Annotated in this window: 112 protein-coding genes and 1 pseudogene (2 of these 113 cut by a window edge); 88 read left to right on the forward strand and 25 right to left on the reverse strand. The window is 52.5% G+C overall.

Features of this window, described 5'->3' with window-relative positions; genetic code table 11:
* Positions 1–173 carry the final stretch of a BrxR family transcriptional regulator gene (locus AC5JQH_RS22005; protein WP_493806035.1) on the forward strand. The gene continues 679 nt to the left of window position 1, outside the view, so 173 of the gene's 852 nt are visible here — the last part of the coding sequence; the start codon falls outside the window, past its left edge; the stop codon is at positions 171–173.
* Positions 174–182: 9 nt separating this feature from the next.
* Here AC5JQH_RS22005 and AC5JQH_RS22010 read toward each other — a convergent pair whose 3' ends face one another.
* From AC5JQH_RS22010 to AC5JQH_RS22055, 10 genes are all read right to left on the reverse strand, one after another.
* Complete coding sequence (locus AC5JQH_RS22010; protein WP_493806036.1) at positions 183–1,433, reverse strand: type II toxin-antitoxin system HipA family toxin; 1,251 nt, start codon at positions 1,431–1,433, stop codon at positions 183–185.
* Positions 1,434–1,445: 12 nt separating this feature from the next.
* Positions 1,446–1,748, reverse strand: a complete 303-nt coding sequence (locus AC5JQH_RS22015) for a helix-turn-helix domain-containing protein (RefSeq protein WP_493806037.1) — start codon at positions 1,746–1,748, stop codon at positions 1,446–1,448.
* Between the two features lie 218 nt (positions 1,749–1,966).
* Positions 1,967–2,173 carry a hypothetical protein gene (locus AC5JQH_RS22020; RefSeq protein WP_493806038.1) on the reverse strand — a complete coding sequence of 69 codons (207 nt, stop codon included), beginning with the start codon at positions 2,171–2,173 and terminating at the stop codon, positions 1,967–1,969.
* 12 nt (positions 2,174–2,185) lie between these two features.
* Positions 2,186–2,437, reverse strand: coding sequence for a hypothetical protein (locus AC5JQH_RS22025; protein ID WP_493806039.1), 252 nt, complete (start codon positions 2,435–2,437; stop codon positions 2,186–2,188).
* Complete coding sequence (locus tag AC5JQH_RS22030) at positions 2,424–3,014, reverse strand: hypothetical protein (RefSeq protein ID WP_493806040.1); 591 nt, start codon at positions 3,012–3,014, stop codon at positions 2,424–2,426. The genes AC5JQH_RS22025 and AC5JQH_RS22030 overlap by 14 nt, the downstream gene beginning before the upstream one ends.
* A 101-nt stretch (positions 3,015–3,115) precedes the next feature.
* Positions 3,116–3,601: a DUF6283 family protein gene (locus AC5JQH_RS22035; RefSeq protein WP_493806041.1), complete on the reverse strand. Its 486-nt coding sequence runs from the start codon at positions 3,599–3,601 to the stop codon at positions 3,116–3,118.
* 110 nt (positions 3,602–3,711) lie between these two features.
* Positions 3,712–4,449 (reverse strand): SEC-C metal-binding domain-containing protein, encoded by a 738-nt coding sequence (locus AC5JQH_RS22040; protein ID WP_493806042.1) that lies wholly within the window; start codon positions 4,447–4,449, stop codon positions 3,712–3,714.
* A 61-nt stretch (positions 4,450–4,510) separates the two neighbouring features.
* Entirely contained in the window at positions 4,511–5,056 is a 546-nt protein-coding gene (locus AC5JQH_RS22045; RefSeq protein ID WP_493806043.1) for a hypothetical protein, read from the reverse strand.
* 92 nt (positions 5,057–5,148) lie between these two features.
* Entirely contained in the window at positions 5,149–5,442 is a 294-nt protein-coding gene (locus AC5JQH_RS22050) for a hypothetical protein (RefSeq protein ID WP_493806044.1), read from the reverse strand.
* Between the two features lie 127 nt (positions 5,443–5,569).
* A complete protein-coding gene (locus AC5JQH_RS22055) occupies positions 5,570–5,809 on the reverse strand; it encodes a hypothetical protein (RefSeq protein WP_493806045.1) in 240 nt (79 codons plus the stop codon).
* 112 nt (positions 5,810–5,921) lie between these two features.
* Here AC5JQH_RS22055 and AC5JQH_RS22060 point away from each other — a divergent pair, with 112 nt between their 5' ends.
* The 5 genes from AC5JQH_RS22060 to AC5JQH_RS22080 all read left to right on the forward strand — a co-directional run bounded on the left by AC5JQH_RS22060 (position 5,922) and on the right by AC5JQH_RS22080 (position 11,752).
* Entirely contained in the window at positions 5,922–9,314 is a 3,393-nt protein-coding gene (locus AC5JQH_RS22060) for a UvrD-helicase domain-containing protein (RefSeq protein ID WP_493806046.1), read from the forward strand.
* 33 nt (positions 9,315–9,347) lie between these two features.
* Positions 9,348–9,593, forward strand: a complete 246-nt coding sequence (locus AC5JQH_RS22065; RefSeq protein WP_136630775.1) for a hypothetical protein — start codon at positions 9,348–9,350, stop codon at positions 9,591–9,593.
* Positions 9,587–10,579, forward strand: coding sequence for a hypothetical protein (locus AC5JQH_RS22070; RefSeq protein ID WP_482901614.1), 993 nt, complete (start codon positions 9,587–9,589; stop codon positions 10,577–10,579). Before AC5JQH_RS22065 ends, AC5JQH_RS22070 begins: the two co-directional genes overlap by 7 nt.
* Before the next feature lie 85 nt (positions 10,580–10,664).
* Positions 10,665–11,009 (forward strand): hypothetical protein, encoded by a 345-nt coding sequence (locus AC5JQH_RS22075; protein ID WP_136630773.1) that lies wholly within the window; start codon positions 10,665–10,667, stop codon positions 11,007–11,009.
* Complete coding sequence (locus AC5JQH_RS22080; protein WP_136630772.1) at positions 11,009–11,752, forward strand: uracil-DNA glycosylase; 744 nt, start codon at positions 11,009–11,011, stop codon at positions 11,750–11,752. The genes AC5JQH_RS22075 and AC5JQH_RS22080 overlap by 1 nt, the downstream gene beginning before the upstream one ends.
* A gap of 200 nt (positions 11,753–11,952) precedes the next feature.
* On the opposite strand, the gene AC5JQH_RS22085 is transcribed toward AC5JQH_RS22080, so the two are convergent.
* Entirely contained in the window at positions 11,953–13,461 is a 1,509-nt protein-coding gene (locus tag AC5JQH_RS22085; protein WP_153637500.1) for a hypothetical protein, read from the reverse strand.
* Positions 13,462–15,763: 2,302 nt separating this feature from the next.
* On the opposite strand from AC5JQH_RS22085, the gene AC5JQH_RS22090 reads away from it, so the two are divergent.
* Both AC5JQH_RS22090 and AC5JQH_RS22095 read left to right on the forward strand, forming a co-directional pair.
* The gene (locus AC5JQH_RS22090) at positions 15,764–17,041 is read left to right on the forward strand and encodes a replication initiation protein (RefSeq protein ID WP_153637506.1); all 1,278 of its coding nucleotides are present in this window, start codon (positions 15,764–15,766) and stop codon (positions 17,039–17,041) included.
* Between the two features lie 107 nt (positions 17,042–17,148).
* Positions 17,149–17,475 carry an antirestriction protein ArdR gene (locus AC5JQH_RS22095; protein WP_370686258.1) on the forward strand — a complete coding sequence of 109 codons (327 nt, stop codon included), beginning with the start codon at positions 17,149–17,151 and terminating at the stop codon, positions 17,473–17,475.
* Here AC5JQH_RS22095 and AC5JQH_RS22100 read toward each other — a convergent pair.
* On the reverse strand, positions 17,472–17,867 hold the full coding sequence (locus tag AC5JQH_RS22100; RefSeq protein WP_136630194.1) for a hypothetical protein: 396 nt from the start codon (positions 17,865–17,867) through the stop codon (positions 17,472–17,474). The genes AC5JQH_RS22095 and AC5JQH_RS22100 overlap by 4 nt on opposite strands.
* A gap of 138 nt (positions 17,868–18,005) precedes the next feature.
* On the opposite strand from AC5JQH_RS22100, the gene AC5JQH_RS22105 reads away from it, so the two are divergent.
* From AC5JQH_RS22105 to AC5JQH_RS22135, 7 genes are all read left to right on the forward strand, one after another.
* The gene (locus AC5JQH_RS22105; RefSeq protein ID WP_493806047.1) at positions 18,006–19,244 is read left to right on the forward strand and encodes a hypothetical protein; all 1,239 of its coding nucleotides are present in this window, start codon (positions 18,006–18,008) and stop codon (positions 19,242–19,244) included.
* A gap of 61 nt (positions 19,245–19,305) precedes the next feature.
* The gene (locus AC5JQH_RS22110; protein WP_493806048.1) at positions 19,306–20,508 is read left to right on the forward strand and encodes a S8 family serine peptidase; all 1,203 of its coding nucleotides are present in this window, start codon (positions 19,306–19,308) and stop codon (positions 20,506–20,508) included.
* 149 nt (positions 20,509–20,657) lie between these two features.
* Positions 20,658–22,868, forward strand: a complete 2,211-nt coding sequence (locus AC5JQH_RS22115) for a DNA topoisomerase 3 (RefSeq protein WP_493806049.1) — start codon at positions 20,658–20,660, stop codon at positions 22,866–22,868.
* Between the two features lie 96 nt (positions 22,869–22,964).
* Positions 22,965–23,477, forward strand: a complete 513-nt coding sequence (ssb, locus tag AC5JQH_RS22120) for a single-stranded DNA-binding protein (protein ID WP_493806050.1) — start codon at positions 22,965–22,967, stop codon at positions 23,475–23,477.
* A gap of 815 nt (positions 23,478–24,292) precedes the next feature.
* Positions 24,293–25,327 carry a reverse transcriptase/maturase family protein gene (locus tag AC5JQH_RS22125; protein ID WP_493806051.1) on the forward strand — a complete coding sequence of 345 codons (1,035 nt, stop codon included), beginning with the start codon at positions 24,293–24,295 and terminating at the stop codon, positions 25,325–25,327.
* 12 nt (positions 25,328–25,339) lie between these two features.
* Positions 25,340–25,978 (forward strand): HNH endonuclease, encoded by a 639-nt coding sequence (locus AC5JQH_RS22130; RefSeq protein WP_493806052.1) that lies wholly within the window; start codon positions 25,340–25,342, stop codon positions 25,976–25,978.
* 457 nt (positions 25,979–26,435) lie between these two features.
* On the forward strand, positions 26,436–26,699 hold the full coding sequence (locus AC5JQH_RS22135) for a hypothetical protein (RefSeq protein ID WP_493806053.1): 264 nt from the start codon (positions 26,436–26,438) through the stop codon (positions 26,697–26,699).
* Between the two features lie 39 nt (positions 26,700–26,738).
* Here AC5JQH_RS22135 and istB (AC5JQH_RS22140) read toward each other — a convergent pair whose 3' ends face one another.
* Both istB (AC5JQH_RS22140) and istA (AC5JQH_RS22145) read right to left on the reverse strand, forming a co-directional pair.
* A complete protein-coding gene (gene istB, locus AC5JQH_RS22140; RefSeq protein ID WP_493806021.1) occupies positions 26,739–27,479 on the reverse strand; it encodes an IS21-like element helper ATPase IstB in 741 nt (246 codons plus the stop codon).
* Positions 27,466–28,971: an IS21 family transposase gene (gene istA / locus AC5JQH_RS22145; RefSeq protein ID WP_493806022.1), complete on the reverse strand. Its 1,506-nt coding sequence runs from the start codon at positions 28,969–28,971 to the stop codon at positions 27,466–27,468. Before istA (AC5JQH_RS22145) ends, istB (AC5JQH_RS22140) begins: the two co-directional genes overlap by 14 nt.
* Positions 28,972–29,457: 486 nt before the next feature.
* Between istA (AC5JQH_RS22145) and AC5JQH_RS22150 the strand changes: the two genes are divergently transcribed.
* The 10 genes from AC5JQH_RS22150 (at position 29,458) to AC5JQH_RS22195 (ending at position 37,113) form a co-directional block, all read left to right on the forward strand.
* Positions 29,458–30,126 carry a DUF192 domain-containing protein gene (locus AC5JQH_RS22150; protein WP_136630320.1) on the forward strand — a complete coding sequence of 223 codons (669 nt, stop codon included), beginning with the start codon at positions 29,458–29,460 and terminating at the stop codon, positions 30,124–30,126.
* Between the two features lie 196 nt (positions 30,127–30,322).
* Positions 30,323–30,859, forward strand: a complete 537-nt coding sequence (locus AC5JQH_RS22155) for a hypothetical protein (protein ID WP_493806054.1) — start codon at positions 30,323–30,325, stop codon at positions 30,857–30,859.
* Positions 30,860–30,883: 24 nt separating this feature from the next.
* Positions 30,884–31,198, forward strand: coding sequence for a helix-turn-helix domain-containing protein (locus tag AC5JQH_RS22160; RefSeq protein ID WP_493806055.1), 315 nt, complete (start codon positions 30,884–30,886; stop codon positions 31,196–31,198).
* Between the two features lie 110 nt (positions 31,199–31,308).
* Positions 31,309–32,172 (forward strand): hypothetical protein, encoded by an 864-nt coding sequence (locus AC5JQH_RS22165; RefSeq protein WP_493806056.1) that lies wholly within the window; start codon positions 31,309–31,311, stop codon positions 32,170–32,172.
* A gap of 191 nt (positions 32,173–32,363) precedes the next feature.
* On the forward strand, positions 32,364–34,493 hold the full coding sequence (locus AC5JQH_RS22170; RefSeq protein WP_493806057.1) for an adenosylcobalamin-dependent ribonucleoside-diphosphate reductase: 2,130 nt from the start codon (positions 32,364–32,366) through the stop codon (positions 34,491–34,493).
* Positions 34,494–34,552: 59 nt separating this feature from the next.
* A complete protein-coding gene (locus tag AC5JQH_RS22175) occupies positions 34,553–35,272 on the forward strand; it encodes a TSCPD domain-containing protein (protein WP_493806058.1) in 720 nt (239 codons plus the stop codon).
* A 39-nt stretch (positions 35,273–35,311) separates the two neighbouring features.
* Complete coding sequence (locus tag AC5JQH_RS22180) at positions 35,312–36,088, forward strand: DUF7241 domain-containing protein (protein WP_493806059.1); 777 nt, start codon at positions 35,312–35,314, stop codon at positions 36,086–36,088.
* Positions 36,085–36,486 (forward strand): hypothetical protein, encoded by a 402-nt coding sequence (locus tag AC5JQH_RS22185; protein ID WP_493806060.1) that lies wholly within the window; start codon positions 36,085–36,087, stop codon positions 36,484–36,486. Before AC5JQH_RS22180 ends, AC5JQH_RS22185 begins: the two co-directional genes overlap by 4 nt.
* A 3-nt stretch (positions 36,487–36,489) precedes the next feature.
* The gene (locus AC5JQH_RS22190) at positions 36,490–36,918 is read left to right on the forward strand and encodes a hypothetical protein (protein ID WP_493806061.1); all 429 of its coding nucleotides are present in this window, start codon (positions 36,490–36,492) and stop codon (positions 36,916–36,918) included.
* A 9-nt stretch (positions 36,919–36,927) separates the two neighbouring features.
* Entirely contained in the window at positions 36,928–37,113 is a 186-nt protein-coding gene (locus tag AC5JQH_RS22195; protein WP_493806062.1) for a plasmid mobilization protein, read from the forward strand.
* An 87-nt stretch (positions 37,114–37,200) separates the two neighbouring features.
* Here AC5JQH_RS22195 and AC5JQH_RS22200 read toward each other — a convergent pair whose 3' ends face one another.
* A complete protein-coding gene (locus AC5JQH_RS22200) occupies positions 37,201–38,061 on the reverse strand; it encodes a hypothetical protein (protein WP_493806063.1) in 861 nt (286 codons plus the stop codon).
* 372 nt (positions 38,062–38,433) lie between these two features.
* Between AC5JQH_RS22200 and AC5JQH_RS22205 the strand changes: the two genes are divergently transcribed.
* The 9 genes from AC5JQH_RS22205 to AC5JQH_RS22245 all read left to right on the forward strand — a co-directional run bounded on the left by AC5JQH_RS22205 (position 38,434) and on the right by AC5JQH_RS22245 (position 47,202).
* Entirely contained in the window at positions 38,434–39,009 is a 576-nt protein-coding gene (locus AC5JQH_RS22205) for a phosphohydrolase (RefSeq protein WP_493806064.1), read from the forward strand.
* Positions 39,010–39,263: 254 nt separating this feature from the next.
* Positions 39,264–39,854 carry a putative endonuclease domain-containing protein gene (locus AC5JQH_RS22210; RefSeq protein WP_493806065.1) on the forward strand — a complete coding sequence of 197 codons (591 nt, stop codon included), beginning with the start codon at positions 39,264–39,266 and terminating at the stop codon, positions 39,852–39,854.
* A 49-nt stretch (positions 39,855–39,903) separates the two neighbouring features.
* Positions 39,904–40,635, forward strand: coding sequence for a hypothetical protein (locus tag AC5JQH_RS22215; protein WP_493806066.1), 732 nt, complete (start codon positions 39,904–39,906; stop codon positions 40,633–40,635).
* A 134-nt stretch (positions 40,636–40,769) separates the two neighbouring features.
* On the forward strand, positions 40,770–43,880 hold the full coding sequence (locus AC5JQH_RS22220; RefSeq protein WP_493806067.1) for a helicase-related protein: 3,111 nt from the start codon (positions 40,770–40,772) through the stop codon (positions 43,878–43,880).
* 134 nt (positions 43,881–44,014) lie between these two features.
* Positions 44,015–44,896, forward strand: a complete 882-nt coding sequence (locus AC5JQH_RS22225) for a hypothetical protein (protein WP_493806068.1) — start codon at positions 44,015–44,017, stop codon at positions 44,894–44,896.
* A gap of 9 nt (positions 44,897–44,905) precedes the next feature.
* Complete coding sequence (locus tag AC5JQH_RS22230; RefSeq protein WP_153637343.1) at positions 44,906–45,760, forward strand: hypothetical protein; 855 nt, start codon at positions 44,906–44,908, stop codon at positions 45,758–45,760.
* A gap of 2 nt (positions 45,761–45,762) precedes the next feature.
* Entirely contained in the window at positions 45,763–46,017 is a 255-nt protein-coding gene (locus AC5JQH_RS22235) for a hypothetical protein (RefSeq protein ID WP_136630305.1), read from the forward strand.
* 259 nt (positions 46,018–46,276) lie between these two features.
* Positions 46,277–46,663, forward strand: a complete 387-nt coding sequence (locus AC5JQH_RS22240) for a hypothetical protein (RefSeq protein ID WP_136630304.1) — start codon at positions 46,277–46,279, stop codon at positions 46,661–46,663.
* Positions 46,664–46,884: 221 nt separating this feature from the next.
* The gene (locus AC5JQH_RS22245; RefSeq protein WP_493806069.1) at positions 46,885–47,202 is read left to right on the forward strand and encodes a hypothetical protein; all 318 of its coding nucleotides are present in this window, start codon (positions 46,885–46,887) and stop codon (positions 47,200–47,202) included.
* A gap of 112 nt (positions 47,203–47,314) precedes the next feature.
* On the opposite strand, the gene AC5JQH_RS22250 is transcribed toward AC5JQH_RS22245, so the two are convergent.
* A complete protein-coding gene (locus tag AC5JQH_RS22250; protein ID WP_011784498.1) occupies positions 47,315–48,616 on the reverse strand; it encodes an IS1380-like element ISMaq3 family transposase in 1,302 nt (433 codons plus the stop codon).
* 144 nt (positions 48,617–48,760) lie between these two features.
* On the opposite strand from AC5JQH_RS22250, the gene AC5JQH_RS22255 reads away from it, so the two are divergent.
* The 23 genes from AC5JQH_RS22255 (at position 48,761) to AC5JQH_RS22365 (ending at position 66,695) form a co-directional block, all read left to right on the forward strand.
* On the forward strand, positions 48,761–49,150 hold the full coding sequence (locus tag AC5JQH_RS22255; protein WP_493806070.1) for a hypothetical protein: 390 nt from the start codon (positions 48,761–48,763) through the stop codon (positions 49,148–49,150).
* A 225-nt stretch (positions 49,151–49,375) separates the two neighbouring features.
* A complete protein-coding gene (locus AC5JQH_RS22260; protein WP_493806071.1) occupies positions 49,376–49,909 on the forward strand; it encodes a hypothetical protein in 534 nt (177 codons plus the stop codon).
* A gap of 3 nt (positions 49,910–49,912) precedes the next feature.
* A complete protein-coding gene (locus AC5JQH_RS22265; RefSeq protein WP_493806072.1) occupies positions 49,913–50,470 on the forward strand; it encodes a hypothetical protein in 558 nt (185 codons plus the stop codon).
* Positions 50,471–50,675: 205 nt separating this feature from the next.
* On the forward strand, positions 50,676–51,776 hold the full coding sequence (locus AC5JQH_RS22270; protein ID WP_493806073.1) for a hypothetical protein: 1,101 nt from the start codon (positions 50,676–50,678) through the stop codon (positions 51,774–51,776).
* Positions 51,776–52,204: a hypothetical protein gene (locus tag AC5JQH_RS22275; RefSeq protein WP_482901732.1), complete on the forward strand. Its 429-nt coding sequence runs from the start codon at positions 51,776–51,778 to the stop codon at positions 52,202–52,204. The genes AC5JQH_RS22270 and AC5JQH_RS22275 overlap by 1 nt, the downstream gene beginning before the upstream one ends.
* Positions 52,201–52,635 carry a hypothetical protein gene (locus AC5JQH_RS22280; RefSeq protein WP_136630301.1) on the forward strand — a complete coding sequence of 145 codons (435 nt, stop codon included), beginning with the start codon at positions 52,201–52,203 and terminating at the stop codon, positions 52,633–52,635. The genes AC5JQH_RS22275 and AC5JQH_RS22280 overlap by 4 nt, the downstream gene beginning before the upstream one ends.
* 210 nt (positions 52,636–52,845) lie before the next feature.
* On the forward strand, positions 52,846–53,163 hold the full coding sequence (locus tag AC5JQH_RS22285; RefSeq protein WP_136630300.1) for a hypothetical protein: 318 nt from the start codon (positions 52,846–52,848) through the stop codon (positions 53,161–53,163).
* A 14-nt stretch (positions 53,164–53,177) separates the two neighbouring features.
* Positions 53,178–53,390, forward strand: coding sequence for a hypothetical protein (locus tag AC5JQH_RS22290; protein ID WP_136630299.1), 213 nt, complete (start codon positions 53,178–53,180; stop codon positions 53,388–53,390).
* Positions 53,387–53,881, forward strand: coding sequence for a 3'-5' exonuclease (locus AC5JQH_RS22295; protein WP_153637342.1), 495 nt, complete (start codon positions 53,387–53,389; stop codon positions 53,879–53,881). Before AC5JQH_RS22290 ends, AC5JQH_RS22295 begins: the two co-directional genes overlap by 4 nt.
* Positions 53,882–54,060: 179 nt before the next feature.
* Complete coding sequence (locus AC5JQH_RS22300; RefSeq protein ID WP_136630297.1) at positions 54,061–54,579, forward strand: hypothetical protein; 519 nt, start codon at positions 54,061–54,063, stop codon at positions 54,577–54,579.
* Between the two features lie 186 nt (positions 54,580–54,765).
* On the forward strand, positions 54,766–54,918 hold the full coding sequence (locus AC5JQH_RS22305) for a hypothetical protein (protein WP_493806074.1): 153 nt from the start codon (positions 54,766–54,768) through the stop codon (positions 54,916–54,918).
* Between the two features lie 58 nt (positions 54,919–54,976).
* Entirely contained in the window at positions 54,977–55,792 is an 816-nt protein-coding gene (locus AC5JQH_RS22310) for a hypothetical protein (protein ID WP_493806075.1), read from the forward strand.
* An 86-nt stretch (positions 55,793–55,878) separates the two neighbouring features.
* The gene (locus AC5JQH_RS22315) at positions 55,879–57,096 is read left to right on the forward strand and encodes a tyrosine-type recombinase/integrase (protein WP_493806076.1); all 1,218 of its coding nucleotides are present in this window, start codon (positions 55,879–55,881) and stop codon (positions 57,094–57,096) included.
* Positions 57,096–59,531, forward strand: a complete 2,436-nt coding sequence (locus tag AC5JQH_RS22320) for a site-specific integrase (protein WP_493806077.1) — start codon at positions 57,096–57,098, stop codon at positions 59,529–59,531. Before AC5JQH_RS22315 ends, AC5JQH_RS22320 begins: the two co-directional genes overlap by 1 nt.
* On the forward strand, positions 59,528–60,571 hold the full coding sequence (locus tag AC5JQH_RS22325) for a hypothetical protein (RefSeq protein WP_493806078.1): 1,044 nt from the start codon (positions 59,528–59,530) through the stop codon (positions 60,569–60,571). Before AC5JQH_RS22320 ends, AC5JQH_RS22325 begins: the two co-directional genes overlap by 4 nt.
* Before the next feature lie 69 nt (positions 60,572–60,640).
* On the forward strand, positions 60,641–60,949 hold the full coding sequence (gene tnpA, locus AC5JQH_RS22330; protein ID WP_008169631.1) for an IS66 family insertion sequence element accessory protein TnpA: 309 nt from the start codon (positions 60,641–60,643) through the stop codon (positions 60,947–60,949).
* Positions 60,949–61,317 (forward strand): IS66 family insertion sequence element accessory protein TnpB, encoded by a 369-nt coding sequence (tnpB, locus tag AC5JQH_RS22335; protein WP_008169629.1) that lies wholly within the window; start codon positions 60,949–60,951, stop codon positions 61,315–61,317. The genes tnpA and tnpB overlap by 1 nt, the downstream gene beginning before the upstream one ends.
* 57 nt (positions 61,318–61,374) lie before the next feature.
* A complete protein-coding gene (tnpC, locus tag AC5JQH_RS22340) occupies positions 61,375–63,018 on the forward strand; it encodes an IS66 family transposase (RefSeq protein ID WP_248185957.1) in 1,644 nt (547 codons plus the stop codon).
* A 123-nt stretch (positions 63,019–63,141) separates the two neighbouring features.
* On the forward strand, positions 63,142–64,083 hold the full coding sequence (locus AC5JQH_RS22345; protein ID WP_493806079.1) for a hypothetical protein: 942 nt from the start codon (positions 63,142–63,144) through the stop codon (positions 64,081–64,083).
* Complete coding sequence (locus tag AC5JQH_RS22350; protein WP_493806080.1) at positions 64,084–64,569, forward strand: hypothetical protein; 486 nt, start codon at positions 64,084–64,086, stop codon at positions 64,567–64,569.
* Entirely contained in the window at positions 64,566–65,417 is an 852-nt protein-coding gene (locus AC5JQH_RS22355; protein WP_493806081.1) for a thymidylate synthase, read from the forward strand. Before AC5JQH_RS22350 ends, AC5JQH_RS22355 begins: the two co-directional genes overlap by 4 nt.
* A gap of 68 nt (positions 65,418–65,485) precedes the next feature.
* Positions 65,486–66,322 (forward strand): DUF2971 domain-containing protein, encoded by an 837-nt coding sequence (locus AC5JQH_RS22360; RefSeq protein ID WP_493806082.1) that lies wholly within the window; start codon positions 65,486–65,488, stop codon positions 66,320–66,322.
* 145 nt (positions 66,323–66,467) lie between these two features.
* The gene (locus AC5JQH_RS22365; protein WP_493806083.1) at positions 66,468–66,695 is read left to right on the forward strand and encodes a VPA1267 family protein; all 228 of its coding nucleotides are present in this window, start codon (positions 66,468–66,470) and stop codon (positions 66,693–66,695) included.
* A gap of 882 nt (positions 66,696–67,577) precedes the next feature.
* Here AC5JQH_RS22365 and AC5JQH_RS22370 read toward each other — a convergent pair.
* The gene (locus AC5JQH_RS22370) at positions 67,578–67,877 is read right to left on the reverse strand and encodes an MbcA/ParS/Xre antitoxin family protein (RefSeq protein ID WP_493806084.1); all 300 of its coding nucleotides are present in this window, start codon (positions 67,875–67,877) and stop codon (positions 67,578–67,580) included.
* On the reverse strand, positions 67,867–68,247 hold the full coding sequence (locus AC5JQH_RS22375; protein WP_493806085.1) for a hypothetical protein: 381 nt from the start codon (positions 68,245–68,247) through the stop codon (positions 67,867–67,869). The genes AC5JQH_RS22370 and AC5JQH_RS22375 overlap by 11 nt, the downstream gene beginning before the upstream one ends.
* Positions 68,248–68,775: 528 nt before the next feature.
* On the opposite strand from AC5JQH_RS22375, the gene gmtY reads away from it, so the two are divergent.
* From gmtY to gmtX (AC5JQH_RS22390), 3 genes are read left to right on the forward strand one after another with little or no spacing between them, the layout of a single operon-like run.
* Complete coding sequence (gene gmtY / locus AC5JQH_RS22380; RefSeq protein WP_114435623.1) at positions 68,776–70,155, forward strand: gamma-mobile-trio recombinase GmtY; 1,380 nt, start codon at positions 68,776–68,778, stop codon at positions 70,153–70,155.
* Complete coding sequence (gene gmtZ, locus AC5JQH_RS22385; RefSeq protein ID WP_011783464.1) at positions 70,145–73,966, forward strand: gamma-mobile-trio integrase GmtZ; 3,822 nt, start codon at positions 70,145–70,147, stop codon at positions 73,964–73,966. Before gmtY ends, gmtZ begins: the two co-directional genes overlap by 11 nt.
* Positions 73,959–74,366, forward strand: a complete 408-nt coding sequence (gmtX, locus tag AC5JQH_RS22390; protein ID WP_493806086.1) for a gamma-mobile-trio protein GmtX — start codon at positions 73,959–73,961, stop codon at positions 74,364–74,366. The genes gmtZ and gmtX (AC5JQH_RS22390) overlap by 8 nt, the downstream gene beginning before the upstream one ends.
* Positions 74,367–74,405: 39 nt before the next feature.
* Here gmtX (AC5JQH_RS22390) and istB (AC5JQH_RS22395) read toward each other — a convergent pair whose 3' ends face one another.
* On the reverse strand, positions 74,406–75,146 hold the full coding sequence (istB, locus tag AC5JQH_RS22395; RefSeq protein ID WP_053112996.1) for an IS21-like element helper ATPase IstB: 741 nt from the start codon (positions 75,144–75,146) through the stop codon (positions 74,406–74,408).
* Entirely contained in the window at positions 75,133–76,638 is a 1,506-nt protein-coding gene (istA, locus tag AC5JQH_RS22400) for an IS21 family transposase (RefSeq protein ID WP_082640780.1), read from the reverse strand. Before istA (AC5JQH_RS22400) ends, istB (AC5JQH_RS22395) begins: the two co-directional genes overlap by 14 nt.
* 85 nt (positions 76,639–76,723) lie before the next feature.
* On the opposite strand from istA (AC5JQH_RS22400), the gene gmtX (AC5JQH_RS22405) reads away from it, so the two are divergent.
* Positions 76,724–77,029, forward strand: a complete 306-nt coding sequence (gene gmtX / locus AC5JQH_RS22405) for a gamma-mobile-trio protein GmtX (RefSeq protein ID WP_493806087.1) — start codon at positions 76,724–76,726, stop codon at positions 77,027–77,029.
* The gene (locus AC5JQH_RS22410; protein ID WP_011783462.1) at positions 77,022–77,288 is read left to right on the forward strand and encodes a VPA1267 family protein; all 267 of its coding nucleotides are present in this window, start codon (positions 77,022–77,024) and stop codon (positions 77,286–77,288) included. The genes gmtX (AC5JQH_RS22405) and AC5JQH_RS22410 overlap by 8 nt, the downstream gene beginning before the upstream one ends.
* A 160-nt stretch (positions 77,289–77,448) precedes the next feature.
* Here AC5JQH_RS22410 and AC5JQH_RS22415 read toward each other — a convergent pair whose 3' ends face one another.
* Positions 77,449–81,267: a hypothetical protein gene (locus AC5JQH_RS22415; RefSeq protein WP_493806088.1), complete on the reverse strand. Its 3,819-nt coding sequence runs from the start codon at positions 81,265–81,267 to the stop codon at positions 77,449–77,451.
* A gap of 490 nt (positions 81,268–81,757) precedes the next feature.
* A complete protein-coding gene (locus tag AC5JQH_RS22420; protein ID WP_041343552.1) occupies positions 81,758–82,225 on the reverse strand; it encodes a hypothetical protein in 468 nt (155 codons plus the stop codon).
* Between the two features lie 172 nt (positions 82,226–82,397).
* Between AC5JQH_RS22420 and AC5JQH_RS22425 the strand changes: the two genes are divergently transcribed.
* From AC5JQH_RS22425 to AC5JQH_RS22455, 7 genes and pseudogenes are all read left to right on the forward strand, one after another.
* On the forward strand, positions 82,398–83,294 hold the full coding sequence (locus tag AC5JQH_RS22425; RefSeq protein ID WP_072678654.1) for a cation efflux transmembrane domain-containing protein: 897 nt from the start codon (positions 82,398–82,400) through the stop codon (positions 83,292–83,294).
* A 4-nt stretch (positions 83,295–83,298) separates the two neighbouring features.
* Entirely contained in the window at positions 83,299–83,814 is a 516-nt protein-coding gene (lspA, locus tag AC5JQH_RS22430; RefSeq protein WP_023011862.1) for a signal peptidase II, read from the forward strand.
* Positions 83,815–83,911: 97 nt separating this feature from the next.
* Positions 83,912–84,820: a cation diffusion facilitator family transporter gene (locus AC5JQH_RS22435; RefSeq protein ID WP_023011863.1), complete on the forward strand. Its 909-nt coding sequence runs from the start codon at positions 83,912–83,914 to the stop codon at positions 84,818–84,820.
* 42 nt (positions 84,821–84,862) lie between these two features.
* Positions 84,863–85,855, forward strand: a complete 993-nt coding sequence (locus AC5JQH_RS22440; RefSeq protein ID WP_197492701.1) for an arsenic resistance protein — start codon at positions 84,863–84,865, stop codon at positions 85,853–85,855.
* Between the two features lie 44 nt (positions 85,856–85,899).
* Positions 85,900–86,538 (forward strand): DsbA family protein, encoded by a 639-nt coding sequence (locus AC5JQH_RS22445; RefSeq protein WP_011786689.1) that lies wholly within the window; start codon positions 85,900–85,902, stop codon positions 86,536–86,538.
* Between the two features lie 19 nt (positions 86,539–86,557).
* Positions 86,558–87,400: pseudogene (locus AC5JQH_RS22450) on the forward strand (cytochrome c oxidase assembly protein).
* A 28-nt stretch (positions 87,401–87,428) separates the two neighbouring features.
* Positions 87,429–88,016, forward strand: coding sequence for an SCO family protein (locus tag AC5JQH_RS22455; protein ID WP_031211045.1), 588 nt, complete (start codon positions 87,429–87,431; stop codon positions 88,014–88,016).
* Between the two features lie 523 nt (positions 88,017–88,539).
* Here AC5JQH_RS22455 and AC5JQH_RS22460 read toward each other — a convergent pair.
* Positions 88,540–89,121, reverse strand: a complete 582-nt coding sequence (locus AC5JQH_RS22460; RefSeq protein ID WP_493806089.1) for an HNH endonuclease family protein — start codon at positions 89,119–89,121, stop codon at positions 88,540–88,542.
* 226 nt (positions 89,122–89,347) lie between these two features.
* Here AC5JQH_RS22460 and AC5JQH_RS22465 point away from each other — a divergent pair, with 226 nt between their 5' ends.
* The 11 genes from AC5JQH_RS22465 to AC5JQH_RS22515 all read left to right on the forward strand — a co-directional run bounded on the left by AC5JQH_RS22465 (position 89,348) and on the right by AC5JQH_RS22515 (position 105,270).
* The gene (locus AC5JQH_RS22465; protein WP_493805489.1) at positions 89,348–90,649 is read left to right on the forward strand and encodes an IS1380 family transposase; all 1,302 of its coding nucleotides are present in this window, start codon (positions 89,348–89,350) and stop codon (positions 90,647–90,649) included.
* A gap of 840 nt (positions 90,650–91,489) precedes the next feature.
* Positions 91,490–93,334, forward strand: a complete 1,845-nt coding sequence (locus tag AC5JQH_RS22470) for an ATP-binding protein (RefSeq protein ID WP_493806090.1) — start codon at positions 91,490–91,492, stop codon at positions 93,332–93,334.
* 302 nt (positions 93,335–93,636) lie between these two features.
* Positions 93,637–95,520, forward strand: coding sequence for a DNA methyltransferase (locus AC5JQH_RS22475; RefSeq protein WP_493806091.1), 1,884 nt, complete (start codon positions 93,637–93,639; stop codon positions 95,518–95,520).
* Positions 95,521–95,684: 164 nt separating this feature from the next.
* A complete protein-coding gene (locus tag AC5JQH_RS22480; protein WP_493806092.1) occupies positions 95,685–97,697 on the forward strand; it encodes a DNA methyltransferase in 2,013 nt (670 codons plus the stop codon).
* Positions 97,694–100,333 (forward strand): DEAD/DEAH box helicase family protein, encoded by a 2,640-nt coding sequence (locus AC5JQH_RS22485; protein ID WP_493806093.1) that lies wholly within the window; start codon positions 97,694–97,696, stop codon positions 100,331–100,333. Before AC5JQH_RS22480 ends, AC5JQH_RS22485 begins: the two co-directional genes overlap by 4 nt.
* Positions 100,334–100,688: 355 nt before the next feature.
* The gene (locus AC5JQH_RS22490) at positions 100,689–101,387 is read left to right on the forward strand and encodes a DNA cytosine methyltransferase (RefSeq protein ID WP_493806094.1); all 699 of its coding nucleotides are present in this window, start codon (positions 100,689–100,691) and stop codon (positions 101,385–101,387) included.
* Positions 101,388–101,389: 2 nt separating this feature from the next.
* Positions 101,390–101,821, forward strand: coding sequence for a hypothetical protein (locus AC5JQH_RS22495; protein ID WP_136630295.1), 432 nt, complete (start codon positions 101,390–101,392; stop codon positions 101,819–101,821).
* An 8-nt stretch (positions 101,822–101,829) separates the two neighbouring features.
* A complete protein-coding gene (locus tag AC5JQH_RS22500; RefSeq protein ID WP_153637341.1) occupies positions 101,830–102,489 on the forward strand; it encodes a hypothetical protein in 660 nt (219 codons plus the stop codon).
* A gap of 227 nt (positions 102,490–102,716) precedes the next feature.
* Positions 102,717–103,865, forward strand: coding sequence for a hypothetical protein (locus tag AC5JQH_RS22505; protein WP_493806095.1), 1,149 nt, complete (start codon positions 102,717–102,719; stop codon positions 103,863–103,865).
* A gap of 3 nt (positions 103,866–103,868) precedes the next feature.
* Complete coding sequence (locus AC5JQH_RS22510) at positions 103,869–104,936, forward strand: hypothetical protein (RefSeq protein ID WP_493806096.1); 1,068 nt, start codon at positions 103,869–103,871, stop codon at positions 104,934–104,936.
* Positions 104,937–104,970: 34 nt separating this feature from the next.
* Positions 104,971–105,270, forward strand: coding sequence for a hypothetical protein (locus AC5JQH_RS22515; RefSeq protein WP_493806097.1), 300 nt, complete (start codon positions 104,971–104,973; stop codon positions 105,268–105,270).
* Between the two features lie 61 nt (positions 105,271–105,331).
* Here the strand turns inward: AC5JQH_RS22515 and istB (AC5JQH_RS22520) are convergent, their stop codons facing one another.
* Entirely contained in the window at positions 105,332–106,072 is a 741-nt protein-coding gene (gene istB / locus AC5JQH_RS22520; RefSeq protein ID WP_011783363.1) for an IS21-like element helper ATPase IstB, read from the reverse strand.
* Between the two features lie 11 nt (positions 106,073–106,083).
* On the reverse strand, positions 106,084–107,625 hold the full coding sequence (gene istA / locus AC5JQH_RS22525) for an IS21 family transposase (RefSeq protein WP_011783362.1): 1,542 nt from the start codon (positions 107,623–107,625) through the stop codon (positions 106,084–106,086).
* A gap of 226 nt (positions 107,626–107,851) precedes the next feature.
* Here istA (AC5JQH_RS22525) and AC5JQH_RS22530 point away from each other — a divergent pair, with 226 nt between their 5' ends.
* The 8 genes from AC5JQH_RS22530 to AC5JQH_RS22565 all read left to right on the forward strand — a co-directional run.
* Complete coding sequence (locus tag AC5JQH_RS22530; protein ID WP_493806098.1) at positions 107,852–108,049, forward strand: hypothetical protein; 198 nt, start codon at positions 107,852–107,854, stop codon at positions 108,047–108,049.
* 350 nt (positions 108,050–108,399) lie between these two features.
* On the forward strand, positions 108,400–111,069 hold the full coding sequence (locus AC5JQH_RS22535; protein WP_153637339.1) for a hypothetical protein: 2,670 nt from the start codon (positions 108,400–108,402) through the stop codon (positions 111,067–111,069).
* An 84-nt stretch (positions 111,070–111,153) separates the two neighbouring features.
* Positions 111,154–112,119 (forward strand): hypothetical protein, encoded by a 966-nt coding sequence (locus tag AC5JQH_RS22540; RefSeq protein ID WP_136631078.1) that lies wholly within the window; start codon positions 111,154–111,156, stop codon positions 112,117–112,119.
* Positions 112,120–112,353: 234 nt separating this feature from the next.
* Positions 112,354–112,557 carry a hypothetical protein gene (locus AC5JQH_RS22545; RefSeq protein ID WP_136631079.1) on the forward strand — a complete coding sequence of 68 codons (204 nt, stop codon included), beginning with the start codon at positions 112,354–112,356 and terminating at the stop codon, positions 112,555–112,557.
* Positions 112,558–112,771: 214 nt separating this feature from the next.
* Positions 112,772–113,131 (forward strand): hypothetical protein, encoded by a 360-nt coding sequence (locus AC5JQH_RS22550; protein WP_372997656.1) that lies wholly within the window; start codon positions 112,772–112,774, stop codon positions 113,129–113,131.
* The gene (locus AC5JQH_RS22555; RefSeq protein WP_493806099.1) at positions 113,131–113,319 is read left to right on the forward strand and encodes a hypothetical protein; all 189 of its coding nucleotides are present in this window, start codon (positions 113,131–113,133) and stop codon (positions 113,317–113,319) included. The genes AC5JQH_RS22550 and AC5JQH_RS22555 overlap by 1 nt, the downstream gene beginning before the upstream one ends.
* Positions 113,316–113,807 carry a thermonuclease family protein gene (locus tag AC5JQH_RS22560; RefSeq protein WP_493806100.1) on the forward strand — a complete coding sequence of 164 codons (492 nt, stop codon included), beginning with the start codon at positions 113,316–113,318 and terminating at the stop codon, positions 113,805–113,807. Before AC5JQH_RS22555 ends, AC5JQH_RS22560 begins: the two co-directional genes overlap by 4 nt.
* Positions 113,808–113,943: 136 nt before the next feature.
* On the forward strand, positions 113,944–115,343 hold the 5' portion of the coding sequence (locus tag AC5JQH_RS22565; RefSeq protein WP_493806101.1) for a phosphoadenosine phosphosulfate reductase domain-containing protein. The gene runs 187 nt beyond the window's last position; the window shows 1,400 of its 1,587 coding nt (coding positions 1–1,400); the start codon lies at positions 113,944–113,946; its stop codon lies off the right edge, out of view.

The raw sequence follows: 115,343 nt of genomic DNA on the forward strand, positions 1-115,343 counted from the left end.
ATTATGGGATGTCTGATGGAAAACTCAGTGTGACGTGTCGGCGGTCCATGGCCCACTACGTTTTACAGGCATACCAGGTACCGACTGGGGGTGGCACCTTTGGCACCCCGCGAAGCTACCCCTTGGTATGTGAGAATCTTGATGAGATCAGGAACAACCTCTTTCAGAGCTAAAGAGTTCAGCTACTCCGCCAGGGCCTGGTCCATGTCGTCATGGTCAAACGCACTTTCCATGTAGGACTTATCGCTGTCTGACAGACCGTAGGTTTGTGCCTTCGTCCTCCACTCCGAAACTGCGATGGCAACTTCCTTGCTGATGGCCTTTGCCTGCCCTTCATCAATCCCGTAGTACCCTGCTGTCTCCATTGCCAGACCCAGTCTGGCCGTACGGTCTCCATATTCATCGATCGCTGTTGAGAGTACCCGAGGTCCCACATCTGCTGGCACCGGGTTCATGTCGTAAGCAGGCGAAAGCTCCCAGCCTCCCGTACGCTGCAAGAACCCATGATTGCGGAGGTGGTCGTCGGTATTTGAGACCAGAATATTAAACACCAGGCGGCGCCACAATTCCTTCAGGTCTCTCCCAGGATGGGCACCATACTGGGAAATGCCATCCACGATATCCAGATAGCTTCTCTGCTCTCCATCTGAGGCACCGACCATCGTCAGAGCGCTGATGAAGTGGATTCGCTCCTCCTCAACTCTGTCAAAGCGGTTCATGAGAAGAATCGCCTTGCCATTTTCCTCAATGAGTTGAAAGCCCGGAACTTGAATGCCGGCCGACTCGGCGAGATCCAGCATCAAAGCCTCCCATCTGATGACTGGGTATTCGTCATTATCCCTTTCGAACTTAGCGACCATGGTCTGGCCACCGGGATCTCGGACAACAGCCTTCGGGCGAGCCCCGCCAAGGGATGAACCGGGCGCAAAAACCAAAGCGAGGTCTTCATCGGTTTCCTGATGGGCATCAACCCGGGCGACGGCACTCTGAATCTTTCTGAGATCAATCAGCGGCGGCACTGCTACACCGCCACTTGCCAAGTATGGGCCACCGTTTGTGCTGAATCTTAAAGCGCCCATACGCACGGCGTCATGGATTCCAAGGAGAAAGTCCGATTCAAACAGTTGTCGTGCCCGACGACCTTCTTGCTCGGCCAATCTCTTTTCCTGCCGAACAACCAGGTAACGTCCCCAGCGATCGGGGGCGGAATCACTGAACACATTGAACAAAGGTTTGTTGGCAGGCGGGAACTGAGGACCTTGCGACAACGGCAGATCGGGCTCGAGTGCAAAACGCCGTTTGTGGTTAAGCCAGTCTTTGTCATATTCAAAGGACGTGCGCTCTTTCCCACGAGCGATGATTAACCGCATGGTGCCCACTTTGGTCGGTTGCTGAGCTCCTGGCAGCTCAATATGGATATCGATATCGCTCACTGCGCCTCCTGTTTACTTTGTCCGAATGCGCTGGGGCAGTCTTTCTTCTTCAAGCATCTGCCCCACTTCGTCGTTCGAGACAGAGGCAAGGTCCGCCAGCCCGTCCAACATCTGGAGAACAAACAACGCCTGCGCTACGTGTCCAAATTGAACCGTTGGGTCGCCGTTTTCGATTTTCCGCAACGTGGGTTCGCTGACGCCCATGCGCTCCGCCATGGTGGCAACCTGGATAGGCCGGCGTTTTCTAGCTGCCCGGAGATCGGCACCCAGTTTTTTGATGGCCTTTTGTACGGGAATAGGATACTTGCGCTTCATCGTCTTAACCCAAACTGTGGCTTTTCTTAGACCCATATTAACGAAACTATAGTTTCGCTTATATTACACATTGCCGCTAGTGTTGGAAATGAAAATAAGAGAAACCACGCTTTCCCTTACATGCAATAAGCGAAAGTATAGCTTGCCTTAAGGCGAGATAGTGAAATTAAAACAGGAAGGGTAAATCAGGAGGCTTTGTTGTCCGCCGGGCATTGAGCTCAATCTGTCGATGTCCGCCCGGGCGGCCAGTTGTCTGTCGATCTCAAACGCATCACGTCTTTCATGACCATCGCCTCCAGGCTTTTGAGTTGCTCGCCCGTTAAACGACCTGACACAGACTCGATGTCCTGAAGGATTAGCTTGTTGTCTACGCATTCGGGGAGCGCGTGAAGAACCTTGACCCGATTCATATTCGGTTCCTTCATCTGGCATATCCCCTACGACTTCTCTTCAGTGCCATCAGCTTCAGACTTGTTTGAATCTTTCTTGGAATAATACCAAAAACACAGCAGCCCCCATACAAGGGTTGCTATACCTGAACCCATGTACTCATAGTCCTGAAATATATAGATACCACCGGGCACCAAAATGAGGAACAAGATAATCATTATGATCGTTCTTTTCGTGCCATAACGTCTCACGTCTATCATGGTTTCACCTTTCGACAAATGGGTTTCATCGGCCTTCATCACTTAGGCCGCCTGCAATTTTGCGTCGCTCTTCTTGCAGACGAGCAATCTCATTATCGATTCTTTCCAAAGCGCTACCAAAGGCCCGGTTAAAGCTATCCTCAGCTTCCTGCGTGTCAATGTCACCCGTTTTCACCCAGTCGTAATCGAAATCACCGATCTCACAAACTCCCCTGAGATTGTCATGAGAGATTTGACCATTCCGGCGCCAGGCGCTCACGGATTGTTTGGTAGTGCCAAGGGCGTCAGCAATCTGTGAATCGGCCATGGGGATGGCATCAAGGACGGCAGTTAACCGCTGAATAAAGCCCTCGATCCCAGGCTTGCCTTTTCTGGCAGTCGGCAAAGGCTTCTTCGACTCTGGCGTCATTGGTCCGCGGTTAAGCAGTACATAATCCCGGTTGATCCCCGATTCTTTGCAGACATCCGTGAGGGTGTCGTAGGGCATCAGCTCTTCCTGCGTCAGCATCAGCTGAAGGCTTTCTTCGGTAACGCCCAGGGCGCCTGCGATTTGTTTTGTGTCCTTGCCAAGACTGACAAGAGCATGGGTCAGGCGGGCATTGGCTGGATGAGACATGATGAACTCCTTAAGTTGACGGTTATTTTAAATTAGCAGTCAGCCTGCTTTACCGTCAACTAAATTTACTTAAGAGCATATCAAGCTGGTTTAGTAGCGCCCTAGCGGCACTTTTTCAGACATTCCTCAGACTCACCAACACCATTGGCGATCGCCATCTCGGCATAACCATCGTGTAACTCATGACCCGCGGAATCCACGTCGTCGCCAATAGCGCCCTGAAGGCGCAGTAACCGCACAGCCAGGTTATGGTCAGCACCGCGCAGAAGGAACCCGGCGCACATTGCTGGTTTCTTCTTTCCGGTCTGGTGACAGGCAAATTTCCTCTGAGACATGTCATAAGCCGTTGGCGCGGAATGTCGAAAGGCCTCGGCCGGGAACACCCCCACGGCATCCTTTCGCCAGGGGCAGTCACTGCAAGGAGTCCTACGGTATAGCGTGTCGCCACCAAGAACAGTCACTACCTGGTGCTCCTCGCCGGCCGGGCGAACACTTGTAACGACTGATTTCGCTTTCGACGTGCCTTTCGTACGGGATTCTTCGTCCGCCCAGGTGTGGGTGGTGGATTGATCTATTGCCCGGGGCATGCTGGCCTCCTGATGTCGGTTACTGGATCGTCTGGCTTCCATTTTTGCCCAGGCGGTACCGGGCTGAACATATAAGGTTTTGCCGTCCTAGAACCTTCTGCACTCACACCTCAAGTCTTCTGAAACCACTCAGGATCCGACAACATAGATGGCGTCATAACTGCGAGCCAAGGCCGCGCAATAGGGGTTTGGCTTCCGGAATGCCTATCAACCTCGTAACCATACAAAGCATCATATCCAAGCCTTTTCGCATGCACACAAATGGTCTCAATCAGATTTCGAGTCTCATTATGGAGAGTCGCAATTTGAGCTTCTTGCTCACGCAATCCCTGAGCCATGTACTGTCGAATCTTTCGCTGAAGGTGCTGACTTGCCTTCAAAGACCGCTCTGGACCACGAGGCATTAGCGGTCTGAGCACATCGCCTGTTTTCCAGCATTCATGCCAATATTCTGGTTTTGCGTTCTCATAAAGACTCACCACCGAATCCTTCTCCAGAGAGCGCCTTAGAGCTTCACTCCCCTCGTAGTTAAAGGTCGTGTCCAGCACCTTCGCTCGATCGGACAAGCTTGACCTCGCAATGTAGTGTCCGGCCCCCTTTGCATAATCCCAGTCAGTAGTAAAAAACAACGCTGTGTGCGCTAGCGTCCACGGGTCCTTTGACGGTGGGTTTGAGCTCCATTTATTAAATTGAGCCTTGGTGCCATGAAGCCAAACCCTCTGACTCAGCTTTTCCTTAAGCTCGGTTGAGAGCTTTACCTCCGCCAAGGCAGTTCCGGCCACGGCGCAGCATTTTTTCCATTTCTTCCCGCTTCCGCAGGTGCAGGGATCATTTCGACCAGGTTTCACTCGGACCTCTCTTCGGTGTTAGTAGAATTTTATCTCCAAGACTTTTGCCAATTACTGCATGTTAGAAGTCGTCCATTCCTCCAAACGAGTCATCGATACCGCATCCGAAATCGTCATCGAAACTGCAGCCAATGCCGTCATCAATTCCGGTTCCCAGATCATCACCGATGCCGCTATCAATGGAGTGCATGTCGTCGGAAGCGCCACTGGTTCCGAACAGATTTCCATCAGTATCAATGCCGCCAACCATGGCCAGGCCGGTAGCAGGATTGATTGAGGGCTCTGAAAGCGAGTCGTCAACAACGTTTTCGGCCATTGAGCTGGGCCCGGAGGAATCATCAGGCCACGCGGTAGCGGTAGCTGCAGCCGCTGTGCCGGCAGCAGCACCTTCGAAGGCGACACTGGAATTTTTAGGCGCACTGCGTTTGTTTTTAGAGTGGCTGGGGTTCAGGTAGGGGTTACCGGTTTTCGAGTCAATCAGAATCTCCCCATTGCGGTACCGTTTCAGATCTCTGGATCCTGCATACATTTGCCAGAGGCCCCAGCAGGTTAACAGTACGGGAGGCACGACAATGCCCCACGGATGAATCATTGCGCCAATTGGCATTGTGATAATCAGAAAAACAATATTGAACAGCATGACGTTTCGGCCGGGCCGACCTCCTCACCAGTAATTGAAATTCAAGGTTTGCCGCATCATTAGTTTCTGAAGCGGGCTCCTGCTGCCGTTGCCGAGCTTGACCCGCCAACGCCCATCAGAAATCCGAAGTCGTACCAGGCTCCGTTGTTATAGATCGCGTAAACGGCGATATCCTCTGAAAACAAGCTGCCAATAAAGGCCGGTACCGCGATCATTCCATGCCAGAGGCCATGCCAGAATCCGACAACATCAGCGCTCTGGGCTTCTTGGAAAGAAAGGCTATCTGCACATCCAGCCAGGAGGATGGCAGCGATAACCACAAAAGGACCCTTACATATCGAAAACCGGTTCATTGCTCGCTTCCTTCCTGCTTTTTCTTCCGGGGCTTCCGGTTCTTGACCCCTCCACTCTCAACGTACCTTTTTGACCGATCTGACACTGCACCTGTGTCGACAATGGTGATCTGAAGCATTTTTAAGGCTACCGGAATATCGCTGTCGCCTTCATAGCGAAGAACAACCAGGGTTTGTACGGTGGAGCGCTTTCCGCTGACCGAGCCGTAACGTTTAGCGGCTGACGAGATCCGGGCAATGCTGTTCCGAACACTGCCGCAGTGTCCGGTGCCGGGATATAGAGGCCCGTGGCGCCAGGCTCACCATCGAAAAGCTCGGTGAGTGGCATGGACTCCATGGAGATGTATTTGCTGCTCGACGGCTTCATTTTTCGTCCTTTGTGATTCGTATTAGAGGAATACTACCAACTATCCCTTGCAAAGTACACCACGCACGGTGTATTATTGGTTTCAGGTTAGGATAAACGAATCGAGGCAGATATGACTATCGCACAAGACCAACAGGGCCGTGATCTGGCCGTAGACCCCGGCAAATCCGTTATCGTTGAAGCTGGCGCCGGTTCTGGCAAAACCGCCAATCTGGTTGTCCGCAAGCTCCGGTTGCTGGCTGTTTCAGAGAACCCGGAAGAAGTACTTTCCATCACCTTCACCCGCAAGGCGACGGCTGAAATGCGCAGCCGGGTCATTGGTGCGCTGCGCACCGTTGCTCTTGGCGCTACTGCCACCAACGCTTACGAAGAAGTGCTTTATGACAGCGCACGCGCCGCCCTCAAGCGCGATAAAGAGATGGGCTGGAATCTTCTGGATAACCCGAGCCGTCTTCGGATCGTTACCTTCGACTCGCTGGCTCACATGATCGTCCGGATGTCTCCCATTACCTCCCAGCTTGGCGGGCCTGTGGTTGTTGAGGAAGACCCCTCACCTCTGTACGAGAAAGCAGTGGATCGCCTGTTTCAGTCTCTGGACTCCCAGGGCGACGACAGTCTGTCTGAAGCCGTTTTCCAGTTCCTCGACCTGATGGACAACCGCCAGGTTCGGGCCCGGTCGTTCCTTACCAACCTGCTGGCGCGTCGTGACCAGTGGCTGGCCTACGTACTCAGTGCGCGTGATCGTGGGGAGTTCTATGACCTGATCAACGAGTCCTGCACAGAGCTGGGCCTTGGCACCATTGCCGAGATTTCCACGGTTATTGAGGTGGCCGGCGTTGGCCCTGCTCTGGCTCAGCTGTGGTCCTATGCCACTGAGAACGGCGTTAAATCCAAAGCCATTGCAGAGCTTGCCCGCTACAAGCAGTTCCCGGATACCAAAGAGGTCGATCTTGTGTTCTGGCGCGGCCTGGTCGATTTCATGCTGACTTCCGGCCGTACATTCCGTAAGCGCCTGACCGACAAGGAAGGCTTCCCGGCTCCGAGCAAGCTCAAGGGTGAGGAGAAGAAAGAGGCGCAGGCCATGAAGGACCTGTTCTCTCAGGTAGTCAGCGAGATTGAAGATATCAATCCTGATGCCTGCGCCCTGCTGAATCGTTGTGGTGTTCTGCCTGAGGCTATCGAAGAAGGTTCGGATGCGCTGGCTCTGATGGACACTCTTGTTGAGATCCTGCCGGTATTGGCCGCAGACCTTCAGGTCATCTTTACTGAGCACGGCGCCGCGGATCATGGCCACGTCTTCCAGGCGGCTCTGCAGGCGCTTGGCGATGAAACTATGCCCGGTGAGGCTTCCTTGTCTCTGGACTACCAGATTCGCCATATCCTGGTGGATGAGTATCAGGACACATCCAAACCTCAGACCCAGATGCTTAAGCGCCTGACGGCCGGCTGGGAGCAAGGCGATGGCCGGACTCTGTTTCTGGTTGGTGATCCGAAGCAGTCTATCTACAAGTTCCGGGACGCCAACGTGTCTAACTTCCTCGCAGCGCGTCGTAACGGTTTGGGCGATATCCGCCTGACAGCGGCCTACCTGACCGAAAACTTCCGTAGCACTGAAGCCATCATCGAGTGGAATAACATGGTGTACGGCCCTGTGTTCCCGGCCGAGGAAAACATCGCCCGAAGCGAGGTTACCTTTAGCCCTTCTACTGTGCCGGCGGGTGTTTCTGGTGGTAACGGAGTGGTCGTTCGCGGCTTCTACGGTGACCCGATCAATAACGCCATGTCTGAGGCCGACTATATCGCCACCAAGTTGAAGGACATTCAGGCCCAGCATCCGGAAGAGACTTCCGCCATCCTGGTACGTAACCGGTCGCACCTGCGCGAGATTCTACCGGCCCTGAAGCGCCACAAGATTGCGTGGAAAGCGTCAGACATTGATCCGCTGTCCTCTCTGGGGGTGGTCTCAGACCTGCTGTGCCTGACTCGAGCCATCATGAACCCGGTGGACAAGCTGGCATGGGTAGCCCTGCTCCGCTCCCCCCTGGTGGGCATCACAATGCTGGAGATCAACAGCTTTGTGGGTAGAGCGAACCATGTCTGGTCGGCTCTGGGTAACATTCGTCAGCCGATGGTTTCGGCAACCAAGGCGGTTCTGGACCGGTTCACCGAGGTCATGACCGAGGCTCTGGGCCGGTACCAGCGCAAATCCCTGCGTCAGGTGGTCGAGGGTGCTTGGGTTGCCCTTGGCGGCCCCACCCTGACCAAAGACGCCGGTGAGCTTGAGGCTGTGCGCCAGACGCTGGACCTGATTTCCGGTCTGGAGGTGGGCGGTACCATCATGGACACCGAGAACCTGAACCGCTCAGCTGCTCGCCTTTATGCATCGGACGCCGCCGGCGCGGATAACGCCGTCGAGATCATGACCATGCACAAGGCGAAGGGCCTTCAGTTTGACTCCGTATTCCTGCCGGGCCTGGCCAACGGCACCCGCCCGGATGAGAAGAGCCTTTTGTACTGGGATGAGTGGCTGAATGATTCCGGCCAGTACCGGATGGCCATGGCGCCTATGGCACCCCCAGGGTCCAAAGATGTCCCGCTGTATGATTTCCTGCGGGCCCGGGAATCGGACAAATCCCGCCAGGAAATGGCGCGACTGATGTACGTGGCCACCACACGCCCACAAAAGCGCCTGTTCCTGACCTTTGGCCTTGATGTTCTGGACTCCGGAAAGATTGCCACACCGGGCAAAAGCTCACTGCTGGGCATCATCTGGAAACAGATCGAAGATCAGGCGGAGCTCTCTGAGTCCCCTGTCCGCGAATCTGTAACCAAGGCGCCGGAGATGGTCGTCACCCGCATTGAAGGCAAGAATTTCCTGAAGTCCGGGAAGCTGGCTGCTCCCCTTGCCCAGTATCGAGGCCCCGAGCAAGGTTTCGGCAATGAAAATGTCCCCGAGCTCTCATGGGACAATGCCGTAGCCATTGCTGCAGGTACTGTCTTCCACCGGTTCCTGCAGCTGCTCAATGACAAGCAGATCCGGGAAGTTAACCCCGCGGATGCTGCAAAGTTCAAACCGTTCTGGGAGCGCCAATTGCGCAGCCACGGCCTGCCGATCGGCAAGTTGAATCAGGGTGTAACTCTCGTGGAAGAGGCATTCAAAGGCCTGAACAGCGAGGACGGCCGCTATCTGCTGGCTGATCATGACCAGAAAGAGGCGGAGAAGCCGGTTACCCTGGTGGTCGATGGCGAAGTCCAGGATCTGGTGATCGATCTGACCTTCGTCGACAACGGCGTTCGCTGGATTGTCGACACCAAGACCAGTGCACCTGCTGAAGGGGAACCGGAGCACGCATTCATTGCCCGGGAATTGCAGCGCTACGAAGAGAAAATGGCTCTGTATGGAAAAGCGGTTGCCCATCTCGGCAATGAGCCGGTGAGACTGGCGCTCTACCTGCCGCGGATTGGCCGAGTGGCCACCTACGGCGAACATCGGGCGGCGGCTTAACGGCCGCCCCAACCATCAACCCAGGAGAATCTCATGCCACGTCATATCACTGTTGTTTACACCATTCACGACGAGGCGGCCGCCAAGGACGAACTTGAACAGCTTGGCCAGCGGTACCAGGCCTACGATCCGGAGAATCCGCCTGCGATCGGGATCTCAGCCATGTCGAACAGTAATGAAATGCTGCGTCTTGAGCAGATCGAAAAGGTCGTAGGGTCCAAATACGGTGACGAGGCTGTTGATGAAATTGAGACGATACTGAGCCGGGTTTCATGCTGACAAGTGACCATCGCATAGAAGGGCTGGGGCCATCGATCCGTTGTGATGGTCCCGATAGTCAAACCGTCTGCCTGTACAGCGTCGATAACGGTGAAATCAAAGCCATTGGCGCTGCCGAGCTCAACGTCTCAACCTCCCCTTGGGAGCTAAAACGCGCTATCGCGCCGGGCCATGGATATCGTTTTTTTGAAATGCTGATAGAGCTTTCAGGTGAAAATGGCATCAGGCCTACGACCCAAGGTGGGGAAGTTACGCCCAGGGCATCCGGGGTTTTCCAAAAGCTTTACATGGCCAAGCAGATCGAGCACAGACCGGTTAACGGTCTTCACTTTGAACGATGGCTGAACTGCGCTTACTACTCGATTAATCCTGATCAACTGAGTGATGTGCCCTTAAAGAACCATGAACGATGGATTAAGCAATCACGATGCCGTTTTCTTCGCTGGATGAACAAACTCGACATTGATGATAGGGGTGTTCTGAGCTCAGCAAGTACACTTCTGCGGAAAGTGGCTGACCTATATCAGCGTGACGAAGAGGGACACATGAGCATTGTCCGTTACGCTGCAAAGCTGCTTGGAGCAGAGTATAGGCGCATTGGCACTCCTCATATATCCCAGTTAAAAGCAGGATCTAGGCTTCCCGGATTCAAGGTTGATGCCTCCCCAAATTGTCAGTGGTATCTCTTTGATTCCTTAAGTACGGCTCAATCTCATGCGGCTTTGTGGGGAAAGAAGGTTGAGTACAAGTACTTCGAATCGGCGACACCTATTATTCATGTTGACCTTCACAGACTTGTCGAAGGTAACGAGCTTTTGCGGTCCAAGGTGATCAGCCGGCTGGGTATGAATAGCGCTTGGCAATTCATTGGTTTGTACTGGGGCATAGTTTCGGGTGAACTCGGAGAGAAGCGCTCAGCGGGATTTCGGGATAACTCGCAAATCTACTTCCAGGAAGGCGCTTTAAATCCTTCGTCTTCCTCATAACCAAAGGATACGTTCCGTAACGGACAGGTCGATGTAGTTTCGAGAAACTCTAAGCTATGCCTGATGGCTTCAAATAGGACTTTATATGACCGATGCCACCCAACCCTTATTCAATGATCCATGGTCCTCTCAGGAATATGCTGCACGCTGTGCACTGGATGTCGGGGACAACTGGAAGATTCGCTCTGTTTTCAGAGGGGTTCATCCTATGCTTGAAGACAGGATCATAGAGCTGGAACACGATAAGGCGCTTGAGGACGATCAAAAGTGGGCGGAACTCGACGCCACTTCAGGCCCGGTTGCATGGCTTCCGGAGGGCTGGATTCTGGTGGTGATGTACGATGAGGAAAACCCGCAGGACCTTAAAACAGGCTTCGTGAACGTGGACAAATACATGCGCAAACCGGCCGAGGCGTCCAACGACCACTAATGCAAATTTCAAAACAGATTCAGCAGATTGAAAACGACTGGCGCGATGTGTTGCTAGCGCATGTCGACAACCCGAAAGTTCATGCTCTTGAAGCTTTCCTCGGCGGCGACTGCGAAGAGCATGATATCTGCCCTCCCAGGGAAGACTGGTTTCGTGCCTTTCACACTACCCCGCCGGACCAGGTTAAAGTCGTGATTATCGGGCAGGACCCGTACATGAATGGCGAGGCTACTGGCCTGTCGTTCAGTGTGAAGCCCGGGTACAAACTGACCCCATCGGCCCGAAACATCGTGAAGGAAATCACCGGGCTCAGTAAGGTCACGGACCATAATGGTGATTTCTCGGAATGGGCTGAAAATGGGGTTTTGATGCTCAACACCTGCTTAACCACACGCTTTGGTCAAGCCGGAGCTCATGGCAAAAAAGGCTGGGAGGTTCTTACCGGAGCCGCGATCGATCACCTGGCGAAGCTGGACCAGCCTATCGTTTATCTTGCGTGGGGACGCTGGGCACATGATGTTGCGGCTCAAGACCAAAACCCGAATCATCACGTTATCCGGACGTCACATCCGAGCCCTCTTGCTGCAAGCAGGAGCGGCAAAGACTTCCCGGCGTTTCTAGGGTCTGGCTGCTTTGAAGCTGCCAACCAGATACTCTGTTTTAATGGACTGACGCCGGTACAATGGACGGTTCCAGTACAACCTACCACTGAGCCGGAGTCAGCCCAGGAGAGCCTTTTTTGAAGGTGCAGATTAGCGGGAATAAGATCAGACCAGCCAAATGCCCTTTGTGTGAGTCAGCGTTACGCGACTCTCTGGGCTTCCTATTTCCCTGCAAACACTACCCTCTGACCGAGCTTGATAATGCGAGGAACGAGCGGACAAAAAGAGAACTACAGAGGAAGGCGCCCAGGGCTTAGTCGCCTCCTCTACCGGTTTTCGATTCAGAAGAATGAATACTGACGCTTGCCAGTCAGCGTGGTGGGTACAGGCGCAGACTTCTTGTTTTCGTCTCCAATGATCGGATCCCACTTATCCCGCTCTACCTGGATGATTAGGTTGTCACGGGTTTTGTATTCTGGATCCGGATCCAGAAGTCGGAACAGGGTTATGTAATACCCGCAGAATTTCACCTTCACTGGCTCTCCGGACTCTTCAACCCATCCTTCGAATGGGCCAGGGTCATGAGCCTTTAGGCCCTTGATGAATTTTTCCTTGAACGCGGAATAATCCATCGAAGGAACGAGGGTCCGGGCGAAATGCTGGAGCGGCTTATTGATCTTGCGCTCTCTCTTGTTTCCCGGGGTTTTAAATATCACCGGGCGCAGATAATCGTAGACAACCTGCATAATTCCACTGACGCGGTGACTGAGCATCTCTCGATGCGCCCTGAAAATCGCCTTGGTCGTGGGATTGTTCTTGATCCGGTACCAGAGATGAGCTCCGAGACTAACCACGAGATGACGCGGCACTTCCCTTTGAGTCATATCATCGTATATATCAATGTGCGAGAGCAGTCGGAAATGAGCTTCACTCAGATAGTGTGTGCTCTCATCCAAGTTGAAGAACTTCATGAACTTACTGTTTTGTACGTCGTCGACTTTGACATCAAAACGGGTACTTTCCATGGCCCGGATCGCATTGTATATCCGGCGCTGATTCTTCGTGTTGGATGGATGCTCCAGCTCCATCAGATCCGCTATTTCCACGGTATCTATGGGAAACGCATTCTCCAACTGATTCACATCACCACCGACTTCTGCAAGGCGTACTTCGATTAAACCAGCAATTTGCGTCAAAAGCGCCCGCATAACCGGCTTATCGCTCCAGGTGAGAAGGCGGTCACCATTGGTCTGCGTTGATGTCTCAATGGTCACCATCTCATTCTGGAACGTCAGCTGTGTCACCATGAAGTTGTCGGGCACGTCTTCCCAGCTGGAACGAGGCATGCAGCGATCAAGAATACCGAAGAAGAAATTCTCACTGCGTGGGGTGGCCCCTTCGAGGGACTTTAGATATTGAGTATTGCTTTCCCGTATTCTCTGGCTTCGGGCAATGGGGTTTCGTTTCTTCCTGGCACTTGTTTCGATCTTTTGGTCAACGGACTGTTTGACGGAGGTGTAGTCCCTCAGGCGCCAGAGTCTACGCTTCCTGCTATTGTGCCCGTACTTCCGAAAAGCACCATCGAAAACACCGTAATCATTGAGCGTTCTGCCATAACGGTCGATCGAAGGCCGTGAGCTGGCGATCTTTCTGGCCTTTAGCTCTTCCACCAGTTCCACAGAGGTAACGATGGAGCTGCCATGTTTTTCAGCTGCATCAAATAGAGCTGCCAAAAACTGAATCTCACGCGGATTCAGTGGTAGCTCCAGGTAATCCTGTCTTTCCGCAACAGAATATTCCGGCACCTCGAAGTGGGTACCCGTGGTGTCATCTTGTGTGGCTTTGCTCATGAGTGCCTTTAGACCTATCTATGGTGCAAAGGATCGACGTATTTTGAGCAGCATAGCGGGTTTTTTTTGAGTGTCAAACTTTTCTAAAGGTGAAAGTTAAAATATCTAATTTGGTCACAATCCAAAGGTGGTTATGACAGGAAATTTCGTCTAATTCGGGTACTGATCGAATGGAAATGGAGCCCATTCGGGACGGGTTTAAGCGAGCCAACGCGCTTAATACGTTATTACTACGTTATGATACGTTATCAGTTATAGGGGAAATCAGGCGCAAGCTTTAAAAACGGATTTTCCATAAATTTCAATATTTTGAAGCGCAAAAAAAGATCTGGGATTTCGTTATCCACAAGCTGCTTACACCATTTTTTGTTCTGCTTACACCATTTTAAGCTGCTGCTTACACCACTTTTTTCTGCTGCTTACACCATTTTCTTTGCTGCTTACACCATCAATCCACAAGTCCCTGGCCTGGGCACTATTCCATACCCGTAATCGCCCCATTTAGCTTGTCCGAGACGGACGGTTTATTTTATTGAAACGAAAGGCAAGCAAAAATTGCCCTTGGTTGGTGTATTTTAATGTCTATATATGAGCAGCAGGTATCGAACAAATCCCTGCATATCACGAGGTTGGTGAATTTCTACGTCTATATTTGAGCAGCACGCCATGGTGAATTTTGAGGGCTATATATGAGCACCAAACAGGGTGTTTTCAGGAGCCTGTGGTGATTTTCTGATGCTATATGTGAGCAGTTGTAACCAGGGATCGAAGATCTCGCCGCGCTAGCGGGGCCTTTTAAGGCCGGGGATTAATCGAGGTGATTTTCGATGTCTATATATGAGCAGCAGTATTCCATTTATTATCAATGGCTTAGATGTAACGCTTAAGTCTTGATCAACGTTTAAGCTCCTCATGGCGTGGCTTACACCCCGGTCAGGCCCTAGCATCAACTCCTCACCTGCTGCTTACACCACTTTTTGAGAGGCAATGCTGCTGCTTACACCATACGAGCAACGGTGATTCTGCCGCTTCCACCACCGGAACTCAGTAATAACAGGGGTTTGCGCCTGTCCGTGTCAATCGATCTGCTGCTTACACCTTTTTGATGAGCTGGTGATCTGCTGCTTACACCACTCTGAGCTCGGTTGATTCTGCTGCTTACACCACCGGAAACCCGTAATAACAGGGGTTTGTGCCTGTTCATGGTCAATCGATCTGCTGCTTACACCATTTTCCGAGGTGCAATCCTGCTGCTTACACCATTCTGAGTACCGGTGATTCTGTTGCTTACACCATTTTGATGAGCTGTTGTTCTGCTGCTTACACCAGTTTCACCTGGCCCCTATGTGCTGTTCACACCATTCTGATCGCGGTTGATTCTGCTGCTTACACCATCGGAGCCCAGTAACGACGGGAGTTTCACCCGCTTTTTGGGTAATCACCCTGCTGCTTACACCATTTTGAAGAGCAGGAGTTCTGCTGCTTACACCATTGTTCGAAGGGCGATCCTGCTGCTTACACCATTCTGAGTACCGGTGATTCTGTTGCTTACACCATTTTGATGAGCTGTTGTTCTGCTGCTTACACCAGTTTCACCTGGCCCCTATGTGCTGTTCACACCATTCTGATCGCGGTTGATTCTGCTGCTTACACCATCGGAGCCCAGTAACGACGGGAGTTTCACCCGCTTTTTGGGTAATCACCCTGCTGCTTACACCATTTTGAAGAGCAGGAGTTCTGCTGCTTACACCATTGTTCGAAGGGCGATCCTGCTGCTTACACCATTTTGATGAGCAATCTGCCCTCTGAATGGCGAAAAATTTCAATTTTTTTTCGTGCTGCTTACACCACAGAAAATACTGCTATTAGCGGCTTTATCCCGAATTTATGGTGCAAAAGGCCAGCAAATATTGAGCAGCATGACCATTAAGGCTTGTCATGAAACTGCCGTGCCGTCTAAATTATGAAGCCATAACAACAGGTTTGTAGGGGCTGTTGGCTGAGCTACCAGGCTACCGGCACCTCAGTAGAAGCAACACAGGCACTTCCGTTAGACGAAGGAACGTTCAGATGGCTTATTAACTGACAGGCAAAAAAAAACCTGAAGTTGGCGCTTCAGGTTTTTCTCAAAATTAGATCTGCGAATTGGCGTTCGCAGCAGTTACCCAAGCTTTGATCAAGAGCAACCTCAACACCTCCGATCTTAGCTTGCGGGTACCTTTTGTGCAACTGAAAAAGGACTTGCATGCATTCCCTGTGCATCAAACAATGCCAGCCATCCTGGCAAGAAAGGGGTTTATAGATGGGCGCCTACGTGCCTATCCACTACCCCTCCGCCCTATCCAGGGCATTTGGCGAGGCACCCTATTTCCCCCGCTGCTCATACAACAAGACTGCGGTATTCAGTCGACCCCGCCATTTAGCGTTCGACTATCCCTACATGCAGGTGAACAGGAAAGATCTGAGAAGCTGGCTTGTCTTCGATCTTGACCACGCCGGCGACTGGCTCTGGGAATCCGAACAATTCCCCGCTCCGAACCTGATTGTCCGGGATCCTAAGTCTGGATCGAGCCATTGGTTTTACGCTATCGAGCCAGTACGGACAGGCCCGGATTCCCGGCCGGCTCCGCAGCGGTTCATGAAATCGGTGTATCGGGCCATGCGCTCCCGTATTGGCGCGGATATCGATTATGCCGGCGGGCCAGTTGCGAAAACGCCAGGCCATCCGCAATGGGAAACCCTGGAACTGCATAGTCATATCTATTCGCTTGGCGAGCTGGCGGACTTCCCTTTCTTTGACGATTACCAATCCCAGCAACCACCCCCATGGTCAAACAAAGATTGCGACACGCTTGATCAGGACCGTTCGCAACTGGAATCCCGACACGTTTCCCTATTCCTGAGCCTCCAGCGAATAGCCTTCTCGGCTGTCTGGTCGTTCCGCTGCCAGGGCCCTCGAGCGTTCCCGCGGTTTTATGACCATCTCCTTTCGCAGGCCCATGGGTTAAACCGGTTCAGCACCATGGGGTATGCAAAGGGGAATCTTCCGACCTCTTCTCTGAAGTCGACCGTTAAAAGTGTGAGCCGCTGGGTATGGGACAACTATTACGCCAGTTCCCGCCCGAATACTGGGATCATGAATCTCGACCCTTCCCTTCCCCAGAAGGAGCGTCAGCGCTTATCCGCACTGCGCACGCACGCTTTAAGAGCTAATGCGACAAAGCAGCGAATAGGTACAGCCGTCCGTTCACTTTATTCACAGGGATCCAAAATCAGCTTTTCTGCCATTGCCCGTGAGTCAGGTCTGTGCAGACAAACGGTATCGAAATACCGCGACGCTATTACCACAGCCTTATCAACGTTAGACCAACCCTCGGAATCCACTCCTGATCTAGCTACCAGGAGCGATCAACAGCGGAAAACCGAACTTGTTAATTTTGGTGCACATCAGGTAACTACCAATTGGGCTTTACTGACAGCTGAGGGATTCAGTGGGCTTACGCAGGGATTCTCGGACGGAGAAGATGAAACGCTAAGCACCGTGATATTTCCGAAGTGCCGTAGCGGACCTGACCTATGACTGTATGATTACTGTGCAAATTCATACCAAGTCTCCGATAGTGCGGATTTGTTAGCCACTTACGTAAGCCCGGGTTGAAGTTATCCACAGGGTTACGCACAAATTCTGTGGATGAAATCTTTCTGGAATTTGCCGTTTATCTGAGTAATATTTTCAAGGGAACCAAGATCCTTTTGGAGTTGATCATGACGGCACCGCTAAATGCCCTTTCGAGAAAAGCGTTCGAATTTCGTAGCCAGAGAGGACTAAAAGGTGGAGTGGTTTTGATCTATGAGGGCCAGGCCTACGGCTGGAAAGATGGTCTGCGCGATGCAGAACATGAGAAGCCAGGGGCTATTGCTGTGGATGAAAATGGAATGGTGTTTATTGCTGAGGGTGGAAGCGAATATTCTGGGGCTAAGGCATGGGCGCTCCACCCTCAACACATGGCTTAAACTGCAATTTTTAAGTTAGAAATCAGTCGGTAAGCCTCTGAAGAAGTACTAACAAATTCAGTTTGAATATCCCGTGACAGGTAGATCTCTTTGAGGTCCTGAAGGACCTGAGGCTTTACATGAGATCCGACAATTACTACCTGCAATCTCATTCCGTTGTTTGCTGACCACCAGTTCAGATCCGCAATTCTCTTTCGTGTTTTGGAAGCTTTTAAGGTGCTCAGGTCTGTCTTAGAACTGACAAACTGGGATAGATCTACAACCTTCACCCAGTCGTGGCACATCCTTTTTTCTACCATTGCTCTGTACGCAGCTTCGTAGTCCAGGAAACTGATCCCTTCCCACGTCGACAGAGATGTTATCCAGAGGGTGTTTTGTTCCCACGAAATCATGTTTTTTCCTGTGTTGCTTCGTTGGTGAGCATTGCCCAAGAAATCAAACTGCTAGTTCAACTTTCCTTGAGTTTCAAATGATGCGATTATCCGTATAATAAAATTATTTAAGCCAATTACCAAGTGAGTACTTTCATTGTGAGAAAACAATTTGCGGCATCGCTTCTTGCTGTCACCGTCATGGCTGGATGCAGCAGTACCCCATCTGGTACGACTGGAACAAGTGACGGATTGATCACCACATACCGAACCGGTGACGTTCCTTTCAGTTATCCCGAATCGCTTCTCACGGGCTATAACAGCCGCGAATGCCTGAAGTGGTCAAACAGCAACATCATTGCGACAGACAAGTTATTCCTCTTCAACGCCGCAGGAATGACACCAAACCAGTCCGAGACGCTCGCCACTAGGCTTGACGCTGAAATCACCAAGCTGTCTACGTCGTTAGACTGGGCCCCGTATCGTTGGCTCGATAGCCTTCCAGTGATCAACGAGCCCAATGGGGCGGCATTGTTTGCCGACTCGCTTGTTACGCTCGATAGACAGGTTGGCACTGCGCGAGTTTCATCGGATGCTTCAAAATCTCGAAGTGGCGAGCCGCCGGCAGGCAAGAAATCATTGTTTGTAAGTCAGATGACCAAAGAGGTCGACGTTCTTGATTACGTCTTGCCAGGCTTCAAGCCGGTCAATGATTGGCGAGCTCCCTCACACCACGTTTACAAGCATTATTTGAAGTTGCCCAGGCCAGAGCGTGTTGAAGCGGTGCGCCGGTTCAATCAGATGTCCGCCTTTGATGCTATGACCGATTCCTTCGAGATTCTTCCCGGCCGTCTACTGGTATGTGTCTACCGGGAACAGACGCACTTGTCTGAATCCGAAAGTCACGACATGGGCATCAACATCAAAGCTGGCGCCTCTGATCAAGCTATCCGCACGGCTCTGGTTGGTGCTTACCAGGCGGCCCGGACTCGAGCCTATGGCCAGCTCGAAGATCTGGTACCGGAGTGGTTTCTGACCGGTCAGCGTGTTTTCCATGGGGGTGAGCGCATTGCTGATCTGGACGAAGCACTGTACAACAGCCCTATCAATTCCCATGGCAGCGCTTACGCCAAGAAGCCGGACAACTACCCTGCCCTTGCCGGACTTGCCTACCGCTATCTAGGTGAAGCCAATGAGATGTCGTTAATCGCGAGCTTGCTTGATGCGGTGCGCTATCGAGATATGCCGAAAGTTGGTGTTGATAGCCAGCATCCTGAGCGCTTTTTTAATGAGGCGTTTAACGATCGCATGAAAGCCTTGGATGGCGGCCCACTAACACTTCGCGGTTTCGATTACGGTTGGAATGGCTTTGTCGGCGAGCTGCTCCAAACTCGCTAACTTGACCTTAGCTTGAAGTTAATTTATCATTTAAAGGGTTAGGTCCATACAGGAGAGAAGAATGAAGCGTTCAATTTTTGCAGTTGGTTTTTCAGTTGTCCTTGCCGCGTGCGGCGGGGGCGGTGGTGGCGGCGGTACCGTGGAAACGCCAGTTACTCCCGGCGATGGTATTGTCGAGGCAGATCACTTGTCTGCGATCAACGCCGATTATGCAGCCAACCTTTCTATCACGGGCTCCGGGGTAACCGTGGCGGTTATTGATTCCGGCGTAAACGTTGCTCATGAGGAGTTTTCAGGCAAGACACTCAATCAGAACAGCGGCTCTTTCTCTGATCCTGCCAGCGTCTACACCCAGCAGGAAATTCAGGACATGGGCATTTCTGGCAACGACTTCAACGATGCCATCAGAACCGGTGACCAGGAAGATGTTCAAGGTCATGGCACTCACGTTACCAGTCAACTCTGGGGCGAAAATGTTGGTGTTGCGCCAGGTGTCGACCTGCTAATGCTCGATGTTTACGAGCAGTTCAGTCCGAATTCCGTCACAGCAAAGGGTCTCATCGAAGACCTGAACGGTTGGGGTGTAGATTTTGCCAATGCCTCTTTGACTGGTGTCGACTACTTCGAAAATAGCCAGTTTCGCGATGAGCGGCCGACATTTGCTCCGCTGGAGCAAAACGACATTGGCTGGATCGTTGCCGCTGGTAACTTCGGGCTGGACATGACTGAAGTCTTTGTCACCAACCCGATCGATTGTGGTGCTCTCACTCAAGAACAGCGCGATGCGAATCTGGTCTGCACTTTCATTTTTGACGCAACGACCGTTGATCTGCTGGTGAAGGATACAGGGCTGGCGGAGCAGACGCTTTGGGTTGGCGCAGTTGACGATGAGACTTTCGAAATCTCTGAGTTTACGCTTTCTGGCGGAATTGCAGCCGGCTCTAATGTCCCGGGTTCAGATCCTGATATTCAGGCTCGCTGGATTTCTGCCCCAGGCACGCAAATCAATGGTCCGTTCTTTGATAACAACACGGACTACATCAACGTATCTGGCACGTCCCAGGCGGCGCCTATGGTGACTGGTGCAGCGGCACTGGTTAAGAGTCAGTTCCCGACTCTGAGCAATGCTGCCGTCCTGCAGATTCTTCTGGATACCGCCGACAGCAGCTTCGCAGGCTACGACGTTACCCAGCACGGCCAGGGTGTCCTCGATATTGAGGCGGCCCTCCAGGTTAATCCTGCTGACTACGTTGACCCCATTTAAGCTGGGGGATGAAAGGGAAAAGCGCTCAACAGAGCGCTTTTCTTGTTTCTGGGGCTTGGAAATCTGGACTTAGTAGTCCGATTACGACGATCTGCAAACACAAATACCGGTGAATTTAATAAAACAATCTGGTACATTTGCAAAGTTGTTTGATTGACTTAACAAGAGTCACATGCATGGACTTGTACCTCTGTGAAAAACCGAAAGTTGGCCGGGCCCTGGCGAGCATCCTCAAGGCCAACGATCGCAAAGAAGGCTACGCCACCGATGGCGGCCAGATCTACGTAACTTGGGCGGTTGGCCATATTCTGGAGGTTTTCGAACCCGCCGAGTATGACGAGAAGTGGAAACGATGGGATGTTCAGCACCTCCCTATCCTTCCACAACAGTTCCAGATGAAGGTAAAGCCCAGCTTCAAGAAACAGTACGACGTCGTTGAGAAGCTGCTCAAGAAAGCCACAACGGTTTACATCGCTACAGACATCGACCGCGAGGGTGAATCGATTGCGCGGGAACTCATGGACCGTGCCGGCTATTGGGGAACAACTTACCGGGTTCCGATCGCCTCACTGGATCCTGTCAGCATTCGTGAAGCCTTGAACGATATCCGGCCGGGCGAAGAGACCTACAACCTCTATTTGGCAGCCATCGGCCGGACTCATGCTGACTGGCTTATTGGCATGAACTTCAGTCGGCTTGCCAGTTTGACGGCACAGGCTGCTGGAAGCCGGGAGTCGTTACCCGTTGGCCGGGTTCTGACGGCTATTGTTGCCCTTGTTGCTTTCCATGATGAACGTCGGAAGAACTTTGTCCCGCATGATTACTTCACGATCGACGTAACCGGTGATTTAGTCAAAGGCAGTTTGAAGGCAAACTGGATTCCACCTCGCTCAATCACTGACGATGGCGGGCGCTGTGTTGACCAGGCGTATGCTCAAAAGCTGGCGGCTCAACTGAGATCCGCACCAATCACGGTCGTGGATGTAAAAACACGGGAGACGTCCAAAAAACCGCCTCTACCCTTTGATATGACCTCGCTGCAGCAATATTGCGCTAACCGCTGGGGATATTCAGCTTCAAAAACCCTGAAGGCGGCACAAGAGCTGTATGAGACGCACACCCTGATTACTTACCCGCGCTCTGATTGCAAGTATCTTCCTGACTCCCAGTTTCCTCAGGTGCAATCGATACTTGATGCGTTGGTAGAGGGTGATGCCGGGCTGGCGGACAAAGCGGCTCTGGCCGACTCCTCCAAGAAGCCCATGGCCTACAACACGTCAAAGGTCGGCGCCCACCACGCGATCATTCCAACAACCAAAGTTGGCGATTTTAAAGCGCTACCCGAGGCCGAGAAGAATGTATTTGACGCGGTTCGCCTGAGGTTTATTGCCCAGTTCTGTGAAGACCAGGTGGATAAGGTCACCAAGATCAATCTTGAAGCTGTGGGACAGAAATTCCTCGCATCAGGCAAGGTTCCAGTATCCCCGGGGTGGGCAGCTGTCTATGGAAACGACCCTGAGGCATGCGACCCCAAGGACGACAAAGACGACGAGGAAACAGACAGCACCAAGCAAAAACTGCCTTCCCTCGAGACCGGTGATCAAGGGACCGTCTCCGAGGCATTACTCCAAAGTAAAAAGACTCAACCGCCGAAGCCTTTCACTGAAAGCACGCTTCTCGGTGCAATGAACAACGTCTCCCGTTTTGTAGATGAGCCTGAGCTCAAGAAGATTTTGGACGAAAAAGACGGCATCGGCACCCAGGCCACCAGAGCTGGGATTCTTGATAACGCTTTCCGTTACGGCTATCTCCAGCGCAAAAAGAAACAGATTGTGGCTACGGACAAGGCTTACGGGATGCTGAAGATTGTTCCCCCGGCCCTTGCCTCCCCAGGTATGACGGCCGGCTGGGAAAAGCAGCTGGATAAGATTGCCGCCGGCGAACTTTCGCTCGAAGAGTTCGAACAGAAAATCGTCAACTGGATGACCAAGTTGGTTGCTGCCGGAAAAGAGAAGATTGCCAATAATGATCTGGGTTCTGCCGCTACTGACTTTGCAGAGAAGGCGGAGGAATCGAATCATCAATGTTTCGAATGCTCTGCCCCACTGAAACGAATTCCCGGCAAGAACGGTTATTTCTGGGGATGCCAGGATCGTGAGAAGTGTGGTGCCACGTTCCCAGACGCCCGCGGCAAGCCAAAGAAACGAGAGAAACAGCCGGAGAACGCGCCAGAGTGCCCCGACTGTGGAAAGGCCATGCGCATGCGGACATCCAAGAAAGGTAAAGGAAAAGGGCCTTCGAAATTTTGGGGATGCAGTGGCTTCCCGGAGTGCAAATCCACCATGGAATTTAAAGGTTAAAAACCTCTTGCAATATACACCGTGCAAGGTGTATTATTAGGTTTCTGGTTAGGAATTCACATGAGTATTTTTCAGGTTAGGAAAGAGGTATAAATTATGGCGCGTGGCGTGAATAAAGTCATACTTATCGGTAACTTAGGGCAAGATCCCGACACAAGATACACCCCAAACGGCAACGCTGTGGTGAATCTAAATCTTGCAACTGACGAAAGCTACAAAGATCGCCAAACCGGTCAGCTGGTACCGAAAACTGAGTGGCATCGTGTGGTGATGTTCGGAAAGATCGCCGAAGTTGCCGGTCAATACTTGCGTAAGGGATCGAAGGTCTACATCGAAGGCAAACTTCAAACGCGGAAGTGGCAAAACAAGGAAGGTCAGGATGTTTACACAACAGAGGTTGTAGTGGATATCAACGGCCAGATGCAGATGCTCGACACTCGAGGTTCGGATCAGGGCGCTCCTGCAGGTCGCCCCCAGTCTTCCGGTAACGGTCCAGTGGGCGGTCAGCAGAACAATGCACCGGCGCAATCAGGCGGCTACAGCAATCAGCCTTCACAAGGCAGTATGCCTGAGCCTGTGGATGACTTCGACGATGACATACCCTTCTAGGTGCGCCGTTTTGCTGGGTACATCAAGCACTTACGGCATTCGTGCTACAAGTATAGGCTGTTGGTAGGCCTATTGCAAACCTGACTTATCCTCGCCCAGTAATGGGCTTGAACCTCGAAAGAGGGAGGGGAGTGCAGCATGTCAGGAAAAGGCGGGTGGCGGTGAAAGAGTCTAACTTGCGCCCGTCATTGCAAGTCCCATACGGTTAAGCCTGATTGGTTGAACCATAGTCCTTTGTGGGTTTCGGGATATCAGTGACCTATGACTCTTGAGAGGTCACTTCACGTGTAGTCGGGGAGATTGTTAGAACACCCGGCTAACCAACCACGTGACACGCGCTCGGTGAGAGTGTTAAGGGGACGTAAGTGGAACCTAAGTGGGACGCACCTTGACTACCTAGAAATGCGGGATTGCCTAAACAGGTCTCAACTATGGGCCTGCACGGCAACGGAGACTTCGTAGTACCCAATGTTGACCTGTAATTGGTCTAGCAGTCAGTAACCAACCTGACCTGAAAGCTGGATATAAGTTTCTAGCAATAGCAATGAAAGTCCAACCGTAAGGGGGAAGGAAGTCAGACAAGAACATGCCAATAGAGCGAGGTTCGATAGTCAGTGCTATCTCAAAGAACACTCAATGCGCTAGGTGGTATAGGCAAAGCGAGTAAAAGTGGAGCCAAGGTAAGGAAGCTGCACAAGATCATGTGTAGCAACAGGGACTTGTGGACTCAAGCGTACGCGAACATTTACGCCAATAAAGGGGCTTTGACCCGAGGGGTAAATGGAAACACGCTGGATGGATTCGGGGAAGACCGGGTGACTCATCTGATCTACTTGATCCAGACCGGAGTTTACAAACCAAGTCCTTGCCGCAGAGTGGAGATACCGAAAGACCCGAGGAACCCAAAAGGCAAAACCAGACCTCTGGGGGTGCCAAATGGTGATGACAAACTCATCCAAGAAGTAATGCGGATGTTGTTGGAGGAGATCTATGAACCGGTCTTCTCAGATTGGAGCTTTGGCTTTCGGCCAAACCGATCATGTCATACCGCCCTCAATGAGATATGGGATAGCTGGAAGGGAACCAAATGGGTCTGTGACGTAGACATCAAAGGGTACTTCGACAATATCGACCATGATCGCTTGCTGCATTTTATGAGCAAACGTGTTGATGACCGAAAGTTTCTGAACCTGGTTCGGAGATTTCTGAAGGCCGGATACATGGAAGACTGGCGATACTACGGCACGCACAGCGGGACACCTCAAGGAGGGATTATCTCTCCAATTCTGGCCAACATTTACCTGCACGAACTCGATGAGTTCATGGTGAGTAAGGTCAAGGAGTTCAGCATGGGCAGCCGGAGAAGACCCAACCCTGAATACCGAAAACTTCTGTGCAATCGGAGTAATCGGATAAAATGGCTCAAAGAGCGAAGCGACATAACTGAAGAAAAGGCTGCTATATGGCGGCGTGAGATTCAGGAATGGGGGGAAAGACTCGGCAACATGAGCAGTGTGCTGATGGACGACCCCGGCTTCAAGCGTCTGAGGTATGTCAGATATGCGGACGACTTTTTGATTGGTGTCATTGGCACTAAGCAGGAAGCGAAAGCAATCATGGCAGACGTCACCCGCTTCGTGGAAACGGAGTTGAGGCTGGAAATCTCGCAAGAGAAATCTGGCATCGTGGACCCAAAACAAGGATTTACCTTTCTAGGCTATTCCGTCGTCTGTCGGCGCGAAAGCAAGAGGGTAAAGTGCGTGGTCAGTCATAAGGCTGATGGAAGCAAGGTGCATGGAACTAAACGTACCATTACCGAGCACGTACATCTTGGGGTTCCTCGGGAATAAGCGCAGAAGTTCGTGGAGCTTAAGGGCTACGGTCTCTATGACTCAGGAAAGGCGTTGGCCAAGAAGGCGCTCCTATTCCATAGCGACACCGAGATTGTTGGTCAGTACAACGCAGAGCTGAGAGGCTTTGCGAACTACTACAACCTCGCGCCGCAATTCTACCTGAATAAGGTAGAGTGGATATGGCAGAACAGTCTCTTCAAAACGCTTGCTGCAAAGCATAAGACGAGCAGGGCCAAAATCGCCAGTCAACTCAAAAGAGGGGACGGCTCCTTTGTTCTCAAGGAGTGGCGAGGGGATAAAGTCTTCGAAACAACGGTGTTTAAGCTGAAAAACCGGGCTGCACCTAGGCCAGGTCAGGTGGATATCCTCCCCAACCCCTATAAATACTCGGGGCGAACGGAGCTGCTTGACCGGTTGAATGCTAGTGTCTGTGAATACTGCACCCAACCCTCGGGTCGTCTGGAAGTGCACCATGTGCGCAAACTGAAGGACATCTCGAAGGGTACGGAGCCATGGAAAAGGCTCATGATGGCAAGACGCAGAAAGACCCTGGTCCTATGCTTTGACTGCCACCGTGATCTGCACAAGGGGACACTACCCGACCTACGCGCTTTCCGGAAAAAGCTTGTTGGAGAGCCGTATGCATAGAAATGTGCACTTACGGTTCGGTGGGGGGGGCAACGGCTAACCTCTTTGTGAGGTGCACGTGCCCTACCCAACGTCATTGATTTTAAAGCGTTTTTTAGAAATAGCCTCCTGATAATAGGGAGGCTATTTTCGTTTTGCAAACATTTTTCGGAAAGGCCCTATTTTCTGATATGAGATCTCTTGTATACTTTAATTGTTCCGGGCCGGGAGCAATCCCTACTGAAGCCTCGGTAGTTGTCAGTTTGGTGCCTCCTGTTTGTCCTAACCTACAAGCTTGACTCCTTTCTGATCGGCCCGGAACTTCTCCCTTCTTCTGCTGTCAATCTCCCTCTCTCGATATATAACCAATCATCTCAATTTGTATTAATCCTGTAATAATGACTTGTGCTTCACGGTTGCCTATCCGACTATCTGACTCGCAATTAAAGTATTACCTTGGCAGGGTTCTGGAGGCGGCATGGTCGAGCTGATCAGTAGTTCAAATTTAGGTGTTCTCGAAGAGATCAGTGACTTGTTGGTCGAGATTGGTGAAGAGCTTTCGGCTCGGAGAGTGATTCGTCATTACGAAACGGAATCCTTTCACGGCGCCAATGGCTCTCTTGAAGAAGCACACGCAGTATTCTTTAACAGTCGTCATGACCGCAGCGTGAGCGTCTGGGTCACTGATTTTATTGGCTCCAGTCGTTCAGACGGCATCGGTGTCAATGGCCATTTATTTTGACCCACCTTTGGCCAATAAAATTGACCCACCTTTCATAGTCTAGCCTGTAACTTTCTGCTTCAGTCGATAGCTTTCTCCTCCCAACATAAAGATGTGTGAATGGTGGATAACCCGGTCAATGATCGGCACCGCCACGTTGTCGTCGTGGAAGAACTCGCCCCAACTGGTGAAGTCCTTGTTCGTGGTCAGGATGATGGACCGGTATTCGTACAGACTGTTGATCAACTGGAACAGGTTGTAGCGGGCCTGCCGGGTCATGGGCAGGTAGCCCAGCTCATCGATGATCAGCAGGTCGTACTTGGCCAACTGGCTGACCCGCTTTTTCAGTTCCCCTTTCATCTCGGCCAGTTCCAGTTCTTCCACCAGATCCAGGGCGTTGCGGAACAACACCCGGTAGCCGGCTTCCACGGCTTTGTAGCCAATGCCGATGGCCAGGTGGGTCTTGCCTACACCGGGCGGGCCGATGAACACCAGGTTGTTCCGTTCGTCGATGAACTGGAAGTCCAGCAAGGCATTTACCTGACGTTTGGTAATGGTGGTCTGGTGCCGGTAGTCGAAGCCCTCCAGGCGCTTATCGGCGGGGAACGCAGCCATCTTCCGGTTCCGGCGGATACGCTTGTCCTGGCGCTGGATCAGTTCGTGTTCGGCAAGCCGGTCCGCGAAGCTCAGATAGGACATCTCGTTGGCTTCAGCCTCGGCCAGCAGGTTGGTCAGTTCGTCGGCGGCCGCGCTCAGGCGCAGACTGCGGTAACGGGACACGGTCTGTTCAAGCTGGCTCATGGGTCACCCCCTGGCCACTGGAGTGGCCAATACGGCGATAAGCACTCAGATCCAGTGCTTGCTTGGGTTCTGGCAGCGGTTCCGGCTGCCGTTCCCGCAGCGTAGCTGCCTGGGCTGCTTCCAGATAACTTTGCAGCCGTGTGGCGGTCATGCCGGGACGCTCTGCGAGAGTCGTGAGCAACACCGGATCCACCGGCGCATGGCGCTTGAGCAGATCACGGGTAGCCACTAACTGATCCTTGTAGATCTTGGGCTCGGAACACTTGAGCTGCTGGCACAACCGTTGCCCGATTTCGCTACCGATCATCTCATTGATCTTGCTCTCAAGGGTGGTCACCCGCTGGGCATGATCGCGGTAGTGATGGGTGTTCTTGAACACTTTGCCCTTGTCTGAACACAGCGCATGGCTAGCGATGACGTCGCCTGTGTTCAGGTCGCTGATGTGGAGTTGGCCGCCGGACTCCAGAACACCCACTCGGGCCTGTTGCCAGGCCATGGGCACAGAGTACTTGTTGGCCTTCCAGGCGATCAGGCCGGTCTTGTCGGCCCGCCGTGTCTCGTGGGCTACAGGCTGCACGCAAGCTGGTGACAGGTAAGCCTCCAGATGTTCTCGCTCATCCCGTTCGAAGCGTTCCCGGGGTGGTTCGCCGGTAGTGCCATGGATCCGGACATTGGCCACGCTTTCAACCCAGTCCTGCACGTGCTGACGCACGTGTTCGTGATCCCGGAAGACCTCACCGTAGAGGCAATCCTGCTTGACGTACTTCACGCCGGCTTCCACCTTGCCCTTGCTCTCCGGGTCGTAGCCTTCGCAGGCATGGATCCGGAACCCGGCCGTGGTGGCATATCCATGGAACTGTTGGTTGAGGGTCAACTCCCGGTACTGTTCGTTGATTACCACCAGCTTGGTCTGATCGTAAACGCACTCCTCCGGCAGGCCACCGAAGTAACGCAGGGCTTCGTCATGGAGTTGGATAAAGGTCTGGGTGTCCAGTGGGCGGAAGGCCAGGCCCACGTACATCAACCGCGAGTAAGACAGCACGAACACCACAAAATGCAGCGTGCGTTCTTCGCCACCGATCAGCACGCCGCGCAACTCACCGGGGTCCACCTGGCACTGAACACCCGGCACATCGTCCAGAATGGGTTCGTAGTAGCGCATCTGGGCCGAGGCCACTTCCTCCTTGAGTGCTCGCACATAACGGCGAATGGAGCGATCTGAGGCCGGTAAGTCGCCGACCTTTGCCTGAAGCTTACGGGCAATCTTGACGGCGCTGAGCTTGGGAAATTGCTTGAGCAAATGCACCAGGTAATCCCGGTGATCGTCGAGGCGCTTGCTCCGCGAGGGATCTGCAAACCGTTCCGAAATCGCATCTACCTCCATCCGCAAATATTTACGAACGGTATTCCGGGACAAGCCCAGTTCCTGACTGATGGCGCGGATCGACAGCCCTTTGCCGTTATCGTGCAGTGCCTTGATCTTGTGTATCACAACCCACTCCTTCACTGACATGCCCCCGGCCATCGATAAAAGCGGGGGACAGTAGCTGGTTCTATGGCCTGACGGCCACTCGGAGGTGGGTCAAAATTAATGGCCAGTAGTGGGTCATTTTAATTGGCCACTAACAATCGGTTGCAAAGTTCAGCTTTGGGGTAAACCGAGTACTGGAAAGCCCGATGCACATCATAGCGTTCGGCTTTCAAAACAGATCCCGGTCACTCTATGTCCCGACAAAATTTCTGCCGCTATCCGGGAACTCCTCACCCTGGAAACGCCGACCGTCGTTTCTTAGTATTATTACTTTGCGTCACTGTAAAACTTGCATTTTGCCGCATGTTAAATTATCATTTGAACTAATCAAGGGTAACAAGTTTTAACGGTTATCTGGGGGGGATTGGATTCAACCCTCTCACGCACACCCCCCAGACCTATTCAGGCCCACCACCAGGTGGGCCTTTATCATTCCAAGCCCTAATCATGAAGGCTGGTAGCGTGGTGGAAAATTCAAATCAGACCGACCTGAACTCAATTGGCAATCGAGGCTTCTTCGATCACTGGGCTTCCGTACTCGGCATTCTTGTTTTGGTGATGGCGATCGGGTCGGGGTTAGGCATTTGGGCGGCTCAAAGGATGGAAGTTCCAACTGAAGCCGAAATAGCAGAGCCGAGTGAAGCTACCTTGCCACCCTCCTTAGCGCCTTCTGAGGAGCACCAGGACGCCTCAATACGCTCTATATTTGCCCGTGTTGCCGGCTGCATCAGCACAGCGAGAGAGAGCATTCCTGTCACTTTCTATATCGCAGATACTCCTGAGCTACGTCAGAGAGGTTTGCAGGGCGTTCCAGGGCTTCCTGAAAATCATGGAATGCTGTTCGTATATGATTCCGTACAACCCTCCGAATCTCAGTTCTGGATGTATCAGACCCCGATGAACCTTGATATCAGCTATCTGGACTCAAATGGCCAGATACAGAGCATCCAGCAGATGCAATCTTGCTCAACTGATGCAAGTTCGTGCCCACGGTACAAAGCCGGCATTCCCTTCAAGGCGGCAGCAGAGTTTCCCCAGGGCTTCTATCGAAACAATGGCATCACCGTAGGCGATCGAATTTCTTTGAACGCCTTTGGCGACTGCTCAAACTCCTAAACCTCTTTTTCTCTTCCAATTCTTGTCAGCACCTATCACGCCATTAAATACACCTTGCAAGGTGTCTTATTCTGTGTATAATCATTCTTAGGTTAGGACAAAGAGAGGCTCTTACGGGCTATCCAGCTGTTGCAGACGGACGATCTGTACTGCTCTGCCTCTCGCCTGAAGACGATTTCCTCAGAGGAGGCATGGCGTGACATACAAACGAATACTAAAAGGCTTTTCCGTCGACATCACGGAGCTGAAGGCTGACAAAGACGGGGACATGGTTTCCGTTAAGGCTGAGGTTTTCACTGAGAATGGTGGAACTCGCGTCTGCAAAGCCCAGCTTAATCGTGGGTACGAAGTGCAATTGATTGCGTGGACCAACAACGGCGAGTTGCATCAGGCCGATATCGCAAAGCTTGGACTGTCCCACCACAATGCCCGGGCGCTAGAGAGTGATGATGTTGCACGCTACCACCCTGCTCACCTGGAACGAGATCCAGAAGTATTGAGAGCGATGCTTGAGCACGGGGTGGCCGTGCTTGTCGAAGATCGTTTGAAGGATGACTTCTACCGTGCCCATGCATCGGAATTCATCTTCGCCAGGACATCGAAAGACCGTATTGCCAACATTCCCGGTCTTTACGATCCGCAAAAACGCGCCTATTGGCGCGAATACATCAATGAGCGACTCCCTTCCGATGAGGATGTCCTCGAAATCATCAACGACCGTTACACGAACTGAACCAGACACTACTGGAGAATGACCATGGATAAAATTTCAAAGCAGATTTCGCAGCGTCGCAACAAGCTTGGACTCTATCAGTCGCAAGTAGGCCAACAGGCAAACATGACCCAGCAGCAATACCAGCGCATTGAAGCCGGCGGCGAGTGCAAGCTCTCCTCACTGGAACGAATTGCAGATGCGATGGACCTTGAGCTTGCCATGATCCCCAAGGAAAAGCTGGCGCTGGTAGAAGCTGTATTGAATGCGAGCTCAGCGGCCGAAGCGATGAATGCCATCCACATGATCTCGACCCAGTTCGAAAATACTGGCAGCGGTGAGAGTTCAGAGGCGGCTTAACCTGCTTAAGGCAGTTTCAAACCGCATGCTTTTCGGCTAATTTACTGTCAGTGTTTCATAATTGATAAAATTATTGGAAACTGCATCGATTATTAGTGGGAGGCAATCAAATGGGTGCGAACTACCTCTACATCCCAATGAGCGTAGATGCAGTCAATGGTTTGGAGTCGGTCCTTATTCACAAGGACACTGGCAAGCAGGTGATTTTCAAAGGTTGTCGGATCGTCAAAGATGGTTTGATCCCAACAGCCGGGAAAACGGACATTCCACCAATCGAGGACGGGATTGTCATCCTGCTGCATTCGCAGCTCCAGCCTGACGAATTGAGCGATTTGATCGACGACAACTCTCTAAGTTGGCAGCAGGGCTACGTTCTGTCGCTGAACACAGTTGAGACCATGGCGTATGGTGACGAAGAGCTCAAGCCCGTAGGCACCGGTGACCTGATCATGGCTGGCACCATGGATGAGGATGGCAACCTTTATCATGGGCTGACCGCAAACATGGAGCTGGCCAGGCGTTACTGCCGCGTCCATTTGTTGCCGGAGATCATTTACGACCCAGAAGAGGCCCTCGAGCGCTTCTACTCTCTGAGGAGTGAGCTTGAGATCTATCTCGGCTATGGCGTGAGGAAGCTCACCGGTTTCCAGAAGAGCTACTTCGACCTGAGCCGAGACAAGCTGATGAAGGCTGCCCGCCTGGTTGAAGTGGTTACAGAGGAAAAATTCCCGAAATTCAGAGATTGCCTTTTTGAACCTGAATTCCGCGAGGATTTCCTTTCCCTGTTCTTTCAGGAAATGGCCGAGGACGACAAATCTGATGAGGAGACAATCAGAGCCCGCGGGGGTGATCTGTTTATTCTGTTTTGCCTTATTCGGGATCTGGAGGGCACTCCAGAGGTCCTTGAAAGCCTCCCAGACACGGTTTCATCCAGCCTGAAGAACTTCCTTCACCGTATTGTGCATCGCGAATAGAGCTTCCCTCCGGGCCAGTTCCGGATCCTCACCGAAGGGCGCCAGGCGCCCTTTTTTTGTGCCTGCCATAGCTACCCTCAGCTCTGTTACACTCATAAACATAAAACTTGTTTTACATAAATGGGTAAGCTTGGTAGTATTAATTTTAACCAACTACCAAGACTTTCTCTGTGTGAATATTGGAGATCATAATGAACGCTAAGGCAGACATCGGTACACCCTTCCAGGACGCATCTCTGGATATTTGGGCTTCAAAGTATCAGCTGAAGACCAAAGATGGTGTGGCCGTAGATAAAGACATCAGCGCCACCTATGAGCGTGTAGCTACCGCGATCGCAGGCGTTGAGCCCAAGGCCAAGCAGACCAAGGCCAAAAAAGACTTCCTATGGGCACTGCGCAATGGCGCTATCCCGGCTGGCCGGATCATGTCAAACGCCGGCGCCGAGGCTCACAAGCCCGCCACCTCCACCATTAACTGCACCGTTTCTGGAACCATCTACGATTCCATGGACGATATCCTGAACAAGGTTCATGAGGCCGGGCTTACCCTGAAAGCTGGCTGTGGTATTGGTTATGAGTTCTCTACCCTTCGCCCGAAAGGTGCATACGTAGCGGGCGCCGGTGCCAATACCAGCGGGCCGCTGTCATTCATGGATATCTTCGACCGTATGTGTTTCACCGTCTCCAGCGCTGGCGGACGTCGTGGCGCCCAGATGGCAACTTTTGACATCAACCATCCGGACGTAATGGATTTCATCCGTGCAAAGCGTGAGGACGGCTTTCTTCGTCAGTTCAATCTGTCTCTGCTGATTACCGAGGAGTTCGTTGAAGCCGTGAAAGGCGGCAAGCCTTGGCCTCTCTCCTTCCCTGTCACTCAGAAGGAAGTTGAGAAAGAAAACCTCGATCTTTCAGACGAAACCCAGTACCTCTGGCGCGAGTTCCCCATCCACGACAACTATGTGGTTAATGATGAGGGGCTGGTTGCCTGCAAGATCTACCGAACAGTGCCGGCCCAGGAAATCTGGGACACCATCATGACCAGCACCTACGATTACGCCGAGCCGGGCTTCATCCTGATCGATAAGGTCAACCAGATGAACAACAACTGGTTCTGCGAAGACATTCGCGCTACCAACCCCTGCGGCGAGCAGCCGCTGCCACCGTACGGCTCCTGCTTGCTTGGAAGCGTCAACCTGACCATGTTCGTTGAGAAGGCGTTTACTCCTGAGGCCTACTTCAATTACGAGAAGTTCGCCAAGGTGGTTGGCATCTTCACTCGCATGCTCGATAACGTTGTTGAGATCAACGGTTTGGCCCTTGCAGAACAGCGCAACGAGATCTTCGCCAAGCGTCGCCATGGCATGGGTATCCTTGGTCTGGGCTCTGCACTGGCTATGCTCGGCATCAAGTACGGCTCCGATGAAAGCGTGACCTTCACTGAAGAAGTCACCCAGAAGCTTGCTGTAGTGGGCTGGAAAGAAGGTTTGGCACTGGCCAAGGAAAAGGGCCCTGCCCCGATTCTTACCCAGGAATTCACCGTTACCGGCGCAATGCTTCGTAAGCGTCCTGAAATGAAAGCTGATGGCTACAAAGTTGGCGACAAGGTTCCGGGGCGCATACTGCACGCCAAGTACAGCCGCTACATGCAGCAAATTGCCAAGGTGGATCCGGAGTTGGTGGCTGAGATTGCCGAAACTGGCGCCCGCTTCACTCACCATAGCTCGATCGCGCCTACTGGCACCATCAGCCTGTCACTGGCCAACAACGCCAGCAATGGCATCGAGCCGAGCTTCTCGCATCACTACGCACGGAACATCATCCGCGAGGGCCGGAAGACCAAGGAAAAGGTGGATGTATTCGCTTATGAGCTGCTGCAGTACCGTCACGAAGTAAACCCTCATGCGATGCCGTTCAGCGAAGACCCGGCAACCATGCTCCCGGACTACTTCACCTCTGCAGACGAGGTTACCCCGGACCAACACGTTATGGTTCAGGCTGCCGCTCAGAAGTGGGTAGATAGCTCCATCTCGAAGACTGCGAATGTGCCGACTGACTTCCCCTATCAGGATTTCAAAGGCATCTACATGTTCGCGTATGAGCAGGGACTGAAGGGATGCACAACCTTCCGCTTTAACCCTGAAGCCTTCCAGGGCGTTCTGGTAACAGAGAAAGACCTTGAGAACACCATCTACGAGTTCACGCTCGATGATGGCAGCAAAGTGAAGCTCAAGGGCAATGAGCAGGTTGAATACGACGGCGAGATCCACACGGCCGCAAACCTGTTCGACGCGCTCAAAGAAGGTACTTACGCAAAGTTTTGAGCTGACCAAATAACATGACTGGGGGTGATGTCCTCACCCCCAGATTCGGAGATTACGAGATGACTGAAGCAGCGAAGAAGATCGAGACCAAGATTGTTGGATTCCGGGTTGCCGGCAAAGAGGAAGCTACCGCTCCCCATGAACAGGCCCCTGAGTCAAACGTCGTACAGATGAACGAGACCATTGGTCGCCCGGAAGTACTGATGGGCACGACCTACAAGCTCAAGCCGCCGGTGGCTGAGCATGCGATGTACATCACCATTAATGACATCCTGCTCAACGAAGACACCGAGCACGAGCAGCGTCGACCATACGAGATCTTCATCAACAGTAAGAACATGGAGCACTTCCAGTGGATCATCGCCCTCACCCGGGTTATCAGCGCCTGTTTCCGCAAAGGCGGTGATGTGACCTTTCTGGTCGAAGAGCTGCGCTCTGTGTACGACCCGAATGGCGGTTACTTCAAGAAAGGTGGCGTATTCATGCCTTCCCTGGTAGCAGACCTCGGCGCCGTCATCGAAAAGCACATGAAGGCGATCGGCCTCATCGAAGATGAGGAGATGAGCGAACACACCAAGAAAATCCTCGAAGAAAAGCGCATTGCCTTTGAGAGCCAGGGCAAGCAGGAAAGTGGATCCGGTGATTATCCGGCCAATGCCTCTATGTGCAGCAAATGCAACACAAAGGCGGTGATCAAGATGGATGGCTGCGACACCTGCCTATCCTGCGGCCAATCGAGTGCGCTTGACACCTTGCAAAGTGTATTTGTACCCGTATAATAGCTTGTAGGTTAGGACACTTTACAGGGGAGCGGACAGATGAAACGCGGAACAACAGAAGCCGAAACTCTCAAGATCAACGGCTGGGGCCCTGGCGACATCCTTGAAGGAGACGAGGGCTATGGCCCTGAGCAGATCAAGATTATCGTTGTTGGCAATGAGCGGTTTATCGGCCAATGGAGAAATCGGGAGACCGGCGAATTTGACCCGGAAAGCCCCAACATCACTTTGACTTGTCGCGAATGGCGCAAGGTTGGTCATGATCCCGCCTATGGCATAACTCCCAGCATTGGCTTAAGAAAGGCGCAACAGCTGGGTGAGGTCTGCGGTGTCTTGGTGCGAACTGAATCCGGAAAACAGGCCGCGGTACATGAGTTGGGCCGCGTCACATGGATTCAGAACCCCGATACCGAGCAATCCGAAACGGATCGCTCCATTGATTGGCGGTCAGTAGCCACCAGTGCCATCGAAGACATCGCCGAGATTACCGAAATGCTGGGGGTGCCTGACGAAGAGAGCCATCGGCCTATCACCTCCCTTGTGCGGGAATACATTGCCAAGATTGGCATTGAGCCGGGCTGGGAAGTGTTGCCAGAAGATCTCCGGACTCACATGGGCGACTTCCAGGAAGCAATCTCCCAGGTTATGGCCACGGGCGACGAAGACGGCTACTGGAAGCACCAGTTACAGACCTTGGAGCGAGTTCAGTTAATGCTGATCGACCGGGCCTTAAAGGACCCTGTTCCGGGAAAGGCGTCAACGATCAGTTGTGGTCATCCCGAGCTTGATTCGGGAACTGAGGTGGGCTGGTCATGAAGTGCTATTTCGGTGGGTCCAGTCTCGAGGGACTGGATCACGAGTTTCGCAGTATCTGTTTCGCTGAAAACCTCCAGCAGGCCAAGCAGCTGATCTGGAAGTACGGTGATGTCCATGAGGACTGTGATTCGGAGTACATCTATCTGCGGGTTGTTCGCCGTCCGGAGCACGACGATATGTTTGGTAAGGACGGGCGCACTGATGCGCACGTCGTTACTGACCGGTCCATCTACCGCGAAATGGGATGGTCGGTGGAGTGCGACGAGCATTGCGCCGGCTGCGGCCTGGCCACTATGGATGGAGACTTTCCGCTCTGCGACGAGTGCGAGATGTGCGATGAATGCGGTCATGAGGATGATTGCCCGAATATAGAGCAACCTGAAATAGAAGTGGCATGAACTATGGAAAATCGATATGGCGTTGATGTGGATTACTTCATTAACAAGATGGCTTCAATAATGGGGGAACTCGAAAATCACACACCGAAGGAACTGGCCCGATCGCTTGCCCGTCTTGCTAGTACCGCCAGCAGTGAGGTTCTCCAGGAAGCCGAGTTCAGGCCGGCGTTTGAGCCGGTACCGACGCCAGAAGGCTTTAGCCTGGTGCCCAGTCGCATGACCTTGGATCTGGAGGCGATGGGCCGGCTTGTGGCCATGACTGGCGAAAGCATGGAAGAGGATGATTTCGGCGAGTGCACGCTCTGGGTTGGCGAAACCATCGGTGACGAAGGTGAGCGATTTTACGGACTAAATGCATCACTCACCGAGTATCCGGAAGAAGGAGCCTTGCCAGTCATAGAATTTACACCACCAACAGACCAAGCTCACTGAGGACGTTGTATGCAGACTGTTAATGAGGAAAATTCACAAGTTGCAGCCGATCCAAATGCACCTCGTGACTATAAGAAGATAAACGTGCCGTTTAATGAGTATGAGTATCACCGACTTGAAAAGGCGGCTGATAAGTCAGGCAGGTCAAAGCTGAATTTTATTCGCAGGGCGATTCTCAAGGCTGCGAAAGAATAAGCAACATTCTAATATCATGACCGGGCGGGCTCCTGCAGACTAGCTTTTCGCCCGGTCATCCTAGATTAGTCCCTGAAAGCGCTCGTTTCAGCCTCGGCATTTTTTCAGTTGCGATTGTTCCGAATAGCCGGCACTTTTGAGGTGTTCAATGTCGTGTTCGATCGCATGCTGGGCAACGAGCATGGCCATCAACAGGTCTCGACGTGGCGACATAGTTAAAGCCATTTTCTCGCCCACCCTCGCAATTTCCTCTGCTACCGGCACCAGTATCGATGCCGCGGTAAATAGCGTCTCGCCGTACTCGAGTCGAAGCGTATTCTGCAATGACTCGTAGGTAATGGCCAGCGCCTCGGAATGATCCGAAACGCACGTTGATAGTGATGGGCAGCACTTGTGGTGGTAAACCACGTCGCTGTAGTCCGAAAGCATCATCAGCACCTCATGCTTTTCCTTCATGTTCCAGATCGGCCAATGAGGATCGGTAGAATAATTTGGTGATTGAGCATTGAATGGTCCGGCCAAATAGCCTGAGAAGAACATCTGAACCACTCTATAGCTATTTACTTCATCTGCCGTGAGCTCGGCCAATGGGGTATCGACATGAAACAGGGACACGCAAAGATGGGCATACTTCAGTAATAACACCGTCCAGCCTTCTGAGCTATCCAGAGCCGAATCCTTTATCTCGCTGATCAGGCTTCTAGCTTGATAGTTGGCTAGTGAATTCAGGCGTTCTTCAGGGGTATTGGCGAGATGTTTTCTGGAAGCAGGGTTCAGATGAATGGCAAGTTCGTTCTGATCCTGGTAACCAAGACCCCTGGCTAACCATTCGCCTACCTGCCCTATGGTGACCCGCTCAGGGTGCGCAGTATCAATATGGTGGTTAATCTGGGATTGAAGATATTTCACAAGGCCTTTTTTGGCCTTCTTACCGAGCATTACCGGCATACGTCACCTGTTTTTTGCAGTTGGAAGTGCTAACGCGCACAGAACACGTCTTGTCTTTAGCGCTTTGGTGCCGGCGGCCAGGATCAAAGAAGTCCATACCGGGAGTTTTTTTTTTACACAAACTGAGTCAGCTGTGCAGGCAGCCAGCTCACAGAGAGCCAGAACCCACATCAAGCATACCTGAACCTTTTTTGAGATCCCAATATTTGCCTGGCGTTCCGCCAGCCCGGGCGCAGGCGCCCTTTGTTGTGCACTGACGCAGTGGCGTAGCCACCGCAAGTGGCGGAAAACATGATATACACCTTGCATGGTGTACGGATGCTGGTAAAATGGTTTCAGGTTAGGACATTTCAGAACGCAGAGGCAGGCATCATGGGCTATCAAGCACGACGCACAGAAATTTCGACACACTCTGGCCGTTACGTCGATTTGGCCAATCCGCAGCCAGAATCCTTTGTCATTGAGGACATTGCTCGTGGACTCTCCAACACCTGCCGCTTTGGCGGGCAGTGCAGCCAGTTCTACTCCGTAGCCCAGCACAGCGTACTGGTGAGCCACTTGGTTCCGAAACAGCACCAAATGGCTGCACTGCTGCATGATGGCAGTGAAGGGTTCGCGCCAGACCTTCAGACCCCCCTGAAAGCTATGCTGCCCGAGTTCAAGGCAATTGAGGAGCGCGTTCAGGCGGCCATATTCAAGCGTTTCGGACTGCCCTACCCGATGGATGCTTCCATCAAAGAAGCCGATCTGAAGGCTCTGGCGACCGAGAGACGCGATCTGACTCCGTGGGGCGAGGACTACTGGCCTTTGCTTGGTGACGTGATGCCCCTTCCCTTCAAGATCACGGCCATGAACCCGCAGGAGGCTTTCAGTGCCTTCATGGATCGCTTCTATGAACTGGCAGACGCCCTGATCTTCGATCCTCAAGGGCGTCTCGGGTATGCTTGAAGGGCAATACCGACGTTCTCGGTATCGCGGAATAGGCACTTTCAGCCCGCACAGATTTGTGCGGGCTTTTTTATGTCCGCCAGTCCGCCAGCATCCTGGGGCCTGCGGCCCTTTTTGTGTGCACTGAAGCCGGATGGCTACGCCACGGCTGCGCCGCGGGATCGAACCTTCCTGAGTACACCTTGATTGGTGCTTATAGCGTGGTAAAGTGGTAGTCGGTTAGGACAAACAAACGATTACCCTGAGGGCACTGTGTGGGCTACCGCATCCGATCTATCAATGAGCTGACTGAGCGCCAGTCTGGCAATCAGATAAACCCGAAAATTGCTGAGCGGATAGAGCGCGAGCTTAAGGAAATCAAACAGGAATCCGCCAGCTCCCCGCTTAAACGCACCAAGAAGCCCAAGCGGCCGGCAAATGAAGCGGAGCTGCTTGGATTGCCTTTCAGCCCGGTACCGCCCGAGAATCCCGCCGACATCCTCTACCAGGCCATGGTGCGCCGGTGGGGCCGATACTACAGCGGCGGGGAGGTAGTCTGGGAGTTGAAGCCGTTCTCAGATAATGGCTACCGGCTGGATGCAGCCCTACCCTCCTGGCGGATCGGCTGCGAGCTCGACGGCTGGCAATTTCACGCCAAGTTTGTAGAGAGCTTCAAGAAAACCCGGGAGAAGCAGTTCATGTTCTGCCGGCGCGGTTGGATCCTCTTTCAACTTTCAGCCGAGCAGGTCAGAGAATCACTGGATGATGTTCTTGACGGCATTGCTGAGGCCATGGAGCACCAGACCTACCGGAAAGACTACCGACTGCAGCAGTATCCTAAGGGCTGGTCGAAAATGGTTAAATGAGCGATAAACTGAAGATCAAACAGAAGAACAAGCGAAACCAGAGGAAACCATGACCGAAAGCGGCAATGACAAAGAATTACTAGGCAACTTCAGAGACTTTCTTTCCAGGGGCGAAGTTGAGGAAACGGAGGAACAGATTGAGCGAAGGCAGCGCCGGATGCATGACTCCTTAATCGTCACCTACGCTCTGGCGCCGGAGCCGCCAGAGAACGTTGGAACGTTTCTCTCTGCCGACAAGCAGCCGGTCTATCTGGACTATGACAAACTACCCTGGAAGCAGCTTGCGAAGGATCTCCAAGAGCAATTGGACGCTCTGGGGATGCCTAAAAACATCAAAGCCTTTGTTGGTACCGATGCGATCGATATCTACGACCTGATGGATATGAACAGAGAAGAGGAATATGACCCGATCGTAGAGGCAAGCAAGCACATCATGAAAATGCGGTACCAGGACTTCCGGGCCGGCATTATGCAACTCAATGACGGCGAGTCCTTCCATGGTACGCCTCACGAACGTTCAGGAAGAACGCCGCCTGCGGCAATTTTTGTTGGATTCCGATTCAACAACATATACCAGGCCAATGATTACTTGGGAGGCATAACCCACAATCTGTTCGAAACGGCTGATAGCCTGATGATCCAGCCCGGCCAATACAACACTAGACCTCTACCCGACCTGATCAAAAACTGGGTAGAAACCGCCTGCGGCGTTGTTGTCGGCAACTCAATGGACATTTATCGAACAGGCGTAGTTTTCCGGGCCGACTCCACAAGCGACTAAACACGCGGCTGGCAAACACATCATACATGTTGTTTTGTTGGCTGCAGAAGACCGTCATCTAACACCTTGCATGGTGTACCGCCATTTGATAATATAACTCTCAGGTTAGGACAAGTTATCAGAGGGTTTTATCAATGGCAGGCACAATTCACGGTTGGCGCAACAAGGCGCTTGAGGTCACCGCCAAGGGCACGATCGTACGCAAAGCTGACAGCCTGGCTGATCTTCATCGGCGCCGGGACGAGGCAGAGGGACAGTTCTACACCCCTGATTGGGTTGCGGGCCGTATGTGGTCTTTGCTGGCCCCAGTGTTTGAGGGCGTTCAGGCCAGCAACCAGCGCAAGCCTGTGGTTCTGGATACCTCAGTCGGTTCCGGCCGTCTGCTGCAGTATGCGGACCCAGAGCGCCACGTCATTTACGGCATCGACATTGACCAACGCTGCGTAGATGCCCTGTCTGAGGATGCCTCAGCGGCGGGCTTCGAGTTCGATCTTGAATGCGCCGGCATGGAAGAGGTCAAAGCCAAAAACTTCGATGCAGCCATTATCAACCCGCCTTTTGGTCTGCATCTTGAGCACCCCCAGATGCAACCGTACCCATGCACTACCTTTGGCATGTTCGGCCCGAATACCTCGGCAATTAGTCATCTGTATGCTGTTGATCAGGCCCTGGCCGCTTCCCGTTATGTTGTAGCGTTGCTGCCGACCTCTGCCCGTGAGGAATGCTTTTCCCGTCGTCGCCTCTGGGCCGAGCTGAATCTACCGATTGAAACCTTCAAAGCCGAAGGCGCCAACGTGCGCACTGCAATCTATGTGTTTGGTCCCAACAAACCGGCCTCCGAGCCTCAGTCTCTGGACGTTACGACAGAGCGGGACTGGCCCTCGCTGTTTACCGGTACCGAAACCACGTACGGGTACGATCGTCCCCGGCTTACCGTGGGCGGTGTCGATGTCTCAGAGCCAACCATCCATACACCGGTTACCCACGATACCCGCGTAGAGCTGCATCACCATCGCCGGTCTATCAAATTGAAGTTCGCTTGCGGGCTGACTGAGGCAAAGGTACTCAATGCCCTATTGCGTGAGCCAGTAGAGCCGGTTGAGGGACAGCGCCGTGGCAGCCTGAAGCACCGTTACCCGGATAGCATCCAATTCAAAGGCGATGGCCAGCTGATGCTTGACGCCTACCTGCTGCAGGACGACCCACAGACAGCCTTCAATGGTTTGCTTGATGAGATCCGCAAGGCTGGCGGTATGCCCCGGGTTTCCCCCACTTTGGCCGGGTACTGGGAGAAGTTGAAGCGCAAGCATGTGCGGGCGTCTACTCCGTTCCGTCACACCATCAAAGCCTCGACCGTTGGCAAGCTGGAGCTGACCGCCAAGCGTGGTATGTTGCTTGAACAGGGTAACGTGAAGTCTCCGGCCATCCGCAAGGGCGAAAAGGTACAGGCCGAGCCCATGGGCGGTGATTACCTGCTTGAGAAGGACGGCTTCCGGGTTCAATACCGCAGAGACCAGCTGCAGCGACTGTTCGATTTCGCTGGGGGTGAGGACGAGCGTTCTTCCACCGAGTGGCAAGTGGTCCATGAGGGCCTGTGTGTGGCTTTCCCGAATCTGGCGCACCAGTACCGGGAACAGATCCTTGCTGCTGACATAGATTGGCTCTGGCCCTACCAGCTTGAAGGACTTATCGAACTGCTGATTACCCCTTACGGCTGCATTTCGGCGTGGGAACAAGGTACCGGGAAGGCCCGGCTGTCGCTGGCACTCGCCTTGATGTCTGGCCGGGGCCTGATCTGTGTTGAGTCCGGTCTGGTTCCTGAGATGGTCCGGGAGATTCAGAAGATCGGCCTGCCCTCTGACCATTGGAAAACCATCGATTGCCTGGCGGATACCCAGGAGCTGCGGGCAATCAACATCATCAGTTACAACCGTCTGAAAGCCGTTGTTAAGGGCAAGCGTCAGACGATCGCGCACCACCTGCGCCGCCGGGCCCGCGTGGTGATCGCCGACGAAGGCGGGATTCTGTCCAACCCTGGCAGCCAGCAAAGCCGGGCCCTGCTGCAACTTGCAGCTCGTAAGCTGTACATCCTTGATGGCACCCCTTGTGGTAACTATCCCCGAGACATCCTTCCGCTTGCGGCGGCTTCTGCCGGCGGTTCCCGGGCTCACCAGCCCTACGGTATCCGCTCCGGCGTATTCATGGAGCCGCGCCTGTTAACGAGCGCCCAGGCCGCTAGTCGGGGTATCGATGTCTTCCGGGAGCGCCATGTGTCCCTCGAGTGGGCCACCAACGAGTTCAAAGATGACCTGCGCGGCGGGGCCAAGCGTGAGATCCCGAAAATCAACAACGTGGTTCAGTTCCGGGGATGGGTTGCACCGTTCATTCAACGTCGGTTGCGCAATGAGCCCGAGGTTGAGCCCTTCGCCGGGTGCCCGGACCCGGAAAAAGGCACGGTTACCCTGAACTGGGATAAAGAACACCTGCGCCACTACCTGACCCCGGCCGTGGATTTCGCCCGCTGGTTCGAGACTCACAAGAAAGAACGGAACATGGAGGGCAAAGGCTCTAACCTGGTTGCCGTTCTGGCCCGGATTAACGCGGTTATCCAGGCAGCGAACGCGCCCCATGCCCACGATGCGGGTGTGGGTAAGTGCTACACGCCGTTAACCAGCAAACAGCGCTGGACCATCGACCGCCTCGAGCAGCTGACCGCCCAGGGCAAAAAGACGATCGTTTACGCCAGCTCTCCGGAGACCCTGGAGCGCCTGCAGCAGGCCTTGGCCGATCGAGGCATTGAAGGGGTTATCTTCACCGGCAAGGGCTCGATCAAGGCCCGCACAGAGCGCCTTGATAACCGGTTCCGGTTCGGCCCGGCGCCGGTGCTCCTCGCCTCTCTGGGGGTGAGCCAGCGCGGGCTTAACCTGCCACAGGCCAGCCACATCATTTTCTACAACCGGGACTGGACGGCGGACGCGGAAGCCCAGGCCATCGCCCGGACTACGCGCCCGGATCAGACAGAAACCGTTCAGGTTGAGTTTGCGCACCTGCGGGGCAGTATTGATGAGTACATGGCCCAGGTGGTCGAATGGAAGCAGGCAGCGGCCGACAGCGGCCTTGATTGGGGCGACGGAGCCACCGAATCCGATGTATTCCAGCACATGGACGCGGTTCTTGAGGCCTTCTGCCATGAAGTTCTGGAGATGAGTTCCCGGGAAACCTACGAGACTCTTTGCGCTGCCTAATCGGCGAAACCACCCCCGCGAATGGAAGGTCGCAACATTCCGGCCTGTCTTTTTATCTATAAATACACCTTGCACGGTGTATGTATTCTGATACAATGGGTTTCAGGTTAGGAAAAAAACGCAGGAGAAAAACCATGTTGAAAATTGCCATCTTTGGAAAGCCCATTGTTGAATTCACCGGCCCGGAACTGAAGAAGCACTGTCGCTCGTTCTTTGAGAACGGCATGAACAAATTCCTCGAATTCTCCACCAAGGGTCACCAGCTTGAATCATTTCATGGCATTGAGGTTCGGATTCCATACAGCATCGAAGCTGCTGAACGTCTTCTGGCCACCTGGAAGCGTGAATTGGTTGCCCGGGCCTCCAGTGAGAATAACGGCGGTCTGGACGCTGAGATACGCCTTCCCGACCCTGACGACGGTTCCGGCTATCCAGATCGCATTAGCGATCCTTACCGGATGCCGTGGGTTGACCTGGAAAGGCAAGGCTTCATCGAGGAGCACATGAAGCTTTTCGATGCGATCATGAAACCGGTGGACTTCGATATGATCGCCAAGGCCATCAAAGACCAAGCGGGCATTCTGGTTGATCTGGGCATGAAGTCTGCGGCACGGGACCTGACAAGCTTTCTCAATCTGATGCCGCGAGGCACCAACCCAGTGATGAAAACTGCCGGCCTCGAGTTCAGCAAGTATGGCGGCGGATCGCACGAGGGAATGGATCGGTATTACCTGATTCGCGACATGGAAGAAGCCCTGAGCGCCCTCGGCGTGGCAGAGCAGGAAACCGGCGTTGACGGACTCTGTGATGCGGTTTCGCGGATTACCCGCGAGCTGAATGCCTACGGCATGATTCGAGACATTCCGAGCCGTACCAAAATGGGCATTCCCGGCATTCTCACGGCCACTGTATACAAGGACAAGACCAAGTTTGTCCTTGCCCGCGACCATGCCGATGCACTGCTGAGCTTCATTGCCCTGCACGGTGATATTGAACTGCCAGAGCTGGCGGCTTAAGGGGGCATCATGACAAACACGGAAATGGATCTCAGTAAGCTCAACGGAGAAGCCCTTAAGGCTGATCTCAAGTGGAGGCTCACGGACGCCTACAAGGCACTTCAAAACGCCGTTGAGGCGAATCGCCAACTGTCACAACTGGGCGTCGGGATATCAACACCCGACCCGACCACTGTAGGCTCTCTGGTGATCAGTGCCTTCTTGAAGGAATGGGAATCAAAACTTACCCGTCAATACTCGGAAGGCACCCACGCTCGAGTCGACTTGCGCACGGACTTCCAGATGAGCACTCGCGAAGCCCGCGATGTTCTGTACAAAAGCCAGATCGATGAGAACGACTTCTCTAGCTGCGCCGATGCTCTTCTTGCCGCCTTTCCTTTCGAGGAGTGCGCCAAGCATGCAAGGCTCCAGGCGGTGACGCTCGAAGACCGGGGACTGCAAAAGTGCGCTGACCAGCTGGCCACCTCTTTGCACCTTGTCCGCTACGAGTACTCAAATTTCCGGCCGGCTGTGCGCACCCAGGGTACCCGGTTAATCTGCCCGTATAACTTCGGTTCTTTCTACTTTGGCGATCACTATGCCTCGGATGACCCCAGAGCCATGCAGGACCTGGCCCAGGAATTCCGGGTGCTGGAACAGGAAATGGGCGACGTAGGCATTACCGCTGCGTTTGCTGCCTGCGCTAAGGCCTTGGAAGGGGCAAGGCTCGCTTCCCGGACGAAGATTTGCGAAGGCGGGCCCGTTGAGTTTGTCGTCTTCAAGAACCACTTGGATATGCGGTTTGCGCCAGAGGCTACCGATATGTTGCTGGCCTTCCTGAAGCTGCACTCCAGCAAGTCGATCCTTGACGTTTCAGAGGTATAAGCATGGCTGCACATTCATTGTCCGTATCAGTCGACCTATCTTTCGATGAGACCGTTGCAACGGTTCGGTTCGGGGATCGTACGCCGGTGGTTGCTAAAGTGCTGGGGGTGGACCGTGAAAAAGGCTCCATTGTCAGAGTCTACCTGGACCGTTTTATTCATAAGGCCGTGCGTACTTACCGGCTTGAGAACTGGAATGCCCGGGGTGCCGTCTCCACCATTCTTGAAAAAACTCCGGAATTTGCAAAAAATTCCTGATAAGCACCTTGCATGGTGTCTTTTTTTCATTACAATCAGTTCCAAGAGCTCAGGAATACCTGAGCCACGATCAAGACCGGGCGGCACCTCTCCTGCCTGAGGCCTAACCTAACCACGCCGCCCGGTCGCCTACACCCAGACCCGCTTCGAGCGGGTTTTTTAATGCTTCACGCTCAACAATACACCTTGCACGGTGCATCACTCATGGTAGAATAGTCCCAGGTTAGGACATTTCTTCGAGCACCTTACAGGAGGCTCTATGAGTGATATTTCGAGCACGGATCTGGTTCAACAGGTCATCAATGAGTTTGGTGGTGATCGTCAGGCTGAGCACCCGGATCTGCCCAGGGATTTCTGGAAGCAGCTTGTTTGTAACGAGGAAACCCGGCTTGGTTACTGGGAGCTGGCTACCGTCGAGCAGTACCCGGAAGTGAAAGAAGAGAAACTGCATACCTCTCATGTTCTCAATGTGATTAAGGACAATGGCGGGTCAAGCTGGGAGGTTTACCCAGGCATTCCACCCAGTGACTGGATCGAGGACGTCGAGAGTGGCGAAACTCTGTTGGGTTACTGGGAATATGTGGTTGAGCGGGTAACTGGTTCCCTGCGGATGCTACGGGCTGAGCGGGCTGCTGGTCGAGCCTGAAGACAATATTCCTACTCTTTCTGGGCCCGGTTCATTCCGGGCTTTTTTGTGCCTGGCGTTCCGCCAGCCGGGGCCTGCGGCCCTTTGATGTGCACTGAGGCCGGTTGGCTACGCCACGGCTGCGCCGGGGTTTTTGGCCTATAAATACATCGTGCAAGGTGTATTTATGCTGGTATAATGGTTCTCAGGTTAGGACATCAATTCAAGCAGGAGACAGGCACATGTTGGCACCGGTCTATATGAACAGCGTCGAGTGGACCAAATTCCCGGTACAAGCTTATTTGCGCGATGAGAAGACCATTATCACCGTCGACAAGGACACCGGATCCGTTACCGCTAAAACTGTCGGGTCCGATACCAGTGGGACCACGATTGCGTCGCATAACACTTCCCTGCCCTCGTACCGGGCCTTTTTGGAATTCTGGGGCGTGGTGTTTGGCAGCCTCAGCAAAACCTCGATCGCCTTTAATCAGCTTGTTGCCGAGCTAACCCGGATTTCTCATAGTGCTCCAACAACCTTCGCAGACCAAGCCTGGTAGTGCCAGATCCGAGTGGTCATGGTCGAAGTTGGCGATTATTTAGCCAGTTTCCGGCATTCAGGCACAACTCCCCCTTTCCCCCATTGGTATCGGGCCGGGGGAGCCCGATTATCTACTGGGGCACCAAGCGCTGAACCAGTGCTGAGAGATCGTTCTTGTGTGGATAGCTATCACTCATCAACACCCGTATTCGGCGGGTGTTGCGGATGATGACTGCGCCAACCTTGATCAGCTTCAAGCGCAAGGTGCCGGCACTCATACGTTCGAAGGGCGTGTTTTTCAGATGCACCCGCAAACGCTCGAACAGGGTGTAGGCGAAGCCGGATAAGATCAGCCGCCACTGGTTGGTCCACCAGTGTGTGCTGGAGGTGCGACCGGCAAACAGATCCAGTTGTTGATCCTTGATCCGGTTCTCCATATCACCCCGTGCGCAATACTGTTCGTAGTAGAGCTTGAATCCGTCATCGTAGCGGGAGCTGATAACGAACCGGGGGTTCGGGCCTTGAGGGCCATATTCCAGGCGCGCAACCACCCAGCGTGGCTTATGCCAGCTTCGGGCTTTGTAGCGGAAGCGGAAGGTGCTGGCGAGCTTATGGCCATGAGCCTCGTAGTAGGTCCGGACTTTGTCCATGGCTGGGGCGGCAAGCGCCTCCAGCCGCTGGTTGCGGGCCATGCCTACGATGTAATCCACCTGGTTGCGATCGCACCAGGCCAGCAGTCGGGGCTTGCTGAAGTGGGAGTCGCCCCGGAACACGATCCGGGTCTGTGGCCAATACTCGCGAATAAATCGCACCAGCAGCGCCAGAATGGCCCAGCTGTGCCGGGCATCACCTCGATTGCTGGTGCGCAGATAGCTCACCAGCAAGTGCCTACCGCAGAAGACGTAAAGCGGGAAGTAGCAGTGATGGTCGTAATACCGGTTAAAGAACTTACCCGGCTGGTCGCCGTGCACCGGAATATCGGTGCCGTCAAAATCCAGCACGATTTCCTTGGGCGGCTTCTCATGCTGCTCGATAAAGTGGTGCCAGAGCAACTCATGCGCTTTGACAATGGTTTGCCGATCCATCGCCTGCTCCATTCGACAAAGCGTGGACTTGCCGGCCAGAGTCGAGGCATTCCCCGTGGCGGTTTGTAGTGCCTGATCAAAGCGAAGCGCTTCATGATCATTCAGATCTTCGTAGCCACCGGCCACACCGTAGACCCGTTGCCGGACCAGGGACTTGAGCTCATGACGAATCATCCGGGGATCCCGCTGGTCGGTCAGCGTCTCGGCCAGCCGTTGGGTTAACCGGTGTTGTTTGTCGACTTCGCGCAGTAACAGCAAGCCGGCATCGGAGGTGATATGGCCTCCGGAGAAGTCGGTTTCAATCTGGCGGCGGGAAAGTGGCGAGAAGGTCAGTTTTTGAGGTACCATTTTGGATAGCGGTTGTTGGTGTTGATTGATGGTGTAAGGTCCTGAAATTTTAACACTTTCAGCCGCTTTCTTTTATCCCCTCATGAGAAATTCGGGCTAAAGGCTGGCAGACTCCGGCAAGATGAGGACTGCCCTTATCTGTTCATGGACATGACCCAGCCGCACGGAGGCATTGAGGGTGCCTTCGCTCTTCTTAAGGCTGACCATCTTGGCGAATTATCGGACTACAACCCTGATCCTCACTATGTGAATCAGGCCTTCGGGCTGGCGGAAGACAACCGTATCAAGTTTTACACAGTGATTGAGGATTTCGAGGGCAATGACTTCCCGGTTGGCTATGCCGTAGGTGTATCTCGAGTGCCGGGGCAAGTGCCCGAGTTCAATCTCGACAGTACCGTCAGAAATAAGGAAGGAATCCTGAAAATCGCAAAGCGCCATAAATCGGGCCACTCCATGTCGATCACTCCAGAGATGTACCTTGGCAGACGCGAGCCGGAGCTGGCCGGAGACTTTGAAGACGATTGTCCTTTTTAGGACGAGCTGAACTCCAGGCTACACCTGTGACCCGATCGAGCCCGCATTGCGGGCTTTTTTATGTCTGGCGTTCCGCCAGTCGGGGCGCGGGGCGCCCTTATGTGTGCACTGAGGCCGGTTGGCTACGCCACGGCTGCGCCGTGAAACACCACCCAAGTTATACACCATGCAAGGTGTAATTTTGCTATACTGTTCACCGGTTAGGAAAACAGCAGGAGAACAGTGATGAATGAATCCGCGTCGATTATCGACCAGACGGCCTTTGGCATGGCCGCATCTGACCACCTCGCCTTCCTCGATGGCAGTGGCTTCGATAAAGAGCCGTATGCCGGCTATCTGGCATTTGAGAAATTCGCTAACGAAAACCCGGAAGCAACCGACTTTCCCGAAGATTTCTGCCCCTGGTCTCAGCATGAGGGCTTCTCTGCCCAGGAGATCCACTATTTCATCCAGTCACAGGCGGCCGTCCTGAAAAACACCTTCCACGACATCCTGAGCCTGACGAAACAGGGCATCGTGTCGGCCGCGATCAACGACGAGATCCCTCAGGACATGAATGACCTGAACCTTGAGGAAGCGGCAAACCGTGGACACCGCGAGTCTCAGATTGAAGCCTTGCAGAACGAGCTGAGCCAATTGCAGGCCATCAAAACGGACCACCGCAAGGTTCTTACCGATCTTCAGAAACGCCGTTATGAGGAGCTGGTCGGAAAGCTCCGCGATCGTGGCATTGAAATTCCTTTCAACGTGGAGCTCTGAATCATGAACAAGCGCATACTTTTTAATAATCGAGAAACCCATAGCCGGCTCAGAAACGGCCTTATCAAAACCATCGGCGTTGAAATCGCCGACCTGCGATATCCCAGCCTCCAGACCCGCACGGAGGAAGATGGCGTTCTCCAGATCCAGGCGGTCAACTCAAAAGAGAAGGTTGCCACCGGCTATGTGGAAATCCCCTTTCAGGAGTCGGTACTGCGCGGGCTGGCGGACCACTTCCTCAAGCTGGCTGCGGTGGCCTCAGGATCTGAAATTGACGTAAAGGCCGCTGGCCTGGAGCTGGTTGTCGACCACCAGATAAAGAGCCAGTCCATGGCTTACGAAGACTTTTTCGGAATGCTGGACGAAATGCTGGGGCAGTTTTTGAACGGTGAGGAAGCTGCTTCGCTTGCCGATCAGGGCATGGAAGCACAGCTCAAAGTCATAGTGACCCACGGCATGATCGATCGGCTTCTGGATAAGCTGGCAGAAGAAGGCATTTGGGATCGAAACGTCATCGACTCCATCTATGAGCAAGGCTGCCAGCGCCTCCAGGCAGCCTGATCCTTACCAACAGAAGCCCGCTCCGCGGGCTTTTGTGCCTGGCGTTCCGCCAGCCGGGGCGCGGGGCGCCCTTTTCTGTGCACTGAGGCCGGTGGGCTACGCCACGGCTGCGCCGCGAAAACCCGATTAAATACACCTTGCGTGGTGTATGTTGCATGGTAAAATGGCTTTCAGGTTAGGACAAATCAGAAAGCAGGAGAAAGACATGCAGTTACGCACCCGCGACGTTCAAGCCCTGATCAATGAGTTTGGCGGCAGCATTAGGGAAGAAAACGGGGATTACCCGGTCGATGATTGGGCCAGCATTGTGCTGAATGACGGCACCCGACTTGGTTATTGGGAGCACGTAGCCAGCGAGATGGATCAGAACTCGAGGGCTCATGGGTTGTCTACCATCAGCGTGCGCACCGCGGATGTAGAGGCACTAATGAAGCGTTGCGGTGGTTCCATTTGGGATGAGGACTCTCTGGTTCCCGTTCGTGACTGGAAAGCCGAAGTGAGAAGCGGTGAAACCCGCCTTGGTTATTGGGAGTACGCATTGCAGAACCGCCCTCGACCCTGGGTTCTGAAAAACAGCAACGATGTTCCTCCGACACACAGGTTCTGGAACGGCGGTTCCAGTGACTCCTATTTTTGGGGTGATATTCGATCAGCTCGCCGGGTTGCCAGCGATGAACTGAACGAGGTTATGAACAACCCCATTTTCTCGGGAATGCTGGGCCTCAACTGGATTCACGTTCCCCTTGCCGAGCTCATGAATTCAGCCGATCCAATCGACGCCATGACCGATGACCTCAAGGCCTTTGTCATGCGCGAAGGGCTTCCCCATTTATCCGCTGATGAATTGATTGTTCATGATGAGGTTAACGGCATCCAGCGTCTCTATCTGGAGCAATTTGTTGAGCAGTGGGAAGAGGCTATGGAAATGGATTCAACGACGGATACCGGTGATTCAGGCTTAAAGCCTGGTGCTCCAAAGATCTCCACGGTATATCTGGATTTGCGAGTTGATTACGAAATCAACGGTGAAAGCGTGGAAAATATGGCGAGCAACCTTCGGTCAGCAATCGAGCGCGAAATCGGAAACGGCGCTTTGACCGGTGAGACTATGGCCGAAGTGGATGAATACGCCATGGATGTCATTGACTCGCCTGCCGAACTTGAAGAGCTGGCGGTCAAACGCCTGATCAAGAACGGATATGACCCTTTGTTGGCCAAGGCTGTCGCCCGATATGGAATGATGCCCCCTTCTGACTTCATCGAATCCATTGCCGGCAGTGCTGCCGTACTCCGGAGGGACGCCTGATGTCTCGACAGATCCTTCCGAATGAGCTTGCTGAGATTGTCACCGGGCTCCTGGTGAAGCCGGAATTGCTTGGCCAATTTCCCGATGAAGAGCGTCACATCGAATTCATCCACCAAATCGGCAAAGTGGTCGCCGAATTTTGCGGCGGCCAGATTAACGGAGTTCACGCTCCAGACGGCAGTTTTTCCGGTCAGCCGTTCTGCGATGCTCCGCTGATGTCCGTTTGGCCAGATGACCGGCTGCCTGATTTACAGCACTGCGTTTGGGGTCCTTATGATCCTGAGGGCTGGGAAGGCGTCACTGCCGATACGATCGGCATTGAGCAGGCCGGCGAACCGCTCCCCATGAAACCCGGCGAGATCCGGAAAGCGCTTCAGTCTCTCCTCGCAGAAGCACACCGGGCGCAGGTCTCGGAGAGTCGAGCATGAACGAGACAATTCCGGCGTGGGAGTCTTTCCAAGGACGTCCCCGCCCTCACAAGGGCATGAAAGTGAAATTGTACAAGAACCTGAACCGCCAGCGACGCTTCTCCGTGGTTGCCATGGAGGGGGAGCATAAAGGCAAAGTGCTGGGTTACAGTCCCGCTGTTCAGGTGCGATCCGTGGAAATGAAGGTTTCGGAAGCCGGCCGGCAAACGGTGATTCGCAAAGGCGTCCGAAACGTGCACGCCCACTGCATCTGCCTCGTTGAAGATCTGGCTTCCGAGCTGCCATCGGACGTGAACACGGAGAAAGCAAAGCACATCACTTACCAACCATTTTTGCGCGGTCATTTTTGGGACCGCGATCATCCCGAACAGCCAATCTGGAAGCTCGACAGTGCCTGGGCCTATGGCCCGGATCTGATCTGCCCGGCTTAACCTTACAATCCCGTTATCTGGCTCGCATCTTGCGAGCTTTTTTGTGTCTGGCGTTCCGCCAGCCAGGGGCGCGAGCGCCCTTTTCTGTGCACTGAGGCCGGTTGGCTACGCCACGGCTGGCGCCGTGAAAATTCCACGCTGTACACCTTGAAAGGTGTCTGTGTTTTGCTAAACTATACACAGGTTAGGACTACGCAGGAGAAAGAGATCATGATTTCCAATGCAGCTACATCTGTAAACGACGCCATAGGCCGGTTTCTGGACTCCGATGAGGAGTTGCCGGCTTACCGGGTGACCGATGAACGCGACCGATACAACAACCCTGTTACTCGCCTCACAACTGGCTCCGCAGTAAACCGGATTGAGGGCATTTCTGTCTCTGCTTCCGAGTATCGGGACGGCTCCGGCGCGATCTGCTACGTGACCAGCGCTTCCCGTCCGGGCTTCCCAAGCCAGCACTTTAACGGTGCAACCTGGCAGGAAGCGTTCCGAAAAGGCGCAGCCTATCGTCGCCAGTTTCTTTCTTGATCCCGGGGACAACGATGGAATCAGCCAAATCACTCAACGTGCTCATTCGTGAGCTTGTCGCCAATACTGAGGCCATGGACAGCCTCAGCGGGAGCGATCGAAACTTCATCACCAACCTTCTGCAGGTTCAGGAGCGTAGTGGTAACAAGAAACTGACGCCCCGCCAGAAGAATCAAATCCGGGGAATCCTGAAGAATGCTCCGGGATTTCTGGAGGACACCCCATGAGTCTTGCCGTCATCGACACAGAGACAACCGGCCTTGATACAGAGCGGGACGAGATCCTTGAGATCGCCATTCTCGATGAAAACGGGGATGTGTTGCTGAACAGCCTGGTTCGACCGACCCGGCACACCGAGTGGCCAGCGGCCCAGCGAATTCACAACATTTCGCCAGAGGATGTTGCCAACGCTCCGACTCTGACGGATCTAGCCCAGCAGATCCACGATTCAGTGGACGGCCGCACCGTGGTCATCTACAACGCCGATTTCGATTCTGAGCTTCTGAAAGGCTACCTTGGTGGTGCCAAGGAAATCCGATGCTGCATGGAAGCCTACTCCTATCATCAGGAAACAATCACAGGTGAGCCCTGGCGCCGGCACAAGCTTGTTCAGGCGGCCTATGACGCGGATCACGATTGGGGCCAGGATGCGGCTCACCGGGCGATCCACGATGCCAGCGCCACCCTTACCGTCTGGAACTGGCTCGACCGCCAGTAGATTCACACCGGGAACCGTGAGGTTCCCGCCTCCTGGGCCTTTGGCCCTTTTGTGTGCACTAAGGCCGGTTGGCTACGCCACGGCTGCGCCGCGATTACTTTCCGATAATACACCTTGCATGGTGTTTTTTTGCTGGTAAAATGGCTTACAGGTTAGGTCATATACAGCAGGAGATTCTCATGTCAGGACAAAAGCTCGGACTCGAGTCAGCGCGAGTGATGGAAGCAGCCAATCTGCTTCTAACCAAGATCGGCCGGCGCCAGCAACTGGTCAGCTGCACCGGCTCGTACGAAAACGCATTCCAGTTCAAATCGGCCACCGGCAAGACCATCATCGTCCCGTGCTACCGCCGCAACGGCTGCCTGCTTGGGATTCGAAGCGTCTTGCAGCGCGTGAACGAGCGCCAGCGTTTTAGCTGGCTGATCAACGGCCAGGCCGATCGAAACATGCAGGAGCTGGCGTTCTTCGGAGAGACGGCCATCATCCAGTTCAGCCGTGACGAAGTTGTTTCTCTGCAGTATGACCAAGCAGTGGCGTTCAAGATCCCCCAGCCTATGGAGGATGCCGAACGCCGTACCGCTGTCATTGAGGCAGACGAGAACACCCCGCCGTTTCCGGAGATCACCAATCTGGTTATTCGGGATATGCGGGACCATCCGGTCGAATTTCCTCTCAAAACCATCTCAAGGGCCGCATAACCCGGTCCTCCCCATGCCTGGCGTTCCGCCAGCCTGGGGCTTCGCCCCTTTTCGTGTGCACAAAGGCCGGTTGGCTACGCCACGGCTGCCGCCGTGAAATTCCCTATTTATACACCTTGCATGGTGTACGCATTCTGGTAGAATAATCACATGAATCGCTGAAGCCACAACCCAAAGGAGGACGTCATGGCCAAGCAAAAAACCGCCACCCAAGAATCCGCTGTAAAGCGGGATCTGCGCAGCCCGAAGTATCGGATGCGCGTGGTCAAGGACAAGAACAAATACGACCGCAAGCGCGTGAAGCGGTCAGGCATGGAGAGCTATCAAAAAGCAGCGTAATCGTTGTTTTCTGATAGCTCTTCAAGGCAAGACTAGGTTAGGACAGGCAGGAGAGAACATGCATACGCACGCAATCGCAGACTTTCACGTTCCCAGTGTGGTCACCAAGAACCTGAAGATGAACATGGTTTCAGGACGGAGCACCCCGAAGGTACGGGTATCGTCCAACTTCCTCCCTCTGATGGGCTTTGATGAGGGACAGCGCATTATCACCACCCCATCGCTTGATGGTGGCTTTATCGTGCGCCCAAGCGACCAGGGGGACCACAAGATCTATAGTCGCCGCTACAACCGGGCCCGGACAAACAAGCCATTTGAGGCTGTCATGGAATTTGCCAATAAGCAGTTGATGCGGACCTTTCCGCCGGCCTGCGAGAGATTCCATGTGAAAATGCGCCACGGCGACATCAAAATCAGTCCCATCCCCAATAGGACCGCTGCGATTATTCGCCGCCTCTCCGGTCACAACCCGCTCAATGCGCTGGCGGCCATGACCGGTGGTGTCGACATTCACGCAATGGAGTCGGTTGGCATGAAGGTGGACGCCGTGATCGAGTATCGCCCGGACGAAGCCCGGGATGTGACTGCCGGCCGGTCCCTCTCGGAAATCAATGCCCTCAATACCCTGAGGAACGGCACCCCCAGAATCCTGATGAACGAGGACATTTACCAACTGGACCCGCGCATGCTGCGCAAGCTGGCGGATGAGGGCGACCCGATCTCCATTTTCTCAGCTGGAATCCAGTGTGATGACCACAGCCGGGCCAAAGGCGCCAAGGCGAAAGCCAAGAGCGTTGAGGATCTTTCCACCACCGTCGACATGATCTATTTAGACGAACAAGAGAAAGATGCACAATATATGGTAGCTGCGTAACGCTCACCAAATCCACTCCTGTTTATTTCCGACAATTGTATTTTGCACAACGCGTAGCTATCATCTTTGTTAAGATGGGGGAGCTTGTGCAGATATTCATTGCTAACAAACAAAATTTATCTAAAAGTCAGATCGATGGATTGAGTCTAGGTTCGCAGACCGTCTCAGGTGCTCTGGTTTTGGATGATGATGAAAAAGTTGTTAGGTATCCTTCCAATTGGTTGTCTACGCTTCTTGATCTACAGGAAATCTCATATAAATCCGCCGAGACTTACGGGCGAAATACGATCTATTTCCTCAAATTTTTGATTGAGAGGCCCGAATACGTCGGATTAACTCCTGATGAAATTCTTCTCCGAGTAAATCGGTCGGTTCTTGAGGACTGGATCATCAGACAGCAGGATTCGGGGTTGTTAGATCGATCAACGATCCGAAATCGCGAAAGTTCAGTGCGGTCTCTATATGATTTTCTTTCTGACAATGAACGGCAAGATTCTGTACTGGAAAAGAGCCCTTTCCCCAAAAAATACATTAGCGCTCAACCACATAAGAAGCAGGTTGTCAGTGCTTCTTTAATTGATCTCCTCGCGCTGATGTATGAATGTCGCTACGAGAGAGATCGGTTGCTTCTCCAGTTTATGTACGACGCTGGTGTCAGAATTAGCGAGGTAGAGCGAATTACCTTTGGGGACATCCAAAAGGCTATAAGATTTACGAACTCGGCCTTTGTGAACTCAGAGAAAGTTGATGTGCCTGTTTGTCCTGGCTATGCGCCCGTGCTCATACGTGGCGCAAAGGGCCGGGGGGGCGCGGTGAAAGAGCGGTTTGCCGTAGTTACGACGGCGACTTTGAGGAGAATCGCTTCGTACCACTCGACTCCACTATATAAACGGTATCAGCAGAAATACCGTAATCGAAACAATTTTCCTGCCTTCCTAAACACGGAAGGCAACCCTTACAACGAAGACTCCTTGGCGAAAATGATAGAGCGGCGCTCAGACAAAGCTCTTAAAAAGGGGCGTATTTCGAAAACGATCCATGCACATCTTTTCCGACACGCATCAGCTTATTTGACGTTGGAAGACCCCGATCTTGGTGAGGATTTTCTTGATCGCTTGGTGAATGTCCAGAAGACGCTTGGTCATTCTTCGATTACGACCACTGAGCGTTATACAAGCATTCCCCACGACATATACAACTCCATTGCAGATTCTGAACTCGGCGCGCTGAGGACCAAAATCGACAAGATGGAAAAGGTTGTTGAACAGACCAAGCTCAGAATCAAGCCGGGGGACAGGAAGTGATGGAATTGAAGAGCCGCAAAAATAAGGACTTATGCCGAAGGCTTGTTCAGGAGTGGATAGGAGAAGCCTCCAAAGATCCTGGCATGCTCTACCAGGTGAAGTTGACCGACCGGGGGAATACGGAAGTTCCGATTGTTAGCAGTGGGGATTTAGGGGTCAAGATTGGTCTTTCGCGCAGGCAAGCTGTCCGGGTATTGCCCAGCATCTGTCAGGGCGAATTGAATCAAATTCTTGAGATGATGCGCTCTGAAGGCCTAATTACCCAGGGTGCCACTGCTCAGAATATGAATCATATAAACAAACTTAAGCTATTTTTATTGAGGGCTAAAAAGAATCCGGTCCTGCTAGAAAGAATCCCAATGCACGGGAGAAAAATTCAGGTTACGAGATTTATCCACGAGTTTCCTGAGTACGAATTTCCAACGATTTTCACAAAGTCTGCCTTTAACCGATCGTCAAGGGTTTCATACGAGTATTTTCACAGTGTGTTTGCGCCGGAAGTTGTTAGTGAGCTCAAAAAGGCTGGTCTTTGCGATGAAATATTAACAGCCTCAAATAGAAAACCGCGTTCTGAGTCAGCAAATAATACTTTTAAGGAAACTAGGGATGGCATCGATATCTCTTCAGTTTCCGAGTTCGAGTCTCTTTGCAAAAAGCCTTTTGATTCGGTTTATTTCTTGTTCGCACTTGGTGCGCGAGGTGTATCGTCTTTGTCAGCGATAGAACAATACAGGACAACCGCGCAGTTCGTAGAAAGCTTCTTGAGATCTCAAGGTATGGATGGCTCTGAAACTATCCGAGAGGTATTGAGTGATTATCTTGCAGTGAAGTTTCGAGCCTATCTGGAAGATTTAATTGCTGCAAAAGACATCTCTCCAACCTACGGCTCGACACAAGTTTCGAATCTTCTGATGTCGCTTCAACGCTTCTCTGAGCTGGTCGGGGCGGAACATTTCGATTTTATAAAAGCTTCTGGCTTCAAGGTGAAGGGGAGGACAACTGAGAAATACCAGCCTTACTCTCGATCGGAACGCGAAGTTATCGCCGATGCCTTGGAAAAAGATATGCGGCGAGTATGGGAGCAATATTCTAGCGTTTACGAACCCACACAGAGTGGTCAAACCTTTGTGGTTGAAACGAAAAGTGGACTCCAGATCGACGGAAGCCTTTGCACGAAAGAAAACTTGCGTTGGTTTTTCGATCACAAACTTGAGAGTAAGCCATTCCGTCTAAGTGAACTTGTAGGGAGTGAGGCCCAATCAAACGAGAAGCTTTTCCGGTCAGGCTTTGAGCAATACCGGTGGCGTTATTCTGATGAGCAAATGACTTTGTCGCAGCTTTACGACTCCTGGGGAGTTCCAAGGAATCCGTACCGAGAAGATATTTTTGCTTTTTACATGCGCCTAGTCCAAGTCACAGGCATGAACCCCATGTCCGCTTTGGACTTAGAGGTCGATTCATTCGAGCCAAAGCATCCGGCGACACTGAAGCCATGCTTGCGTTATTGGAAAGAACGGAGCAGTGGAGCGAAGGAAATGCACCTTGATATCTTTCGCTCTGAGATAACGTGGCTCTCAGCGTCTCAAGCATCCAAAATTTCTGAAATTATTGAAAGAGTAAAAGCTCTCACAAAAAATCTGAGAGATAGCCTGCCTGAAGATCACGAGAACAAAAAAATATTGTTTATAGCCGAAGCAAGACCGCCACAGGCCCTTGGCACGGTGCTTCGTTTCTACTCCTCTAGCTACGACGAGTATCGAAAAATTTTCGAAAAGAGAAATATCAGTGAGCTCACAGACTCTGATACGGGCGAGATGGTTTCAATTGTTGCTACGCGCTTCCGAGCCTCTATGGTCAGCGAGATGATTGAAGCAGGAGTGTCTGTGCGCGAAATTCAATTAATGATGGGGCACTCTTCGATTAAAACTACTCTCAGCTACTTGGATCGAATGGATTTCAATAAACAGTCTCGCCGAACGATTCTCGAAAAGCTGGAGATGATTTATAGCAACGCCTGGGTTCCTCGGGAGAAGGCTAAATTGCCTGAGAGAGAAAAGGCTCATGGGGAGGTTATTTTTAAGACTCCTTTGGGAGGGTGTGCGAATATCTTTAATCCGCCGGAATTCATAAAAAATTCAGCTAGTTATGATGGTGGTGCATGCTCGAACTTTAACAAGTGCTTGAGTTGTGAAAATGTGATCATCACTACTTCCCACCTTCCAGATCTTTTTGCCTTGCTGCGCGACTACCGAGTTGCTTGGGAAAACGGAAGCGTTGCAGCAACGCCATACGGCTCAGTCATTCGTGAGAATATTGAAATCCTAGAACTGATTCTGGGATACGAGTCGGAGTTCCAGAAAAGCGAATTGGAAAAGGCCGAACGGCTCTCCAGGTACATTGATTCTGCGGTGATGATAGATGGGGCGGCTGTATGAATATTGGGAATGTATTTGAAAGTTTAAGGCAGTACCGCCAAATATCCTCTGCGCTCCTCATGCTGAGTTTGAAGGGACAGAAGGCTAATAGTGCTTCGGAATCGAAAGAGGTCAAGGCTCTACTTGAGATATTGAACCTGAAAGTATCTCGTTCCTCAATTTTTTCAGACAAAGTTTGGCATTTCGAGGAAGCCCAAGAAAAGTCCGCAAAATCAATATCAAAGGATAGGTTTAAGTTCAATTTTGATGATTACCCAAACATTCCTGAGCCCATCATTTTTGAGTTAAAAATGGTTATTTTGATGGTCTCTCTGCTTCCACGCTCTGAACTCCAAAGGATTGAGAAAAAGAACACAACGTTCAAAATTCAGTCCCTCACGAGCATGTTCAAGGCTGCCCTTAGGTATCTTGATCACATCTTTTCTTCTTTGATTGATGCTTTTGGTGCTGATGTTGTGAACGATAACTTCCAATCGTTGCAGAATCTGAAAAGGACTCACTTTGTTGAGTATTCCGAGGGTTTTGAGATCACAAGCCAAACTGCAGCTCTGATTGAGCGAGCTTTTGGTTTTTTTCATGCTAAGCGTATTCGCGAATATGTTTTTGCTAAAAAGCTCGTTCTACCCAGGTTAGCCCAGACAAAAGCAGTAGTTTCTGAGTCTACGAAGCGAGACCGCGACAAGGTTTTACCAGGTGAAGTCTTTGAAAAAGTATCTGCAATTTCGGGCTATGTTATTACTGATTTTCTGACGAAGCTTGGAGTCGAAGTTACAGACAAAACTGCACTAAAGATGAGGCAGAATTTTCCGTTCGAAGTTGAAGATCTGGGGTTGCTAGATGTTGATTGGGGTGTCATAGATACCTACGCAATGAATAGGTTGTTAGGCCGAGGTTATCCCTACGATGAAGCACTTAAGTATCTAAACGATGTTTCAAACTTGTTGACTAAAGGTCAGCAAGTTGTAGCGATGCGCGGGGCTTTAAACCAGCGTTTCGAAGCTAGAAATGGATCCGCTCTCGTTCAAGGTAAGCGCCAATAAATCCGCACCTGTGGCTGGCAACTGAATTTCGCCACACTGATTCCTGCTTTCAAATGAAGGAGGAATCCGATGACCACCCCTGATTTACATCAGTTCTGGCAACAGACGCTATCGGACTGGCAGGCCTCGGGCCTGTCCGGTGCCGCCTACTGCAAACAAGAGTCCCTTGTTTACCACCGGTTTGTCTACTGGCGGCAGAAGCTGACTGGCCGCGAGGAGCCCAGCAAGCCGGTTCAAACTCGATCCGGATTCGCCCGCGTGGCACCGGTTGCGAATGCCGGAGCCGGTCTGACCGTGTCACTGCCCGGCGGCGTATCAATCACCGGCCTGCACGCTGGCAACATTGAGTTGCTGGGCGCGGTGCTGAGGCAGATGTGATGCGTCACCGCTATCTGCGTCCCTCCTGGGATCTGCCGGAGATCTATCTGTACCGAAAGCCGATCGACTTCCGCAAGCAGGCCAACGGCCTAGCCCTGTTGGTGGAACAGGAACTGGGGCACAGCCCGTTCTCTGGAGCGCTTTATGCCTTCACCAACCGGCAGCGGAACAAGATCAAATGCCTGATGTGGGAAGACAACGGCTTTGTGCTCTATTACAAAGCTCTGGCTGAAGAAAAGTTCAAATGGCCAGGACCCGCGGATGACTTGATGTCGCTGACCGGTGAGCAGATCAACTGGCTGCTGGACGGCTACGACATCACGCTGTTGAGAGGCCATAAAACCCTGCATTATGAGAGCGTTGGATAGTGCTTTTAGTAGCACTTTTTTGGTGTGCCAGGACGTTGTTTTTGCTATAATTTCGCCATGAAATCAACGCCTGATAACGCCTCTTCAACTCCCGATTTCAGCGGTCTCTCCACCGCTGAAATGATGTCTGTTATCAGCAATCTGCAAGCACAGCTGGCCGCTAAAGAAGACGCCCTCCAGAACCAACAAGTTCAACTGAAACAGCACGACGAGACCCTCCAGCGTCGCGACAACTATATCGCCATCCTCGAAGAACTGCTGCGTCACAAGAAGATCCAGCAGTTCGCGGCCAGCAGTGAAAAGCAGCCCAACCAGATCCTGCTGTTCGATGAAGCGGAGCTGGAAATCGAGATTGATGAACTGCGCGAGGAGCTGCCCGAGGATGTCGAAGAGGCCGACGCTCCTCGTCGTTCCCGCAAGCGTCGTCAGCGTGGCTTCTCTGATACGCTACTGCGCGAGCGCATTGAACTGACCCTCAGCGACGAAGAGAAAGCCGGTGCCACCAAGACCTTCTTCACCAAGGTGAAAGAAGAGCTTGAATATATCCCGGCCCAACTGAAAGTGCTGGAGTACTGGCAGGAAAAGGCGGTGTTCGAGCAGGACGGCGAAGAACGGATTGTTGCGGCTGCTCGGCCAGCACACCCGCTGGGTAAGTGCATCGCCACCCCATCACTGCTGGCCTGCCTCATTACCTCCAAGTATGCCGACGGCCTGCCGTTGTACCGGCAGGAACAGATGTTCCAGCGCCTGGGGCATGAAGTGAGTCGCACCAGCATGGCTCACTGGATCATCCGGTTGAATGACGTCTTCCAACCGCTGATCAACCTGATGCGGGAAACCCAGAACGGCAGTGATTACCTGCAAGCCGATGAAACCCGGATCCAGGTGCTCAAGGAAGACGGCAAATCGGTTCACTCCGACAAATGGATGTGGGTCACCCGGGGTGGCCCACCGGGACAACCCTCTGTTCTGTTCGAGTACGACCCATCGCGAGGTGGCAAAGTGCCGGTGCGCCTGCTGGATGACTTCCAGGGCATTCTGCAAGCCGATGGCTATTCCGGCTACGGTCAGGTCTGTGCCGCGAACAAGCTGACCCGAATCGGATGTTGGGACCACGCGAGACGTAAATACGTGGAAGCGGCCCGGGCTGCGCCGGCCAAAGGCAAAAAAGGCCCACCCTCAAAAGCGGATGTGGCCCTGAGCCACATCCGCAAACTGTACGCCATTGAAAAGGCCGCCCGAGATCTGAGCGATGAAGAGCGCTATCAGTTACGTCAGGAAAAGAGTCTGCCATTGCTCAACACCTTCAAAGCCTGGCTGGAGAAAAATGCCCCCCAGGTGATGAAAGGCCTGCTCACCCGTAAGGCCATGGACTACACCCTGAACCAGTGGGACACTCTGGTTGGTTACTGCGAACGCGGTGACCTGAACATCAGCAATGCCGGTGCCGAGAACGCTATTCGCCCGTTTGCCCTCGGCAGAAAGGCCTGGCTCTTCGCCGATACCTCACAAGGGGCGAAAGCCAGCGCCACCTGCTATTCGCTCATAGAAACCGCCAAGGCCAATGGCCTGGAGCCCTCCGCTTATATCCACCATGTGCTGGAGCGCATTGCTGGGGCCGATACACTGGAGAAGCTTGAAGCCTTGCTGCCCTGGAATGCCGAGTTGCCGGCTTTGAAAAAAGTGGCTCAATACGATTAGGGCAAGTGGGTCGATTTAACGGCGCTTACCGTTCAAGACTATCTGGCTCTGGTCTATCGATCAGCGCTCTACATCGTTGCTCAATACACGGGGATGCGTCCATCGGAGCTATTCGGAATTAGATTGGACAAGCCTCTTGAAGAGTCCTTCGGCGTTCCTTGCATCGTGTCGCATGTAAAAAAACACCAAGAGTATGAACGATCGCTGTTCGACGATAAATGGGTTTGCATACCCGCAATGGTTGATGCCTTAAACGCGGCGAAGGTCATTTCACGCATCAGAGTAAATCCCTATCTGCTTTCAAAAGACAGGACAACAGCTTTCGGTGACGAGCCATCTCATTACTCTGCAAACGGACTGAAAACCCCACTACAGCTGCATTTTCAGCAAATTGTTCCCGAGGACTATGAAGAGATTGAGGTCTACCCCTATCTTCTGCGACACACTCTTGCATACCAGCTTTTCAGGGCCGACTTAGGACTTCCGTTTATCAGTCACCAGCTCAAGCATTTCGGGAATCTCGTGGGTGCGTTTAGTACAGCATCGAATAAAGGCTTTTCCGTAAACACCCTGAGCTACGGTGAGATCGGCGAGCAGTTGAGTGGATCTGGGAGGGCGAGAAATCTTCGCCACAAGGCAGAAGTTGATGCTGTGCGAGCCGCTTTCGATCCGGATGCAGCCTATGCAGGAGTAAATGGTGAAGACCACAAAAATAGAATGAGAAGAGTTTTTGAGGGCTACCAGGCATCTGGCTTCACTAAAGAGGAGATTTTTGAGGCTATGGCAGAGCAAGGTATGGCAATCGCAAACGTTGGGACCGGGATGTGTTACGGGGGTAAAACCGAAGATTTCGATGAAAGCCTTCCTTGTATTGGCGGGCTTCGATGCAATCCCGTCCGATGCTCAAATGCTGTCGTCACGGAGGCGCACATTCCGAAGTGGCGTGAGGTGTATTTCGAGAACATGAGAGTCGTTGAAAGTGGAAGTGAAGATGTCTCCACAGAACACGCTCTGGAGGCAGCCAATGAAGCTCGAATGGTTTTACAGTCTTTAGGGGCATTTTGAATGACCGAATTACCATTCGATCAGCGGAACCAGGAAGACTTTGAGGATGTCACTGAGCGGATCAACGAGGCTCTTTTGGAAATTGCGTCCGATTCGAAAGTTAAAGCGACCATTACTGAATTGGCGAAAAGAGCAAAAGTACATCGAAATACCATCAGGAACCGAGAGTGGCCCTTGGATCGGCTAAACGCGATTAAGTTAGATCGAAAGTCGGCGGTCGAGAAAAGGGCAGATCAGAATGAGCCTAAGCCCGTCGATGTTCTTGCTGAAAGGCTTGAAAAGTCACATCAAGAGATCCTCTATTGGTATAAAGAATATAAAGGTATGAAAGGCATGTACGAAGGTGCGAGTGAAAGCGTTACGTTTTTAGCAAAATCGAAAGAAAGCCTAAAAGCGAAAGTGAAGACCTTAGAGCAAGAGCTGCAGAACTTGAGAGATGAGTACGAGCGAGTCCGCGACCTTTTGAATACGGTGAGAGAGAAATGAGACAGTATTTGGACCTATGCCAACGAATCATTGACGACGGTGTGTGGGTTGAAAATAGACGCACCGGCAAGCGTTGCTTAACCGTGATAAACGCAGACATGGAATATGATGTCGCTAGCAATCTGTTCCCGCTGATTACGACTAGAAAGAGTTTCTGGAAGGGCGCTGTTGCTGAACTGCTGGGTTATCTCAGAGGTTATGATAACGCAGCTCAATTTCGAGCCATCGGCTGTAATACGTGGAATGCGAATGCCAACGAAAATGAGGCTTGGCTAAATAATCCAGCTCGTAAGGGTGAGGATGATATGGGCCGGGTTTACGGCGTGCAGGGGCGAAGCTGGCAGACCCCGGATGGCAAGCACATAGATCAGTTAAAAAAGGTTGTCGATGACTTGTCAAAAGGGATCGATGATAGGGGGGAAATCGTCACATTTTATAACCCCGGCGAATTCCATCTTGGATGCCTGCGCCCATGCATGCATACACACAATTTTTCTTTGCTCGGGGATAGGCTCTATTTAACATCAACACAGCGATCGTGTGATGTGCCGCTGGGCCTTAACTTCAATCAGGTTCAGGTATTCTGCCTTTTGGCGTTAATAGCGCAAATCACAGGTAATAAACCAGGCAAGGCATTTCACAAGATTGTTAACGCGCACATCTATGAAGACCAGTTAGAGCTCATGCGCGATGTTCAGCTGAAGCGCGAGCCTTTTCCATCGCCTCAATTCCATATCAATCCGGACATCAAGACTCTTGAAGACATTGAGACGTGGGTGACCGTTGATGATTTTGAAGTAACCGGCTACCAACATCATGGGCCTATCAAGTATCCCTTCTCGGTGTAAATTGGTCTGGCCAGGTGGGACGCCTTTTGGGGTGAAAATGAAGAACGCTATGCCTGTCGGACGTGAACTTGCCTGAGTCTATTACATGGAAACAATTTGAAGCATATCACCCTTACCCCGAACAGGCTGGTAAGGACCGTCTCTTTCATCTGCGGCCTATCGCAGGCGTTAAAGATTGTCGCCTGGAACACTTGTTTGTTCATGGTTTGCTTTTTCACTCTGCACCAGAAGGCCTCAATGACCCATTTGAATGTAAGCCGCACTACAAGGAGCCCGCGAACCAGGCGGAGCGAGATATATTATTGAGCCATCTTCACAGGGTACTTCTGAAACACGGAATGCATGCGGATGAGGCTATGGCTAGGATAGTGGGGTGCATTAAAAATCCGACACTTCTTTCTCAACTTCTGCATCAAAGCGGGCTTGAGTCATTTGCCGAGATGCGAATGTATAGTTTTACTGCATCCAATAACAATCTCCCTATGTGGACGCACTATGGAGCCCTACATACTGGGATTTGTATTGAGTTCGATGCCACAGTTTGGCCGATCAGCGGTGCACGAAAGGTTAAGTACCAGAAAGAATATCCCCAGATTACCTATCCGCCTGAAGAAGATGAGAGAAACATGCGTCCAGGTTTAATCAAGTCGGAAGCGTGGGGGTATGAGGAGGAATTTCGACATATTTTTTTCCCGGGAGCTGAGGTGATTCCGAGTAACGGAGACTCGATACCACTGCATCCTGAGGCTATGACTGGACTCTACTTTGGGGTCAACGCAGATTCTGACGAGAAAGATCGAATTCTAAAAATGGTAGAAAAAGGGCCCTTTAATCCAAAACTTTATGAAGGGGCTCTGTCCTCGACCAAATTCAAGATTGAATTTAATCCGATGAGTACCCGTTGAGATTGATTTTTGGTTCGCAGTGAGGCCCTGAGAGGCTCTCTGAGCGCCTTGTTGGTTTAAGGGGGGGTGGTTGTTGGGTTTAGTTGTGTCGTCCCTTAAAATGCCTTTTAAGGAGGAATATGAGTAGGGAAAAGGCAGGGAGTATTTGGAAAAGTTCAGGGCTTGGGCTGCTTCCATGAGCGACGATGATTTCCTCAACATCGTTTACGCCCCCACGGGCGGTCTGAACAAGCAGGAGATCAAGAAACTCCTGGGCTTGAGTTATCAAGCGATTAAAAAGAATGCTGGGGTGGTGTCGGCCCTGAAAGAGCTGGAGAGCGAGCTGCGGGAAAGTGGTGTCCTACCACCACTTACAGAACGCACCCAGAAATGAATTGGTTTTTCGTCTAATGCTCACATTTTATGTTTTTTAGGGCATTGAAGCTTTGCTTTCGCCCCGGGTCTAGGCGACTACCATCTGATCCAGCATATATTACGGTTCGAGAGCCTAAAGTTAGAACGCATGCTGGTTGTGGCTGGCCTCCCAACTTAAATCGCATGGTGTAAGCTCCGCGATATCTGTTTCAGATGGTGTAAGCAGCATGAAAGCTGGGTATGCCGGTGGTATAAGCAGCAGCCTTTCCGTTTCTCAAAATGGTGTGAGCAGACTGATTTGCTCGCCGGCGGCCCGATATTCCCTCTGTTTACGAGGATTATTGTGGTGTAAGCAGATCGACCCGCTACTCACGGAATGGTGTAAGCAGACCAAATGTCGCTCAGCCATCCTACCAGCCTCAATTCGTAGTAATCGGCCGCATCAGCGGACAAAGAGATTAGAGAAAGGTCTGTAGGTCATTGAAAGGTCCGGGGGTTCAGTCTTTTCAGATATAGACGCAGAAAACCACCGCGCCCTTTCAATGTTGGCTATAGCGAAAATGCCGAGGGCAATCTGCTCACATATAGACCCAGCTTTGCACCATATGTCCGTAATTTTCTCCCCGAAAGAGTTCAAGCAGAGTCATTTGGGCCTGCGCCAAGAGCTGCTGCTCATATATAGAAGGAGAAAATCACCATGGGTATGGCTTAAGCCGGTTCTCGCCAAGATGACTTGCTAACGCTTGGAAATGCTGTCCAGGAATATTTGTTCGCGTCATGGAGGGGCGATGCTGGCTCCCTTTGGGTGCAGAAGCGGTGCGTTCGGACTATCCATGAGAAATCCAAGTATTTGGCCTGCCGGGCTCCTGAGCTCCCGTAATTGTGAGGCAGCCCTCCTGACTTATCGCCATTTGAACGAGGCGATATTAAGATACTCGATGACGCGCTGAAAACCTTGGACACTGGTCAATTGATCAATCGGTCTTCCTTTCAGCGCTGCGTTGGGCGTCTCCAGCCAATGAGCAAGATTTTCCCGGTCGTCGCCAATAGCTGCGATCATGCTATGACGGAGTTCCTGGAACAGTTGTGCGACATCTTCTCCGGGATAGCGGTTTGAAGAAGCGATTTCGACCAACTTGTCGCCAGCGATGCCGAGCTCCTCGCCTACAGAACGAATAACTCGGTCTTTGTCATTGTCCATACTTCAATAACTCCAGGCTCTCGAACACTTCCTTGATGGCTTCGAGTTTACCGGTCAAAACGAAATCTAACGGTCTCTGGCCGTAGTAGGGTTGGTTTTGATTGATAGACATCATAAAACCGCTGTGGTTTTCCGGGTTCTGGAAGAGCTCTTTTAGGGAGGCGTGAATATTGAGAAGGTAGGAAATAGTCGTCAATTGACTCTGATCCGTTTTATCGAGGGTTTCAGGGGCGTCAACGAGAGCTTGATCAATGTTTAAAATACGGGCTTGATCGGGGCCCTCAATACCCCACGCCTGCAAAATTCGAATGGCCGCCTTTAGTCCGGCACGATGCTGCTCGATTGTTGTTTCACCGTGGGCATGGTTCATTGCTGAAAAATACCTCGTTATGGAGTCATGTCTGCGTGCACTGTGTGAGGTTCCTTATTGAGCTGCCAAGAGAATCCTTGGCAGCCAGGAAAGACCAAAGCATCACACCAAAGCTATTCTGGGGCAATCAACCTCGAAAGATACGGTTGCGTATTCCAGGGTATAACTGTCGAGCAGGTGATCGGATGTTTCAAGAATTGCGCCATTTCAAGGTCCATCGAGCCGCCATGGCGCAACCGGTCATCCGCGACAAGCATCTAAAAACGATCGTATCCAATGGGACTCGGACGAAGAGGGCTTCAGGTCATAGCCTTTTAAGATCCGCACAAAGCGTGCGACATAGCCGCATTGGCCAGTGGGGGGGAGCCACTCGTTCGGCGGTCTTGCACCTTTGCTCCTTAGTGGAATAGAAAAAATATCCTAAAAAGCATCAAAAACCTATGCCAGAAATCGAAATCTGGTTTTTCTTGAGCATACATGCATATATAGTGGAATTACGAACATACTATTTTACCAATTGGAAATTGCGTGCTGAACAGCGTCTGCATAGAGGCAAATATCAAAGTAGACAACACGGGGACGAAGATAAGTCTTCCGGTGATCGTCACCCAAGATGGTTTGCTGAAAAGTTATTTGGATTATTTGATCGTTCATCGATACAAATCTCGGAGCTGGAAAGACAGGAGCGCGTTTGCGGTTCGACTCCTCATCGATTACACGAATCAGAATAAAGACTGCTTTGAAACTCCTCACCAACTGTTTCAGGAGTTTTCAAACAGCCTCTACACCGGAACGATTGGCGAGGACGGTAGCGATCCGAGTTGGCTGCGGTGGAAACCACGCGAGGATAAGGACGCGAACTTTCTAATCAGCCTGATAACACAATACACAGACTGGCTCTCTGAGCAGTATGAAGAGAAAAAGCTTCAGATAAACCCAACGGTGAAACCGACTCGTTACGAGGAGTGGATGGGCCTCGCAGCCTTCTACCAAAAGAAACGGCGGGCTTTTCTTTCCCACCTTTGGGCTAACAAACCAGCCCCTGCTTATTTCCGGAAGGTTATGCCCAGGACGGTGTCGCGTTCTAACGGCAATGAGGGTAAGAAAAGCTTTCCTCCTGGACGAATTGACGACCTCTTGTGGAATGGCCTTACGCGATATGGCTTTGAAACGAGCGACGTAGTTTATGAGCGCCTGGACCTGAAGAATGTGCTCATTACCATGCTGATGCATTACGGCGGACTCAGGCTCAGCGAGTGCTTTCACCTTTGGGTAGAAGATGTCGTGCCGTGGGAGGACGGAACCGCACTGGTCAAAATTTTTCATCCCGATAAAGGGCGGCCCCGTCCAAACGGCCCCAGCAGGCGCGAAGAGTTGCTCAACAAGTATGGGATGCAACCGCGATTTGAATATTCGAAATCCCATACGCTGCATGCAGGTTGGAAAGCGCCCAAAGAGGACAATGAAAGTCGCCACTTTCTTCAGGTTTGGTGGTTTCCAAGAAGTGCTGGTGAAACCTTTAACGACCTTTGGCGGCTTTACCTGACCTACCAGCGATACCCCGATGGCGGTAAACATCCGTTTGCATTCACGACGCAATCAGGCGCTCCGCACTCAATCAAAGGCTATAACCAATCGCTTAAAAGAGCCGTTGAGAGAATTGGTTTACCGTTTTCAAAAGAAGCGGGAACGACAGCACACGCCCACCGACACTCGTATGGGCAAGCTCTGGCTGATGCAAACGCTGATTCTCTGATCATTAAAAACGCCCTACACCATAAATCGATAGAAAGTCAGCAGGTCTACACCGAACTCACTGATAAGCAGATGCGTGCGCATTTGAGCAGATTGTCGCCCGAGCACGGCTTAATTTCTCCAATCAAGAAAGGACTCACTCATGGCAACTAAGTACGCCACGCTCGCCGAAGCCTCAGAAGCCGCTCAGCGCTTGGAATTCAAAACGCAGCCGGAATACAAGAAGGGCTACAAACAAGATCCGAAGCTGCCAGCAAATCCCAACCAACTCTATGCCGGAGATTGGGATGATTGGTATAGCTTCCTTGGCACTGAACACCCCGGTGAGAAGTACGCCACTGTCGCCGAGGCGTCCGAGGCCGCTCAACGCTTGGGATTCGAAATAAGAGATGAATACAACAAGGGCTACAAAAAAGACCTGAAGCTGCCAGCAGCTCCCGACAAACACTATGCCGAAGATTGGGCTGATTGGCCCAACTTCCTTCGCAATGAGCGCCCTAGAGAAAAATACGTGACGCTCGCCGAGGCGTCCGAAGTCGCTCAGCGATTGGGCTTCAAAACACGCACCGAATACCATGAGGGCTACCAAAAAGACCCGAAGTTGCCATCGAATCCCCAACGAAGTTATGCCGGAGAGTGGGATGATTGGTATAGCTTTCTTGGCGTTGAGCGCCCCGAGAGGTACGCGGCGCTTGCCGAGGCGTCCGAAGCCGCTCAGCGCCTGGGGTTCAAAACGCAGCAGGAATACTATGAGGACTACCAAAAAGACCCGAAGCTGCCATCACAACCCTCTGTTTTCTATGCCGAAGATTGGGATGATTGGTATAGCTTCCTTGGCACTGAACGCCCCAGTGAGAAGCACGCCACTGTCGCCGAGGCGTCCGAAGCCGCTCAACGCTTGGGGTTAAAAACACAGGCGGAATACTATGAGGACTACCAAAAAGACCCGAAGCTGCCAGGTTCTCCCAACGACTTTTATGCCGAAGATTGGAGTAGTTGGTACAACTTCCTTGGCACTGGACGCCCCGATGGGAAGTACGCAACGCTCGCCGAGGCGTCCGAAGCCGCTCAGCGCTTGGGATTCAAAACGTCCACAGAATACTTTAAGGGCTACAAACAAGACCCGAAGCTGCCACGCCATCCCGACGGAATGTATCGCAGAAATTGGGCTGATTGGTACAGTTTTCTTGGCAATGAGCGTCCCAAAGAAAAGTACGCGACGCTCGCCGAGGCGTCCGAAGCAGCCCAGCGCTTGGGATTCAAAACACAGAAGGAATTCTACGAGGGCTACAAACAAGACCCGAAGCTGACAGTAAGTCCCTTCGACTTCTATGCCGAAGATTGGGATGATTGGTACAGCTACCTTGGCATTGAGCGCCCCGTTAAGAGGTACGCGACGCTCGCCGAGGCGTCCGAAGCCGCTCAATGCTTGGGGTTAAAAACAGGTGCGGAATACTTCAGGGGCTACGAAAAAGACCCGAAGTTGCCATCGCAGCCGAATAAAACTTATTCCGAACATTGGATATCTTGGCCTCACTTCCTGGGCAACGAAAACGCCATTAATCGAGAACTGACCAGCAAATACCCCGAGTTTTGGAAAGCCATTCAGTGTTATGTAGAGGCTGGTACAGGCCAATCCAACAAATACTCACATTTGAGAGCACTCCTTAGATTTTACGTGGACAAGCTGGGCTTGGTTGACGACCCGGGAGCCATGCTGTCAAGGGATATCCCGTTTGATGAGCGAGCGTACGAAAACTTCATAAATGTCACCGCAGATACTGTAAAAAAACCACGGCATAACGCCTGTTCCGCTTTTTTCGAGTGGATTTTGGAGACTTATTGCTCTGACGAGGACGAGAACGGTGAGTTGATAGTTCTGCCCGGCTACCGCAATCCTCTTAGAACCGTTCTCAAGGGTTTGTTAGATCAGTTACCCAGTTACAAGCGCAGTGAATCAGACAAGCCTCCATTGCCCATGGATGCCATTGTACGAGCCAAGCAGCATCTGATTCCGCTAGAGGCGACGTCGTTTCGCGATCTCTATCAATTGCATCCCTTCCTCGAAGACTGCTGGTTCGGGGTTGATCCACAGTTAATTGATGACAATGACCCAAACTGCATTTATCGAGTGGTCAAAAAAGAGCGGAAGCGAGGTCGCAAGCGCTATTTTGAAGAGATGCACGAGTTATGGTCGCCCGTAAAAATTGTCGCAAACTACACATTGCTATCCATTCCGTTGCGAGGACAGCAAATCTGTTGGCTCGACAGCGGAGAGGGAGATGAATTCGTTCCGTTATGGCGTGATGGGAAGGTTCACTGGATCGAAAATCCAAGTCCGCTTGCGACCCGAAAGCGGAATAAGGGCTTTATTCAGAAAGGGAACAATGACGGTGAGTTGAGCGCCTACATCACGACGAACAAAACCGGAAAGAAATTGGGCGGCTACGATATTCCGTTCATGCCGGAAGATCTGGCGTATTGGATTATCCAGCTTCGGGAGTGGCAATCCAAATACAACCCAATCGAAGAACTGACACTGTGGACGCAAATCAACCCGCAGCAAAGGATACACAAAGACATCCTCAAAAGGCGCGGTAAACAATCGTTCCTGTTCCGCGACCCGGCCTCACACGCCTGTGATGAGAAGGCGTCGCCCATGCGTACGACAACCGCGTTTACACGAACCCTGCCTGCTCTGTTGTTCCATAGTCAGAGGCCAGGCGCGGACCTCGCTGAGAAAATCGAAAAAAAGAGCAGCGTGGATTACAAGAGCCAATTTACACCTCATGCTCTCCGCGTCAGCCTTATCACTGCCTACATTGTCGACGGCAGAGCGCCCATAGCCGTGATTTCAAAGCTGGTTGGTCATTCCTCTCTGGTGATGACGATTTACTACACAAAGGTAGGAGCCAGCAAAATGCGGCTGGAGATGGCGGCGGCTGAAAAACGGGCACTTGAGCAGAGTCATTATCGTTACGAAGACCTCATCCTCCAGAAGAAAATCGAAGAGGCGCGTCCGGAATTAATCGCCACAGACCGAAGCATCATGGATCAGTGTCTGACACCTAATTGGCCCTCTGGAGCCTTCCAACTTATGAGTTTCGGAATCTGCCCCATGAGCGGCAACAAGTGTGACGAAGGTGGCATGGCACTGGTTGAGCGGAAGGTTGAAGCACAGTACGCGCCCGTGCCCAATGGCTACCTTGGGACTCGAAATTGTCCCCAGTGCCGCTTCTTCATTACCGGCCCGGCGTTTCTGGGCGGTTTGTCGGCCATTGCCAACGAAATCATTCTGGAAATCAATGTCACCCGCAATGAATACCACGAACTCGAAGAAAAAAGGCAGACGCTCGATGACGAGCGGTACGATGCCGAGTCTTCGGGACAGTTTTTTGGTAAAGAGCGAACGCTGAAAAAGATCACCTCGGCGTATGAGGAAAAAGCCAAAAAGCTCGACATGCTTCTCACGGATCTCCAGCACTTATACCGCCTGATTTCTCAATCTACCGAACTGCTGAAGACCTCCGAGACAGGCCAGCACCAGCTGATCGTCAGCGGCAATTACGTGGAAATGGAGATGCATTTGGAGGAGCAAAGCAGCGAATTTCGGTTGCTCGCTGAGGTCTGTGCCAACGCTGAGATTTACGAGAGCGCCAGTGCCTCCAGAGCACGCCCCCTGCTCAGTCAGATGCTCGACAAATTGGCGGACACCAATGGGATTGCACCCGCGATATTTCGGTTGACCGAGGATCAGCAGCTCAAAGCTGCCAATCAGGTCGTCCGGCTGATTATGCAAGTGACACAGAATAACTGGCACGTCGCTGACCAGTTGATCAATGGGCAAATCACCTTGGAAGATCTCGCCGAACCACTACAGCTAGGTGATGTGCGCCAAGAGATCGAGTCAGCCATGAACGGGTCTTTGAAATTCCCGCTAGAAATCGAGAGCTGCAATGAGTGAACCGAACGAAGTCTACGAGGCCATACTGGGCCAACTGAAAAATTCTCGTTCCAGGAAGTCCCTGGAGGCCCTTCACGCCGTTTGCAAGGAACATCATGAGTCAGGCTCGGTTGATTTCAGAATCTCAACGATTGCGAAGCTTGGGGCCAGTCGTGGCGCTCCTAGCGAGCAGACCATCCGAAACAAAACCGGAGAACATTATAGAGCGGTCATTGAGGCTTGGCAGGCGCTTGGAGACCAGAAAAAGAAAGCGATCAAAGCACAGACCACGCCCTCGGGCGAGTACGATTGGGTTGATGAGGTAAGCAATAAAACTCACCGCTTCCTCATACTCGACCTGATTTCGAAGGTCCGTAAATTGAGGGCCGAAAATAAAAGTGTCAATGGCCATTTATTTTGACCCACCTTTGGCCAATAAAATTGACCCACCTTTCATAGTCTATCTTGTGGCTTTTTGCTTCAGTCGATAGCTTTCTCCTCCCAACATAAAGATGTGCGAATGGTGGATGACCCGGTCAATGATCGGCACCGCCACGTTGTCGTCGTGGAAGAACTCGCCCCAACTGGTGAAGTCCTTGTTGGTGGTCAAGATGATCGACCGGTATTCGTACAGGCTGTTGATCAACTGGAACAGATTGTAGCGGGCCTGCCGGGTCATGGGCAGGTAACCCAGCTCATCAATGATCAGCAGGTCGTATTTGGCCAGGGCGCTGACCCGTTTTTTCAGCTCACCCTTCATCTCGGCCAGTTCCAGCTCTTCCACCAGATCCAGGGCATTGCGGAACAATACCCGGTAACCAGCTTCCACTGCCTTGTGGCCAATACCGATGGCCAGGTGGGTCTTGCCCACACCCGGCGGGCCAATGAACACCAGGTTGTTCCGTTCGTCGAGGAACTGGAAGTCCAGCAAGGCGTTCACCTGGCGTTTATTAATGGTGGTCTGGTGCCGGTAGTCGAAGCCCTCAAGGCGCTTCTCGGCGGGGAACGCGGCCATCTTCCGATTCCGGTGGATGCGCTTGTCCTGCCGTTGAACCAGTTCGTGTTCGGCAAGCCGATCCGCGAAGCTGAGATAGGACATCTCGTTGGCTTCTGCCTCGGCCAGCAGGTTGATTAGTTCATCGGCGGCCGCGCTCAGGCGCAGGCTGCGGTAACGGGCTACAGTCTGTTCAAGCTGGCTCATGGGTCACCCCCTGGCCACTGGAGCGGCCAAGACGCTGGTAGGCGCTCAGATCCAATGCCTGCTTGGGTTCCGGTAACGATTCCGGCTGTCGCTCCCGCAGAACGGCCGCCTGGGCTGCTTCCAGGTAGTTTTGCAGTCGTGTGGCCGTCATGCCGGGGCGTTCTGCCAGCGCTGTGATCAACTCTGGATCCACCGGCGCATGGCGCTTGAGCAGGTCACGGGCAGCCACCAACTGATCCTTGTAGATCTTGGGCTCGGAGCGCTTGAGCTGCTGACACAACCGGTGCCCGGTCTCGTCGCTGATCAGGGCGTTGATGCCAGCTTCCAGCTTGTTCACGCGCTGGGCATGATCCCGGTAGTGATGGGTGTTCTTGATCACCTTGCCCTTGTCGGCGCACAGCGCATGACTGGCAATGACTTCGCCCGTGTTCAGGTCGCTGATATGGAGTTGACTGCCGGACTCCAGAACGCCCACCCGGGCCTGCTGCCAGGCCATGGGCACGGAGTACTTGTTGGCCTTCCAAGCGATCAGGCCGGTCTTGTCCACCTGCCGTGTCTCGCGGGCCACAGGCTGTACGCAAGCCGGTGACAGGTAGGCCTCCAGATGTTCTCGCTCATCCCGTTCGAAGCGTTCCCGGGGTGGTTCGCCGGTGGTGCCGTGGATGCGGACATTGGCCACGCTCTCAACCCAATCCTGCACGTGCTGACGCACGTGTTCCTGATCCCGGAAGACTTCACCGTAGAGGCAATCCTGCTTGACGTACTTAACACCGGCTTCCACCTTGCCCTTGCTCTCCGGGTCATAGCCTTCGCAGGCATGGATCCGGAATCCAGCCGTGGTGGCATACTCATGAAACCGTTGGTTGAGCGTCAGTTCGCGGTACTGTTCGTTGATCACCACCAGCTTGGTCTGATCGTAAACGCACTCATCCGGCAGGCCACCGAAGTACCGCAGGGCTTCGTCATGGAGCTGGATAAACGTCTGGGTATCCAGCGGGCGGAAGGCCAGGCCCACGTACATCAACCGCGAGTACGACAGCACGAACACCACAAAATGCAGCGTGCGTTCTTCGCCACCGATCAGCACGCCGCGCAACTCACCGGGGTCCACCTGACACTGAACACCGGGCACATCCTCCAGAATGGGCTCGTAATAGCGCATCTGGGCCGAGGCCACTTCCTCCTTGAGCACTCGCACATAACGGCGAATGGAACGGTCTGAGGCCGGTAAGTCGCCGACCTTTGCCTGAAGCTTACGGGCAATCTTGACGGCGCTGAGCTTGGGGAATTGCTTGAGCAAATGCACCAGATAATCCCGGTGATCATCGAGGCGCTTGGTGCGTGAGGGATCTTCAATCTGTTCTGAAATCGCGTTCTCATTCATCCGCAGATACTTGCGGACGGTATTGCGGGACAGCCCCAGTTCCTGACTGATGGCGCGGATCGACAACCCTTTGCCGTTATCGTGCAGTGCCTTGATTTTGTGTATCACAACCCACTCCTTCACTGACATGCCCCCGGCTATCGATAAAAGCGGGGGACAGTAGCTGGTTCTGTGGCCTGACGGCCACCCGGAGGTGGGTCAAAATAAATGGCCAGTAGTGGGTCATTTTAATTGGCCACTAACAAAAAGGTTTGCATCGATCAAGAAATTGGAAATTGACTACCGAGCGGGTGCTGAAGACAAATCTGAATCGAGGTTACCGAGCCTGTTGAGTCACGAGATTGATGCATTGAGAGACGCCATCTCTGAGGAGTCCCTTAAATTAAAGGGCTGGACTAAAACAGAACGCGGCAGCATCAAGGACCAAAACGGCAAGGTTGTCCTCAGAAACGGTTTTGTGGATGCCCTTGAAAAAGCGTTGAGTATCGGGAATGACTAACGGACAAGAAAAAGCTCGCGAAAACCTTGTTGCCTTTCAGCGTTGGGCCGCTACGAAAACCGATGACGATTTAAAGCAAATCGTCTTTCGGGGCCAGCTAAACCGTGGCGAAGTCGCCAACGCTATCGGTATCGGAGAGAGCGCCGTGCGCCAGAATCCGGCGATAAAATCGCTGGTCCTTAAATACCTCGGGCGAATCGCCGCTTGCGGCGAGAGGGCAGAGCCCTCAATTGAAATCGAGGCTACGTCCGTTTTTTGATAAGAAGCGGACCTTTTTTGTCGCCGAGATTCCGGGAGATTAAGCACGCTGAGGTCGCAAAGCGGACATTTTGCTTGGGCGAATACTCCAAGGCTCACCGGCGACAATAGAACGCAGCGGAATTGCCGCCTGGTGCGGCGCATTGTTCGGCTCAATTTAATCAGTCTTCATATGGATCGCGTTCAGCTTCGCGTTCAGCCTGACGCTCATATTGTTCAGCGAACTCGCGCATTGCCGTAGCGAACCGTGTGTAACCTTTGGAATCGAGCTGTTCCGCCTTTTCCCGATTTTCGTTCGCAAGCCTAAGTTCCTCTTGCCCATGAGTGAACCCATGAACTCCACGATCGTTGAAGAGCTGTGTAGTGAAGCCAGAGCGCATTTTGCTCGTGTCGCGAAGGTTCAACGCTGTAGCGACCGAGTTGTGAATCCATAATCCGTCGGGATCCGGTGGAGCACAGGTTAATACATGGCCAATTTGAATTTGAGCAACTTCTGCATGCCCTGACTTTTCTGTTAACCGACGCGCTTCCTGGAACCACGCGTTAAAAACCTCCGCACTGAACGTTCCATCATCTTGGCTTCCGGGACAACGTTTCCATTCGGTGAGAAGTTTGTATGCGTTTTTAGCGAGATACTTCTTCTGCTCATCGGGATCGTCGCAATCATTCTCGTTGATATTTTTGGAGCGAAAAACGAGCCCAATCGCCTCGGCGAAGAAAGCTGGATCAGAGGCAATTTGTTCTTCCAGAGTGACCGGTGATCCAGATGAGAATCGATCAAGCCACGGGAGAAAATTCCATTCAATTCGGAAAAGAGAGTCTTTATCAGCTGTTTCGGATTCCTGAAGGTGCTTTATCAATTCAACTGTCTGGTAGCTGTTCAGCTCTTCAATTCCACGTTCACTTCCAATGACAGCGAGAAGAGCGCGCGTGGCTAGAGGTTCAATGAACAGCGACCTATTGCGCGCCATGTGAGCAACGCACATGACCGCCGCCCCTTCGCGTCCATATTCGAGCAGTTTCTCGACAGCGACCGTCAAGTCGCGATCTGGACCATAAGGATTCACCTTCGCATTTTTCCAGTACAGTGCCTCGTGAGCGGTGGTCAGGTGGGAGGCAGCCCTCTTCCATATTTCCTCTTCAAAAGGAAGGAGGGTTAGGAACTTGGATTGTTGCTCTGGAGACCACGCCCGTTCAAGAACTGCATCCACCCATTCAGATTTGAGTTTCCAGAAGCGAGCCCAAATGAACCCGGCAACAACTTGAGCCGTTATGTCTTCCTTGGTATCCAACAGCGAGGGCAATATTGAACTCTCCATCTCATCAGATGCGATCATGCCAAGCGCTCGACCTACTTCATAAGGGGCGGCGACCGTCGCAGCGAAGTTCAGGGCGGTATCGACATTACTGTCACCTATGATTTCAACAATAGCGACTTGACGTGCTTCATCTAGTCGCCTGAGCTGCTCATCGTAATTTCCTTTCTCGTCATACAGATCAAAATCCCTGCCGCCAAAAAGGTGATGGTATTTAAATGCTGGTGAGGTTGGCGCGAGCGCTTCCACAGTTTCCGCGATCTTGTTGACCGCATCCTCTGGGAGTGCCCAATCTGCACCGGAAAATTTCCGGTGATGCCGAACCAACTCATCAAGACTTTCCCAAATAGGCAAGCGCTCCGCCTCAGATAACGATACAACAGCGTCCGAGCTCAGATGGTCGAGCAGGCTTTCATGAGCAGACTTTGGTAAATCCGATAACCTTTTGATAAGTTCGCAGAGCTTCTCTGAATCACTCTTTGCTAGAGAAACGGCGAGATCAGTGAAGGCAGTGATCTGTTCCCAATATTCGGTTCTCAGGACACCGTCTTTCCAATCCTTCGGAATGAAGTCGCGCCAAACAGGGCGATGACACCCACTAGTGAATCCGTGACTGTGTGGTAATAAAGCCAGGAGAAGTTTCCAGCCAACATCCGGTTGCTCTCTCACGACAGCCTCAACGGCCGATTTACGCTTTTCGAATGGCGCAGTGGTCTGCACATGCCATGGCAAGAAGATATCTGCCAACGAGTTCGACGGGCGATTAGTCCAGTTCCCACCGGGATCGAACGAGGCAATATCGGCGAGAATAACTGAGACGCGGGAGAGGAATTCGGGAGACCAAGCCAAGGTTTCTAGAGCCCAAAGAAGTCCGCTCATATAGTTCCAGCCACCCGGTCCACCTCCTCCCTCTTCTGCGAAGATCTTATGGAATGGCGTGTTTTCTAGATCGACAAGAACAGATTCCACTGCATCGAGGAACTCGTCGGGCGCAGCTTCAGCCAGAAGCGGCATAATTGAATCAAGGCTAGCCCAGCGATCCCAATTCGCCTGGTGCAATAAGCTTCGCACAACTAGAAGAGCGGTGGACTCTGCTTTCCCGACGCTACAAGAAGTCAGTGCCTTTGGACGGCTTCCGATCAATGCCAGTGTCTCGGAAATTCCTTTCCGAATCAGAGATGAATGAGTCAGCACTTTGCCATGAATGCTCGCGGCAAATCGATCGTCCTTGGGAAGGTCAAATTTGGGGTCTCGCTCCCCGAGCACATATACCGCCGTCTTCTGAAATTTATCTAGATCATCATCGGTAATCCGACTACCGAGTGAACCCCACGCCTCGCCACGTGCAACAAACCGCCACCTTTCGTCAATTTGAATCAGGGGAGAGTCCGAACGAAGCGTGTCAGGTCTCAGGATCTCGATCCACTCCCCGTAACTTTTTCCCAGCAACATCTCCAACGCGGAGCGATCTGCGGGGCTTGATCCATCCCATTTCCCCACCAGACCTGCTTGCGCGATGAGAGTCGCATTGTCCCATGTGGCGTACGGAGGCAGAGTTCCGTAGCCTCGCAGGTGGCGGCGAAGAGCAGAAATTCGGTCGCCTCCAATCCTAGCAAGCTCTCTGGCGCGCATATCGGTGTATCCAGACTCTTTGAGAACCGACTCGATTTGTGATCGCGACGGACTCCGTAGCTTTAGGATTTCCGGGCTGCTCCCTGACCATGCGCCACAAAGAGGCACCACCACTGCATGGCCTTTACGACGGGCTATTGACTGAAGTGTTGCACCTTCATCGGTTTCTAGGCCAAGACGAGGGTCCGCAACTAGAACGTGAGGGGATCGGGTTTCAACGATGCTCCTCCAGGCTTGTTCGTCGTTAATGTAAAGACAACGATTGCTGAAACTCCCAGATGCGTCCGGGTCCAGTCCTGCGAGAAAAGCCGAGACGAAATCCGCGACGTCTTGCGGACTCTCAGCGAAGAGCATGAGAACCTGTGTCTTTCCTTCAAATAGTGCCTGTAAAGCCTCACATGCTCCAGACCGTCCGACAGTAAATAGTTGAGGCGGAAAGGGCGGGTCTTCCGCAGAGCATTCTGAAATTAGATCGTGCCAGTGCTCGGTTGCGGTCGATAGTCCTCCAAGCTTTTCTGTCAAATTCATTTTCTTGGCCAGCCATTTTCCAACGGCCGGATATTCTCTTAACCAGTCGGCGAGCTTAACGCCGTCTATGACTCGTACCAGTTTCCATCCTTTGCCTTTCCTTCGTTCCAACCACTTCGTTTGCTCGGGTTCATTCCAACCCCCGGCGCCCGATGACCGCGGAGTCACGAACACGAAGGTGGAATCAGCGCGTTCATTATCACCAATTTCGTCAGTTCGCTTTTTGAAATCATCAGTTGCCTTACTCTGAGGATCGGCTCCAGTTCCAATTTCCCAATACGACCTGCCCTCTGGAAGGAACTCGAGAAATCCCTCCTCCGTTTCAACCATGCCGTCCCAACCAGGCTGGTTCACAGCATCACCATAGGGAATTCTGCAAACGGCGAGGGTTGAACTGGACTGCTTAACAAGCCAGTAAACGAGTTCTGGAATGACTGATTGGCTGTCTCTCGTAGGCGCGTAACGCTCCAAGTCGCCTGCGTGAACAATGTGGGTGTGGTCCATGCTTACGCTTCCCTAGATCTATATGGCCTGGTAGTAGCGTCCATTTATATTCTCAGATTCATCCCAAGCGCTTTTGGAGTTCCGAAATTTTCACTGTGCCATTACTGCTGACTTTGAACTAACAATCGCTCAGCACATGAATCGATAAAACAATAGCTTAGACGACCATGGCCATCGGTGCCATGAATCCATTCAGCGCCTGCAGTTTGCTCTGCCGATGATGCTGGATGAAATGTTTGTGATTAGCTTGGAAGATTCATAGGAAAGTCCTGACCCATGTGTTCGCTTTTGTTTAGGAGAGTTAGGGAGCCACTACGGTCGCAAAGCGAACATTCGAAGTGGTGCCCAGAGCGCCATCTTCCAGCCGTAAAAGGCCAGGGATTTCGTTGAGACCGAAACCCAGCTACTGCGCCGTTTTCACAAACTTCAGCCTATCAAACTCGCCAGTTACTACGCGTCTGTTAAGTAAAAGTATTTGAAGGCTTCTCGATCACTCTACCTTTAGATTTTGCTGGTATTGCAGCATTTGCTCCATCATCAGCTGCATTTGATCCATGCGCTCCTGCATCATCTGAATTTGTTGCTCGTTAGACAGACTACCACCATTCTTTGATTTACCGCCGCCGTTCATCATGTGCTGACCTCCCATCATGCCGTTTTGTCCACGCATCATGCCGGGGCCCATCATACCGTGATGCATAAAACCCATTTGCTCTTGCATCGCCTCCCTGTGTTCTCGCATCAATCGTTGCCGTTCTTGCGGTGAAGCTTCATCAGGAATGCGTTGCATCAGCTGGTTCATGTGAGACCAGTTCTGGTGCATCTGTTGCATTTGCTCCTGATCCATCATCATGCCAGGACCATGCCCTTGCCATGAGCCTTGATCACCATGCGCTAGCACGAATGCAGGAAAAACCAACAACGCAGCGGTTGCTGTAAGTCCTTTAAATGAAATCATAAAGTTTACCCTCGAAATAAAATTAGACGTCCACATCATCGCACTTATCATTGTAGATCTTTATCCAGACAAACGCCGATTTTGACGACTACTAGTGTAGATTAGTTATTGACCCTGTAGTGGCTACAGGGTTTTAAATTGCATCATTTGTACGAAAACCGGAGCCGAGAAAATGAGCAAACCCTGCAATGGGCAGTGTGGTAGTGAAGACTCTGTCGTAGATGACAAGTTTCAGGGACGCGCCACCGCCGAAACAGGTAGCCAGCTAAGCACCTACAAAATACCAAAAATGGATTGTCCCTCGGAAGAGCGAATGATTCGAATGGCACTGACTGGCGTTGAAAACATTCAGTCGCTGTCATTCGATTTATCGGGTCGTACATTGGAAATTATCCACCATGGAGAAACCGGTCCTATTACCAGCAAACTGGAAAACCTGGGCTTGGGTGCTTCCTTGCAGCGGACAGAAGACGCCAGCGCTGAATCCGTCAGAGCGGCTGAATCTTCTAAGGCCAACGAAAGCGAAGAATCCGGCACTTTATGGATACTGCTGGCAATCAACGGCCTGATGTTTCTGGTCGAGATGACGATGGGCCTGATCGCCCAGTCCGCTGGCCTGATTGCAGACTCGCTAGACATGCTTGCCGATGCCGCCGTCTACGGTCTCGCGCTTTACGCCGTTGGGCACGGCATCAAAATGCAGGTCAGAGCGGCGCATGTGGCTGGCATACTCCAGCTTATCCTTGCCGCTGGGGTACTGGTTGAAGTTGGCAGGCGCTTTCTGTTTGGCAGTGATCCCCAGTCGTCAATGATGATGGCCGTCGCATCTGTGGCCCTTATTGCCAACATCAGTTGCCTGCTCCTGATCGCCAAACACCGTGACGGCGGTGCTCACATGAAAGCCAGCTGGATATTTTCGGCCAATGATGTGGTTATCAATCTGGGAGTTATCCTTGCAGCCCTTCTTGTTGCCTGGACCGGCTCCAACTACCCGGATCTGGTTATTGGCGGTATTGTGGGAGGCATTGTACTCATTGGTGCCAAGCGCATCCTTGCGCTAAAAGGATAATTCGATGTCTGAAGACCGTTCTCGCTTTTTTACGCTCACTTTTCTCGGCTTTTCGGCACTTATAGCTCTGGCCGACCAACTTATTAAATGGCTCGTCCAGCAATCCATGGCTTACGGACAATCGGTTGAGATCACCCCTTTCTTTAATTGGGTGCACGTATGGAATAAAGGCGCTGCCTTCAGTCTCTTTGCCGATGGCGGTGGCTGGCAGCGATATTTTTTTATTGCGATAGCCATTGTCGTCTCGGCTGTTCTGGTCAAATTGATTCGGGACAGCCATAAGCGAACCGAAGCACTAGCCTATTCGATGGTACTTGGCGGTGCATTTGGAAATGTCATCGACCGAGTTTTTCGAGGCTATGTTGTCGATTACCTGGATTTTCATTGGCAATCCCGGCACTGGCCGGCGTTCAACCTTGCCGACGTGTTCATCGTCCTGGGCGTGGCCATGATTTTGGTCACGAGCTTCACAGCCGAGAAAGGTGCCGGGAATAACATGGAAAATCGCCAGAATGGCTAGTTTTCGCGCGGTCGCAACACTCGCTAAGCCCTCTGAGCCAGGCTTAGCGAGTGTTGCGACTACGTTTAATTGAACAGCAACGACCAAGGAGAAAACAATGGGCCACGAGCATGCTCACATGTCACCGGATACTAAGGATAAGAGAGTTGCAGTAGCTATCTGGGCGAACGGTATCCTAACCTTGGCTCAGATCGCTGGAGGGATCTTCGCTGGCAGCTTGGCGCTGATAGCCGACGCTATACACAACTTTTCGGATATGGCGTCACTATTTATCGCATTTGCGGCGCGGAAGATTGCACGCCGCCCGGCCGACTCGAAGATGACCTTTGGCTACGGGAGAATTGAGGTTGTTGCGGCACTCATAAATTACACCACTTTGATAATGATCGGGGCATATTTGATCTACGAAGGTGGCATGCGATTCATAGATCCCCCGGAAATCAAGGGGTGGTGGGTAGTTTGGCTTGGCATTATCGCATTGGTAGTGGATGGTTTGACCGCGCTGCTTACTTACTCCATGCAAAAGGACAGCGTCAACATCCGTGCGCTGTTTCTACACAACTTGTCTGATGCGTTTGCGTCAATTGCAGTCGTTGTAGGCGGCGCCCTGATTCTCCTGTACGACATGCGTTGGGTTGATCCCGCGATCACAATTGGTATCGCAAGCTATATTCTCTACCTGGGTCTAACGGAAATCGGCGGAACCATCCGGACACTCATGCTGGGTAGTCCATTGGATATCGACACAGATTCTGTCATCGAGGCTTTATCAAACGTAGAAGGCGTTTTAGACCTTCACCACGTACATTTCTGGCAGATGGGTGAGCATGATGCCTCCCTCGACGCCCATGTGGTGGTCGAAATAAGTGCCTGGAATGAACTTGAAAAAGTCAAGGGTGGGATAAAACGAGCTTTGGAAAACGAGTTCGGCATCACTCATTCAACATTGGAGTTTGAACATCCTGATCACAGTCACAAAGATGCCCATACTTATGGCCATGGCTAGCAGGGCTGCTGAAAAGGGTACCGTGTGGCAGATATGCTGCGAATGGCCGACATTCCACTCGGTTACGAGCACGCCATGCGAGACGTAATTGAACGCCACCAGGTCTGGGCCTACCTCATCGCTGTTGTTTTCGGACTGTCTGTGGATTGGACATCGTCCCTCGGTGACAGTGTGCCGGATTACTTAATCTGGGGGTTGCTCGGAGTTCTGCTCTACGCCACATTTACTCAAACACCGTTGACCCACCTGTCTGATATGTTCCGGGACCGTCGGTTCATGGGTGCCTTGCTCACCGGAAATTTTCTGGTCATGCCGGCGATCACTGCCTTGCTGATATTGGCGCTGCCGGACAATGACGCGCTGAAGTTGGGAGTGCTTCTGGTATTGCTGATGCCCTGTACCGACTGGTTTGTCACCTTCACTCACCTAGGCAAGGGGGACAGCACCCGAGCCATTGCGGCAACACCGGTTCTGCTGATTGCTCAACTGGGTCTTCTTCCACTTTACCTCTGGCTTTTCATGGGTAATCAGTTCGACGTGAATCTTGAGCTTGGGCGGCACCTCCTGCCGGCCTTTGGCGGGCTGATTATTGTCCCGCTTATCCTGGCATTTCTGACTGAAAAATGGGCCGAAAACTCCAGAAAAGCCATCGGGTTCATTCGCTTCATGGGTCTGATGCCGGTCCCTCTGCTGACAGTCGTACTGTTCATCATCTCAATGACACAGGTCAGCCAGATCGACAGTACCGGCTCACTTATCTGGCCCTTGATGATTCTGTTTCCGGCCTATCTTCTAGCTGCGGCTCTGGTTGGAAAGGCTCTGCGCCGGGTCTTTCGATTACCGGTAGAAACCGGTCGCACCGTCATCTTCAGCCTAGGAACACGCAACTCCTTCGTGGTTTTACCTTTGGCACTGTCAATGCCAGAGGCCTGGGCTGTGGCCGTCGTGGTGATTGTCGTCCAGTCTTTGTTGGAACTGTTTGGAATGATGCTTTATCTGCGGTGGGTGCCTAGTCGGCTGCTACCGGACACCTGAATAATCTGAAACCCGTAAACTCATTTAAAATAGGAAGATCTCCCGTGCAAACCCGAACCCTGGTCATCAGTCTCCTTCTTTTTTGTCTGGTTGTCTTTGCTGGTGCTTTTGTTATTTACGATCGCTCCCAGGGCACTAATGAACCCGCCGTTGTTGAAAAAACGCCACTGGTGAGGGATTACTCTCCCGTTATTGGCCCTGAGGACGCGCCGGTAACCATTGTCGAGTTCTTCGACCCATCCTGCGAAGGTTGTCGCGCCATGCATCCCTATGTGAAACAGATTCAGGCTGCCTACCCGGACAACGTGCGTCTGGTACTGCGCTACGTATTGTTTCACAAAGGCTCGGAAGAGGCCGTCAGAATTCTGGAAACCGCCCGTGAACAGGGAATCTATGAACCGGTGCTTGACGCTGTTATGGAAGCACAGCCGAAATGGCACGATGATCCAAAGGTCACCGCAGCATGGGATGCGGCGGCGTCAGCCGGGCTTGACGTAGAAGCCGCCCGGGCCGGTATGAACTCACCCGAGATTGACGGCATTATTCAACAGGATGCTGCGGACGTTAAGGCGGTTGGAATTTCCGGAACCCCAACATTCTACGTTAACGGAGACATCTTGAGCCGCCTGGGGCCTCAGGAACTGTACGACCTGGTGACATCCAAGGTAGAGTCACTGGAATAACAACAAAACCGGCAACGCTATGTCACTGCTTGACTACCTTCTACCCTACGATTTCTCGCCGCTGACCGTGCTGAGCTACATGCTCGTGATGGGGTTCTATGGCGTCGGGCTAATTCGGATGCCGGATTAGGATCGGCCTGGCTCGCTACGGATTTTTGCGTTCACCCTGGGGGTGCTGATCTGTTATGCGGTGATGCAGACGCGCTTCGATTACTACGCGCAATACATGTTCTTCGTCCATCGGGGCCAGCATCTGATTCTTCATCACATCGGGCCTATCCTTATCGCCCTGTCCAACCCTTTACCGGTCATGCGGTTCTGGTTTGAAAAAATCCGCCCGGGCTGGAGGCGCGCGCTACGGCCTCTGGGTTGGGTTTATCAGGTTCTGCAACAGCCCTTTATCGCCCTTTTCCTATTTGTTGGGCTCATTTATTTCTGGCTGTGGCCATCGATCCATTTCGACGCCATGCTCAGCCGGGAGCTGTACTGGGTCATGAACTGGAGCATGTTGCTGGATGGTCTTCTCTTCTGGTGGTTGATCTTTGACCCAAGACCGCCGGCGATCACCTCATCGTTGGGGTATGGCAGACGCATGTTGGTTCTGGCTGCCGCGGGTGTGCTTCAGATGTTTCTTGGGGCGTGGATCGTGTTCTCACGTGACATGGTCTATGACGTTTACGAAGTCTGTGGCAGGGCCTGGCCGCTGGATCCAGAAGTCGACCAGCTTCTGGGCGGCATGCTGACCTATATTCCTCCGGCCATGATGAGCATTCTTGGCATTCTTCTGATGCTCCGGCGAGCCATGCATCAGGACGGAAAATATACCAACCAATCCAAACAACTTGAGGAAACAGCGTCATGAGAACTCGCTTCTGGCGACAGCCAACATCATATCGGCGACCTTAACGCTGATAGCATCCCTATTGCTGACTGGTTGCTTTGGCAATGACGAGGAAGACTGGAACGGTAAAAACATCAGTGGCTTGATGCCTGAGCTGGAATTCGACCTGATCAATAGCCAGGGCAAGTCTGTATCTGGCGATGATTACAGTGGCCGCGTGAGAATGCTGTTTTTCGGGTTCACCTCGTGCCCCGATGTTTGCCCGACCGCCCTGCAAAAACTCAATCAGGTAACCAGTGGCCTGGACCCCGAGCTTCAGGATGAAGTACTCACTTTGTTCGTGAGTGTCGATCCGAAACGTGACACGCCCGAGCGCCTCGCAAAATACGTGGATTTCTTCGGTGACAATATTGTAGGGCTCACTGGAAAAGAACCCCAGCTTCGTGAACTGGCAAAACGATATAGGACAACCTTCGGTTATGACGAACCTGACGCTGATGGAAATTATGCGGTGTCACACAGCAGCGCGATTTATGTATTTGATCGCGAAGGTAACCCTCGCCTTTTAATGCGGCCCGATTTGAGCGGGGAAGAAATTCGGCATGACCTCGCTGCTCTTATTCAGGAGGATGCCTGAGTTAACGAAGCTTGCCATTGGAAAGTAATGCTTAGCTGCTGCGGAATACGGCAGCAGCCCGTGACTCAAGATTTGATTGTCGGATGCTTATGTTCATCTTTTGCCGGGCTTCACATATCCAGTTTTTTTGGCCTTTGGAAAGCTGGGGGCAGGTCAATCGGGGTAAACATCGGCTTAGCCCATTATCGCTAACTCTATACCGGAATTAGTTGGCACCTGAAAGTTGCTCCATCAACCATGATGAATCAAAGGCCAATGACGAGCTTGGAACCTTCGGGGGGGAGAAGGAAGGCCTGACTCGAATGTTCGCTTTTGTTTAAAGAGCTTGAGCTTAACTGAACGTCCAGAAAGGTCCGCTTTGAAAACCGAGTGGACGCAAAAGTGGGGTGATTTTTTTGCGTGCTACTACATGAACAGAAGTCACGCCATGGTTTCTTTCAGCTAACTTTTAGGATTTTAGATTAGTATGTTTACTAAACCTAAAAACGCTTATTCACTCACTCATACGATCATTTGGGATATTTTATATTGTTATAGTACTCGTATTCAACGCCAACTCGACCGGCCAAAGGTTGACTGGATCGTTCGCAAACTTTTCCCTTTTCTCCGAGGGCCACGTATTGGCCCCGCGCTCCCATGCCCACTTGAGTGGCACCACATGGTCAATATCAATATCCTGGCTATTCAGGATAACGTTGCCCGTAAATGGGCTGACCCAACGACCGGCAACGACCCGGCAACGTTTATCGCTCGCAAAACGCACCGGTTTACTGGAACTTGCGATCAATGCCTCAGCGCGACTGTTCTGGCAGTCGCCATCGGCATCGTCCCAGCCATGACCGAAGGCTGATCGTCTGTACGAATCGGCGGGATCTTCATTCAGTTTGGGCGCATCAGTGGAGGCCAGTTGCTTGGGTAAGCGACCGCCACGGGCCAAGCATGTCTCCATTGAGTCAAAGGCGTGGAAATTTTTGGTGCGATCGTAATATGAGCTTTCAGGTGGATGACAAATGCCGGAAGACGTCTTTTTGATTGTCTCAGCTGCTACAGGTGTAAACCCGATAAGCAGCGTGAGCGCCAGTATAGGATACTGGAAGTGCTTCACTGCCCACTCCTCGAATGAATAAACGGCCATTGCGGGCGTCATAGTAAAACGTGCGGCTGAGTCTGTCCTGCTGTGAGAGATTTCCCAATCGTTTTGCAGTGATCTCGGCTTCCGATAGACGCCTATCTAGCCCGGATTTCTCATGAAGGGATAAAAAGAAGCGGCTAAAAGTGCTATAGTTTCAAGAACCTAACCAATCCACCAAGCACCAGTAGCCGCATCCAAAATGGTACCTCAAAAACTGACCTTCTCGCCACTCTCCCGCCGCCAGATTGAAGCCGATTTCTCCGGAGGCCATATCACCTCGGATGCCGGTGTGTTGTTACTGCGCGAAGTCGACAAACAACACCGGTTAACCCAACGGCTGGCCGAGACTCTGACCGACCAGCGGGATCCCCGGATGATTCGTCATGGGCTCAACACCATGATCCGGCAGCGCGTCTACGGCGTGGCCAGCGGCTACGAAGATCTGAATGATCATGAAGCGCTTCGCTTTGATCAGGCACTACAAACCGCCACGGGTAACGCCTCCGCTCTGGCTGGCAAATCCACGCTGTGCCGAATGGAACAGGCAATGGACCGGCAAACCATTGTGAAGGCCCATGAGCTGCTCTGGCACCACTTTATTGAACAACACGAAGAGCCGCCGAAGGAAATCGTGCTGGATTTTGACGGCACCGATATCCCGGTGCATGGGGATCAGCCGGGTAAATTCTTTAACCGGTATTACGACCATCACTGCTACTTCCCGCTTTACGTCTTCTGCGGCCGGCACTTGCTGGTGAGCTATCTGCGCACCAGCAACCGGGGTGATGCCCGGCACAGTTGGGCCATTCTGGCGCTGCTGGTGCGATTTATTCGCCAGTATTGGCCACAGACCCGGATCGTATTCCGGGGCGACTCCCACTTCAGCAAGCCCCGACTGCTGGCCTGGTGCGATCGCAACCAGGTGGATTACATCGTAGGCATGGCCCGCAACCAGCGGCTGGAGGCGCTTGCCGCCCCAGCCATGGACAAAGTCCGGACCTACTACGAGGCTCATGGCCATAAGCTCGCCAGCACCTTCCGCTTCCGCTACAAAGCCCGAAGCTGGCATAAGCCACGCTGGGTGGTTGCGCGCCTGGAATATGGCCCTCAAGGCCCGAACCCCCGGTTCGTTATCAGCTCCCGCTACGATGACGGATTCAAGCTCTACTACGAACAGTATTGCGCACGGGGTGATATGGAGAACCGGATCAAGGATCAACAACTGGATCTGTTTGCCGGTCGCACCTCCAGCACACACTGGTGGACCAACCAGTGGCGGCTGATCTTATCCGGCTTCGCCTACACCCTGTTCGAGCGTTTGCGGGTGCATCTGAAAAACACGCCCTTCGAACGTATGAGTGCCGGCACCTTGCGCTTGAAGCTGATCAAGGTTGGCGCAGTCATCATCCGCAACACCCGCCGAATACGGGTGTTGATGAGTGATAGCTATCCACACAAGAACGATCTCTCAGCACTGGTTCAGCGCTTGGTGCCCCAGTAGATAATCGGGCTCCCCCGGCCCGATACCAATGGGGGAAAGGGGGAGTTGTGCCTGAATGCCGGAAACTGGCTAAATAATCGCCAACTTCGACCATGACCACTCGGATCTGGCACTACCAGGCTTGGTCTGCGAAGGTTGTTGGAGCACTATGAGAAATCCGGGCTAGCAGAGTCTGGTGAAGAGCCGTGTGGTCAGGATGATCGGGGCTCAGCGCCGGCACGGATGCCAGGCAAACGCGACACCTGCCCAGTGGTGTGACGCGCCAGGGAGAGGCCTGGCTCCTTTTCCCAGAGCTGTTTCACCATAACCTCAAATTTTGCGCAGTCTACAGATCAAGGGCTAACGGGGATTAAAGCTTGAAAGCCGTCAGGTTTATTTGGAGGCTGTTACCTCCCAGTACTTATCGGTACCTCTATGCCCTGAACTGAGTGAGTTTCAGTCGAGGGAATAAACTTGTATGGTTTCCCATACCGGCCCATCCATAGGCTCATGGCATTCAATGACCTAGTGGAAGAGCTAGAGTGGAAGTTAGAGCAGGTGCCGGATGATACCGATGTTCTGATAAGTCATGGTCCAACACTACGCATCTTACCGAGGAACGAACTCACATCGGATGTCACGGCTTAGCACAAAGGGCCAATCAGCTGCTGCACCTCAAGGCACATACCTGTGGGCATACCCTTGAGTCTTATGGTTTTGAGGTGCGCGAATCAGATGGGGTAAGTTTGCGAACGCAATTACATGTAATTCGCGATACAAGCGAGCCAGTCCATCCACCTATAATTGTTTGTCTGTGACTAAGTGACTAGGGTCGCAATTGGTTTCGAGTGAGGGAATGCAATGAAGCTCAAGGAAGTCCGCATCAGAAATTTTCGTGGCTACAAAGATGAGATTTCGGTCCCCTTTGACGATTTAACCACTTTGGTCGGAAGAAACGATGCGGGTAAGTCCACTATCTTGGACGCACTAGACATGTTTCTCAACGACGGGGCGCCGGATAAAGATGATGCTTGTAAATTCGGCAATCCAAAAGATCTAACAATCACATGCGTTTTTTCTGATTTGCCTGAGTCCGTAGTGCTCGATCAGACAGCCACGACTTCTTTTGATGCAGAATATTTGACTAACCAGCAAGGAATGCTGGAAGTCCAAAAGACCTTCAATGGTGAACTCGAAAAGCCAAAGCTGAGCTCGTTATACGTAAACGCATATCACCCAACACACGTGCATGTGGCTACTCTGACAACTCTCAACAATACCGAGCTAAAACAGCTGGCGCAGGAACTCCGTGCTGATACAAGCAACGTTGACAAAAAGGTGAATGCGCAACTCCGTGAAGTTCTTCGAGGCTCGGTGAAAGAGCTGGGCCTTGCCCCTGTTTCGGTATCATTGATGGAAGGGAACGGGAGTAACATATGGAAAGGAATTCAAGCGGCTCTCCCCGCATTCGCCCTTTTCAAATCTGACAGATCAAGCACAGATCAGGACCCAGAAGCTCAGGACCCGTTGAAATCGGCTATCAAAGAGGCTCTTAAGTCAAAAGAGGCAGAACTCAATTTGATAACGGAGCATATTCAACAGGAGGTCAAGAAGATTGCTGATCTTACTCTGGCAAAGCTTAAGGAAATGGACCCTACTCTGGCCTCCACACTAACACCCTCGTTCACGAAGCCCAACTGGAGCAGCCTCTTTAAGGCCAGTATCACGGGCGATGACGATATCCCCATAAACAAACGCGGCAGCGGAGTCCGGCGACTTATCCTGTTGAACTTCTTCCGGGCCAAGGCACAGAAGGCAATTGCAGAGCAGAGCAAGGCAAGTGTGATCATGGCGATTGAGGAACCTGAGACAAGTCAGCATCCTCGCAACCAGAGGCTGCTCGTTTCGGCTCTTACGGAGCTGGCAAGTACTGACCAAGTCATCATCACAACGCATACTCCAATGCTAGCCAGGGTTGTTCCTGCTGATTCCCTACGCTTCGTGACAGAGGGCGAGAACGGCGACAAAGACATTGCTATTGGCGGGACGGAAGAAACAAACGGTCTAATCGCATCAAGCCTTGGGGTACTTCCAGACCACACCGTTAAAGTGTTTATCGGAGTCGAAGGAAAGACAGATATTCCTTTTTTGAAAAACATCTCCAGTGTATTAATTGAGGCGGGGGAAGATGTGCCTGACTTGGGGCGCTTAGAGGTCGAAGGGGAGGTTATTTTTACGCCATTCGGCGGTTCCGGTCTTGCGCTTTGGTGCAACCGCCTAGCAAACCTGAATAGGCCTGAGTTTCACCTCTATGACAGAGATACGCAGCCCCCAGAGCTTCCGAAGTACCAGCGATACATCGATGAAGTGAATGCTCGCCCCAATTGCTTTGCCACCTCGACAAATAAGCTGGAAATAGAAAATTATCTACACGTCGACGCAATAAACGAGGCGATTGCTGATGCTGGCATTGACCTCCAGATCGGGCTGCAACCGGAAGACTTCCAGGACGTCCCAAGCCTTGTGAAGAATGAGCTGAATGCGGTGGCGCCTCAGGGAAATAGGTGGGGCGAGAGCCGCGTCAAAGAGTTTCTATGTAGTGCCGGGGCGGCGCATATGACCAAAGCACGTCTGGATGCAATTGACCCCGATGGTGACGTCTTGGCCTGGATGGCCAAAATCAATGAGTTCTTGGCTCAAGATTAATGATTTCCCAACACGAAGCTTCCACACTGGCGGCAATTCCGCTTTGCTCGATTGCAGCCGGTGAGCTTGGGTGTTGTAAACAAGGTAATCCCCATTTGGGTGCAACCGGGCGGATTTCACATTGGTTTTCGAAACAGGTCCAAGACGCTGCCCGATGGTCATTCACTGAACCTAGCAACGACTAAGTTGGATCCGCTCCCTTTTGCGTGCGTCGAGTATCCGTAATAAGCTCGCCGGCTTGGGCTGGCTGCTTATCAGCGGGTTTGTTTACATCCACGTTTTTACAAGCAGGAAGGTAAAAATTGCAGAACCTATTTAAAGATCTTGAAGGCCTTTTGCAACAGGAGCAATCCTTCATCTCCGATGGCGCAATCCTTAAGAATACGGTGGTCGAAGCGGCATTAAACCTCGACTCTCGGTTACTAGAGCTCCTGCTGCAATCCGACACAATCAAGGCACATTTCTTTTCCGAAGTGTCAGGTGTGCTTGTGTTCGATAAGGTGAAATTTCAGGACTTCGTCTCCAATAAAGCTTTCTTGCCCGACAGTTATACCGCCTTCAAGAACCGCATTGGCCTGACGGATGGACGTCATCACTATCTGAGCCAATCCCGCGACGTTGTGCTGGCTTGGCCCTACAAGGATTGCGTGCTGGAAGGCGGTATGACAAAAGAGGATAGGGGTCGAAACGAAGTGTTCTGGAACACGACTTTGGCTCCGGACGACATAACGCGACTGTTTGAACCCAAGGTTTTTACTGGATGGGAGCGCTGGGATTCTGAAGCTGTTGCAGCCGATAAACCCAAGCCCGTCGAGGAGCTGTCGGAGCACGATAATCTTCTGATCAAAGGCAACAATCTGTTAGCACTGCACTCTCTGAAGGCACGTTATTCGGGCAAGGTTAAGCTGATCTATATCGACCCGCCTTACAACACTGGTTCAGACGGGTTTAAGTACAATGATCGATTCAACCATTCCGCTTGGTTGACCTTTATGCGGGGCCGGCTTGAAGTTGCAAGGGAGCTTTTGAGCAGGGACGGCACGATATTTGTGAATATGGACGACAATGAAGTGCACTATTGCAAAGTGTTGATGGACGAGGTGTTCGGGCGTGACTGTTTTATCGCCAATGTTGTCTGGCAAAAACGTTACTCACGTGAAAATAGAACTTCCATTGGAGCGGCGCATGATCATGTGTTGCTTTATTCAAAGGTACCTGGAGCATACAAAGACAGCTTCAACAAGCTGCCCCTTGGGGCGAAACAGAAAGCCGTCTACTCGAATCCGAACAATGATCCACGCGGGCTTTGGCGGGGTGTTTCGCTATCTGCTCAAGGATATCGACCTAATCAGATGTATGAAATTGAGGCACCTAATGGAAAGGTTCACAGGCCACCTGCGGGCTCTTGCTGGAAGGTAGTCAAAGCAGAGTATGAGCGTCTGCTCGCAGATGATCGCATTTACTTCGGTAAAAATGGCGACGCGATGCCTTCTCGAAAGCAATTCCTTAAAGATATAGAAGGAATAGCGCCATGGACGTGGTGGCCCCATGATGAGGCTGGCCACACTGATGAAGCGAAGCGAGAGGTTTATGAGCTTTTTGGGGCGGAAGAAGCAAATAAACTAACCCCGAAGCCTGAGCGTCTATTGCAGCGCATCCTGTACGTGGCTACTAAACCTGGTGACATTGTTCTAGACTTTTTCGCCGGTTCAGGCACCACCGCATCCGTGGCACTTAAAATGGGTCGGCGATGGATCGCTGTTGAACAGTTGGACTATATCCGAGACTTGCCAGCGTCTCGGTTAAAAAAAGTCATTGCAGGCGAGCAGGGTGGTATCTCAAAAGCGGTCGAGTGGGAAGGGGGTGGCTCCTACGTTTATGCAGAGCTCGCTGCCTCCAATTCTGTCTTTGTAGACCGCATTGAATCGGCTCAAGATATCGCGACGCTGCAAGCGATTCATAAAGATATTAAAGCGACCGGCTATCTGCGTTACGACCTAGACCTGAGCGCCTTCGACGTCGACGACTTTGCTGCCCTGCAACTCGACGACGCCAAGCGGGTGCTGATGGATTGCCTTGATGCAAATCACCTCTATGTCAATCTAGGCTCCCTGGGCGATGAGGTCTTTAACATCAGCGATGAAGACGCTACCTTGACCCGCCTATTTTATGGAATAAAAGAGTAGAAGTAGCGTCACAAAAGAGTTTGACCCTACGAAAGTGGTGTATGGGTCATCCAAGACAAACAGGTTCGCTGATCGTTCACCACAGATTGCGCTGCCAAGGCGGCTGCAAAATATTGACGTCATATGCAGCGTAGCCATGTTGTAACCAAGCAGGAAGGTGAAAATTGCAAAACCTATTTAAAGAGCTTGAAAGCCTGTTGCAGCAAGACCAAGCCTTTATTTCGGACGGGACAATCCTTAAGAACGCAGTGATCGAAGCCGCTCTGAAGATGGATTCCGGATTACTGACGCTACTGATGCAGTCGCCCGCCATAAAGACGTATTTCTTTACCGATGTAGCGGGTGCGCTTGTGTTTGACAAGGTGAAGTTTCAGGACTTTGTTTCCAACAAGGCCTTTCTGCCAGACAGCTACACCTCCTTTAAGAACCGTATCGGTCTGACAAATGGGCGCGACTACCTCAGTCAGTCGTGTGACGTAGTATTGTCATGGCCATACAAAGATTGCGTGTTAGAAGGTGGGATGACGAAGGAAGACACCGGCCGGAATGAGGTTTTCTGGAATACAACTCTTGCGCCAGACGACATCACACGCCTGTTCGAGCCCAAAGTGCTGACTGGCTGGGAGCGCTGGGATGAGGAGGCAGTGGCAGCTGGTAGCCCCAAGCCCGTGGAGAAGGTGTCAGAGCACGACAATCTTTTGATCAAAGGCAACAACTTGTTGGCTATGCACTCCCTCAAAGCACGCTACGCGGGCAAAGTTAAGTTGATCTACATAGACCCGCCGTTCAACACAGGAGATGACGGTTTTCGATACAACGACCGGTTCAATCACTCCACTTGGCTGACCTTTATGCGGAACAGGCTGGAAGTTGCTTCAGACCTTTTATCTAATGAGGGCGCAGTTGCTGTGATACTTGATGATACGGAGGTACACTACTGTAAGGTGTTAATGGATGAAGTTTTTGGTGCCTCAAATTACATCACCACGATCTCCGTTGAAGCAGCTACCACTTCCAGTTTCAAGACCATCAACGTCGGGCCTACACAGGTCACGAACTTTATATTGTGTTACTCAAAGCGAAAGGCAAGTTTTGAATATCAGGTTCCCTATATTGGTAGCCCAGAGGTTGATCTTGGGCACTTTTCGCGTTTTATAGAGAACTTTGAGGATCCCTGCGAGGAATGGAAATTTAAGGGGATCTTTTCGCATGTTCTTGAAGAACTTGGCTTCACTGGCGAGACGGCAAATAGCCAATGGGCCAAGGCGAAACGTGAGCTTGGAGCTCAAGAAGCGACTAAGCTTGCCAACGAAAGGGCAAATGAGTTCGCAGTAGAAAACGCCTTTCGAGTTTTTGAAACGAAAACCCTTCAAAAACCCTCGGCTTGGCTGACGGGACATCTAAAGCGCTCGCGTGACCTTGACTACGTAATAAAGCTACATCGCGAGGGTCTTGATCCAATTTATCTGTACCAAGGGCGCCAGGTCTATTTCTTGGGAAAGGGGGTGCGTGAAATTGATGGTGAGAAGCTAGTCGCGCGTCCGGTTTCAAATCTATGGAACGATATCCCTACGAACAATTTGCAGTCGGAGGGAGGAATAAGCTTCCCAGCTGGTAAGAAGCCCGAGGCTCTTGCGCGTCGAATTATTCAGATGTTCACCTCATCTACAAGTGACTTGGTTCTCGACTTCTTTTCGGGATCTGGCACCACTGCTGCCGTTGCACATAAAATGCGTCGACAGTGGATCGCTGTGGAGCAGATGGATTATATCCTTGACCTGCCCGGGTCTCGCCTAAAGAAAGTTATCGAAGGAGAGCAAAGCGGAATCTCCAAATTGGTAGAGTGGGAAGGCGGTGGGTCGTTTATATATGCTGAACTTGCCCAGTCCAACTCGGCCTTCGCTGACCGAATCGGCGCCGCCGAAGATATCGCCACCCTTCAAACCATATACGCTGATATCCAGTCTACCGGCTATATGCGTTATGACGTAGACCTGAACGCCTTCGATACTGAGGACTTTGCTGCCCTGCCGCTGGATGATGGTCGGCGAGTTTTGATGGACTGCCTCGATGCAAACCATCTCTATGTCAACTTCGGCTCCCTCGGCGATGAGAGCTTCAATGTCAGCGATAAAGATGTAACTGCGACCCGCTCTTTTTATGGGATTAAAGAATGACAAACAGTCTCGCACAAGAGTTTGATGCGTTAGCCAAATACGGCGCCCTCACGGCAGATATACCGGCCGAAATTGTTGAAAGCCTTGCTCCACAGATTGCACTACGACCATATCAGGTCAAGGCACTCGAGCGTTGGCTGTTCTATTTAGATAAATACGAGTCTCGCCCAACTGCTCCTCATTTGCTGTTCCATATGGCAACGGGAAGCGGCAAGACGGTACTGATGGCAGCATTGATTCTCGATCTGTACAGGCGTGGCTATCGCAACTTCCTGTTCTTCGTGAACTCCTCTCAGATCATTGAGAAGACCAAGGATAATTTCCTTAATCCAGCATCCGCCAAGCACCTGTTCGCTTCGGAGATTCGTATTGACGAAAAGCCGATAGACATCCGCGCGGTGGACACCTTCGACGCAGTGAATGTTGATGCGATCAACATCCACTTCACGACAATTCAAGGGCTTCATACACGGATGCAGGCCCCGAAAGAGAACTCCGTCACGATCGAGGACTTCCGCGACCACAAGGTGGCGATGATTTCGGACGAGGCTCACCACCTGAATGCCGAAACAAAGAAAACACTTACCAAAGGTGAAGCCGAGGATAAAGCAAGTTGGGAAAGCACAGTGTCGGAGATTTTTAAGCAGAACTCCGAAAACATGCTACTTGAATTTACGGCGACGGTAGACCTGTCGCATCCAGCAATTCGAGCGAAGTATCATGACAAGATTTTGTATGATTATTCACTCAAGCAATTTCGTGAAGACGGATATTCCAAAGACATAGAATTACGGCAAGCTGACTTACCAGCAACAGAGAGAATGATGCAGGCAATGGTAATGAGTCAGTACCGTCGCAAGGTAGCCGAGGCGCACGGATTGCATTGCAAACCCGTGATCTTGATGAAATCTAAGACAATTAAGGAGAGCGCCGACAATGAGTCGGCCTTTACTGAAATGGTCAGCGGTCTGTCCGGTGAGGCGCTTGAGGCGATCAGGTCAGCATCTGAAGATGATGAAACCCTCTCCCGCGCCTTCACTTATATCATGGACGAAAGAAACGTTAGTGGGGCAGACTTCGCCCGTGAGCTTTGTGGCGATTTCGCTCCAGAGAAAGTAGTGAACGTAAACAACCCAAAAGATTTGGAAAACAGGCAGATAGAGCTTAACGCCCTTGAGGATCGGGAAAACGAGATTCGGGTAATTTTTGCGGTCGATAAGCTTAACGAAGGATGGGACGTGTTGAACTTGTTCGACATCGTCCGCCTCTATGACACCCGCGATGGCAAAGCCAATAAGGTAGGTAAGACAACCATGGCTGAGGCTCAGTTAATTGGGCGCGGGGCACGCTATTTCCCCTTCAACGCCCCCGATCAGCCTGATGCCGCTAAGGAAAAGCGCAAGTATGACAGCGCGTTGGATAACCCCTTGCGTGTTTTGGAAGAGCTGCATTATCACTGTTCCCATAACCCAAAGTATATTCAGGACATTCGCAATGCTCTTCGCGAAACCGGCATGTTGGACGACGCCACCAGAACCGTGCAAGTGCGTCTGAAAGAGAACTTCAAACAGTCGCCTCTCTATTTGTCAGGACATGTCTGGACAAATGACCGGATAAAGAACCCGCGCGATGAGGTGGATGGGTTAGAGGCATACAAGATCAGGGGCAGTTATACGTATCCAAGCTTGATGACGGGGCGCGTCACAGAGGCTTCAGCTTTCGGTACTGGTAGTTTAGCGTTGAAGCCTAGCGCCAAAGAGCCTGTTTCGCGCGACTTCAATCTCGCAGATTTTGGTAAGGCTATTCTCCGCTTTGCGTTGGATTCCGATGAACTCTTTCATTTTGCTAATCTGAGGAACTTCTTTCCTAAGCTTTCCAGCCTATCAGAATTCATGATGTCGACTGCTTATCTTGGCGAAGTCACGGTGACGGTGCGTGGGCTACCTGAGGATCTCGAAGGACTGACAGCCCGACAAAAGCTCGATATCGTGCAGTATGTGCTGAACCAGATTAAAAGCGAGGTAAAAACTGAAAGCGTGGAATACGTTGGTACCAAGGAATTTAAGCCGCATAAGATTAGCGAGTGCTTTACCGACAACACGTTGAAATTACGCTTAGAAGGTGAAACTGGGCTGAGTTGGGTTAAAGGCGAAAGCAATGTGCCAGGACTGGATCAGATAGACCTTACAGCCAAGGATTGGTTCGCGTATGACGACAGCTATGGCACGGACCAGGAAAAGCACTTCATCAAATTTCTGAATGATCACGCGGATCGCCTACGTAAGTTGTACGACGATTTCCATCTGTTACGGAATGAAAGGGCGGTTAGGCTTTTTGCCTTTGAGAGCGGCCAAGCATTTGAGCCTGATTTTGTACTGTTCCTCCGAAGGGCTGGGTCTGGAACCGAGGAAATTATGCAGCTTTTCATTGAGCCAAAAGGCGCTCACCTGGTAGATCAGGATAGGTGGAAAGAGGACTTTCTCAAACAACTTGAGACAGATGCGAAAATGCACCTTTTGTTTCAAGGAAAGGACTACAAGATTTTCGGGTTGCCATTCTTCAATGATGCTGCACCGTTGATCAACGATTTTCGGGAATGTTTTGGCTCGAAAGCCGGCATTAATAGCAAAGCGTAGCTATTAGCGTAATGTATACCCAGTTCATACTGAGGTTAGAGCATCACCGAATTAGCCGCGCCTTTAGGTAAATGCCAGAGCGGCCGAGAAGTTCAAGGCGTCAATGGTTTTTTGGTGCGGCCTGGGGTATGGGACTAGCCCTATAAGGGTTAAGCTGTATTGCCGCAGGTAAGTTCATTTTGCACACCTTATGCTGAGCTGCTTTTGTGTAATTTTTGAGTTCAGTGTTTCGTAGAGTATTGATATATTTAGATTAATTTTTTGCTTCTGGTTTTTTTTAGAGGAGATAAATTTGTGCAGTTTCTTGAGTGCACAGTAGGTAAGTTGAGGGTTAGCCCACCCACCCAGACGATTTGTGCAAAAATACGGTCGTATAATGTTCCTTCCCACCCTTCGGGCGATCGAAGAGCTTGAGCCCATGCTGGTAGTCGTGGAGAACGTTCCGGGCTTCGGAACCAGTGCGGCCGGGGACATCCTGAAGACGACCCTTCGTCGCTGGGGATACCACATCTCTGAGGCTGTCATGGACGCCCGGGACTACGGTGGCATCCAGAGCCGTCGCCGGTACCACATGGTAGCCAGTGTGTTCCCGGGTTATGAGCACCCGGCACCACAGGAGAGAAACACAACCCCGATCTGGCCAATTGTGGAAGCCCGTCTGCACGAGTGCCGTGACATTACGGATAGCTACGCCATTACCAGCCCCAAAGCGGTTGAGCGCGGTGGCAACTACATCACCCGGGAATCCACCTATTGCCCGACTATCATAAAATCACAGGATCGCCTCGTAAAAGACGGATGTTATATTGCCGATGGTGGCCGTATCTATGCCCCCAGCCCGGCACTTATCAAAGACCTGATGTCGATCCCCCAGGATGAAGAGGGTTTTGTGACCTCATGGATGGCCAAGGAGCAGGAAGTGGAACTGCTGGGGCAATCTGTTGACTACAGTATGCATAAGGCCCTGATGGGCTCCATCAAGGATCACCTGATTGAAAACGCCGGGAACCGGACGATTGTCCGGACCCGCCAAACGGAACTGTTTGCGAGTTAACAATGAGCAGACCCTTCATATTCGCCCTGACATGGCTGGCACTGATCGGTGCCAGCTCCCCCGCTCTGGCGATCAGCGTTCAGGATTACTTCTCCATTCAGGAGCAGGCCAGTGTTCAGAACGTTGAGCAGCGTCAGGCCCGTAATGCCCTGAATGGAGTGCACGCCGGTCTGTACGATGCTTTCGCTGCCATGCTTCTGGCCGGGGACGGGAAAATATACACTGCTAACGGCCCCCTCATTTGTGTTGAGCCTGGTACCCAGTTCCGGATTCAGACTATCCGGGACCTGATTGGGCAGGCGGTAGGTACCTTTGAGCGCCCGGCACTTTCTGCCCAAGCGCTGGAGGAGTTTCCACTGGGGGTGCACTTGCTTAAAGAACTGGCAAACAAGCACCCATGTACTCGTAGTGATCGGCAAGAAAACAAAAGGTAACTTAACTAATGGACACATACCGAATCTTCTTTTCAGTCTCGATCCTTACCGATACTGACGAGTTTTCCATGATTGTGATGAGAAATGGCGGCGTGCCGTTTCATAACTTAGCGGAGATGGACTGGGCCGAACTAGGGGATAACATCAGAAACCTTTTGACAGCCAGTCAGCCAGATATCAGCGACTCGGTTACGGTTGAGGTTTTTGACGACTCGCTGGAAAGCGCTACTAAGCCGACGTTGAGCGAAAACGACCAGTTTATGTACATGCGCGAGTTAGTCAGCAGAGCGAAACACGGTAATTTCAAAGCTCATGATTTGCGGAATAGCAGGTGGGTTACAACATACACAAAGTCGGCTCCACCGCAGACTTTCAATGGGGTGATAACCGTCCATGACGACGGATCCGCTGATATTTTGGAGGCTGCCCTTGACGGGATGGTTGAGCATTTCTTCTCAAGAGCACCACAGCCCTCAGGTCTTGGCGTAATGCCTGCGCTCTTTTCTGGGAGCCTTAGCTCTTCAGCCCGCCTTTCTGAAAAAATGCTTACCCTTTTTTGTGAGACATTCGGGAATCCCTTCGCCAACGATGTGACGGTGATGATGCTAAATGATGCACAGCAAACCAAATTCATAAATGCGAAGAATTTCATGGAGTTTACCTCGTGAAAATTTAATGCAGATCTAATCAACCTCATGCAGAAAACCCGCTTGGCGGGTTTTTTTGTGCCCTGCGTTCCGCCAGCCCTGGGCGCAAGCGCCCTTTTGTGTGCACTCAGGCAGTGGCGTAGCCACGGCTGGCGCCGGAAAATCTCTCCGCAATACACCTTGTAAGGTGTACCTGCCATGGTAAAATGGTTTCCAGGTTAGGACATCAACACAGGTAGGAGAATTTCATGACAGGCACCACCAACCCCAAAGAACTGGTTGTTCTCAGAATGCCGGCGGCTGCAGCGATGGAGCTGTTGAAGGCCACGGAGTTCGTTTCATGGGAGAACGACGATTTTCAGACTGGCGTACAAACGTTGGAGGACGGCCTTTCGGCGCCCTCCTCGGAAGTTGAGGCATTTCTTCTCTCCGGCCGGTACCTCCAAGAAGCCGGTTACGGTAAATCCCAGCTATACGAGCTGCTGCGAAACTCCCTCACCCCATCGAAACATGAGCTGGCGGCCCAGGACCGCACCATTCGCGATATGAAGATCCTTCGTGACCTGTTGCGTGGTGAGCCGATCAAGGTGCTGGCAGATCGGTACCAGCTGCCAAGCCTTGCCAAGAGTGATGCTGTTGCCATGGGCCTGAGGCGCCTGAGACAGGAGCGCGACTTCAAGTTCACCATTGAAGAGCATCAAGCATTACGTAAGCAGTGCGAAGGCTCTGAGGGCATTACCCGCCGCGTGCTGGCCGAGCTAGAAAGTGCGTTGGCTGAGCAGGAAAGCCCCAGTGAGCAGCCGGAGAAGATCGTACTGGACGTTGTGATCGATTCCCTGGTGGATGACAGCGAGCATCACGAAGACGATCTGGACGTTCCCGATGTGGTACCCGTTTCGGTTGACGCCTCAACGCCTGAGCATCTGCTGGCGGATGCTGCTCTGGATGTTCTGCACGCCACGGTAGCCATCAAATGCCTTGACGACTTTGAGATTACCGTCATGCGCAACGGCGTGCCGCTGGCAACGAGCGATAAGCACGAGGCCTACTCTCTCGCGAATGCCGGTGATGTGGTTGAGCGTGTCGAAACCGTCAAGAGAAACCCATTGGCCGAGAAATTCCTCGACGTTTTTCAGGATGCAGACGCGATCGAGATCAACGGATTCTTTGTCCGGTACTACGACGAGACCATTCACAGCGGTTCTGGTGCACCGGATGAAACAGTCATTGAGCTGTCCGTTGAGACAGAACACGGCATGCTCGAACTGAATGTTACTGAGCAGGATCTTGACGAAATCGAGATCGACGATGAGGGCAATACCTGGCGCGTAGCGGGCTGCAACGTGGAGTTCCACAGCGTTTCCCAGATTTCCACCAATCCGGTAGTGGAGGCCTGAGCCATGATCGACTCTATCGTGAATCGCGGCATTGAGGACCAATTCGGGTTGCACGTCCAGTTGAACGCCCCCGAGTTCTTCGAGCGAGAAGACTTTATCCGGTATATCGAGACCCAGACCGTCTTTTCGTGGCACCAGGCGGGCAGCTGCCCTACGGAATGGTCCGACGTGGCCGTTCTCGTGGAACCCAACCTCCAAGGCGAAGGCGACAGCTCAGATATGCCTGAGGATCTTTGGGACACCATCCTCGGCGCCCTGAGAGCGAAATTCGGGGAAGACGGCGAAGGCATCCCCCACTTTGCCAGAAACCGACACATCGTGGTCCGCCTTACCAACATGGAAGCGGTTGAACCCGAGGACACGGAAGACCAGGATGAAGTACGGGGATACCGCCCTCCCATCCTCACTGCGCTTGCCAATAAATTCATTCAGGCATTTAAAGCTGCGAACGCCATCGAAGTCGATGGCTATTTTGCCCGTAACTTCCATGGAGAAATTGCCGATTATTCGGACGGCGATCCAGAAACACTGGTAGCTGACTTCTCTATTGAAACGGTCCATGGTGATATGGGTGTAATGATCTCGCTGGATGAACTCAGTCGCATCGAAGTGAACTTGGAAGATGATAAGTGGTATGTGGCTGGACGCGAGATCTGTCTTTACAGCGTAACGAAGTCGCCCCTAAACCCTACAACAGAAGACCTGCGCAATCAGGTTGAAGTGTTCACGGTTGAGCATGACGGCGAACACTACCAGTCGGTGTTTCCTTCGGAGCTGGCGGACAATTCAGCTTCGCACAGAACTTACGCGGAAGCAGCCAGGCATCTGATCATGGTGCGCGACCTGTTTCCCAGTCGTCTACGCTGGGGCTTCGAAGACCCTAAGGCTATCGCCAAAGCATTGTGGAAAGACCTCAGTACGGTACCGGTTCACCACGACGGGACATTGGATGATGAGTGCTTGGTCGAAGACTGGTTGATCTTTGCCGCCGGTACCCACCGAGAAGAGGTCTGGCATTGGTTCGAGGATTACTTCGACGTTTCTGTTGCCGACGACCTGATGAACCTCTGACCCGATTTCGATCCATAGACTGACAGGTAATGCTATGACCCAACATCAAAGACCCGCCACGGAAGCTACCAAGGCACTGCTAATGGTTTTTGGCAATGAATTGAAAGCGCTGGCCGAGCATCGCGAGGGCAAGTCCCGCCCGATTGCAGCAATCGACATCGATAGCTTCGTTTCGGCTTTCGTCCATAACCACTCGGATCTGGTTGATCAGGCCCAGGGGCCAGATCTTGAAAATCTGACCCTTGTAACGGGCCGAGTCCATGGTGATGACGACGATACCTACTACATCATCGAAGTGCGTATTCCGGCGAACGTGAACACTCATTCCGGCTGAACGTGAACACCTTTTCTCTTAACGCATTACCCACCGAGGTTTGTACCCCGGGTGTTCACGTTCAGTCAATTTCCGGAAGTCGTTTTCTCATGGATTCTCCGTTCAGGGCCCAGCGATGGGCGTTGTGCATCAGCCGATCCAGAATGGCATCGGCCAAGGTGTTGTCACCGATGGCGGCGTACCACTGATCGGTGGGCAATTGGCTGATGATCATGGTCGACTGGGTGCCGTGCCGGTCATCCATGATTTCCATCAGATCATTTCGGTGCGCCGGGCTCAGCGCTTCCAGCCCCCAGTCATCCAGGATCAGCAGGTTTATTTTGCTCAGCTGGTTCAGAGTTTTCTGGTAAGTACCGTCCGCTTTGGCCTGCGTCAGCTCCAGCATTAATCGGGAGATTCGGTAGTAGCGGGCACTGAGACCGTTCAGGCAGGCCTGATGGCCAATGGCACAGCCCAGATACGTTTTGCCGCTGCCGCAGGGGCCGGTGATCAGCAGGTTCTGTCCTCGTTCCAGCCAGTCGGTCTGGGCCAGCTGCGCCACTTGGGCCTTCTTGAGATTGCGTCGGTGCTGGTAGTCGATGTCCTGAACCGAAGCCCGGAGCTTGAAGCGAGCCTGGCGAACCAGGCGATCCTGTTTCCGGTGCTCCCGGGTCTGGCACTCCCGGTCGAGCAACAGCTCCAGCCGTTCAGTGAACGACAGCTCGTCATAAGTACCCGGCTGGTTTTGTTGATGTTCCAGGGCGGCAGCCATGCCGCCCAGTTTCAAGTCTCTTAGTTTTGTCAGGGTCTTGATCGTACTCATGGTGGTGTCTCCTAGTGGAAGCTTTTCGGGCCACGGATGTTCTCGTGGTGCTGGGGCAGCTCTGTATGCAGGGGCAATTGTTCCGGCAGTTTGTCGCGGTTGCTCTGGAGAATGGCTTTGATGTGTTTCAGGCGGTTCAGGCCTTCGCGGTTGGCGATACGGCAACTGGCGTTCAGGCGTGAACCGGGGTAGGCCTTACTCAGATTGAGCAGCCCGAGACAGACCCGGTAGGCCTGTTCCGGATGCTCCCGCTCATCCAACCGATCACTGACCCAGATCAGGGTGTCTGGCCCGATGTCACGGGCCCAGTTCTTGAGACGCCCAGGTGTCCACTGTTGTTGTTTTCGGTGGCGTGTAGGCATGTGTCCAGGCTCGGTGGTGATGCCGAATTGATGGCTGCGAGGATGGCTGGCGATCTGCCGTTGCCGGAAGTAGACCTGCACCAGACGCTCACTGGCATGGATCTCCACTCGCTCCCCCACATACTGGTGCGGTACCGAGTAATGGTGTTGGCTGAACTCGATGTGGTAATCGATATTGACCCGGCAGCGTCGGATGTCCACGTACTCATAGGGGTGTTTCGGTAACGCCCTCAGAGCAGGCTGGTCCAACGCCTTGAAGGCGTCCTGACGACTGCCTGGTAGACGCTTGAACGGTCGGCTGTTCAGGTCTTCCAACAGTGATCGGATGCACTGATTCAGATCTGCCAGAGTGAAGAAGGTGTGGTGACGCAACCGGGCCAGTATCCAGCGCTCAACGATCTGCACGCCCACTTCCGCCTTGGATTTGTCTTTGGGCTTGTAGGGCCGCGCTGGCATCACCGCGACCTGATAGTGCGCCGCCAGTTGCTGGTAACTGGGGTTCAGGTCCGGATCGTACCGACAGGCTTTGTTGACACCGCTGCGAAGATTGTCCGGTACCACCATCTCCGGACAACCTCCAAAAAACTCAAACGTGCGCACGTGACTCAACAGCCAGTTCTGCAACTCCTGAGTCCAGGTGGCTTCTGCATAGGTGTAATTGGAGGCACCCAGTACGGCGACAAACACCTGAGCCGTGCGGATCTCGCCGGTTTGCGGGTTGATGATGGGTACGGTGGGGCCGCAGTAATCAATAAAGCATTTCTCGCCGGCCTTATGGGTCTGGCGCATGGAGCGCTTTTGCTGCTTCAACCAGTGCCGGTAGCGATCACAGTATTGCGAGTAGCTGTAACACCGGTTGGGGTACCGGGCAGTGTACTCCTCCCACAGCAACTGCTTGGTGACAGTTTTACGCTTGAGTTCCTGATAAACCGTTGTCCAGTCAGGCACTTGATAACGTGACGATGAGGTGGGATCTGAGCCCGGATAGAACATAGCCGCCAAGCGGCCATCGTCCAGATCCTCCGGCAACGGCCAAGTAATCTCTAAGGCGTTAGCCTGAGAAAGGAGCTTCTGTATGGCTCCGACACTGGTCTTGGTGCCAGCGCTGATCTGCCGGATCGAAAGCCCGGCTTCCAGCCTCAGGCGAAGGGCTTCTCTGATTTTGCGCATTGGAATTCTCTTTGCTGCCATGACTCTGGACCCCAAAAAAAGGAACCAGAGTAGCAAACGGTTGAATAAACAATGCGTTAAGAAAGATTCCGGTTTAACGTGAACACCGGTTCCGGGAATGTGAACGCGGATTCCGGCATGGTGAACACCGATTCCGGAAAATCATCGAAAAGTGTTCATCTTCAGCCGGAATGGCTGTTCACGTTAAACCAGAATAGGTGTTCACGTTCTTCCGGAATGGGTGTTCATGATGGGCCGGAATATGCACGAAGGCGACAATCCCGAGTCTCGTTTTGCTCATGAGTTGTTGGGATTTGACCCTGATACCGCAGAGTCGATCCCAGAGGATGAGGAATCACGGTTCTACATAACCGACTGCGACCCGCTCAAGGTGGCCATTGACGCAAGGTTGAAGCCGCTACCCAAGGAGGAGGCTGCCGCTTAAATCTCCCTGCATTTTCAACTTCTCACCGAAGCCTGCATTCAGCGGGCTTTTTTTGTGTCCGCCGGTCCGACAGATGGGGCGCGGGGCGCCCTTTTGTGTGCACTGAGGCCGGTTGGCTACGCCACGGCTGCGCCGCAGGGAATTAACATCATGCACCTTGTTTGGTGTATTAGGCCTGTTAAAATGGGTGTAGGTTAGGCAAAAGCAAGGCACCAGAATTTGTTAAATACATAACGCCAGAATGGGTTGTGGAATCTCTACCGAATCCGAGAATTCAAGTCATAAGCCTGGGGCTCTACCAAAGAATCCAGACTGAAGAATATGCCATCCGACAATAAGGGTAGTTTGCCGTGATAGATTTCAGTGTTTTGTCCACATTACAACTCGCACGGGTCCTTGGACTTCTGGCTTTGACGCTAGTCATAGCCGGATGCGGTGGATCTGGAGGTTCGGGAGGAGATGAAACAACAGCCACACCGACATTTTCGACTGGCAAGGCTGAAAAAGGGCCGTACGCAATGGATGCAGTGGTTGTGGCAAATTTGCTGGATGACGGCGCTAACAGCCAGGCAACCCAGCGATTTGGCATGCGCGACGTGGGTGTTTTTGAGATTGATGTGAACTGGACTGGCTGGGTTCTGATCGAGGTTTCCGGCGACACTATTAGTGAAATAGACATCAATGCTCTTCAACCTGCAACTCTCACTGCGCTGACGCGCTTTACTGATGGCTATGGCCAGTCGAATGTCAATTCACTTACGCACCTTCATGCGCAAAGATCTCTTAACTTAGTTCGTGCTGGTAATTCGTTCCCATCTGCAACGGATCAGGCTCTTGCTGAGTTAAACGCAGCGTTTGCAATATCTGTATCAGACGTTGATGAGCTGGGCTCGTTATCGATCAGCCCGGATACCACTGATGCCGATCGGAACGATGCAGCTCTGTTTGTGCTTTCTGCTGCTTTGTCTGTAAAAAACTCGGTGAACGGGGATTTGACGCTTATGGCGGACGACTTTGCGGATGACGGCATTCTAAACGGTGCCGGCGGCAACGTACTGGATGACCTTCGCCCTATTGCAGAAGACCTCGATTTACAGGTGCCCATGGAGAATATTCGAACCCTGATGGGGCAAGTTGTTGGTTATGAGGCCATGCAGAATACCCTACCCGCTTGGGTTACTGGGCCTGTGGAAATTCAAGACAACGTTATCTCACAGCAAGACCAGGACTTTGAAGTTGAATCGTTCGATAGAACCTCTGGTGACTTGGTTCTCTCTGGCCCTGACGCGATGAATATTCGGGCTGGCTCCATTATTTCCGCCTCTGATCCTCAGACGGCGCCGGTGGGCTTCCTGAGGAAGGTTGTTGGAGTCGACAGCGTTAATGGGAAGCGGATCGCAGTGACAGAACCGGCTAACCTGGCTGATGCCATCAAGAGCGGTCAGGTAAGCATTCGGGCTGGGGATGGTCGCGCCGAAGAAAACGGCTCGCGTACCCTGACCACTGCAGTTCAGTCCCGGGGCGCTATTGCGGAATACGCTACTAACAACTTTCTCCCTTATAGAACCATGAAGTCGCCCTACCCTTACCGTAAGCAATTCTCAAAGGGCTATCAGTTAACTGGACAGTCGCTGACGCTCCCTGACTCATTGTTCACTGAGGATTTATTGGTCGTTGCTACCCCCTCAACAGGCTTCCAGGATGAATATGATGCTTTGGCATACTGTGCTATTTCGGGTCTGACGGTTGATCGTCACCGTGAGGTTTTCAGTTCTGATTGCGCCATTAGATCAACGAAGCTTTCTTTTGGCTCAACGCGCTATGGGGTACTTTCGAACTTCGATGTTGGAGCTATTTGGGGCATTACCGGCCCCGTATCGAATGCATCTTCTCACGCTCGGGCCGGCGCCATTTTCGGCAGCAGCTTCGCAGCCGATTTTAACTTTAGGGTGTTTTCTGCAAACGAAGGCAGGGTTCGCGCAGTACTTGATGTCAATCTCGATGCCGGCGCCTATTCCAGGCTTGATGCTAACGGGAACCGAACCGGATCTCTGCAGTGTGACGACCGTGAGGACAATGAGGTTTACGATCGTCTCACTAGAACTTTCGCCGTGCCGGCCGGACCTATAATCATCGCAGCTGACTTCGGATGGCGCTGCAGTGTGGATTTAACCCTGGCATCTAACATCGAGGGCATAGTTGGCGGCGAAATCTCTAAACGGGAGAAGCGTGAATTTATCTGGCGTTTCCATGAAATCGACGGAATTACAGCCTCTTCGACGGTACTCAATGACACAGGGCTTGAGCCTACCTTTATCCGTGACGGACGAATGTCTGGCTCGGCCAAAACTAAGCTGGACATCCGTGTTGGTACCCGACTCTATGACTCGTTTGGATTGCTTATTGGACCGTATGCACAAGTCGAGGGGGCTTTCGAAACGGCCGCGATAGACAAGATTGCGCAGTTCGAAACCTATGACGCATACACTGATAACCTTCTTGGTTACTACGTCCAGGTGTCTGCCGGCGCTACGGCATCTGCGTTTTTCCAAAGCGACTCATGGAAAGCGTTTGCAAGCGGGTTTGGCCTTTTATCCCCAGCAGGAGATCTGGCTTATACGTTTGAGGCAACGTCAGAGCTTAAGAAACAGGATACTCCGCCCATTATTTTTGCGGCCTCAAGATATAATGTAGGCCCAAAAGACCCTTTCGGGGTCTCGGGATTCACCATTGACTGGATTGAGGTTGCTCACCCAGACAATGGAGATTACGATCCAGTTTATCAGTTACGAATGGCCAACTCTCCTGCAGAACTGAAAAGCAGTTTCGTTGCAGTGGCTGACGTTGAAGCTGGCCCTGTGAGTATTGATGAATTTAAAACCCTCAGTGGTGGATCATCCGTTTTCGCAGGACAAACTGGCGTCAAATACCTCTGTCTTTTCGCCTATCACACCCCCGAAAAAGACCCGAACAAAGCATTTGGCTGCAGCCAAGCATTGGCTCTTGAGCCAGCAGAATGATACAAGACATTATTCGCGAGTCATTTTCGACCCGCCTGCCGATGAGACCTGCGAATACTGCACTCGATATAAGGTTCCCCATCCATGCCCGACATCTATGATCTCTCAGGCCCATTTGGTACTCGTTTCAAGACGAACGGTGTTCGCTTCGAGCCCTTAAGTGAGGTTATACCTAGCCTGGAGTACATCAAATTCACGATGATTCAACCGTCAGCGGGTGATGTTATCGATATGGCTCATCAGCGGGCCGGAAATGCTGAGATGGTTTTCGTTAATTCCGGCAAGCGGGAGGTTCTTGAGGTATCAGGCGCCTATTTATGGCGTTTTTTGACCGCTGTCCCTCATAACCTGGCCGACGAATCGGGCACAAATTATCGCAATGAAACCTATGGTGGCGTAGAACCTGAACGCTTGGTAGATATACTCCGCCGGATTTATCGACACCTTCTTATACCGAACGAAACAATCAAGGAGAGTGCAGAGGCTGAGCGGGTTTCGAGCATTCTTGTCGATCGAGAGGGCTACGTTCATGCCCAGATGGGGCCAACTATCAGCGAGGAAGACGCTCGAGAGATCGAAGAGCTCCTGAACGGTTATCTGGCCGAGAATCAGGATAAGGTGATATCTGAAATCCAGTTCTGGATGGACCACATTCTTTCTTCTCCGCCTTTAAAACAATCGTTCGAGCGGGACGGTGATTGCCTCAAGCCGGTATTCACAGAGATCCAGTGGCCTGAGAAGTTAAGTGAACTTTCATGGAGGGACTTCATGGGTTCGCTCACCTCTCAGACAACCAACGATTGCCCCGCCTATTTGAGCGTTTCTGACTGCTGGGATAAGCAGTGCGACGAAATGGTTAAGAATGCGCTGAAAGCCCTTTCAGAGTCGCACAGCGGCTCCCGGGCACTTAAGAGGCTGGCGGATGTTGCTCTGGAACACGGTGTTGATCTGACAAAGGTGAACGGTACCCAGGCGCTGTTCGAACAGTTTTCAAAGCAGGCTGAAGCCCTTGGCGAAACAGTTCTCAGAGATCATTCGCTCACAAACTGAGACTTTTCGGCGCAAAAGCAGAAATCAATCAACTCTCTGATGCACGCTTCGGCGTGCTTTTTTATGTCTGGCGTTCCGCCAGCCCTGGGCCTACGGCCCTTTGTTGTGCACTGAGGCCGGTTGGCTACGCTACGGCTGCGCCGCGGATAGATAGGCCATAAAGCACCTTTCAAGGTGTACTTATTCTGGTATAATGGTTATCAGGTTAGGCAAACGTACAGGCAGGAGCACGATATGGCACAACCCAGCACCCGATTTGGCTTGAAGATCATCCGCTGCCCAGACGCTATGCGATGGTATTCCTCCCACATCGGGGAAACTTTCCCGTTGCTGGCGGATTTCGGGGACGAGTTTAAAAGTCGCGAACCGGAAGGTTACGTCAATTTTATTCAAAAAGGCGACTGCGAGGTGGTCGAACTCACCCAACCAGCCAGCTAGCACGATGCAACACCTCCGCCCTGCCCGCCATTGAGTGGGCTTTTTTGTGCCTGGCGTTCCGCCAGCCGGGGCGCAAGCGCCCTTTCTTGTGCACTGAGGCCGGTTGGCTACGCCACGGCTGCGCCGCGGTTAATTAGCCTTAAATACACCTTGCATGGTGTACGCATTCTGGTACAATGGTTTTCAGGTTAGGTAATCACGCAGGAGAGTTCCCATGATTTTGACATTCCGTAAGTTTGTGAAGGCGAAGTACGACGCCCGCCCAAAGCTGAAGACTTACTACGGGTCGTTTGAGACCTATTTTCAGCATTACTTCCGGAACCATCGGTATGCCGAGTGGTTGGAGACCCTGCGCGATTCTGAGCCCTCACTGGGCTTTGTGAACAGCATCGCCCGGAACTACATCCAGCTCAGTGGTGTCCAGCCCCGGGAAATCTCCCAGATCCTGGCGGGCATTTCGCGCCAATACAATGTCGAGATCCCGGCCGTCGAGGGCATCCTGACCCCTGAATACTGGGAAGAGAAGGCAGCCCAGATGCACCTGACTCCCAACGACATTCAGAAGGTGGCCTGATGAGCTATAGCGACGCCGAGATCCGAGCTTTCAGAAAGATAGCTGCCGGTGATACCGGCAGCGGCCGGAAGGCCAGTGACATCATGAAACAAATGCGTGAGGGGGACAGGGCCGACCTGCAACACAAGGTGCGCGTTGGCCGCCTGACGCAATCACAAGCTGAAGCCATCTTCGGAGGACCGCTATGAGGCTCCTGATTGCCCTTCTGGGCGCCCTGCTCTTTTCCCAGGCCCAGGCATTCGATGTGCAGGGCACCGGCTACATCTACCGGGCCGTGGACGGTGACACCTACTGGGTCTCCGGCATCGAGCCGCAGGTCTACCGCCAGCTCTTTGCCCATTCGCGAGACAGGAACCACTTCAACGACCGGTACCGGAGTGTGAAGATGCGCCTTGGCGCGGTTGATACGGCAGAGTCTGTCCATACCAATGAGGCCCGCAACACCCTCAGGGGCAAGTCGATCAGCGCTCACATGAAACGCCTGACGGAAGACCAGCAGGTCACCTTCCGATGTTGGGATGTGGGTAAGTATGGACGCCCGATATGCTCTGTTTCTGCGGCCAACATTGGGGATATCGGCCTGTACCTGATCCAGAACGGCTTTTCTGAATACATCACGCACTGGGGGCGGCACCCCTATATGGACGCCCAATACCGCCAGGCTGGCGGCGGTTAGACCGCCAGCAAACAGCTCTAGCGCTGTATCTCTTTAATGCTTTTCCGGGGAAATAATTCACCGATACACCTTGCAGGGTGTATTTATTCTGGTAGAATGGTTTCCAGGTTAGGGCAATTTGAAGAGGCAGAGAGACATGGGCATTTACAAAGAGATCGCAGTTAAGCAACTGTTCGACATCACCAACATCAAGCGCATCTTTGAGAGCCATCTGGATCGCGAGACCCTGGAGAGCTACCGCCTCCCGATCTCCAACCCCAGCGCCCAGGTTATCGTGGGCCTTTCTGGGGGTGCTGACTCCTCCGTGCTGGCACTGTTCGCCGCGGCGTACCTGGCGCCGCACTACAAGAACCTGACATTCCTTTTCACCGACACCGGTGCTGAGCCGGATAGCTGCTACACCGCCCTCGATCAGATCGAGGAAATGACCGGCATCGCGGTTACCCGCCTGCAGCCGGAGAACGACCTGTTCGGCCTGATCGACAAGTACAACGGCTTCCTGCCGTCTGGCCGGGCCCGGTACTGCACCCGCCAGCTCAAGATCGACCCGCTAACCCAATACATGGCCACCATCCCGGCTGACAACGGTTACGTGTCGCTGGCGGGCATCCGGTACGACGAGGCCGACCGGGACGGCATCAGCTTCCAGTACAGCATGGAGACGGACGCCAAGGCCGCGTTCCCTTTCATCGACCTGAAAATCACCAAGGCGATGGTATTCGACATTCTGGACCGCACCATCGGCATTCCTGAGACCTACAAGTACCGCTCACGCAGCGGCTGCTATAACTGCTTCTTCCAGCGCGTAGCGGAGTCTGTGGGCATGCTGGTGAACGACCCGGACAACTTCGAAATCACCGAGCGCCTGGAGAAGCTGACAGCCGAGGACGAGAAGCGCTGGGACAACATCCCCGTGACTCTGACCGAAGCGGGTTTCCCGGCGGCATACCCGGTGCCGGCGTTCATCGATATCCGCAAGGACGAGAAGGTACCCAAGAAGGCCCCTGAGCGGGTTAAGACACGCAAGGACGACCAGACCGAAGACCTGTTTGGCTTCGAGCCTGAGACCGACGAGCTGGCGTATGACGAGCTGTTCGTGGCGTTCGCCCTTTACACCGACTCTCGCATTGCCCAGTTCACCGGCCGGGAGTTCACCCCAGGCACATACTGGCAGGAGCTGATCACCCTCAGCCCTTCCCTGACTGGCATCAAGTCCGCCGTGGGCAACCACTACAAGTTCAAGGCCACCACACCCATGCCCCACTACGATCTGGCTGACATGAAGATTGTCATTACCCAGATCCGGTTCCCCAAGGGCACCATCGATACTGGCAAGCCGGCAGCGGAGTCCTTCACCTGGAAAAGCGAGACCGCCTACAAGCAGCTTCGCAACCTGGTGAAGCACTGCCAGGCGGTCCTGCAGGAGGCTGACCTCAAACGCCGCTACGAGGACGCTCTGGGCGTACTGGAGAGCGACCCGGCAGACGAGCGCACCGCCATGGACGCCGCCGAGCAGGTGGACGTGCTGGCTGCCAT

The organism is Marinobacter sp. H13, from assembly GCF_059072335.1.

Bases quoted from the DNA above. Each gene is read 5' to 3' on its own strand.
- AC5JQH_RS22375 (WP_493806085.1), bottom strand. From the start codon at position 68,247: ATGAACCATGCCCACGGTGAAACAACAATCGAGCAGCATCGTGCCGGA.
- AC5JQH_RS22270 (WP_493806073.1), top strand. From the start codon at position 50,676: ATGCAGTTACGCACCCGCGACGTTCAAGCCCTGATCAATGAGTTTGGC.
- AC5JQH_RS22555 (WP_493806099.1), top strand. From the start codon at position 113,131: ATGAGCTATAGCGACGCCGAGATCCGAGCTTTCAGAAAGATAGCTGCC.
- AC5JQH_RS22510 (WP_493806096.1), top strand. From the start codon at position 103,869: ATGATCGACTCTATCGTGAATCGCGGCATTGAGGACCAATTCGGGTTG.
- AC5JQH_RS22085 (WP_153637500.1), bottom strand. From the start codon at position 13,461: ATGAGCAAAGCCACACAAGATGACACCACGGGTACCCACTTCGAGGTG.
- AC5JQH_RS22300 (WP_136630297.1), top strand. From the start codon at position 54,061: ATGTCAGGACAAAAGCTCGGACTCGAGTCAGCGCGAGTGATGGAAGCA.
- AC5JQH_RS22440 (WP_197492701.1), top strand. From the start codon at position 84,863: ATGGCCGACATTCCACTCGGTTACGAGCACGCCATGCGAGACGTAATT.
- AC5JQH_RS22205 (WP_493806064.1), top strand. From the start codon at position 38,434: ATGGGCTATCAAGCACGACGCACAGAAATTTCGACACACTCTGGCCGT.
- AC5JQH_RS22545 (WP_136631079.1), top strand. From the start codon at position 112,354: ATGGCACAACCCAGCACCCGATTTGGCTTGAAGATCATCCGCTGCCCA.
- AC5JQH_RS22240 (WP_136630304.1), top strand. From the start codon at position 46,277: ATGAGTGATATTTCGAGCACGGATCTGGTTCAACAGGTCATCAATGAG.
- AC5JQH_RS22305 (WP_493806074.1), top strand. From the start codon at position 54,766: ATGGCCAAGCAAAAAACCGCCACCCAAGAATCCGCTGTAAAGCGGGAT.
- istB (WP_053112996.1), bottom strand. From the start codon at position 75,146: ATGAGCCAGCTTGAACAGACTGTAGCCCGTTACCGCAGCCTGCGCCTG.
- tnpC (WP_248185957.1), top strand. From the start codon at position 61,375: ATGAAATCAACGCCTGATAACGCCTCTTCAACTCCCGATTTCAGCGGT.
- AC5JQH_RS22135 (WP_493806053.1), top strand. From the start codon at position 26,436: ATGGTCGAGCTGATCAGTAGTTCAAATTTAGGTGTTCTCGAAGAGATC.
- AC5JQH_RS22560 (WP_493806100.1), top strand. From the start codon at position 113,316: ATGAGGCTCCTGATTGCCCTTCTGGGCGCCCTGCTCTTTTCCCAGGCC.
- AC5JQH_RS22310 (WP_493806075.1), top strand. From the start codon at position 54,977: ATGCATACGCACGCAATCGCAGACTTTCACGTTCCCAGTGTGGTCACC.
- AC5JQH_RS22495 (WP_136630295.1), top strand. From the start codon at position 101,390: ATGAGCAGACCCTTCATATTCGCCCTGACATGGCTGGCACTGATCGGT.
- AC5JQH_RS22420 (WP_041343552.1), bottom strand. From the start codon at position 82,225: ATGATTTCATTTAAAGGACTTACAGCAACCGCTGCGTTGTTGGTTTTT.
- AC5JQH_RS22225 (WP_493806068.1), top strand. From the start codon at position 44,015: ATGTTGAAAATTGCCATCTTTGGAAAGCCCATTGTTGAATTCACCGGC.
- AC5JQH_RS22325 (WP_493806078.1), top strand. From the start codon at position 59,528: ATGAATATTGGGAATGTATTTGAAAGTTTAAGGCAGTACCGCCAAATA.
- AC5JQH_RS22295 (WP_153637342.1), top strand. From the start codon at position 53,387: ATGAGTCTTGCCGTCATCGACACAGAGACAACCGGCCTTGATACAGAG.
- AC5JQH_RS22435 (WP_023011863.1), top strand. From the start codon at position 83,912: ATGGGCCACGAGCATGCTCACATGTCACCGGATACTAAGGATAAGAGA.
- AC5JQH_RS22425 (WP_072678654.1), top strand. From the start codon at position 82,398: ATGAGCAAACCCTGCAATGGGCAGTGTGGTAGTGAAGACTCTGTCGTA.
- AC5JQH_RS22165 (WP_493806056.1), top strand. From the start codon at position 31,309: ATGGGTGCGAACTACCTCTACATCCCAATGAGCGTAGATGCAGTCAAT.
- ssb (WP_493806050.1), top strand. From the start codon at position 22,965: ATGGCGCGTGGCGTGAATAAAGTCATACTTATCGGTAACTTAGGGCAA.
- AC5JQH_RS22415 (WP_493806088.1), bottom strand. From the start codon at position 81,267: ATGGACCACACCCACATTGTTCACGCAGGCGACTTGGAGCGTTACGCG.
- AC5JQH_RS22410 (WP_011783462.1), top strand. From the start codon at position 77,022: ATGACTAACGGACAAGAAAAAGCTCGCGAAAACCTTGTTGCCTTTCAG.
- AC5JQH_RS22025 (WP_493806039.1), bottom strand. From the start codon at position 2,437: ATGAAGGCCGATGAAACCCATTTGTCGAAAGGTGAAACCATGATAGAC.
- AC5JQH_RS22060 (WP_493806046.1), top strand. From the start codon at position 5,922: ATGACTATCGCACAAGACCAACAGGGCCGTGATCTGGCCGTAGACCCC.
- AC5JQH_RS22175 (WP_493806058.1), top strand. From the start codon at position 34,553: ATGACTGAAGCAGCGAAGAAGATCGAGACCAAGATTGTTGGATTCCGG.
- AC5JQH_RS22260 (WP_493806071.1), top strand. From the start codon at position 49,376: ATGAATGAATCCGCGTCGATTATCGACCAGACGGCCTTTGGCATGGCC.
- AC5JQH_RS22070 (WP_482901614.1), top strand. From the start codon at position 9,587: ATGCTGACAAGTGACCATCGCATAGAAGGGCTGGGGCCATCGATCCGT.
- AC5JQH_RS22245 (WP_493806069.1), top strand. From the start codon at position 46,885: ATGTTGGCACCGGTCTATATGAACAGCGTCGAGTGGACCAAATTCCCG.
- AC5JQH_RS22090 (WP_153637506.1), top strand. From the start codon at position 15,764: ATGGGCGCCTACGTGCCTATCCACTACCCCTCCGCCCTATCCAGGGCA.
- AC5JQH_RS22505 (WP_493806095.1), top strand. From the start codon at position 102,717: ATGACAGGCACCACCAACCCCAAAGAACTGGTTGTTCTCAGAATGCCG.
- AC5JQH_RS22170 (WP_493806057.1), top strand. From the start codon at position 32,364: ATGAACGCTAAGGCAGACATCGGTACACCCTTCCAGGACGCATCTCTG.
- AC5JQH_RS22275 (WP_482901732.1), top strand. From the start codon at position 51,776: ATGTCTCGACAGATCCTTCCGAATGAGCTTGCTGAGATTGTCACCGGG.
- AC5JQH_RS22215 (WP_493806066.1), top strand. From the start codon at position 39,904: ATGACCGAAAGCGGCAATGACAAAGAATTACTAGGCAACTTCAGAGAC.
- AC5JQH_RS22015 (WP_493806037.1), bottom strand. From the start codon at position 1,748: ATGAAGCGCAAGTATCCTATTCCCGTACAAAAGGCCATCAAAAAACTG.
- AC5JQH_RS22160 (WP_493806055.1), top strand. From the start codon at position 30,884: ATGGATAAAATTTCAAAGCAGATTTCGCAGCGTCGCAACAAGCTTGGA.
- AC5JQH_RS22075 (WP_136630773.1), top strand. From the start codon at position 10,665: ATGACCGATGCCACCCAACCCTTATTCAATGATCCATGGTCCTCTCAG.
- AC5JQH_RS22150 (WP_136630320.1), top strand. From the start codon at position 29,458: ATGAAGGCTGGTAGCGTGGTGGAAAATTCAAATCAGACCGACCTGAAC.
- AC5JQH_RS22110 (WP_493806048.1), top strand. From the start codon at position 19,306: ATGAAGCGTTCAATTTTTGCAGTTGGTTTTTCAGTTGTCCTTGCCGCG.
- AC5JQH_RS22195 (WP_493806062.1), top strand. From the start codon at position 36,928: ATGCAGACTGTTAATGAGGAAAATTCACAAGTTGCAGCCGATCCAAAT.
- AC5JQH_RS22530 (WP_493806098.1), top strand. From the start codon at position 107,852: ATGATGGGCCGGAATATGCACGAAGGCGACAATCCCGAGTCTCGTTTT.
- AC5JQH_RS22280 (WP_136630301.1), top strand. From the start codon at position 52,201: ATGAACGAGACAATTCCGGCGTGGGAGTCTTTCCAAGGACGTCCCCGC.
- AC5JQH_RS22470 (WP_493806090.1), top strand. From the start codon at position 91,490: ATGAAGCTCAAGGAAGTCCGCATCAGAAATTTTCGTGGCTACAAAGAT.
- AC5JQH_RS22050 (WP_493806044.1), bottom strand. From the start codon at position 5,442: ATGAACCGGTTTTCGATATGTAAGGGTCCTTTTGTGGTTATCGCTGCC.
- AC5JQH_RS22265 (WP_493806072.1), top strand. From the start codon at position 49,913: ATGAACAAGCGCATACTTTTTAATAATCGAGAAACCCATAGCCGGCTC.
- AC5JQH_RS22370 (WP_493806084.1), bottom strand. From the start codon at position 67,877: ATGGACAATGACAAAGACCGAGTTATTCGTTCTGTAGGCGAGGAGCTC.
- AC5JQH_RS22500 (WP_153637341.1), top strand. From the start codon at position 101,830: ATGGACACATACCGAATCTTCTTTTCAGTCTCGATCCTTACCGATACT.
- AC5JQH_RS22065 (WP_136630775.1), top strand. From the start codon at position 9,348: ATGCCACGTCATATCACTGTTGTTTACACCATTCACGACGAGGCGGCC.
- gmtX (WP_493806086.1), top strand. From the start codon at position 73,959: ATGAGTGAACCGAACGAAGTCTACGAGGCCATACTGGGCCAACTGAAA.
- AC5JQH_RS22285 (WP_136630300.1), top strand. From the start codon at position 52,846: ATGATTTCCAATGCAGCTACATCTGTAAACGACGCCATAGGCCGGTTT.
- AC5JQH_RS22045 (WP_493806043.1), bottom strand. From the start codon at position 5,056: ATGCCAATTGGCGCAATGATTCATCCGTGGGGCATTGTCGTGCCTCCC.
- tnpB (WP_008169629.1), top strand. From the start codon at position 60,949: ATGCGTCACCGCTATCTGCGTCCCTCCTGGGATCTGCCGGAGATCTAT.
- AC5JQH_RS22320 (WP_493806077.1), top strand. From the start codon at position 57,096: ATGGAATTGAAGAGCCGCAAAAATAAGGACTTATGCCGAAGGCTTGTT.
- AC5JQH_RS22220 (WP_493806067.1), top strand. From the start codon at position 40,770: ATGGCAGGCACAATTCACGGTTGGCGCAACAAGGCGCTTGAGGTCACC.
- AC5JQH_RS22485 (WP_493806093.1), top strand. From the start codon at position 97,694: ATGACAAACAGTCTCGCACAAGAGTTTGATGCGTTAGCCAAATACGGC.
- AC5JQH_RS22230 (WP_153637343.1), top strand. From the start codon at position 44,906: ATGACAAACACGGAAATGGATCTCAGTAAGCTCAACGGAGAAGCCCTT.
- lspA (WP_023011862.1), top strand. From the start codon at position 83,299: ATGTCTGAAGACCGTTCTCGCTTTTTTACGCTCACTTTTCTCGGCTTT.
- AC5JQH_RS22200 (WP_493806063.1), bottom strand. From the start codon at position 38,061: ATGCCGGTAATGCTCGGTAAGAAGGCCAAAAAAGGCCTTGTGAAATAT.
- AC5JQH_RS22540 (WP_136631078.1), top strand. From the start codon at position 111,154: ATGCCCGACATCTATGATCTCTCAGGCCCATTTGGTACTCGTTTCAAG.
- AC5JQH_RS22250 (WP_011784498.1), bottom strand. From the start codon at position 48,616: ATGGTACCTCAAAAACTGACCTTCTCGCCACTTTCCCGCCGCCAGATT.
- AC5JQH_RS22180 (WP_493806059.1), top strand. From the start codon at position 35,312: ATGAAACGCGGAACAACAGAAGCCGAAACTCTCAAGATCAACGGCTGG.
- istB (WP_493806021.1), bottom strand. From the start codon at position 27,479: ATGAGCCAGCTTGAACAGACCGTGTCCCGTTACCGCAGTCTGCGCCTG.
- AC5JQH_RS22100 (WP_136630194.1), bottom strand. From the start codon at position 17,867: ATGATTTCGTGGGAACAAAACACCCTCTGGATAACATCTCTGTCGACG.
- tnpA (WP_008169631.1), top strand. From the start codon at position 60,641: ATGACCACCCCTGATTTACATCAGTTCTGGCAACAGACGCTATCGGAC.
- AC5JQH_RS22350 (WP_493806080.1), top strand. From the start codon at position 64,084: ATGACCGAATTACCATTCGATCAGCGGAACCAGGAAGACTTTGAGGAT.
- AC5JQH_RS22235 (WP_136630305.1), top strand. From the start codon at position 45,763: ATGGCTGCACATTCATTGTCCGTATCAGTCGACCTATCTTTCGATGAG.
- AC5JQH_RS22355 (WP_493806081.1), top strand. From the start codon at position 64,566: ATGAGACAGTATTTGGACCTATGCCAACGAATCATTGACGACGGTGTG.
- AC5JQH_RS22515 (WP_493806097.1), top strand. From the start codon at position 104,971: ATGACCCAACATCAAAGACCCGCCACGGAAGCTACCAAGGCACTGCTA.
- gmtZ (WP_011783464.1), top strand. From the start codon at position 70,145: ATGGCAACTAAGTACGCCACGCTCGCCGAAGCCTCAGAAGCCGCTCAG.
- AC5JQH_RS22255 (WP_493806070.1), top strand. From the start codon at position 48,761: ATGGACATGACCCAGCCGCACGGAGGCATTGAGGGTGCCTTCGCTCTT.
- AC5JQH_RS22020 (WP_493806038.1), bottom strand. From the start codon at position 2,173: ATGAAGGAACCGAATATGAATCGGGTCAAGGTTCTTCACGCGCTCCCC.
- istB (WP_011783363.1), bottom strand. From the start codon at position 106,072: ATGAGTACGATCAAGACCCTGACAAAACTAAGAGACTTGAAACTGGGC.
- AC5JQH_RS22030 (WP_493806040.1), bottom strand. From the start codon at position 3,014: ATGTCTCATCCAGCCAATGCCCGCCTGACCCATGCTCTTGTCAGTCTT.
- AC5JQH_RS22055 (WP_493806045.1), bottom strand. From the start codon at position 5,809: ATGAAGCCGTCGAGCAGCAAATACATCTCCATGGAGTCCATGCCACTC.
- AC5JQH_RS22550 (WP_372997656.1), top strand. From the start codon at position 112,772: ATGATTTTGACATTCCGTAAGTTTGTGAAGGCGAAGTACGACGCCCGC.
- AC5JQH_RS22185 (WP_493806060.1), top strand. From the start codon at position 36,085: ATGAAGTGCTATTTCGGTGGGTCCAGTCTCGAGGGACTGGATCACGAG.
- AC5JQH_RS22190 (WP_493806061.1), top strand. From the start codon at position 36,490: ATGGAAAATCGATATGGCGTTGATGTGGATTACTTCATTAACAAGATG.
- AC5JQH_RS22290 (WP_136630299.1), top strand. From the start codon at position 53,178: ATGGAATCAGCCAAATCACTCAACGTGCTCATTCGTGAGCTTGTCGCC.
- istA (WP_011783362.1), bottom strand. From the start codon at position 107,625: ATGGCAGCAAAGAGAATTCCAATGCGCAAAATCAGAGAAGCCCTTCGC.
- AC5JQH_RS22080 (WP_136630772.1), top strand. From the start codon at position 11,009: ATGCAAATTTCAAAACAGATTCAGCAGATTGAAAACGACTGGCGCGAT.
- AC5JQH_RS22035 (WP_493806041.1), bottom strand. From the start codon at position 3,601: ATGCCCCGGGCAATAGATCAATCCACCACCCACACCTGGGCGGACGAA.
- AC5JQH_RS22465 (WP_493805489.1), top strand. From the start codon at position 89,348: ATGGTACCTCAAAAACTGACCTTCTCGCCACTCTCCCGCCGCCAGATT.